A 115,343-nucleotide genomic window follows, 5' to 3' on the forward strand; every position below is an offset into this window, starting at 1 on the left:
GAGGGTTCAACGCCGCCATAATAATCACGGACCACATCTGCCTTGGCTTGTTTAACGCTATAGCCCCGTCTGGACATCCAGGAACTCATACCACCAAAAGTGGTATGCTGATCGCGGCAAACATCGGCTAAAGAACAATTGTAGTCTACTTTCAATACTTCAAGGAAATGTTTCCAAGTTTTTCCAAATCGATTTTCTGCTAAATCCATAATGCTTCATTTTTATACATCGCAAAAATATAAGAATGAAAAAAGGGCGACAAGATAGAATCGCGGAGACGCTTACAGCGGTAACGAATGATTTTACCTTATTTCAATCCTCGCTTTCACCCGTAATTCTCTCATTCATAACAGTTTCGGCTATAAGGTGAAATCGGTGAAACTTATGAATTAAAAGTTCATGTTACTGATCCGTATTAATAATAATTGTGATCTACTCATACATAAAGAAATCCCCTGTCGGACTAGCCGGCAGGGGATTCTGTCATTAATCAAATTAAGCTCTCGCTATTGAAATCTAGCAATTTCTAGTCTTTTAATTTTGCGATGATGAAGTCGCGGTTCAAGCGGGCGATGTTGCTGATAGAGATGTTCTTCGGACATTCAGCTTCACAAGCACGAGTGTTTGTACAGTTACCGAATCCCAGTTCGTCCATCTTTGACAACATAGCTTTTGCCCGACGCAAAGCTTCCGGTTTACCTTGCGGCAGCAAGTTCAACTGGCTGACTTTTGCAGAAACGAACAACATAGCAGAACCATTCTTACATGCAGCTACACAAGCACCGCAACCGATACAAGAAGCAGCATCCATAGCTTCGTCAGCGATAGGTTTCGCAATCAGGATAGCGTTAGCATCCTGCGGAGCACCTGTGCGTACGCTTACATAACCACCAGCTTGCATAATCTTGTCGTATGCAGTACGGTCTACCATCAAATCCTTGATGACAGGGAAACCAGCCGAACGCCAAGGTTCAACAGTGATGGTATCACCGTCGTTGAAACGACGCATATAGATTTGGCAAGTAGTAGCACCTGTTGCAGGACCGTGCGGGTGTCCGTTGATGTAAAGAGAACACATACCGCAAATACCTTCGCGGCAGTCATGGTCGAATACTACCGGTTCTTTTCTTTCGCTGATGAGCTGTTCGTTCAGAATATCCAGCATTTCGAGGAAGGAAGTATCGCCAGGGATATCTTTCATTTGGTAGGTTTCAAAAGCACCTTTAGCCTTCGGACCAGCTTGGCGCCATACCTTCAGTGTAAATGATATATTTTTATCCATTTTCTTCTAATTCTTTTAAATGTTTAACTTCACCGATTAGCTCTTGTAGTTACGGGTTTGAACCTTGATAGCTTCGTATACCAACGGCTCTTTGTATAATACCGGAGCTTTTTCATCGTCACCTTGATATTCCCAACATGCTACATAGAAGAAGTTTTCGTCATCACGTTTAGCTTCTCCTTCTTCAGTCTGGTATTCTTCACGGAAGTGACCACCACAACTTTCGTTACGGTTCAATGCATCGTAAGCAACAAGCTCACCCATAGTGATGAAGTCGTACAGACGGATTGCTTTGTCAAGCTCTACGTTCATACCTTCCTTAGAACCGGGGATAAACAAGTTCGTTTCGAATTCCTTGCGGATTTCTTTCAGTTCGGCGATACCTTTCTTCAGGCCTTCTGCCGTACGTCCCATACCTACATATTCCCACATGACATGACCCAGTTTCTTGTGGATAGAATCAACAGATTCTTTACCCTGGATGCTCATGAACTTGTCAATCTTAGCTTGAACTGCTTTTTCAGCTTCAGCAAATTCAGGAAGATCGGTAGAGAAACGAGGAACAGTGATCTGGTCTGCCAGATAGTTCTGGATAGTGTAAGGCAATACGAAGTAACCGTCAGCCAAACCTTGCATCAATGCAGAAGCACCGAGGCGGTTTGCACCATGGTCGGAGAAGTTACATTCACCGATAGCGAACAGACCCTTGATAGTGGTTTGCAGTTCGTAGTCTACCCAGATACCACCCATTGTATAGTGGATAGCCGGATAAATCATCATCGGGTTATAATATTTCACACCACTGATTTCTTTAGCCAGTTCGCCCGGATTAACATCAGTGATTTCTTCGTACATATCGAAGAGGTTACCATAACGTTGAAGAACAACGTCGATACCCAAACGGTTGATAGCTTCAGAGAAGTCGAGGAATACGGCCAAACCTGTGTTGTTTACACCGAAACCAGCGTCGCAACGTTCTTTAGCGGCACGGCTGGCAACGTCACGCGGAACCAGGTTACCGAATGCCGGATAGCGGCGTTCCAAATAATAGTCGCGGTCTTCTTCCGGAATATCACTTCCTTTGATTTCGCCTTTCTGGAGTTTTACAGCATCTTCTTTCTTCTTCGGAACCCAGATACGACCGTCGTTACGGAGAGATTCAGACATCAAAGTCAGCTTAGACTGCTTGTCACCATGTACCGGAATACAAGTCGGGTGAATCTGAACGTATGCAGGATTTGCGAATACAGCACCCTTGCGGTAGCAAGAGATAGCAGCTGTACAGTTACAACCCATAGCGTTAGTAGACAGGAAGTAAGCGTTACCATAACCACCAGTAGCGATTACTACAGCGTGAGCGGCGAAACGTTCCAATTCGCCTGTTACAAGATTTTTTGCGATGATACCGCGGGCACGTCCGTCAACGATGACAACATCCTGCATTTCGTAGCGGGTATACAGTTTAACAGTACCTACGTTTACCTGACGGCTCAATGCAGAGTAAGCACCCAGCAGCAACTGCTGACCAGTCTGGCCTTTAGCGTAGAAAGTACGGGATACCTGTGCGCCACCGAAAGAACGGTTATCTAGTGTACCGCCATATTCGCGAGCGAAAGGAACACCTTGCGCTACACATTGGTCGATGATAGCGTTAGACACTTCAGCCAAACGATATACGTTTGCTTCACGGGCACGATAGTCGCCACCTTTTACAGTATCGTAGAACAGACGGTAAACCGAGTCACCATCATTTTGATAATTCTTTGCAGCATTGATACCACCCTGTGCAGCGATAGAGTGTGCACGACGGGGAGAATCCTGAATACAGAAATTGAATACTCTGAAACCCATTTCACCAAGTGAAGCAGCGGCAGAAGCACCTGCCAGACCCGTACCCACAACGATGATGTCCAAACGACGTTTATTAGCGGGGTTCACCAATTTCTGGTGAGCTTTATAGTTGGTCCATTTCTCAGCCACCGGGCCTTCTGGAATTTTTGAATCTATCTTGATCATAATATTATTTACAATTTAATCATTTACAATTTACTATTTAGCAAGCACCGCCACAAATCAGTGTTTTCACGAAGAATACCACTACTACCAGTGCGAAACCGAGTACAACAATCGTAGAATAGATGTTAGAAATACATTTCCAACGATTGATCCATACTTTGTTGTTCCATCCCAGTGATTGCATAGAGCTCCAGAAACCGTGAGTCAGGTGGAACCACAAAGCAAACAGCCAAACGAGGTAAAGAACTACGTAAACCGGGCTAGAGAAAGTCTGCTGGATGTGATAAGCACCGTTAGCGGCATAAGCCAGCGTCAGTGTATCAGCGTGCATGCCCATGTTGTGCATCAGTTCCGGCAACTGCATTTTTGCCCAGAAGTTGAAGAGGTGCAAACCAAGACCTACGATGACGATCAGACCCAGCACCAACATGTTTTGAGATGCCCATTCTACAGTTTTCGGTTTGTCAACCACTGCATAGCGTTCGCTACCACGCGCTTTGCGATTCTGCATGGTCAGCCAGAATGCGTAGATGATGTGAATCACGAAAAGAGCAGCCAGTCCTGCGGTAGCCACTAATGCATACCAGTTTGCTCCCAGGAACTCACAAATCATGTTGTAACCATCAGCCGAGATGATCGCAACCAAGTTCATCGCCATGTGAAATGTTAGAAACAGGACAAGGGCGATACCGGTAACGCTCATCACCACTTTCCTTCCTACAGATGAATTACTTAACCACATAAATGATTGAATTTAAATTATTTAATTGTTAGAACTAAAATTTCGACGTTTTACACCTCTTACGGACTGCAAAAATAGGGGAAATAGATTGATTGAGCAAGGAATTAAAGAAATAATTCTTTAATAATGGATCAATACGCCAATGTGTCAATATGCCAGCCAGTATGCGCGCATGGTGCAACTGATTGGCACATTAGTAGGATGGGACTGTTTATTGTACCTTTCCGATTTTCTCACCACCGGCTGCTTTTTTGCGTAAAGCGCGTGGGGTATCGCCAAAAGAGTCTTTACAGAAGTGTGCGAAATGCGACAGGGAGTCGAATCCGTATCTGTTACAGATTTCAGTGATTCGCATTTTGGTGTGCTGCAGGTCTTCCAGGATTCCTTCCCGTTTCTTTTCCAGTATCCATTCGTATACGGGCACACCATAGAGGTTTTTGAAAAGGCGGCGGAAAGTAGTGGTCGTATATCCTCCCAGATGCGCAAATTCTTCCACGTTCTTCACGTTGCTGTAATTCTGCATGACGAAATAGTGGAAACTTTCCGTATAAGTGCTGATCGGATAGAAGAATGAACCCAGTTGGGGCAGCGGATAGAAGTTGGTAATCAAGAAAACCAGTTCTTTGCATTTTAAGTCGATATACTTGCTGCAAGGGTTTTCTTCAGCGAGGAATTCGGGCATACTGGTGACAAGGTGGTAAAGCCTTTCGCTCATAATCAGTGGAGTGTAGGTCAAAGGAGCTTCCGCCTGTTCCATCATTTCCTTATATCGGTCTTCGCAAAGCAAAGGCAGTTCGTTGAACCAGTAGACAACGTATTCAACATCTGTCAGTGCCAGTATTTCGACCTTGGAGCCAATAGCTTGCAAAACAATTTGTCTCTCGCGTAACGTTATTCCGGGATGCTCTTCGCTATTGATAAGTAATTCGCCCTTTATCATAAAAAGCATACAATTCTGCGTACACTTATCCTTGGGGATATGCTCTCCTTTAGGTAAGTTTCTATATACAAGGATATTCTCAACATTTTTTGGACATCCCGTACAGTTGGTATATTGTATGCAAAATGAATCTCCTGGCATGAGTTTTATGCGTGATTTATTATCTTAACGGAACAAAGATAGGCTTTTTTTGCGGAAAATGGAACTCTTTCTTTTATTTATGTTTTAGTAGAAACCTGCAAATATTATTCTTATCCCTTTGGATGATGTTAGAGAATTCAATATTTATCTGTTGTAAATTTCTGAATAGAAAACTTTATGTTGATTTTTGGAAGTATTATAGTTGTTTTTGAACATCTGTTTGCTTTTGATATGCGTATTTTTGCGATCTAAACGTTTTAATTATCAATCATTATGCTAATGCTAAGAAAAATTGTATTCTTCCTTTTTGTGTTTGTTGGATTATCATTGTTTGCACAACAAGACTATATGGTCAGTTCTTATGTGCGGGGTAATTTTTACAACCGTGGTCGTATCTCTACAGAAAGCTTGCGGGCAAGTGACGACCTTATTTTCTTGAATGTTCATCCTAATAAAGACGGATCATTGTCATTTGAGAATCCACGTGCATTTCAGGGAAAAGGGGTGACCACTTGGGAAGGTTTGATTAAATCGGTTCGTGCAAAAGTAAAAGGTACAAAAGTGAAAATACGTTTGGGAGCTTCCAGTGGCGAATGGAAAGCGATGGTGGCCGATGAGGCCGCTCGTACGACGTTTGCAAAGAACATAAAGACTGTACTGGAAAAGAATAAACTGGATGGCATTGATCTTGATTTTGAGTGGGCAGAAAATGAGAAAGAATATAAAGATTATAGTTTGGCTATCCTGAAGATGCGGGAAGTGTTGGGAAACAAGTATCTTTTCAGTGTATCTCTGCATCCTGTTTGTTATAAGATTAGTAAGGAAGCTATTGAAGCTGTTGATTTTATTTCACTTCAGTGCTATGGTCCTTCACCGGTTCGTTTTCCGATAGAGAAATATTGTTCGGATATACAGATGGTATTGGAGTATGGTATTCCGAAGGAAAAACTGGTGGCAGGAGTTCCTTTTTATGGGGTGACCAAAGATAATTCAAAGAAGACAGAGGCTTATTTCAATTTTGTACAGGATGGATTGATTACAAGCCCGGCACAGAATGAAGTGGTATATCAGGGAGATACTTATGTATTTGACGGTCAGGATAACATTCGTATCAAAACCCGTTATGCAAAGGAACAGAAGCTGAAAGGTATGATGAGTTGGGATTTAGCTACGGATTTGCCGTTAAGTGACAGCAGGTCATTACTAAAAACAATGACTGAAGAATTGAGGGAATGACTTAGTTCGTACGACTGCTGCTTGTGAATCCTTTTTGTAGATGCTGTCTAACAGGCTCTGTTTTAATAGGTTCCTCCCCTCCTTTATTATAATTAGATTTATAAAGAATGTGTTAAAACACTTTTCTTTAGAGAAATACTTCTGCCGCATCGTTTGAAGTGGCCTCCAAAAAAGTTGGACGGTTTATAAATTAGCAAGATAGATAAAGAGTTCGGTATTAGCACCGGACTCTTTCCTTTTAATTTAGGCATTATGACTTTACCCTCTTCTTTTTCGGTAGGAGCTTAATTCGTTTTTCAAAACGTATTAAATGTAAATGGCTCTCTCCCTTTTTATGATTGTATGATCTGCTTCAGGTAGTCCGAAGGCGAGACGCCAAATTCCTCTTTAAAGCATTGACGGAAATACCCCGTACTGTTCATTCCTACCTTATAGGCGATTTCAGAGATGTTGAACTTCCCTTCAAGCAATAAACGTTCTGCATTCTGCATTTTCACTTTCCGGATATATTCGTTGGTCGATAATCCTGTCAGTGCTTTCATTTTCCGGTAGAGGGTGGAACCGCTCATACACATCTTGTCTGAAAGATAGGTAATATCAATTTTCTCCGAAGAGAGGTTTTCTTCGATTAAAAGGGTGATTTTTTCAATAAATTCATTATCCAGCTTGCTTAGAGCTTCGGCGATTACGATACGTTTTTCTTTTAAATCTGCCTGATTGCCCGGAACGGATTGTGTCTGGAATTGAGCTATCAGTTTCTTTCTTGATTCCAGCAGATTATTGATACGGCTACGCAGCAGAGAAGCACTGAAAGGCTTTGTCAGATAAGAATCGGCTCCTACCTCATATCCTTCTTCTTTATCTTGCAGAGAATCCTTGGCTGTCAATAAGATGACAGGGATATGACTGGTTCGTACGTCCTCTTTCAATTGCCGGCAGAGGGTGATACCGTCCATGACAGGCATCATAATATCGCTGACTACAATATCTGGGATGCGGCTAAGAGCTTGTTGCTTCCCTTCTTCTCCATTGTAGGCGGTGAGTACTTCGAACGAATCAGCGAAGGACTCGGCGATATATTTCTGTATCTCTTCATTGTCTTCTACAATCAACAGGATTGGTTTGCCGGTATCCAGTGTGGTTTCTTGTGGATATTCAAGGCTTGCTTCCTGATTCGTATCTTCTTGAATCGGTTCTGTAGAATCTGCGTGTAAAGCATTGGGATAGATATTATCCGTCAATAGGCTGATATAGAAGGTACTTCCTTCGTTTTGCATACTTTCTGCCCGGATTTCTCCTTCATGCAGGGTGACCAGATTTTTCACTAGGGCCAAGCCAATGCCTGTTCCGGATGCCTGATGCTTGCCGCTTTCCTGATAATAACGGTCAAAAATATGTGGCAGGGCTTCAGCAGAAATTCCATATCCCGTGTCACTGACTTTTATCTCCGTATAAGCAACTTCATTGCGCATTGTCTGATACAAACTTAGAGTGACGCGTCCCTGTTCCGTATATTTGATCGCATTGGAAATCAGGTTGTCCAAAACGATGGTAATGATTTCCTTATCAAAGAAAAGGAGCATTTCTTCTTTCTCTATCTGAATCTGGAAATCAATCCTGGTCTTTTGATTTAGTTCTTTGTATTTAAGCCCTATCTCATAGATCAGAGGAGCGATATTGCCTTTGCTGACACACAATTTCTTGTTTTGTGTCTCTGTCTTCCGGAATTCCAGTATTTGATTAATCAAGTTGAGCAGCCGTAGTGCACTCTGATGAATGACAGATAACTTCTGGGCTTGTTTTGCCGGAAGTGAGGTTTCTTTTTGCATATCTTCCAAGGGACCGAGGATTAAGGTCAACGGTGTACGTAGTTCATGGGTGATATTGGTGTAGAACCGCAAACGTTCCTGGTTCAATTCCTGTTCCTGCTCATGGTTTTTCTTTTCCAAAGTATAGAGGCTTTCCAAATCCAGCTTCTTTTTATATGCATGCAGGATAAGATAAATGATGCTGATAGATACCAAAATATAGATAAGTTTTGCCCACCATGTCAGCCAAAGAGGGGGATTGACACGGATGGTAAGTGAAGTCGCTTCTTCCGGCCATTCCTGATTATGTACCCTTGCTTTGATGAGGAATTCATATTTTCCCGGAGGAATGTTTCGGAAAGTGACGCTGTTGTTCTCATTGACGGTGTACCATGAGTTTTCAAGCCCTTTCAGCATATAAACATATTCCACTTGGTTGACTAGTGAGTAGTTTTGTACGTTAAATGTAAGTCCAAAGCTATTTTGCGCATGACTTAGTTCTACATTCTGTCCTTTGGATAAATTGATAATCATGTCATTATTTTCCAGGTTGCTCAATCGTCCGAGTATTTTCATTTCTGTGATAACTGCTGCCGGAGCTGGTTGTTCGTTCATGGTGATATCGGGATTGAAGCAGCATACTCCATTGATAGAACCGAAATAAATCCATCCGTTCTTGTTTTGTGTTACACAACTGCTTGAGAAACTTCCCGCCGGTACATCATCAGAGTGACCATAGTTGTAAAAACAGTCTTTGCTTGTAACATAACAGCTGATCCCTTTGTTGTTACTAAACCAGATATTTCCTTTTTTGTCTTCTGCTATAGCGCAGATATTCGTATTGATCAAGCCGTCTTTCCGTTGATAAGTCTTATAATTCAGTTCATCGGTAGACAGGAAACAAACCAATCCCTCTCCTGTTCCTATCCACATTCTTTTTTGTTTATCTTGTATGATCTGGTTGATAGTATTGGAACAGAAACCATCCCTTTGAGTGAACGTTTTGATTTTTTGTAAGTCCGGAGTGTATATACCAAGTCCGTCTCCGAAAGTCCCAATCCAGAAACGCCCTTTCTCATCTTGAGCTATGGAGCGTATAAAGTTGCTTTGTAGTTCGCTGTTTTCTGTATTATAATGTCGGATAATCTCCATTGTAAGAGGGTTCAATACAACAATCCCTCCACTGTATCCTACCCAAATGTTGTGTTGGGCATCTTCATAGATCGTACGAACATCCTGATTAGACTGCCCCATAAGAGAGATGGAACGGAATTTTTTATTCCGGTTATCATAATAGCTGATTCCCCCTTGGTAGGAACCAAACCATAAATTACCTTTTGAATCCTGCAAAGAGGCTAATATAAAATTCGAAGGAATATTTCCACTCTCTTTTTTATAGATAGCGATACGTTTCTCTCCTTCAAATACATTGATTCCTCCACCGTCTGTTCCGATCCAAACCCGTCCTTGTCTGTCCATACAGAGGCTACTGGCTACTTTATTGTTCAAACTGTTCTCATTGTTTGGAATAGGAGAATAGCTCAATGTGGTGAACAAAGGTGATTTACTGCTGATAAAATTGATTCCTCCTCCCCATGTTCCTATCCAAATGTTATCAAAAGAATCCTGAAATATGCATCGGGCACTTGCGTTAGAGAGGCTTCGGCTATCGTCACCTTCCTGTATGTATTCAAGAGAAATCTCCTCTGGTGAGAGAAACATACTTTGTTTTAGGTTCAATATAGCAATGCCATTCAGCTCGGAGGCAATCCAAAGCTTATTATCTTTTAGTTGGCGGATAGATAATATACGACTGCATAAAGTGTCATACTTGTCATTCTTGTTTTTTTTGAACGTAATGAAGTTTTCATTAGCAGCATTATATAGGGCCAATCCTTTATTTGTACCTAACCAGATATTTCCGTTCGTATCTTTTATAATACAAAACACATCATTACCGGGTAAACTCATTGGGTTTCCGGCTTCGTTCCGGAAGTTTTTTACACTTTTATCTTTAAGAGAAAGAATACTGAACCCGCTTCCGACATGTCCGATATACAAATTCCCATCACCTCCGTCCAATACTGTCCATGTTTGCTCACAGGGTAGATCGGGAACTGTATTTTTATTATAATGAGTGAATTGTCCGCTGGTGATATCAAGATATTCTATACCTCTATAATAGGTACTAATCCATAAACCATCATCATGTTGAGTGGAAGGAGAAATGTCTGTTACGTCATTCGTAATCAAACTATGTGGATTCTTCGGGTTATGCTGATAAGCGGTAAATGTTTGCTCATTATAATTATATGCATTTAGTCCGTCTCGTTGAGTGGCTATCCAAATAATGGGACGTTTCGTGTCAGCATACACCCGGTTAAGCTCGTTGCCGGTGATTCCCTGATTGTCCTGTGTCAAATCATTTTTATAGTAAGTAGTAAAGCGGGTACCGTCAAACTTATTAAGTCCTTCTTCTGTGGCAAACCATAAGAACCCTTGTTTATCTTGTGTAATGCTGACTACATAATTATTTGATAATCCTTGCTCTATCCCCAATCTTTTTACGGAATGAGACTGGGCTATCAACTGAAAAGTTGATAACAAGAATAAAAATAGAATAGAAGCAATGTGTTTTTTCATAACTCGTGCTTATTTGTTTCAATTACAAGTCCAAAAATAGGAATAAATATTTTATTTAGAGTATACAAATCGTTCATTGCATGATTTGTGTAGTTCTTCTGCATGATTTTTGTTTATTCAGTCTATATCAATGACGTATATTTGTGTTCGAAAAAACAACAAAAAATGTTTAATCTTTAAATTCTAATTTATGAGGTATTTAAGAATCTTATGCATATGTGTCATACAGCTGTTTCTGTCTGCTGTTGCATTTGCACAAACACAAGTTACAGGACATGTAGCTGATGTAAGGGGAGAGGATATCATTGGTGCCAATGTAACTGTAAAGGGAACTTCTAATGGGACAATTACAGACATCGATGGTAATTTTACAATTAATGTAGATGATAAGAATGGAACACTGGCAGTCTCATTTATTGGTTATAAGACTAAAGAAGTGAAGATTGGCGAAAAGGCACGTCTTCAGATTGTTCTTGAAGAAGATACCGAAACTTTGGATGAAGTTGTAGTGGTAGGTTATGGTACACAAACCAAGAAAAGTTTGACCGGAGCAATCAGTGATGTCAAGTCTGATGCGTTGACACGTTCTGTTTCTACTACTACTGCCGGAGCGTTGTCCGGTAAAATAGCAGGTGTATCTACACGTGCTGTGGATGCTCGTCCGGGTAGGGGAATTAATCTCGAAATTCGTAATATGGGTAGTCCGCTGTTTGTAATTGATGGTATTCCTTATGGAGGTATGAATAGTCGTGACTGGTTGCAGGCATCGGATGTTTCCGGTAGTGATGTCTTTAATGCTCTAAACATTGAAGATATTGAAAGTATCACAGTCTTGAAGGATGCTTCTGCTGCTATTTACGGTTTGCGTGCATCAAATGGTGTGGTTTTGGTAACTACCAAGAAAGGTAAAAAGAATGATAAGGTAAGTATCAATGTAAATGGATATTATGGCTGGCAAAACCTGACCCGTTTCCCGAAATTGGCAAATGCGGGACAATATGTAAGAGGGCTGGCTGAAGCAGCGCAGAACAGAGGCGAAGATCCAAGCAAGCTATATAGCCCCGAAGAACTGGCGAAATGGGAAGCTGGTACGGAACCGGGATATAAGAGTTATGACTATTATGATATGGTGATGAGAAAAAATGTGCCGCAGTATCACATCAATGCTAATGTGACGGGTGGCTCTGAAAAGACTAACTACTACCTTTCTGTAGCCCATACCGGACAGGATGCTATGATGCGTGACTTCAAATATGAACGTACTAACCTTCAGTTGAATATTGATACAAAGATTACAGACCGTTTTACGATCGGTGCACAGATCAGCGGTAAATACGAAAAGACCGAAGATGTAGGTTTGCCTGGCGGTGATGGATATTATTCGGCTATTTTGTCTATGTTCAAAATGCAACCGATTGAAAGTCCTTATGCTAATGATAATCCGGAGTATATCAATAATGTACATGAGAATGGTTACAATCCGGCAGCTTTTAGCCGTGATATTGCCGGCTATAAAGATAATCTGACTCGTAATGCCAATATCAATGCTTATGCGCAGTATGATTTCTCATTTGGTTTGACTGCAAAGGCTACTTTCTCGTACAATTATACTAACAGTCGTTTTGACGGTTATCAATATGCTTATCAGATTTATACCTACGATAAAGAGAAAGATACTTATAATGGAACTCCTGCCGTAGGACGTTGGAGAAGTCAAATTGATCGTAGCGTTCCTGCGCGTTATATGCAGTTACAATTGAATTATGCCAAACAGATTAAGAATCACAATATTTCGGCTGTTTTGGGTTATGAAGCCTCCGATTACGATTGGACTAAGAAGACTTATGGAACAGAACCTTCTACCGACTATTTGCCGCTATTGCAGTTCGATGAACTTAACAGTTTCGGTGATGAATGGAGCTACGAGGCACGTGCCGGATGGATTGGCCGTATCAATTACGATTTTGCTCATAAATATCTGGTCGAATTACTGGCTCGTTATGATGGTTCTTATCTTTATGCAGCGAATAATCGTTGGGGATTCTTCCCGGGTGTATCTATCGGTTGGAGAATCTCGGAAGAGAAATTCTTTGAAAAGTTGAGACCAGTTGTAGATGATTTAAAGATTCGTGCTTCTATTGGTCAGACAGGTACAGAAAAAGATGTAAAGTTGTTCGATTACTTGAATGGTTATACCTGGAATAATGGTAACGCTGTATTGGATGGTGAACTGGTTACCGGACTGAATCAAAGAGGATTGCCTATTACAAATTTGTCCTGGACTAAGAATACGACATCGAATATCGGTTTTGATTTGACTATGTTCAATAATCGTTTGAAGATCACAGCCGATGCTTTCCGTAAGGATATTACTGGTGTGCCGGCTGCTCGCTATGATGTATTGCTTCCGAGCGAAGTAGGCTATTCGTTACCTAACGAAAATTTGAACAAACAAGCTTATATCGGTGCGGAGGGTATGGTTACATGGACCGACCATATCGGTGATTTGAACTATACTGTAAGCGGTAACTTTACTTTCTCACGTTACAAAAGTATTGAGACTTACAAACCGCGTTTTAATAACTCTTGGGACGAATACCGCAATTCGGCGGAAGGCCGTTGGGGAGGTATTTATTGGGGGTATCAGGTTATCGGACAATTCCAGTCGGAAGAAGAAATTCGTAATTATCCGGTAAACCTGGATGGAAATAATAACCGCACCCTGCTTCCCGGTGACTTTATCTATAAAGATGTGAATGGTGATGGCATCATCAATGGTATGGATGAGCGCCCTATCGGTTATCCTGAAGGCTGGGCACCTATCATGTCATTTGGTGGTAATATTGGTTTGCAGTGGAAGGGCATTGACTTGAATATCGACCTTTCCGGTGGTGCTATGCAAGGATGGAGACAGAACTATGAGTTGGCCAATGCATATCATGGCAACGGAAACTCTCCGGTTTATTTGTTGGAAGACCGTTGGCATCGTGCCGACTTGTATGATCCGGATAGTGAATGGATACCGGGACGTTATCCGGCCATCCGTAAAGGTGAATTCAGCTATAACAATAAGAATAGTGACTTTTGGTTGCACAACGTACGCTATCTGCGTATCAAGAACCTGGAAGTGGGTTACAGCCTGCCGGCTCAACTGTTGAGACCGATCCGTGCACAGAAGGTACGTGTTTATGCGAATGTTTCTAACTTGTGTTCGTTCGACAATGTGGGTAAGTTTGGAGTCGATCCTGAAATTACCGCCGCAGCTGCAGTGGTATATCCGCAACAACGTACATTCCTCCTTGGATTTAATATTACATACTAAAAACGAAAGTGATCATGAAAAGCAAATCTATAAAAATACTTCTGATGGGAGCTGCCATCACTTCCATGTTGTCGAGTTGTGGTGACAGTTGGTTCGAAAGAGAACCCAAAAACATTCTTACTAATGAGTTGGTATGGAATGATCCGAACATGATTAAATCGCAGTTGGCCAATCTTTATAATCGTATTCCACAGTTGCACGGTGATTTCAATACCGGTGGTATGTGTGAAACAGACGATGCGATGTATTGTGGTACATTAGATCAGAATTATCGTAACGAACTGCGTTATGGAAACGATTACGGACGCTGGTGGGATTACGGACTGATACGTGACATCAATATGTCTATTGAGAATATCGATAAGTATGGAACCGATATTTCGGCAGATGAGAAACTTCAGTTCAAGGCAGAGTTCCGTTTTATCCGCGCCTACGTTTATTTTGAGCTTGTAAGACGTATGGGTGGTGTACCATTGATTACAACGACTTTGGAGTATGACTTTAGCGGAGATCCTTCTTATTTACGCAATCCACGTGCAAAGGAACACGAAATATATGATTTTGTATATAGTGAATGTGAAGCGATTAAGTCGCAATTGGGTAATAAAGGCAGTCAGACTCGTGCCAACTATTACACAGCGTTAGCGTTAGAAAGTCGCGCTATGTTGTATGCCGGTTCTATCGCTAAGTACAACGCGCTGAAAACTCCTAATATTGTGACTTCCGGTGGAGAAGTGGGTATTCCGTCCGATATGGCAGATGATTACTATCGCAAATCATTGACAGCTTCGCAAGAGATTATCACAAAAGGTGGATATGAACTTTATGAGAAGGAGTCAGATAAAGGGGTGAACTTCTATAAGATGCTTATGGACAAGACCCTGAATAAGGAAGCAATTTGGGTGAAAGATTATAAGAATCCTCTGAAGGTGCATAGCTTCGGTTATGATAATGTAGTTCATCATTTAAGAGAGGATAACGACAACTCTTCTTGCATCGGCCCGTCACTAGGATTGGTAGAGGCTTTCGATTATCTGGATGGAACTCCGGGAACGTTACATTATAAGAATGGTGATGATTATGTAGTATATGACACTCCAAGCGATATTTTTGCCAATAAGGATGAACGTTTGTATGGTACGATTATCTATCCGGGTTCCAAGTTCAGAAATCAAGATGTGGATATTCAGGCAGGAGTAGCAGTTTGGAACGATAAGACCGGTTCTTATGACTTGCTGACAGACCCGAAATTGGGAAGTTTTTATGAAGATAATAAAACTTTTGTCGGCCAGGACGGACCTCAAACCAACAGTCCTAATGTGAGCAACACCGGATTCTATATCCGTAAGTTTATCAGTGAGGCTTCCGGTTACACTCTCCGTAACTACGCTGAAAACTGGTGGCCTTGGTTCCGTTTGGGTGAAATCTATTTGAATGCCGCCGAAGCTGCTTTCGAATTGAATGACGAGCCGACAGCTTTACCCTACATCAACCGCTTGCGTCAGCGTGCCGGTTTCCCGGCCAACAGCTTGACAATAGAAAAGATTCAGAACGAACGTCGTGTGGAACTGGCTTTCGAAGATCACCGTTATTTTGATATGAAACGATGGAGAATAGCTGATATTACCTGGAACGGAAATATTGATAATGATAAAGCTATCGTATATGGTTTATATCCTTATCGTATTGCAGTGGCAAAACCGGGAACACAGGATCAGGACAAGTACATTTTCGTAAAGACCAGATCCGAACGTTTCAAGGTGGCAAGAACCTTCCAGCAGTCCAACTATTATTCATTCATTGCTGATGATGTAATTAATAACAATCCGACGATTGTTAAGAATCCATTCCAATAAAAAATAAGAGATTATGAAAAAGATTATACCTTTCTTTATTATGATATGTTGTTTGTTGGCAGTAAGCAGTTGCAGCTACGACAACTTTGAGGAACCTAAAGCCACATTAACCGGAAAAGCTATTTATGATGGTGAGGCAGTAGGGGTTAGAAGCGGAAGTTCCGAATTTGCTTTGTTTCAGGATGGTTATGCTCTGAAAGGTTCTATTCCGGTGTATATTGCCCAAGATGGAAGTTATTCCGTGTCGCTTTTCAATGGTGATTACAAATTGGTGCGTATGGGTAATGCACCTTGGGAAAGGCCTTCTAATGATACGATCTATATTAGCGTAAAAGGAAACACTGTGCAGGATATTCCTGTGACGCCGTATTTCTTTGTCAGAAACGTGTCTTTTGCTAAAAACGGTAACAAGATTACAGCACGTTTCACCATTAACAAAGTGGTTGCCAATGCCAATATGGAAAACGTAGGTATCTATCTAGGTACAGGTATTTTGACGGATGAGAAGCAGAAAGAAGCAGAGTTGAAGTTGGGTAATGCTGTTTCACTCGATCAGGAAAACACAGCTGAAATTGAAATCCCGAGTGGTTTGGTAAACGAATCGTATCTTTACGCCCGTGTGGGAGTCAAATCGGACAAATCATCAGAATATTGCTATAGTCAGTCTATTAAGGTAGCATTGAAATAAATAGTATCAAGAATATAATACTTGAGGGGGAAGTATCGCAACCTGATATTTCCCCCTTTATCTAATGAATGAAAATAATGATAGTAACGATTAAACAAACTCTAATTGCGTTCGGCCTGCTGTTAGCGGTGACATTTCCTGCTTTCGCACAATCAGGGAATCCTGTCTTGCCGGGTTTTCATGCCGATCCTGAAATCTTGTATTCTAATAAGACAAAGAAATACTACATTTATTCTACTACAGACGGTCAGCCTGGATGGGGTGGTTGGTATTTTACTGTTTTTTCGTCCGTCGACTTGAAGAATTGGAAGGATGAAGGAGTCATGCTGGATTTAAAGTCAGACCAAGTGCCTTGGGCGGATGGTAATGCGTGGGCACCATGTATAGAGGAAAAGTTAGTAGGAGATCAATATAAATATTTCTTTTATTACAGTGGAAATCCTAAGACAGGAGGAGGAAAGCAGATTGGAGTGGCTACAAGTGATTCGCCTGCAGGACCGTTTGTTGACTTGGGACATCCTATTATAACGGATTCGCCTACAGGACACGGGCAACAGATTGATGTGGATGTATTCACCGATCCGGCTTCGGGGAAGTCATATTTGTATTGGGGAAACGGTTATATGGCAGGTGCAGAGCTTAATGATGATATGATTTCAATTAAGAAAGAGACTATCACAGTGATGACTCCCGAAGGAGGAACGCTACAGGATTATGCGTATCGTGAGGCTGCTTATGTGTTTTATCGTAACGGGCTTTACTATTTCATGTGGTCGGTAGACGATACCGGCTCTCCTAATTATCATGTAGCTTATGGCACTTCGACATCACCTTTGGGGCCGATTAAAGTGGCCAAGAGCCCTGTCGTATTGATTCAAAACCCGGAGAAGGAAATATATGGCCCTGCTCATAATTCCATATTACAGGTTCCCGGTACTGATAAGTGGTATATTGTTTATCATCGCATTAATAAGAATTATCTGAAGAGTGATCCCGGTGTTCATCGTGAAGTATGCATAGATCGTATGGAATTTAATGAAGATGGGAGCATTAAACAAGTAATACCCACCCGTTAGTTATATCTTTTCGGATTTCAATAGATTGTTTGTATGTTTTTAGAACTGTATTGTGTGATTTGAATAATTAAAAATTTTAGATGGATAGGATGAAAGGTAAAAAGATTTTAGCCGCTTTAGGCTTCTTCTCAATAGCCAGTGTGGCAGGTGGATGTTCCCAACCTGCCCCCGAAATACGTTATCAGATAGAAACAGACCAACTCTGTCAGACGATGGCATACTTCAGTGCTTCCGATGCCTGGAGTATGCAATTCATCGGGCTTTGGCCGCAGGAGAAACAAAACCAAATAGCCGACTGGTTGTTCAGCACGGAGAATGACGCCAACGGACAACCGAAAGGTATCGGCCTGTCACTCTGGCGTTTCAATGTCGGAGCAGGTAGCAAGGAGCAAGGAGAGAACAGTCAGATTGCTTCTCCCTGGATGCGTGCCGAATGTTTCCTGAATCCCGACGGAACATACGACTGGAACAAACAACAAGGTCAACGCAACTTCCTGAAACTGGCTAAAGAACGGGGAGTCAACAAATTTCTGGCTTTCTTGAATTCGCCTCCCATATATTACACACAGAACGGATTGGCTACCAACACCGGACGTGGAGGTACGGCGAACCTGAAACCGGATTGTTATGAAAAGTACGCTCGTTTTCTGGCAGATGTAGTGCAGGGAGTAGAACAACACGATGGCATCAAGTTCAACTATATCTGTCCTTTCAATGAACCGGACGGACACTGGAACTGGGTCGGTCCGAAGCAGGAAGGCTGTCCGGCAACGAATAGGGAAGTAGCCCGCACGGTTCGTCTGTTGAGCAAAGAGTTTGTAGACCGGGACATGGATACACAGATTCTGGTCAATGAGTCTTCCGATTATCGTTGTATGTTCCGCACTCACGAAACGGATTGGCAACGGGGGTATCAGATTCAGGCTTTCTTCTGCCCGGATAGTGTGGATACGTATTTGGGAGATACTCCGAATGTTCCTCGTCTGATGCTCGGGCATAGCTATTGGACAAATACACCTTTAAGCGATCTGCGCAATATCCGTCTTCAACTACGGGATACACTAGATAAATACAATGTTGACTTCTGGCAGACGGAAACTTGTATTATGGGCAATGATGAAGAGATCGGTGGCGGAGGTGGTTTCGACCGTACCATGAAAACGGCACTTTATGTAGCACGCATCATTCATCACGATATTGTATATGCGGGAGCAAAAAGTTGGCAATGGTGGCGTGCCATTGGCGGTGATTACAAAGATGGATTGATTCGCGAATGTACTACGGACAATAATTTCTTAGATGGCAGAGTAGAAGACTCCAAACTGATGTGGGCTTTAGGTAATTATAGTCGTTTTATCCGTCCGGGGGCAATCCGGTTATCCGTTTCGGCTTTCGATCAAACAGACGCTTTGATTCCTGATGGCGACACCGACCAGCAAGGATTGATGTGTTCTGCTTATAAGAATGTAGACGGAACGTATGTGATGGTAGTTATTAATTATGCCAATGAAGAAAAAGAGTTTTCTATTCATAAAGGAAAAGTAGGAAATACGCAATGGCAGATTTATCGTACTTCGGATAAAGAAGGGGAAAATTTGCTTCCGGTGGGGACAGTGAAAAGTGGAAAGATTGTTCAGATTCCGGCGCGTTCTATTATAACGCTTCAGGGCAAATAAAAAACTGTCTCATATTTTTGAGTGGTATATTTGTACGCCTGCCCATTGCTAATTAAGATAGTAATTAACTTGTGTAATTTTTGCACAAGTTAGACGAAAATAGAGGGAAATTCAGTTGTTGCAAAATTTGCGACAACTGAATTTCCCTTTTTTATTTCTTTTGATTTCCTTTTATTCATCTGTCTTTATCTCCGCCTTGCCATAATATCCCGGCATCGGCACATAAATCGGATTATAATAAGTATTGATATTCTTCAACTTCTTCTCCTCCTCTTTCAGCCGTTTGATTTGCCGTGCGGCAGTGGTAGGGGTAAAGCCGCACAATCCTTGAAAGTCGCGACGGGTTAATACAGGGTTGCTCTTGAAGTAGTTTGTCAGCAATTTGTCTATCTCGTCATTTGAAAGGACAGCCGAATGGGGTTTCAGTTTACTTCGCTCCACATGAACAACACTGACTGACCTTTTTAGTTTGGCATCCGCTTTAAAGCTGATATTGGCTTTGAGTTTTATCTGATTCGCTTTTAGTTTGGGCGAAGTGATAGGTTCTTGACTATTCAGCTTTATCTGGAAATAACCGATGCCATCCAAATGGACGCTTTGTCCTTCCCGAAGACGATCTCCCATAAAATGACTTAGGGATTCGAGAACTGACTTTACATCCCCTTCAGTTAGAGAAGTTGCTATCTGGATTTCTTTTGCCAAATAGTCTGTGTCAATGTGTTGGAAGTTGACTACACGTGCGTGATACACTTCTTTGTCTTCCTCATCCTTGGGACGGGGAGTCTTGTACAATTCAAATTGTATTGCCATTATTAATTTGTTTTCGCCTTATACATTACTACGTACCTTTAATTTACCATTGCAAGCCTATAAGGACATTGTTTTCTGTTGTTGCAAAGCTAATCGATCATCTTCGGACTTAGGGGGAGGGTGTTATATAGCTGTTGTTTGTTTGTTATCAAGCGGCTTTTATAAGTTATCCTGCCTTTATTCTTGGATTAAGGCATAGGGATAGTTGTCTTCCGGTGCCTTTATCATTAGTTTCCCACGGCCGTGGAGAGATCTCTTCATGGCTGTGGTAGTATCTTTCCACGGCCGTGGTAGGAATTCGCCACGGCCATGAAGAATGAACTATATCGGTAGCAAAGATAAACTATATCAGGGAGAAAAGCAAACTATCTCTGCTTGTTTGAGGTATTTATGCGCTTTGTTCTATCTGATAGATATAGGGCAGGGGAGAATTAAACTATTCAACAAAAACAAGCTATCTTATGCATATAGGGCCTTTATTCGGCTATTTTGTAGATGATAGATAACCTGTTTTTGCTGGTAAAAGTATGATAGATACCTTTTTTAAAAGCTATCTATCATACTTATTTCTTTGATAATGAGAAGAGTATCAAAATGAATGATACTTATGATAGATATTTTTTCACTATAGTGAGTATATATGTCCACCGAACTGAAAAATGGTGTCTTATGATTGTTTACTGAATACCCTGTTTCAGCTTCTTCTGGTACTCATCCGAATTCAGTATCTCCAGCGCCTTTTGTATACTCTCATTGGTGGTATTCATTACCCGGAAATATTCGTTCATATCCCAAAGATCACGGGCTATTAGTGCTTTAAGCTGCGTCTTGATAAGAGGGAGCGACTTCTGATATTGCTCTTCATTGAATTTCACTCCTTCTTTCTCTCCTATTTCCTTTAAAATGGCGAGCATATCATCATCGACTACGAACTTCTCATCAAACGATTCGAACTTTTTATATTTGTTTTTCAACTCTTTCCGGTGCCCTTCGATAAACTGCATGGTGAATTTAATCACGGCTCCTTTAGCTACCAGATTACGGTGATAATCCGTATAAAGAGTAGTGTCGATAGGTACGAAATAGTCCGGCATGATACCCCCTCCGCCATAAACAGTGCGTCCTAGCTTCTTGGTTTGTGCTTTCAGTGAATCAGGGAAGTGGATGCTGTCAGCATTCATCAGTTCACCGTGGTTGAAACGTTCTATCAGATCCTTGTTGTAATCGACAGTACTGTCGTATGGTTTCTGGATGGAACGTCCCGATGGAGTATAATAGCGTGCAATAGTCAAACGAATCATGGAACCGTCCGGCAGGTCGATAGGACGTTGCACCAATCCTTTGCCGAAAGAACGGCGTCCTACGATAATTCCTCTATCCCAATCCTGCACTGCACCGCTGACAATTTCGCTGGCGGAAGCCGTATATTCATCTACTAGGATGATAAGACGTCCATTACGGAAATCTCCGTTTCCTTTGGCGTAGAAATCACTGCGTTTGGCAGTCCGTCCTTCCGTGTAGACAATCAATTCTTTTTGCCCCAGGAATTCGTTGGCAAGGTCGATGGCTGCATTCAGGTAACCTCCTCCGTTTCCTTGCAGGTCGAGAATCAGGTCCTTCATACCTTGTTTCTGAAGGCTTGTCATTGCTTTCTTGAATTCTTCGGCAGTGGTTGCTCCGAAGCGGTTGATGCGGATATAACCTGTTTTAGGCTGAATCATGTAAGAAGCATCGAGGCTAAGGATAGGTATTTTATCTCTTTTCACTGTGAACAATAAAGGATCTTGTACGCCACGACGAACGATAGTCAGGTTGACTTTAGAACCTTTCGGACCACGAAGACGCTTCATAATATCTTCCGTACTCATTTTCACTCCGGCAATGGCGCTGTCATTGACCGCAACAATACGGTCACCGGCAAGGATGCCGACTTTTTCGGAAGGTCCGTTGCTGACGGGTTGCACTACTAACAGGGTATCTTCAATCATCTGAAACTGAACTCCAATACCTTCGAAGTTACCTTGAAGAGGTTCGTTCATTTTCTTCACTTCTTCTGCGTCCGAGTAGGTAGAGTGCGGGTCGAGTTGTGCCAGCATCTTGATGATGGCTTCTTCCACCAACTTGTCTTCATCTACTTTGTCTACATAGAAATGGGAGATTGCGAACTCTGCCATTTGTAGCTTGCGCATGGCTTCAGAACCGAAATTTTGGGCCTGTAAGGCTGATACTGCCCACAGGCAAGCCAAAAGGACGTATATTTTAATCTTATTCATAATCTTACTTTATATTAATAGCCGAGTATTAACAACCGGGCACAGATACGCCTGCATCCTTCTCAACTCTCAACTTATCCTCATTCCTTTGGGAATAAACTGGCTGATATCTTTATTATAAGTCAATAATTCGCGTACAATCGTTGAGCTGACGCAAGTCAGTTCCGGTTCTGTGAAGAGCAGGATCGTTTCAATGCCTGCCAGTTTGCGGTTGATGTCCGCAATCGTTTCTTCATACTCGAAATCTTTCACTGTACGGATACCGCGGACAATAAACCTGGCCCCTACTTCCTGCGCAAAATCAATGGTCAGACAGTCGTAGGACATCACTTTTATACGAGGCTCATCCTTGTAAAGTTCCCGAATCATTTCCTCTCTTTTCTCAATGGGAAAGTATGTATTCTTGTTCTCATTGATACCGATTCCTATCACGATTTCGTCCATAAAGGTGAGTGCACGTTCCACTACCGAATAATGTCCGATGGTGAAGGGGTCAAAAGTACCCGGGAATATTGCTTTTCTCATGATGCCAAGTCTTCTTCTATAACCAGATTGTCTATAATAAAGTTCTGTCGTTCCATGGTATTTTTGCCCATGTAGAATTCGAGTAGTTCTTTTACCGCATCCGTTTTGCGCAGTGTCACCTGCTCCAGACGCATATCTTTACCAATGAAATGTTTGAACTCATCCGGTGAGATTTCTCCCAAACCTTTAAATCGGGTGATCTCCGGATTCGGTCCTAGTTCATTGATAGCATTGATGCGTTCTTCCTCGCTGTAGCAGTAATTTGTCTTTTTCTTGTTGCGTACACGGAACAAAGGCGTCTGCAGGATATATACATGTCCTTTCTTGATGAGATCAGGGAAGAATTGCAGGAAGAAAGTAATCAGCAACAGGCGGATGTGCATACCGTCCACATCGGCATCGGTTGCTACGATTACTTTGTTGTAGCGTAATCCTTCAATACCATCTTCTATATTCAGGGCTGCTTGAAGCAGGTTGAATTCCTCGTTCTCGTAAACCACTTTTTTGGTCAGTCCGAAAGAGTTCAATGGTTTACCACGGAGACTGAATACTGCTTGGGTGTTGACATCACGACTTTTGGTGATGGAACCGCTTGCAGAGTCTCCCTCGGTGATAAAGATGCAGGAGTCTTCCTCCAGTCCTTTGCCTTTCGGATCGTTGAGGTGTATGCGGCAGTCACGTAGTTTGCGGTTGTGCAGGTTGGCTTTCTTGGCACGTTCACGGGCAAGTTTCGTTACCCCTGCAATGGCTTTACGCTCCTTTTCAGATTCTTGTATCTTTTGTTGAATTGCTTCGGCTATGTCCGCATTCTTGTGCAGGAAGTTGTCCACTTCCTGTTTGATAAAGTCGCCTACATACTTATTGACCGTTACGCCACCGGGAACCATATTGGTAGAACCCAGTTTAGTTTTCGTCTGACTTTCGAAGATCGGTTCTTCCACATTGACGGCAATGGCGGCAACCAATCCATTACGGATATCGGTGTAGTCCATGTTCTTGTTGAAGAACTCTTTGATGGTACGGGCAATGTGTTCTTTGAAGGCACTTTGATGCGTACCACCTTGGGTAGTATGCTGACCGTTGACGAAAGAATAATATTCTTCTCCGTATTGTCCGGTATGCGTGAAGGCGATTTCGATGTCTTCCCCTTTCAGGTGGATGATCGGGTAAAGCCCGGTTGCCGTCATGTTGTCGTTCAAAAGGTCTACCAGACCGTTGCGCGACAAGATACGGTGTCCGTTATAGATGATAGCAAGCCCCGTATTGAGATACGTGTAGTTACGTAGCATTGTCTCAATAAATTCGGGCTTGAAACAGTAATTCAGGAATAGTGTATTATCCGGTTCAAAGAAGATGTAAGTTCCGTTTTCTTCTTCGGTATTCTTTGTCTCATCGGTCAGTAAGTTTCCTTTTGAGAAAGTGGCGATACGCACTTTGCCGTCGCGGTAACTGCGTACCTCGAAACGGGAGCTTAAAGCGTTGACGGCTTTCACACCGACACCATTCAGTCCGACACTTTTCTTAAATGCCTTGCTGTCGTATTTACCACCGGTATTCAGCATGCTGACAGCCTCGATGAGTTTTCCCTGTGGGATGCCTCGTCCGTAGTCGCGTACACTGACACGAAGGTTTTCTTCAACGGTAATCTCGATTTTCTTACCGGCTTGCATTTTGAACTCGTCAATACTGTTGTCAATTACTTCTTTCAGGAGGACATAGATTCCATCTTCGGCATGTGCACCGTCGCCCAGCCTTCCGATATACATACCGGGGCGTGTGCGTACATGTTCCATGTCACTCAAGTGGCGGATGTTGTCGTCAGTGTACTCTACTGCATTGTTGTTGTCTACAGGTATCAATTCGTTCTCTTCCATAGCTGTTTTTTTATTTTATCTCTTTGATGAACGCACGGCGGCGCTTATGTTGTTGAGTCTCAAAGTAATCCCATTGTGCCTGAACTTTTCCATTCAGTTCCAGTTCGGGGTTGCTTTCCGCAAAGATAAAACCTAATTTTTGATAAACTGGAATTAAATCGGAAAATAACAAAGCGTTAACACCTTTATTTTGATATTCCGGTTTCACTGCAACGAGTAGCAGATCAAGCATTTTGGCACGACGTTTCATGAATAATGCCTTTAACAGATAGAACCATCCGAGCGGCAACAGACGTCCGTTTGATTTCTGTAAAGCTTCAGCGAGAGATGGCATAGAGATACCTACACAGACTAGTTCATCATTGGCATCAGTAATCAGTGTAACCATCCGTAAGTCAAGGATCGGCAGATACATTTTCACGTATTGGTCGATTTGCCGCTGTGTCAGCGGAGAATAACCATAAAGTGGACTATATGCTTCGTTCATCAGTTCGAAAATCTTCTGTCCATAGTCTTTGGCTATCTTTCTTCCGGAAGTATATTTCTTTATCTTAAGGTTGTATTTTCGTTGGATCAGTTCGGAGATACGCTTATGTTTGTCGGGAATAGCATCCGGTATGTAGATTTTGTATTCCACCCAGTCGGCATCTTTCTCGAAGCCCAGTTTTTCCATGTGTATTGGATAGTACGGGTAGTTGTAGATAGTGGCCATGGTGCTAAGCTGGTCGAATCCTTCGATCAGCATTCCTTCCGCATCGAAATCAGTAAATCCGAGAGGACCGGCAATATGAGTCATACCCCGTTCTTTTCCCCATTCTTCCACTGTTTTGATAAGTGCGGATGATACTTCGGGATCGTCGATGAAGTCTATCCATCCGAAACGAACGTTTTTACATTCCCACTTCTTGTTTGCCTGGTTATTGATAATTGCAGCTACACGTCCTACTATTTTATCGTCCCGATATGCGAGGAAATAATCAGCTTCACAGAATTCGAATGCTGCATTTTTCTTCTTGTTGAAGGTGTTGAGCATGTCGTCATAGAGGTCAGGCACAGAGTAAGGGTTGCCCTTGTACATTCTGTAATTGAAACGGATAAATTTCTTAAGCTCTCTCTTTGTGGAGACTTTCTTGATTGTAATAGCCATATCTCGTATTTATGATTTGAGGAGGCAAAGATACGTGATAATCTTTAAATTACAACGCGCTAGAAAGAGAAAATATAGTCTCTGGACGATTAGGGAGTGGACTGTAAATATGAAGAATACCGGAAATGATGATAATACATTCATTTCCGGTATTCTTTTTCTATTTTTCGTATGCCGTTTATAGGCTGATGTGTCCTTCGAATGGAGAAGCAGGTAAACCGGCTGCATTGTATAAGTTAGCATCATCGGGATTATCTCCCCAAGCATATCGTACAGAGATCGGTTGCTGTATTTCCTTATTCCATACTATTACTTTATTGTTTTCGATTTTAGCCTGTGCCCATTGGTATTTTCCATCTGCGCCGGCAATGGCGAATCCTGATAAATAGCCATATTTATTACGAGCTACTAGTTGCTCTTCACAAGCGTCAAAGGTGATCTCCAGTGTATCTCCAATTCTTTTTACCGACTGGAATATCGGGCCGGTGCAAACAATAGAGTTATATCCGTAATCATTGTGAAGAGCATGCAAAGCAAGTCGTTTACCTACATCTTGTTTGTTGCGGGGATGTATGTCATTTTCTTCCCCGATGTCTATAATGACGGCCTGTCCTGTATGTGGTAAGGCCAGTGTCTTCGACTGTGCAGCCCTCAGGTTTGCCCAATGGCTCTCGGAAGGCTGCTTGGCCGGAGACATGAAGCTGGCTAATTGAACCCAATAGAATGGGAATTCGTTATTCCATTTGTTTCTCCAGTCTTTAATTAAAGCCGGAAATAAATCAATGTATTCGTTGGCACGAGCGGCATTGTTTTCTCCCTGATACCAGATCACCCCTTTCATTCCCAGACCTACCAGCGGATGAATCATTGCGTTGAATAGCAAAGAAGGAAAAGCGTTAGGACCGTATTCTACATAATCATATTGTGCACTCGATACTGCTACTTTATATTTCCAATTATCACACAAAGGGAAAATCCGGTTGTTAACTTTCAGGTATACTTCATCTTTAGGGCCATATAGTCCGCCTCCTCCACGATGGTCGGATATTTTAATAGTGACGGTATTTTGCTCCTTTAATACTTCTGCCGGGATCTTGTATAGACGTTTCAGATCATATCCTATCGTACGTCCTACTTCGTGTCCGTTAATCCAGGTGATGTCATCGTCGTCGATAGTGCCGAGACTCAATTCTGCATCTTGTCCTAAACAGTTGGCCGGTATGGAAAACTGATAAGTAAACCATACAACTCCATCTATACCGGATAACTCTTCATTTGACCATAATGACGGAACAATATGCTCTTTCCAGTTTTCTGTAGAGGTGTTTTCTGAATACCATTTCTCTTTTTCTCCCGGTTCATTTATGATGGCTTGTTCAAATTCCTTTTTGACTTTGTCACTGTGTTTGATGTATTCTTCGAATTCAGAAGAACGCATACGGGCTAATGATTTTTCATATTTTGGAAAATGATCTATCACTTCCATACTCATCCAGGTCTCAATGTCCGTACCACCCCACGAGGAATTAATGAATCCGATAGGAATATTGAGTTTTTGGTATAATTCACGCGCAAAGAAATAGCCGACAGCTGAAAAATTAGAAGCGGAGGCGGGTGAACATACTTCCCATTTACCTTTTAAGTTGGTTTTAGGAGTGTGTCCCATTTCTTGAATTACGTTGAATGAACGGATTTGAGGGTAATTGGCAGTTGCGACTTCTTCGGTAGCATGATTAGCGCTACGCAGACGAAACTCCATATTTGACTGTCCGCTACAGATCCATACTTCACCGATTAAAATATCTGTAAATGATAAAGTCTGCTTGGGGCTTTTTACATTTAGAGTATACGGTCCACCGGCTTGCATAGGAGGTAGGCTGACTGACCATTTCCCATTTTTATCGGTTCGGGTACTCTTTTGAGCATTTCCTAATGTTACGCTAATTCGCTCACCGGCACTGGCAGTTCCCCATATATTGATTGGCTTCTCACGTTGCAGCACCATGTGGTCTGAAAAGAAAGAAGGTACGGAAAGCTGTGCCATTATTTGTGATAGGACAAATAGCAAGCAAACTGTTAATGATAGAAGTTTTTTCATCCGATGAGTATTTGGTGATTATTCATTAATATATTCTTTGGGAAGCAATATCTTACGAAGCGTATCGGCAAAGATTGCAGCCATGCGCTGTTGAATAAATGAATGTTCTCCATGTGGCGGATGCCATCCAAATACTTCTCCATGAGTCTCTTGTGAATCCCCAGTGTAAATTAGGCTATATTGTTTTCCTGTAACCGGATGTTTCTGGTTTTTGGAGAATCCGATGTATCTGTCGAATTCTACTACCGGGAATCCCCATTTTTCTGCCAGTTTTCGGACCGAAGTGTTGAATATCGGACGACTGTCATGCCAATGAGTACATAAGACAATAGAAGCAGGTTTCCCATAAGGAGTGTTGTAATATCTGGATTTTGGATTGAATTTCTGGTTATAACAGTCTGATATGTAGCGCTTGATGACATAATCATAGCAAATGGCATAGTCGGAAGCATCAAAAGGAGTTTTATAATCCTTGTAGTTCTCTTTTAAGTTTGCTTCGTTATATACGTCTTTTTCATGTACTTGCATCAAGACGAATACATCAATGTTATCGAACTCTTCCGGGGTATAGAGAGTGCCGTCCAGCATTTTATTTGCAGTGTGAGCAATAGATTCTGCACTTACAGCCCGATTGATGGGGATGGCGTGAAGGGCACGACATCCCATTTCAAACCACTTATTGTTAGGTTCGGCAAAAGATGCTCCGGATAATAAAATGGTATAAGTGTCTTTATTTTGGGCTATTCCTGCTAAAGCGAGCAGGCAAATGAATGTGAATAAGGTGATTCTTTTGTACATAGTTATCGTTGATTGATTAATTGGTGAATAAAATCAAGTTCAAGTGAATGTTTTCCGGCTTGTAAAGTTATCGATTTTTGGGGTTCTGGCATTGTAAAAGGAACAAATGTTGCAGAAGTACCTGCCGGAATATCGATTGTATAACGGATACAGTCATTAGTTTGACGAACCCAGTTGATATTTAACCAGCCATAGGGAGTATTATAGCGTATGGTAAGTTCATTCATGTCTGCCGGAAAGAAAGGTTTTAGCAAAATATGCTTGAATCCGGGATGTTTTTCATCTATCTGAATTCCTCCCAGTCCTTTGTATAGCCATGCTCCTATTTCTCCGAACATAATATGGTTATATGAGTTGTCGATAACGACATCTGTCCGCCAATTTTCATGTAGAGTTGTAGCACCTTGTTTGATCCAGTACCCCCAGGAAGGATAGGTGTCTTGTGATGCGACTTTGTAAGCTGTTTCTGCATATCCGTTATCTGACATGGCGGAAAGTAGGGCTTTGCTTCCTAATAAACCGACGTCCAGATGATAATCGTCTTTTTCTACCAATTCATGTAGTCTGGCAGCAACTTTCTTTTTATCTTCTTCCGGAACGATTCCCCAGTATAATGGCATGGCAAGTTCTGTCTGTGTTCCCTCTGCATATATTCCTGTTTCCTTATTGAGAAAACTGGTGTTGATAGCCTCTTTTATTTTTTGTGCCAGCGTGTTATAATAGGAGGCATCTTCGGCATATCCGAAAAGTCTGGCTGCTTTGGCTAGAATACAGACGTCCGTATAATAATAGATAGAGGAAGTCAAGGTTATATTGCTTTTTGAGCGTACAGGTACCCAGTCGCCCAGTCCCCAGTCTGTAAGATGATTGGTTGATATGGATTCTATATAGGAGACATATTTTTTGATTGGTCCGTACATGCGGCGGAGTAATGTGGTGTCTCCGTAAAATCGATAAATTTCCCAAGGGATAATGGCGACAGCACTCGTCCAGTCGACCCCGTTGGCCCAATCATAGCCCCATACAGAAGTTGGGATGATACATGGGAGGATTCCGTTGTCTTTTTGTTCATCACAAAAGTCGTTCATCCATTTCTCATATATAGAGATACCATCGAAATTGTATAATCCTGTTTCTATGGTAATATGTGCGTCTCCTGTCCAGCCATTTTTTTCCCGTTGAGGGCAGTCAGTCGGGTAACCGAACAAGTTGGCTAAATAGGAACTGTTAGTGGCTTTCCATATTTTGTTTAGCAGATCGGATGACGAAGACCAGTAGCCGATGGCCGGAATATCACTGTGCATTTCTACTGCAATAAGATTTTCGTCGGATAATTGAATAGGGGCAGATGATGAGACTTCTACAAACTGAAAACCTTTGTAGTTGAATTTGGGCATGAATCTATCTTGCTTTCCGCTAAGTATGACGATGTCTGTTTGAAAAGGATCGCTGTCGTCTGTCGGCCGGTAGTGATAATCTATATTTGCCATGTTTACCATACCGTTTTTGTCTAAAAGTTCCCCATGTTTCAGGCGCAGTTTTGTTCCTTTTTTCCCTTTCACTTTTAGCTCGGTGACACCTGCAATGTTTTTGGGGAAATGATAGACGTAGCAGCTGTCATTTATTTTTTTGCATTGAGTTGCTGTATAGCGGGCCGTTTCACGAATCGGATGCATAACTTGTGATTTGATCGTTTCCGTAGGCGATTCGGTTTCTTGTGCATGATACCATCCGGTAGCGTTGAATCCGGGGGAGTCCCAGCCTGCTAATTCTTTCTGTGCATCATAATGCTCGGCTGTATAGATGCTGTTGAAAATAACCGGGCTGTCAGTTGTTTGCCAGGTTGAGTCAGTACCCAGATATTCTGTTGTTCCATCTGTGTAACGCAGATGGAGTTGTGCTGTGAATTTAGGGCGGTTTCTCCATGAAGCCTTGTCGAAAAACCATACTGCTGTGGATTGATGATTATACCAGCCGTTCCCCAGTTGTACTCCTATTACATTTTCACCCAGAGATAGTAATGACGTAACATCATGAGTGACTGATAGTATACGTTTGTCGAAATGTGTATACATAGGGTCCAGGAAATGATTTCCTGCCCGTTGCCCGTTGACAGAGAGCTCATGCAGGCCTGCCGATGCAATAGTGAGTAAGGCTTGCTCGATTGTTTTGTCTAATTGGAAGCTCTTTCTATAATAGGGTGCCGGACGGTATGTGATGTCATGTTTGTCAGTAATCCATTTCCCTTTCCAGTTGTCGGGTGATAAACATCCTGTCGTGAAGGAGGATATTGGAGAAAATGTAGTTTTCTGTTTGGAAGAGGTTTGATAGCCTATTTTCCAATAATACGTTGTATATGAATCTAAGGGTTGTCCATCATAGGAGACTCTTATAGGAGCTCCTATGATGGATTTGTTCCAATAACCGGACTGTCTGCCTGATAATTGAGTACTGTCTGTTGATAGCCATATCTCAACTCTGTTGATACTATCTTCCTCTAGCAGCGGAAGTTTCCAGGAGAGTCTGGGAGTTTGAGTATCTACTCCTACAGGAACGGGTATATTCTCACATTTTAATTCAAATGGCGTTTTTAGCTCTTGAGGTGCACATGAGAATAGGGTTGTACCCAATAAATACAAATAGGACCGAATTGAAATATGAGCCATATTGGTTAGTTGGTTAGTGATGAATTTACTTTTTTCTTCTCTCTTCGAGTTCTGTTGATATTTCATATAATCTTTTTTCATTTAACGGATAACGTGAAATGAAGAATGCTGATAGCATGGTGGCAATTGCCGGGAAGATACTCATCATCATACAAATGCCGGTTTGAGCAAAGTCGGATTGGATTACATTTGCTTTGAAACCGAAATAGGCCAGTAGCCATCCGGTCAAAGCACCTCCGATTGTCCAACCGAACTTTTGAGACATGGACGAAGAAGAGAATATCAGGCCGGTTGCCCGTCTTCCGGTTTTCCATTCGGAATAGTCTGATATATCTGCATACATAGACCATAATAAAGGAGAAATAATACCCGCACAGATACTTATTAAGACCTGTAAACAAAGAATTCCCCAGATAAAATCTTTAGGAAGGAAGTAGAATAAAACACTTAGAATGGTAGCGCCAACCATTGCTACAAAATAAGTTTTCTTTTTACCGATTCTTTTGGTGAGTGATGGCACAAACATGATTCCGAGGATATTGGCGGCTTGTCCTAATACCAAGTAGATCGTGATTAGAGTAATGGCACTATTCATGAATGAGAAAGAGAATGTATCGGAGCTGTCTACATAATATTTGAAATAGAATACAGCAGAACCGTCACGAAGAGAATTGAACACTAATGCCATGATTCCTGCGCATAAAAGAATCCACCAGGGTTTGTTTCTGCCCAGATCTTTCAGATCTTCTTTCAGTGATCCTTTTTCTTCCTTTATGGGCTGCACTCTTTCTTTTGTCCATAGAAAAGTTAATAAGAACATTCCACTAGCCATAATCGCAAATACGACTGCAGCCATCTGCCAGCCGAAAGCGATGTCAGGTATATTTTCCGTTATCTTCATTTTACTGAATATATCAACCAGTGGCTCAATGAGGAATAGTACCAGAATACTTCCTCCAAAAGCAAATGTCATGCGGTAGGAGGAGAACTCTGTGCGTACTTGTGGATTGGCAGACATTACTCCTAATAGAGATGCGTACGGAACATTGATTAATGAATATACCATCATCATAAGGGTATATGTGGCATAGGCAAATATTATTTTGGTAGTCATGTTATCTCCAAAAGATGAAAAGGTCAGTATACCACAGATGCCGAATGGTATGGCTATCCATAGTAGGTAGGGGCGGAATTTACCCCAGCGTGAGTTTGTCCGGTCGCCTAATATTCCGACAAACGGATCGAGGAAAGTGTCCCAAATGCGTGTGATAAGGAACATTGTTCCTACCACTGCCGAAGAGATACCTACCACGTCTGTGTAGAAGAATAGCAGATACATTGTGAATAACTTCCAAAACATGGAAGAAGCAGCATCTCCTAATCCATACCCGATTTTTTCTCTTAGTTTTATGTTTTCCATGGTGATGTATTTATTGTTTCAGGTATTGTTTATTGTGGTTTACCATAGTAATGATCCGCTTCACAGATTCTATAGAACGGAAACCGTCGGTTGGTGTGTGCAGACAATAATCTACAAGCTGGCTTACTGTTGATTCGGCTACATGAAGACGGGTGTCTGAAGACGCATAATAGATATAAATTTTTCCGTTATCATCTTCAATCCATCCGTTTGAGAATAATACATTCGATACATCACCGATTCTTTCTTCTCCTATAGGGGCCATGAAATAACCTGCAGGTTCAGCTATAATTTCTGTCGGATCTTCTAAAGAAGTCATGTATAAGTATAATACATAGCGTAATCCGGCTGCGCATCCTCTTACACCATGTGCTAAATGTAACCATCCTTGTGGAGTTTTAATGGGGTGTGGCCCTTCTCCATTTTTTACCTCCTTGATCGTATGATAAAACCGTTTATTGATGATTTTTTCCTCTTTTATTTCGGCATGACAGATGTCATCTATGAGTGCCCATCCGATACCTCCTCCATTGCCGGCGTCAATAAAACCATCTTGAGGGCGGGTATACAGGGCATACTTCCCATTCACAAATTCCGGATGAAGCACTACGTTACGTTGCTGGCTCGGAGATTTCAGATCCGGCAAGCGTTGCCATGTTTTTAGGTCTTTTGTTCGTGCAATACCTGCAACGGCTACTGCGGAAGATAAATCACCGGCTGGAGCGTTTGTATCTTTGCGTTCCGCACAAAAAATGCCATAAATCCATCCATCTTCATGTGCGGTCAGGCGCATATCGTACATATTGGTATCAGGAATGTCTGTCTCCGGCATTTCTATCGGATAATCCCAAAAACGAAATCCGTCTACGGGACTATTACTTTCTGCTACTGCAAAGAATGATTTTCGGTCTGCTCCTTCCACACGCGCCACAAGATAGTATTTATGATTGATCTTGATGGCTCCCGTATTCATTACAGCGTTGATACCAATTCTTTCTTCCATGAATGGGTTTTGTTTTTCATCAAAATCATACTTCCAGATGAGTGGTGCATGTTCTGCTGTTAATACAGGGTGGTAGTAACGTTTATATATACCGTTGCTATTGTTACATATCTCATTTTTTCGGTTGATAAGAGCTTCATAATTTTGTGTTAGCTCTTCTAATCTATTACTTTTCATATTCTATAGTTATTTTTCTCGGTTAATTATTCTATAATTAAAACCCAGTCATTTCCTTTTCCCTTTGTGGGAGAGGATACGGGAATGGTATCTGCTGTTGTATTTTGATGGAATGTGATTCTTCCATTGCGAGGATTCATCCACTTTAAAGACCGTTTGGATGCCTTCATTGAAGGCAAATAAATCGTTCTCTCTCCACCTTGTGGAAAATATACTAATAAGTAGTCTTTGTTGCCGAATGCTACGGGATAGTTTTTATTTTCTAAAGGTATATTGCCAAAGATGGTTTGTTGGTTTTTTCCTTGAGTAAAGTCAAATTTTTCCCATAATCTGCGAAAGTGAATTAAGTCCCATGCTCCTTGTTTATCCATTGATTGGTACCATGGAGTGTCGGCGTCACATTTAGGCTCACGTCCGGTATCAAACATCTGCCATATATCATTACAGCCGTATGTATATCCACAAGCTCCGCTGAACATACTTTGGTAAAGTGTATGGCGGATATCATCATCTCCAAATCTTCCATTTTCTTTTTTGAAATTGATCGGAATATTTTCATATCGGGGTTCTCCGTCCATGCATGGCTTGTGTGGTTCCTTTTTTAAATCGGGCAAAAGCAGACGTTGATAGATTGCGAAATCTTGTTGTGCGTGTCCGGATTGACACATATTAAAATCCAGCCACGAAGCATTGTGAAACCAGAACGAGGATGAGTGCTCTCCATGAGGATGATAGGTCATCAAATGGTTTTTGTCTACACTTTTAATACCGGTTGCTAATGCATTCCAAATGGCAAAGTTTTTTCCGTCTCCACTTCGATCACCTCCTATTATCCATATCAGATTGGGTGCGTTCATATAACGTTCTCCTAACCATTTGCCGTATCTATATGCATTTTCCGGTGTAAAAATCTCCGGTCCTTTTCCCCATTGTTTGTCTACCTTATCTCCCCAGGTTGGTAATAGAGCTATGTATAAACCTTTGGCTGCTGCCAGAGAAATAACTTTGTCTACATGAGTGAAATAGCCGGGAGCGGGCTTGTCAATATTGCCGTCAATTAACTTAGGTTCTCCGTTAGATGAAACATCCATATCATCTAATTCATCCAGGATTACCGTTTGTATGACGGTAAATCCTTTTTCTCTGCGATTCTCCAAATATAGTTCAGTCTCTTTGTCATTTAAGCGGCTGATGAGTTCCCATGCTGTATCTCCCATGTAGAGAAAAGGAGTTCCGTCACTGTATTCTAGGTAACGTCCTGAAGAATTTACCCTTAAGTTTCCTTTGGATAGATTCGTGGCGTTTCCTGTCCACCGGTCTTCTTGGGCGGAAGTTCCAGTTATAAAAAACATGAATAAAATATAGCAGATGGAGAATCGTTTGAACATAATTCTATTTTTTTAAGGTACTTGTATATTTCTCAATGATAGGCATTTGCGGTCTGTCTTTTCCGTCTTTGGGGGTGATTGCCATGAAATAGGTATCCCACCACGGACCCGCAGCCCAATATGTACCATTGATTCCATTTTCTTGTAAATATCCCAAGAATAAGTCGAGGGTTTCATTCCAACGGGGATCATTGTCGGGGATTCCATATTCTCCGATAAAACCATGGAATTTATTCTGTTTAATCCATTCTACAAATGGTTTTACCCGGTCGATTCCTTTCTCCGGATAACATTCTTCCTCTTCGTATGAATATTTGTACGTACCGGATGCATCCTTGTCAAAATATACATGAGCTTCAAAAGCAAGGTTATTAGCCGGGTCTTTTAAGAATTTGAGTGTATCACTCTGCTCGATCCAACGCTCTGCTGATGACCAGTCGTTGCCGCCTACCATGATAAGCGTATTTGTGTCGACTTCTCGTATGGCATTGATGGACGCTTGTGCCATGTCGAACCACTTGGTTTCCGGGGCCAGATCATGTGGTTCGTTCATTAGCCCGTAACCATATATGTTTTTAAAAGTGGAGAATTCTTTAGCGATAGCTTGCCAGAAAGAAGCCAGGTCTTCGATTGTTAATTCATTGTTTCCAATGAGGGTATGTTCGTTGTTCATGAAGCGGCGACAGTAATTATGTAAGTCAAGAATAACCACCATATCGCGTTTCTCTGCTGCTCTGACCAATTCTTTCATTTTATTGAGGTCATGCTGGTTTAGCGGTCCTTTTAAGTCAAGTTGTAGCCGTTCCCATTTGAATGGTAACCGGATAAGTTTCAGCCCTTTCTTTTGCCAATATTCGAGGTCTTGATCTGTCGGGTAGGTATAGTCTTTATTATACTCACCGGGGAAAGATGAACCGAAGTCCGCGCATGCCAAGTTTACTCCGTAAGGTTCACCTGTCTCTTTTACCGGAGGTTGATTACTTTTACATCCATTTAGAGTAAGAAGGCTAAGTAGTAGAAAAGCCGAAATAAAAACTTTTTTCATAATGTTCTGTTTAATAGGGTGATTGAAGATTCCAGCCTTTTACAATAACTGGAGATTCCAAATTTATTTTTAATATTTTTGATTCCTGTGGGTTAAGCCATATATAGTTCTCCGAAACGATAAGTTGGTCCATTTTTTCTGGTACTTCTACGTGTACTCCGATAGCAGGGTGCTTTCCTGTATTTGTTAAAGTCACCATATTACCTGTGCGTTCCATTTTAATTTCTGTTTGGGGCATTGATACGATGGAGCCCGGACGTACTTCGTAATTGGTAAAGTAATAATTCCGATATATGTTTTTGTTATCTTTGATTATGTCCAGAACAAAGAATAGCATGGTCGATTTGGTTTGTTCTCTATTCAGATTTATTTCTCCTAGTTTTTTGACGACATTATCATCGCCGATACCGTTGAAAGTATGGGTGGCAACAGTATCTAGTAATGCATTGTATATAGACACTTTGACTTGATAAGGTTCTTTCTCTAATGTTTGGCAGTCATCAAGTAGATAGACAGGAAGACTGACTTCTTGACTGGCAAGGTTGCTGCGGTCAAATAGCATGACTGCTGCTAACGGGGCAAAAGACTTTTGCACAAAATAGTGAACGGGTTTTATGATACCATAATAGTCTACACATGACCATGATACACCAGGATAGTTATCGTTCATCTTATAATAAAGTGCTCCGGTAGTATGAGGCCATAATGTGCGTGCCCGTTCTAATGTATGGCGTACTCCTACTACTTGTGCTAACTGTGACCCGAGTATGAAAGAAGCCAGCGAGTCCTTCGGCATAAAATAACCGGAATATTGAGTAAGTTTCTCTATTTCTCTCATCGTTCCGAAGATAGGAGTGTGGTGCGTGAAATTACCGCTCCTTTGGGGAGGCCACACTTCTTTTTCCTCGTCCAAATATCTACGCACTGTCTCGATGTGAGGCAATGATGCTATCCCAAATTCTCCCCAAAAAGGAGCGGTCATATTCAAATTGTGATTAAGATGAGCATCGTCCCACCAGCAGTTGTAATTGTGCAGGCTGCCTCCCCAGGCTTCCCCACGATGGAAGGGACGTGTTCCGTCAAGTTCTATACTAAGTCGTCCCATCATGTCAATTGCAGGTCCGAATGGTTTATCTGATTCATTCCCTGCTCCCCACATAATAAGAGAAGGGTGATTTCTTAATCGTTTGGTATTTCTTTCCACTGTTTCTTGCAGGATAGTGTACGGTTGCGTGTTATGGCTATTCCAGGCCGTTGGCCATTCTTGCATGACTAAAATACCATATTTATCGCATAATTCGTAAAAATCATCGGTTTCGGGCATTCCTCCTCCCCAGGCTCTTAACATTTGTATGTGCTGGCTTTGGGCTATCTGGAGCAAATGCTCGTATTTATTTCTTGAGAAGTCCATTAATGCATCCATAGTGCACCAGCCTGTTCCTTTTATGAACATCGGCTTGCCATTGATGACGAATGTCCAGTTATAATAATCTTCTTTAGCACCATCAATTAATGGTCTCATCTCAATAGTCCGTATACCGAACGACGTTTTTATATGGGCTGTCTTCCCTTTTTGTGGAACGAAGAATAGGTTGAGGTCGTATAGTGATTGTTCTCCTCTGTCATTGGGCCACCAAAGATGCGGATCTTTGATTTGAAAGTCTAAAGATAAAGTTTCCTGTTTTTTCTGACTATTTATGTCGAAACGATAATATTGTGTTATTCCTTTGAAGTTCTTGGGAGATACTTCTGCATATAATACTCCTTTTAATGGAGATGATTTTTTATGCAGATCAAGAGTTAAGCGCATTTGACCATCGAGCGAACGAGTAGCGATGAAGGGTGATTCTATTTCTACTGCGGCTTGTTCTTTTAATTGAACACTACGCCAGATTCCTAATGATGGGATTTGTGCATAATGCCATCCATAAACGCAATTGAATACAACTGTATATTTCCAACTTTCATTTGCGTTGGGAGGCCAGTTGCCCAGAAACATTTGAGGGATGGCTTCTAGTTTTACTATGAGAGTGTTTTTATTCTTTAAATAGTTACCTATTGAAAAATCGGGCCCTCCGAACATACCTTCGTGTGTTCCTAAAAGTTTTCCATTGAGCCATATTGTACATTTGTTAGCAATTCCGCCAAAAGATAATATACAGTGAGATGAGGGGGAGTCTAGTTCGAACTCCCGCTTCATCCACCATGTCTTGTAAGATTGTTTTTCTGCAATAGAGTCATTCTGTCCGATGTATGGATCGGGTATGATTCCATTTTCTACTAATGCGGTGTGAATACTACCAGGCACATGGGCAGGTATTTGATCTGTCCAGATAGTGTGTAAACGTTCTTTTTCAGTTCCTCCTTCTGCCAGTTGCCAGGTTCCGTCCAAAAAGATGTTTGCAGGAGTATCTCTGACAAGAGGAATATTTCCTGTTTCAGTCATCTGTATATCTTTTACTTCCATTGGAGATAGCTTTGCTGCAAAGCTTTCTCTGTCTATCTCATCCATTGATTTTTGTGCAATAACCATTGGAGTGGATAGCAGTAAAGTGATAATAGTGATGATTCGAGTTCTCATGGACAGTATTTATTCTGATTATTGTTGTGTACTTTTATATTTCAGGAGCGTGCTTAATTGCGGACGATCCTGTGTGTAATTATTGGTCGGTTGGACAGATAAGGGATAATCACCCCATCGTGGACCGGCAGACCAGTAAGTTCCGTTTATTCCATTTTCTTGTAGATATTTAAGTGCTGCATCAAGAATATCCATCCAACGGCCGTCAGTATCAGGTATACCATATTCACCAACGAATCCACGTTTATTATTTTCTTTCAGCCAGTCAACAAAAGGTTTCAAACGAGCCACCCCTGTTTGAACGGTTGCACCATCTTCATCATATCCTTTATTATAGTTTCCGGAAGAATCCGAATCGAAATATATATGTGCCTGGAATATCAGGTTATTACTTGGATCTGTAAGAGTTTTCAGATTGTCACTGCATTCTTTCCATCGTCTGGCAGAGCTGAATTCGTCTCCGCTAACTATGATGGTCGTTTTAGTATCTATAGTGCGGATGGCATTAATGCAGGCTTGGGCTATGTTAACCCATGGTGTCGACGCCAGCATTTCGTAGGGCTCATTCATGATGTCGTAACCCCAGATATTTTTATAGTCTTTAAACTCTTTTGCCAGTTTCTTCCATACGTCACAGAAATTGTCAACAGTGCATCGTGCATTACCAATGATTGCATATTGATTATTTTGTGAACTTTGACCGTCGCAATATACACAATATCTTCCAAAGTTATGCATATCCAGAAGTATCTGTATGTTTCTATCTTCAGCGGCTTTGACGAATTTCTTCATTTTTGCCAGCTCTGTTGCATTTAATTCCCCATTCATTGTGGGTTGTATACGTTCCCAACGAAAAGGAAAACGTACCAGATAAAGGCCTTTGGCTTTAAAGTAATCCAAATCTTTTTCTGTGGGATAACCATAGTGGGTACCATCCACCCCCGGATACACATTCCCAAATTCAGCTCCTGACAGGTTAACTCCAAAATAAGCTGTTTGTTTGGTTGGTTGAGGCTCATCACTATTTTCTTCTTCGTCTGATTTGGAACAAGATGAAAATAGAAGTGCTACAATCGTTACTAATGAAAATAAGTCTTTTAGCATAAATCGAATCTTTTTGATTATGAGGGAACGCCCATATTAAAGCGTTCCCTTTTTTATTTTTACTTATGAACAAATCTGAAATTACACATACTTAAATCAAAATCCTGTGCAGATTCAGGAGAGAATATGATTTTGAAAGCTGTGTTGGTACTGGGATCGATGGAACTGGGCAACAATGATTCTGTGTCAGCACTGATCCGTACTGTTTGCCATCCGCCATAAGTATTGACCGGAATTCCTCCTTTGGAAGGATACCATCCATAATCTCCTAAGATGATACGCGCTTGGGCTGATATCGGGAATTTAGCTCCAGTACAGATTTCAAATCTTAAATCGTATGATGAAAGATCTGCGGCTACTTCTGCTGGTACAGTAATATATCCGGCCCACATAACCATCCATCCCCAAGCTTTCACGGAATTATTGAATCGAATATATTTTCCTCCTTCTACTAATGGTTCCGGTTGTCCTTCTAATGTGCCGTCACATAAGAAATTTTTCGGGGCATCAGGGAATTGGCTGGAATGTGTAAAAGCACCGCTTCCCGGCCAATTATTGAAATCAAAAAGTTGAGATACTCCCGGATCCATGTATGTGAGCTTGTATGCTTCATCCATATTGGCTCCTTTTATAGTAAGGGTAGATTTCGGAGTGGCATTTGCCGGGATTTCTATTGTTAGTTCTGTACGAGTGGCATCGATTACATTTACCGGTAAATTACCTAGATTAACAATTGCTTCTTCGATTGTAATACCGTAAAGGTCAAAGTTATCACCTGTAATAACTGTCGTATCTCCTGGTTGGGTAAATTCATTCTTGAGTCCATTGATTGTTAAATCAGGGATGGAAACAACAAAAGGAATACTTAGTTCTCCGTGTTTGGTTGTAATATAAATCGTGTTGGTCACTTCTTTAGGAAGTGCACGGGGAATAGGTGCGAGAAGCATATCGTAGGTCGAATATACCTCCTTGCTGTCCACTTCGATATCATTGAATTTTAGAGAGGTGATGTCTCCGAGATTTGTTCCCTCAATTCGTACTACTTGTTCGAAATTCGCTCCCTCAATGGGAAATTCAGCATCTGTTGCCAAAACAACTTTGTCTACAGTCGGAGCACCTGTTGACGGTTTGTTTTCTTTGGCTTTCAGATCGTCGACTTCAACAATATCCGTACAGGATGTTAAAGCAAATATGGATGCTGCGATTATTGCAAAATATTTTATTTTCTTCATAATCTGTTTTATTACATGGTTATAAGTGATTAATCCCAGCCAGGATTATTCTCATTAATTCCTTGGTTCGTCAGGATTTCAAGAGTCGGAATCGGGAATAGCAGATGTTTACTGGAACGTTGTTTTACGTTATTGGCTTCATCCATTCCGCCTAGAGCATTCATTGCCTGCAAATAAATTCCCCAACGTATTAAATCCCAACGACGATCGCCTTCCAAGGCTAATTCCATTGCACGTTCTTCAAGGATTGCAGAACGCAGGCTGGTTTTATCTGTAAAGTTTGCCAGTTCTTTACCTGTTGCGTTACTACGGGTGCGGACATCATTTAAAGCGTCTACCGATTCTTTTGTCGGACCATTTAATTCATTAGCTGCTTCTGCAAAAATTAGAACAACATCAGCATAACGTAAAAATGGGTAATTGGCATCTGTACGAGGTTGAGTCTGATCGGCTATTTGTTGTGAATATTTAGTGGTGAAAGCAAAGAACTGTTCTGAACCTGCTTCATCACATCTCCATCCGGAGGTTACTTTAGGATTATCGAACGGAGGCTCTTTGGCTTCAACCATACGTTGCCATTTCCCGAAGTTCGGATAGTATGAACCACCACCCCAACTTGTATCGGAGTTCTGACGTATCCAACAATGCAACACTCCTTTGTCCACGCGGTAGTCTTTTTCTTCAAACAATAGATACCAGTGTTTTCTACATCCTACCGTTAAACTATTGTCTATGTTTCCTGCTGCATTGAGTCTGCCACAGTAGTGCGAGCTGAATAGTGTACCGTATAATTCATCACCGGATTTAGTTTGTAAACCGAATAAGTGTTCACTACAAGTTTTGCCGGAAGGAGACCAAATCAAATCATAGTCCTCAAGTTTGTGTGTCCCATATTCTCCTCCGATTACATCTCCCGCAACTTCGTAGGCCAGTCTGTAATATTCTTGAGAAGAAAAGCTTTCGTAACCGGCAACTTGATCCTTGGAGAATGTTGTCGGAACAGGTTCTGTATACACTTTGGTCATAGTACCATTTACATTCTGCATAACAAACGGTGCACCGGTTTTTACTGTTATTTGTTCTCCGGTAGACATGGAAGCAGAACCGATAGTTGCATATACTTTGGCTAACAAACCTGCTGCAGTTGCAGCACAGACTCTTCCGGGTTTAAAGCCATTATCTGTGTTTTTATAAATCATATCTTTAGCATCCTTAAGCAAAGGTATGATTGTTTCCGTGTAGACTTGTGCAATCGGAATACGCGGATTGTTAGTATATTGTCCGGATTCGTTTACACTGACCGAATAAATAGGGATAGCTCCATAAGCACGTACCAAGTAGAAATATGCCCATGCTTTAAGAAAATAACATTCTCCTAATGCATTCTTTTTAAATTCTTCCGATACATTCTGCATCTTATTGATTTCAGAGACCGCTATATTTGCCCGGTTAATCAACGAGTACATTCCGGTCCAAAGTACATCGGCCTGTCCGTCACCTCCCTGGAAGTTACCACTTCCAAACTGGCTGAACTGCCATACTGCACCGGAAATATAGTCACAGTCATAGTCCAGCGGTCGTGGGAAACTACCGTATCTGAACATGGCTTCGTGTAATGTATTATATACTCCTGTTACCCACATGTCGGCACCATTATCAGAATCCTCAACATCTTCAGGGACAATGAAGTCGAAAGGCTTTTCTTCGATCATACTTTCGCATGATGTCATTACTGCTCCGGATAATAGGAGACTGGATGCCATCAGATATATGAATATATTTTTCTTTTTCATCATTTCTTGAGATTATAAAGTTAATTTAAAACCTATTGAATATGTTCTGCTGCTCGGGTATGAGAAAATATCAACTCCTCTTCTAGAAGCGTCAGAACCAAAGGCGTTTACATCCGGATCAAACCAACTATAACCTGTAATCGTGAATACGTTTGTTACTGTACCGAAAACAGACAAATTGCTAATACCTTTTATGACTGAACCGAAATTGTAGTTTAAGTTGATCGTTTTTAGTCTGAAGTAAGAACCATCTTCTACATAACGGTCGGAGAGTTTCATGTCACGGGTCATTGCAGTAGTGACGCGAGGCCATTTGGCGTTAGCTGCATTCTCTGGTGTCCAGCGGGAATCATAAGCATCTTGAGTGATGTTTGCAATACTGCTCATTCCGATATTTGTCAAGTTACCATTAAAAATATCATTACCATGAGTACCTTGGAAGAACAATCCCAGAGTCAGATTTTTCCATCGTAAATTGGCATTCAGCCCGTAAATAAAGTCTGGATTAGTATCACCGATGATAGCTCGGTCTTCTGACGTTATTTTTCCGTCATTGTTTTTGTCCAGGTATTTGATTTCACCGATCATTCTGCGAGCCTCATCATCAGATGCTTTGGCATATATTGGATCTGCACGGACTTCTGCTATATTATCATAGAAGCCGTCTTCTATATAGCCGAAGAGTGTTCCGATAGGTAATCCATTTCTTTGCAGAAAGACTTCTTTGGCACTATACCATAATTGGTTAGCATATTGATCGGCCGTTAAACCTCCGATTTCATTTTTATTAAAAGAGATGTTACCGTCGAAGTCTAAGGTCCAGTCTTTTTTATCTAATGCAATGATTTTACCGGTTAGCTCAAGTCCTTTGTTTTTTACATGACCGAAATTCGTCCACATGGTAGTATAACCGGTACTATTCGGTATAGATACATTTTGTAGCAGGTCATTAGTTTTTTTATAATAATAGTTAGCTGATAAACTAATCCTGTTATTCCAGAATCCCATGTCGAGTCCGACATTATATTGGTCGGTTGTTTCCCATTTGAGTTTGTCATTCAAAGGACCTTTGTAAGTTTGTCCTGCAAATCCACTGCTCAATGTTCCGTCCAGAGGGTAATTGGATGGTGCAAGTGAAGCGATGGTCTGGTAACTGCTGATCGCTTGATTACCGGTTTGACCGTAGCTGAATCGCAACTTTAAGTTACTGAATATATTTAGGTTTTTGATGAATTCTTCTTCAGATATAGTCCATGCTACTGCTCCTGAAGCGAAGTTCGCGAATTTATTTCCGGGAGCGAAACGGCTTGAACCATCACGACGGAACGATGCTGTGAAAATATAGCGATCCTTGAGTGTATAGTTGGCGCGTCCTAATAAGGAGACTAGAACTGCTTGTCCTCGATAGCTGGCTGGTGTCTCAATATTTAATGCCTGGCTCATATCGAAGTCCTGTGTGATGTCAGTCGGGAAGTTGGACGCATTCATTGTTTTGCCACCCCAGTCTGATTTTTCGTAAGTGAAACCGGCTACTACATTGAGATGATGTAGTTTGTTGAATGTCTTATCGAAAGTAACCAATGATTCTGCTGTTAAGTTCTGCCAGAAATTGTCGCTTTTACCAGCTCGTCCGTTGGAAGCTTTACCTTCTCCTGTTTCACGATTGTAGTAACTTGCACGATCGTTTACTGAATAACTGATACCTAGATTCTGACGGAATTTCAAACAGTCGAAGATTTTAATCTCGGCAAACGCAGAAGTAAATACATTGATTGACTTCAGCTCATCTTTAGCTGTATTAACGTATGTACGTGGATTGGCTGACAACCATGCATAAGAATCATCTTCTGTCTTGTCTCCTACATATAATGTCGGTAAATAAAGCATGGCAGAACGGATGATACTATAATCATAAGAATTTGACTTGGCAAACTTAGTTAACGAACGGGTGAAGTTGATATTTAGTCCCGTATTTAACCAGGGTTTCACATGGCTTCCGATGTTGGCACGAACAGCAAAACGTTCATAACCAGAATTCTTGATAATACCTGTCTGGTCTGTATAGTTGCCTGAAAATGCATAGTTGCTCTTTTCATTTCCTCCTGATACACTAAGATTGTATTCCTGTGTTAATGCATCTTGTAGGATCTCGTCCATCCAGTTGGTACCCTCTACCCATTCTTTATTGCCGTATTCGTCTTCGCGATAACCCGGATTGAGATAATCTTCCGGTGAAGCATAGTATTTACCGGAGTTGGGAACGATTTTATCGTTCTCGTCGCGACGGTAGTTCCATTTACCACGATAAGGAAGGTATGAATAAGGAAGATTGTCATAAGCAGCTCCATTGATTACACCCTCATTTACATAATTAGCATAGGTGTAAGCATCCAGCATTTTAACCATTTTGGCTATTTTGGAAAGTCCGAAATTGGTCGAGAACTCAACTTTAGCGTCTCCGGCACGACCTCTTTTAGTGGTAATCAATACGACACCATTCGCTCCGCGAGAACCGTAAATGGCTGTTGCCGAAGCATCCTTTAAAATGTCGATTGATTCGATGTCATTAGGATTGATCAATGACAGAGGATTAGTGGTGGAGTTGTTGCCCTCGTTGGCTTTACTGCTTGGAGTATCTCCTACTTCAAACGGAATACCGTCGACAATGTAAAGTGGTTGTGAATTTGTAGAGAATGAGTTAGCACCACGGATGGTGATACTTACACCTGAACCGGGAGCACCGTCACTCTGGTTTACTTGTACACCAGCTAATTTTCCTTGTAGGGCTTGGGAGATGCTGGTCGGGTTACCAAGCATCAAGTCATCACTTTTAATAGAAGCAACGGCTCCGGATAAATCTTTTTTCCTCATTGTACCATAGCCGATAACTACTACTTCATCCAAAGATTGAGTATCATCTTTGAGTGAAACATTGATTGTTTTACGGTTTCCTACAGTGACTTCTGTTGTTTTATAACCGATAAAAGTATACTGAAGAACAGATTTTTGGCTTTCTACTGTTATAGTATATTTACCATTTAAATCACTGATGGTACCATTGTTTTTTTTAACTCCTAACTCAACAATATTAACTCCGGGAAGAGGTTCACCTTTACTGTCTGTTACAGTACCTTTAATTTCAATACCTGCTGCTGATGCAGCTGTATTTATCATCCAGAACATAATCAAAAAGAGCCAGACTCCTTTTGATCCTTTTAGCATCCGCACTTTTGAGCGGGGAAAAGAAAAGAGATTCTTTTTCATTTTTATCAAATTTAAAATTAACTTTAGTATAAAATCTCGTATATTTATTATTGATGCAAAGCTAGTAAATAAGGAATGTAAATTATTGACGTTATTTGCCTAAAACTGATATTATTTTATCATTCTTTATTTTTATAAATATGTGAGTTGTATTGTCGGATAAACTTACGGCTTTGACGTCCTGCAGGTTTTATTAAAGACTCGTCCCATCCTCCGTTTTTGTTTGCTCGCGGAAGAATCATGGAGCAAGTTTCGTTCTTGTCTGAAATGGACCAGTTAACCCAGCTGATCTTTTTGCTTTCCAGCCATTCTACCCAACGGGTCCATTCTGGTATATCTAATGGGCCATCGCCAGTACATTCCATGCCTGCACATTCAGACACAAAAATGGGAATTCCTTTTTCCCATGCTGCTTCAGCTCTATCCCGTAACTCTTGTTTATGAGTGGCGGCATAGAAATGGAGGGTATACATTATATTATCGGATCCTTCTAAAGGACTTTCTGCTACCAGGTGTAAGTCTTGGTCCCAGTGTGGGCTGCCTACAAGAATAATATTATCAGGATCATATTTACGTATTTCAGAGATAATATCAGTTGCATATTCTTTCACACTTTCCCAACTGTCTTCCATAGGTTCGTTGTATATTTCATAAATAATATGAGGATATTTTCCGTATTTCTGTGCCATCATTGAGAAAAATGCTTTTGCTTCTTTTTTTTGTGGATAATAAGTATGCCAGTCGATTATTATATAGAGGTCGTTTTTAATTGCCGCTTTAATCACTTTATTCATGCATTTTAATGCAAATTCCGGATTTTCAATGTAGTTGTCTTCAATAACTGTTCCCATGGCGGCGCGTAAAACGGTACATTTCCAATCTTTTTTCAACCATTTCACAGATTGCTTATTGTAAAATCTGGGCCATAGGTTGTGCCAGCCATAACTAACCCCTCTTAATACAATAGGGTCTCCGGTTTGGCTGCATAATTGATTACCTTTTACTTGTAGTTGTCCCCATTGTTTTACAGGATCTTTACTGTAACTGAATAATGATATCATGGAGAATAAGGTGATAAACAAAATGACTTTCTTCATTTTCATAATAAATTAGGTATAACATATAAGATGGACGTTGCAAAGTAAGCACAAAAAAAATATGTAAAAAAGTGCTTTGTTATCATATACTGATACTTTTCTTACTATTTATTTAAGGCAAGAGTATATTACCTTATTATATATATACAAAAAAGATTAAGCCGGAAAATAAATATGATAACAGATGGCTTGAAGGTTAAAATAGTATATTGATTTGATAATAAAGTGGTTGTATGCTTATATAAGTTGCCGTACTTTTATGAATTAAATTTTATAGATAGATTCATGTTTTATTTTATATTTATCACCTTATGAAAAGAAGTATTTTTTTAGTTTGTTTTGTTGTTTTCGGGGTTGTGTCATTGTCGGCAATTGGCTCGATAGTCTCTGTAGCACAGTCGGGTTGGCAGACTGATAGTATATCTTATGGTATATCTCGAATGGTTGATATTGCATCTTTGCCCCTGTTAGATCGTGGAATCTCTGTCCATTATGAAGGTAGTATTGATAAAAGAGGAAAGAATGCCGACTGGGACTGGAGTCTTTACCAGGATCAACGTGGAGAATGGGTAATATTTGATGTTGATGGTCCGGGATGTATTTATAATCTTGTACAACATCGCTATATGAGTTCAAGTGATCCGCTCTTCCGTTTTTATTTTGATGGAGAAGAAACACCTCGTTTTAGTTTACATTTATCTGAATTCGGAGAGAAAGAGCCTTTTATAAAACCTTTGGCTGAAAGTTATATTGGCCCGTTTGATAACGGAAGAGGGCCCATACGTGTTGCACGGAGTTTTGTTCCAATGCCGTTTAACAAGGGATGCCGTGTAACTACCGATGTGAAACTGGAAGGTTATGAAAGAACCAAAGGTGAAGGAGGTTGGGGACATGTTGTATACCACACTTATGCGGACAATGGTATCAAGACCTTTACCGGGAAGGAGAATTATGATACTTTGATACAATTATGGAAGAAACAAGGTAGTAATCTTTTGTGCAAAGATCAATTGGCATATCATCGTAAGTCGGAACAAAAGATTAATGCTGGCGAATCCATTACTTTATTGGATGAAAAAGGAGAGGGAGCTATTGGTTCTTTAAAATTTTATCTTCCGGAGATTAATGAGCAGCACTTGCAGGATGTATGGATTCATATGTTTTGGGATGCTCATCAGCAACCCGATATTTCTTGTCCTTTAGCGTGTTTGGGAGGCAACTCTTTGGGCTTTCACGATACCAACTATTTGCTGTCAGGATATAACACAGACGGTTGGTTTTATAATTATTTTCCAATGCCATATTGGAAGCATGCGAAGATAATAATTGAAAATCGTAGTGGCGTTCCTGTTTCTTTGGGATTCTCAGAAATAGCTGTTTCCAGGTCGGTTTATCCCACATCTAATACCGGATACTTTCGTAATACACCATATTATACCCGAAAACATGTGGCAGGAATAGATAGTCCGATAGCTGCTATTCAAGGAAGAGGGAAGATGGTTGCTGCTCATGTTACATGTCATGCCGAACGTTCACATATCATTTCTTGCGAGGGGGATGTTCGTGTATATATTGACGGCAAACGAACACCACAAGTTGAGAGTGACGGTTCTGAAAGTTATGTTTGTTATGGTTGGGGATTCCCGACCCCGCCTGAAGTGCATCCAATGGGAGGGTATGACGGTCTTTCGGATAACCCATGGTCTATGACTCGTTTTTGTATAGGCGATAGTTATCCTTTCTATTCAGAACTGAAGTTTGGAATAGAGTCGGGCGAATATAACAATCAGTATTTGGAACACTCGGGTACTATATTCTATTATGGTCAAGATAAAAATGTACTGGTGAAAACTGATAGTTTGGATTTAAACTCTTCTCGTTCTATTAAACGGCACTCTTATAAAGCTATGGGTAATGTACGCAGAACAAAATTGGAAAGTTTCTTTGAGGGAAATGAGGATCGTATTTTATATGTAGGAGAAACCGTCCGGTTTGAAAGTTTTAGTAGTTTTAGAGTGAATATATCTTCTCAAAATGAAGGAGTGCGTTTGCGTAGGTTGAGCGACCAAAACGATGTTCGACAAGCAGCCCGTGTTTTTGTTGATGGTGAAGAGGTTACAGAACGTTTATGGTATGTAGCTGATAGTAACCCTTATAAACGCTGGCTGGAAGATGACTTTGAAATTCCAGCCAAGTATACTAAGGGAAAGAAATCATTAAATATTCGTATCGTACCAGTTTCTATGTCTAAAGAGGGAAAAAATACTTGGAATGAAGCTGAATATCAGGTGTTTTGTTATAATAATTAAATATTATAAATCAATACCACCGTGTACGCCACATAACAAAGTATCATAATCCCTCCTTCGATTCTTGTGATAGTCCTTTTGGCAAAGAACAGCCCGAATAACCAGAGCAGGATACCGGAACCTACTAGCGTAAACAGGTCGAAGTTGGTAATTCCGCTAAGACGGAGAGGAGTGATGCTGGCGCTACATCCCAGTACAAAGAATATATTGAAGAGGTTACTACCGATCACATTTCCAATGGCAATTTCCGGATTCTTCTTTAATGCGGCAACGATAGACGTAGCCAGTTCAGGAAGAGAAGTACCTCCTGCAACCAGTGTCAATCCGATAATCGATTCGCTGACACCCAGGTTGCGGGCGATGCCTGTGGCGCCGTCAACAAACAACTGACCTCCAAAAATGAGGGCAGCCAAACCTCCGATGATATAAAGAATGGATTTCCACCAGGGGAGTGATTTGATTTCTGTCTCCTCTTCTATGGTCGGAGCTTCTATCTGTCCCGCCTGTTCTGTTGTGCTCGGCTTGGAGGCGATGGCAAAGGTGTAACCCATGAAGATAACAAAAAAACAAAGCAATAATAAGCCGTCTACTCTGTTCAGGATATTCTCCGGAGCTTTATCCAGGAATACATCATTGGCACAAATCAGCAAGACAATAGAAGAAAGTATGCAGAGTGGTATCTCTTTTCTAAGTGTATTGCGGGTGATGACAATCGGGGCGAATAAGGCCGTGCAGCCCACAATCATCAACGTATTGAAAATGTTACTTCCCACCACGTTGCCTATGGCAATATCCGCGCTGCCTTTGATGGCAGAAGATACACTGACCGTCAGTTCCGGGGCAGAAGTGCCGAATGCAACGATGGTAAGTCCGATCACGATGGGAGGGATATGAAAACGCTTGGCTACCGAGGCGGCACCGTCTGTTAATCCGTTGGCTCCTAGAAGAATGAGGATTAATCCCCCGATAAGTAATAATATATTCATGCTTTTTTCTCTTTTAGTGGCAAAGATAATCAATTTGGAAATGGTAATGTCAAAAACAATCCGTATGTTTGCTCTGTTTTTAATGAAATGTTAGATTAACCTTAATTATAATCAAGGAATATAAGGTATGGAAATAAATAAAATAAAACGGTCGTTACTGGTGTTGTTCTTTTCTTTCCTGGCAATCGGGGCGCAAGCACAGTTGGAACAGGCGGTTAAGAAGATATTTGCCGGAGATACAATAACGGGCGGACATGTTCCTTTGAAACGGGATTCGGACTCTATCCATCTGGTAAATATGCAGAAATCATTGGAAGAAGCCCGGCTCAATGAGGCGAATATGAGGATGGAAATGGAGCAGATGAAACTCCAGATGGCTACCGCCGACTCCGTAAAATATGCACAGCAACGACAGCGTATCGACTCCCTGCGGCAGTTCACAAAAGGAATACCGGTAGTGGCGGACGGTGATACCTTATTTTACCTTTTCACCAAACGGGGTGGATATACTCCCCAGCAACGTGCCCAAATGACCGGTGCGGCAATTGAAGAAATAGGAAGACGCTTCAATCTACAACCCGATTCTGTGGCTATCGACCATTCGGACATAGTTTCCGATTTGATGTACGGCAGCAAAGTATTGCTTTCTCTTACCGATCAGGATGCCTTATGGGAAGGAGTTTCCCGTGATTCGCTAGCTAAGGAAAGACAGCAGAGTGTCATTACCAAACTGCATGAGATGAAAGCCGAGCACGGACTTTGGCGAATGGCAAAGCGTGTGCTCTATTTTGTGTTGGTAATTACAGGACAGTATTTCCTGTTCCGCTTGACCAACTGGTTGTTCCGTAAACTGAAAGCGCGTATCCTGCGCCTGAAAGACACGAAGATAAAACCGGTAGCCATCCAGGGATATGAATTGCTGGATGCGCAGAAACAGGCGAATCTGTTAGTATTCCTGTCCAGTATCGGGCGGTATATACTGATGGGATTGCAGCTACTGTTTACCGTACCGTTGATTTTTATCATCTTCCCACAGACAGAAGGACTGGCATATCAACTGTTGGGCTATATATGGAATCCGATTCGCGGTATCTTTGTGGGTATTATCGATTATGTGCCCAAACTGTTTACCATCATCGTCATCTGGTATGCCGTGAAGTATTTGGTACGTCTCGTCTTGTATCTGGCACGTGAAGTGGAAGCAGGACGACTCAAAATCAACGGCTTCTATCCGGACTGGGCGATGCCGACTTTCCATATCGCCCGTTTCCTGCTCTATGCATTTATGATTGCGATGATTTATCCTTATCTTCCGGGCTCCGATTCCGGTGTGTTCCAAGGGATTTCGGTATTTGTCGGATTGATCGTTTCGCTCGGATCAAGTACGGTTATCGGTAATATTATTGCCGGACTGGTGATTACTTATATGCGTCCGTTCAAGATGGGCGACCGGATCAAATTGAATGATACCACCGGAGATATCATCGAAAAAACTCCTCTTGTCACCCGCATCCGGACTCCTAAAAATGAGGTTGTGACTGTTCCCAATTCATTTATCATGTCGTCTCATACAGTAAACTACAGTACTTCGGCGCGTGAATATGGATTGATTATTCACTCGGAAGTATCTATCGGTTATGATATTCCCTGGCGGCAGGTTAATCAGATACTGATTGATGCTGCGTTGAACACTCCCGGAGTGGTGGATGATCCGCGTCCGTTTGTGTTGGAAACTTCGTTGAGCGACTGGTATCCGGTCTATCAAATTAATGCTTATATCAAACAGGCAGATAAGATGGCACAGATTTATTCGGATTTGCATCAGAACATTCAGGATAAATTTAATGAGGCCGGCATTGAAATTATGTCACCGCACTATATGGCAGTTCGGGATGGGAATGAATCGACAATTCAGAAAGGCGCTGTGAAAAACAGCGGTCCTGCGAAGACAGCGGAGCAGGGTGATGTATCGGAAAAGGCATAGAGTTACGTCCCGATGATGATTGCGCATCCGGAGAACACTAATAAGATGAAGTAAGTAGCTGACTATTGGTTGGCTGCAAACGTATATTATCCCACAAAATAGGTTCAAGGGTAATTATATAAAGAAGCGTCCCTTTCATCGCGAAAGGAACGCCTCGGGTTGTGTGTTTTTTCACTGAGAGTAGAATTTATATCATCAAGAGAATTTATTTCTTTCGGGTCACCGTATAAAGTATATTCCCTTTTTTATCTATCATACGAAGGTTGAGCTCTTTTTTGTCGATAGAGCAGACAGAGAAACCCGGTTCGGGGCTGCAGAACTTTGTACCTTCGATAGGTTCCACTTTGCGTGCCAGTGAGCCGGAGGAGTTAACGACATAATCGATGTCACTTCCCGGAACCCGGATATGCTGGAAGTTATGGATGTGTCCGCAGATGTACATATCTACCTTGTGCTTGCGTAAGATGGTGTCAACCCGTTTCTGCATGTCCAGTCGTTCGCTTTCCTCTTTGGGAGTATAAGCGTAGATGGGATGGTGTCCGGCTACGATAACCCAGTCTTCTTTTGCATTGGCAAGCACAGATTCCAGCCAGGATAGTTGCTTGTTGACATCCTGTTTGCAGGCATCGGGATATTTATCACTTTCCTGGCGGTATTTCTCAATCAGAGGAGTCGTGTCAATCCAGACGATGCGGATGGTGGCACCTTTCTCTTCGAATGTTTGGGTGTAATAACGGGCGGGCATTGTCCAGCGGCGGCTGATATGGGTGTAATCCAATACGGCTTGCGTGTTTCCGCGATATTCATGGTTTCCCAGGATAGGGAACCAGTCGATCATTAGTTCCGGATGGGAGTAGATTAATTCGTAGTTGGTCATCCACAAAGGGTCGTTCACGCTGCGAACTCCTTCGAAGTGATGGACATCTCCGGTGGCCAGAACAAATTCAGGACCGATCTCTTCGCCCATCGTACCCATTAATTCGGCTATTGGCTTTTGGTCGTAATATCCGTTGCGGCCTAAATCATTCGCTACGTAGAAGTTAAACTTCTTGTCAAATATAGAGTAGTCCGTCAACTGTGCCTGAACGAATGTACAGACGGAGACTAATGCGAGAATCAATAAACTCTTAATTTTCATATTCATATTCTGTTGTATATTAGTTGTTTATATATAGATAGTTATTCTGAATCTTTTGGCTTGTTGGTTTAAAAGGAAGAGAACGTTTCTTTTAAACCAATGCTCTGTTCCTTTTAAACCAACGGGGGCTTCCTTTTAAAGGAATGAATATCGTTGTTTGGCTCGCATCAGAAGTTCACTTTTACGCCGGCGTTTATCTTTACACCGTAGTGTTCAGACTGCATGGTACGGTCTTTAGTGCCCTGATAATAACGCAATGGTTGGTTCAATAAGTTGGTAGCATCTGCGTAGAATGTTGTTTTGAACTTCTTGCCGAATGTATAGCTTGCGTTCAGGTCCATATAGTTCACGGCATCATAGTAACGGTCTAGTGCGGCAACTTCTCCCATTTCGTCGATAAAGCTGGATGCAAAGTTGTAGGAGAGACGTACGTTAAAACCTTTCTTTTCGAAGTAGAGTGAGGCGTTTGCCGTATGTTCGGGAGAACCGGGTAAGGAGAGGTCTTTCTCATTTTCGCGCCCTTCGAAATTGAAGTTGTTCACTTTGGTGTGAGTGTAGGTGTATGTACCGTAAAATCCGATGCATTTCAATGCCGGAGCGATGAAGCTGAAATCACGTTGATAAGCCAGTTCCACACCAAGCAAGTCGGCATCACCTGCGTTTTTGGGTTGGGTGAACTTCTTGTATTCATTGTTTTGGTAGGTATAGTCACCAATCACCTGATCGACAATGAAATCGTTGATTTTCTTATAGAAGATACCTGCACTGACCAGACCGACGCTCTTGAAATAGTAATCGGCACTTAAATCGAAGTTGTATGAGAGGGTGGGAGTCAGGTCAGAATTACCCATCACGAGTTCATTGTCGCTGCGGTTGATATTGACACATGGAATTAATGCGGAATATTTGGGGCGGCTCAATGTTTCTGTGAAAGAGGCGCGAACTTTGAAATCATCGGTCACATCGTATTTCAATAATACGCTGGGGAGCCAGTTGACATAGTTGTTTTTATGATCTCCGGTCGGTTCAAGCGTTTCGTTTTCCTCTTCATCCACCATCCAGTTCCAGCCGTCGTATTTGATATGAGTGGCTTCCATGCGGAGACCCAGCATCATTTTTAGTTTCTTTCCCAGGTTTTGGTCGAAGCGGAAAAAAGCGGAAGTCACATTCTCTTTAGCATGATAGTTGCCGGAAGATTCTTCGAGCACCTGTTCACCCTCCATGTTTTTCAGGTCGAGCGAACCCAGATATTCTTTGGATACGAAATCGGTGGCTTTATACTGATTGCCGGGCATGAAGCCGTCGCGAATCTCACTCGTGAGGTTGTCCATATACGCTGTTTTGTATGCATCCTTGTAGGCGTCTGCGTAGTCGTAGACGGTTACATCGCGATTTTTAGTCTTGGATGCATATTTGGCTCCGAATTTCAGGCTGTTTCCATAGATTCCGTTGGCCAGCGGCAGTTCGAAATCTACTTTGAACTTCAGGTCTTTTTCGTAGATTTCCTGGTTGCTTTCGGTTAGTTCTTTCACTTTCCATTTTCCTCTTTCACCGTCCACTTCTCCGTTGTGCAGGTTTACATCGGTTGTCACATACGGAAAACGGCCGCCTGCATCCACGATGTCAAATCCGAGAAAGTCTTGTTTCAGATTGAAGTATCTTTCGTTCGGACGGTCTTCGCTGGCACGTGCGTAAGAAGCTCCCCAGTTCATTGACAGTTTGCCGAACTGATGTTCTCCGCCCAGGCTGAAATCCATTGTCTGTTGCAGTTCCAAGCGGGCGTTTTTGTTGTTGGGAGTACCTCCCTTAGTCTCTATTTGGGCAGATTGCTGCATTTCGCCTTCATCGTCCGGTCCTGTTTTGTCGAGGTCTTTGTAGGTGACGCGATAGCGGTTTTCCCAGTCGTGACGGCGGTTGTAGATGCCTTGCAGTGTCAGTCGGTGATTCGGGTTTATTTCGTAATCGAAAGCCAGTGAGTAGCTTTGGCGTTCACGTGTCACGTAGTACTGGCGTTTTTGTGCTTCTACCATTACTACTTCTCCTTTCTTATTCACATCGTATTCAAATTCTACATCATCCGAACCTACCGGAGCATTTTGATAAGAAACGGCTGCCATCATTCCCAATTTGTCGTTGAAGAAGCGGTCGCCATAAGTGAAACCCAGGTTCAGTTGGGCTTTCTGGCTAATCCAGTTGTATCCGGTTCCTGCTGTGGCACTGATGGTTCGTTTATAAGGAGTACTTTTAGTAATCAGATTGATAGAACCGCCAATGGCATCTCCATCCATATCCGAGGTGACTACCTTGCTTACTTCGATGGTTTGTATCATATCGGCAGGAATAAGGTCGAGCTGCACATTACGTGTGTCGCCTTCGGCAGAAGGGAGACGGTTGCCGTTGATTGTTACAGAACTAAGATCGGCCGAAGTTCCGCGTACTTGTCCGAAGCGGGCTTCTCCCTGATCGTATTGTACGTTAATACCATTGATACGCTTCAGTGCGTCTCCGATATTGGAGTCAGGGAATTTACCCACCTGATCGGCTGAAACGACATTGGTGATCCCTAGTGTGTTCTTCTGCGAGTTGATGGCGCGGCGTTGCCCCTGAAAAGCTCCGCCTACTACTACCTCTTGCAGTTCGAGTCCTTCATTCAGGATTACGTCTTTTTCGAGTGTCTTTCCGGCCGGAATGGTGATTTTCATTTCAACGGGTGAGTAGCCTACGTAGCTTACTTTTACGGTGTATGTGCCCGGAGTAAGATTGGCGAAAGTATAATAACCGTTGACATCACTGGTCACCCCGGTATGTAGCTTTTCGATATAGATGGATGCTCCCGGAAGGGTCTGTTTGGAAGTATCTACGATGCGTCCGCGGATAGTGCCTTGTTTGACTACGTTCACTTTTTCTTCTGCGAAAGTGTTACCGCTTGTGCTCATGACCAAAAGAACAAATGAGACAAATTTCAAAAATCGTTTCATAAATGTTAGCGTGCGTTAATTATTTGCTGCAAAAGTAGAGGGTTGACGTTTCTTACTTTTTACAGTTGGTTGAAGAACGCGTAACAAATATGCTACGTTTGTATTACAGCTTCCGGAACCGGTGATTGACGGGTTTTCTATCCTGGGAAACTATGGATTTTGCGGAAATGCATAGGCTGTATCAGATTATATCAGGATTGGGCTCCGGTATTACTGTTGTGTTCCGTATAATGAATATCAAAACGTCCGTTAGTCAGCCGTTTGCCGTTACCGAATGTGACACTGATAATTTTCATTTCTGTGTCGAAACGGCTTATGAAAGCTGTTCCGTCTTCCAGCTCTTCTCTTCCGAACTCTATATCGGTAATCGTTGATTCTTTGCCTTCTTGGGGCGATAAAATAGTGAAAGATAGATTGATACCGGGCTTTACGGAAACACTAACAGAGAGTTTGTCTTCTTCTGTGTAATAGTGGAATGAATCATACGTCCATACATACGAGTGTCCCCAATTCAGGTATCGCCCTCCCACATAAATCCAGCCGTCCATCAGGCAACCGAATGTGTTGGCTCCTGTAGTGGTGGCAGAAGGCAAAACGGTGATGTCGATCGATTCATCTTCCGTTTCTTTACAGCTCCAGAGGCTGATGATGGAAAAGAGAATGAGTATATATTTCTTCATAGTGCTTTTTTTAGTGGATGTTAGAAATAATAGGATAATCCCGTAGTGATGTTTAGTCGCGTGAGGTTGACATCATCATTTGAATTGAGTTTTACAGTAACCTTTTCTTCGTGATAGTAAGTCCTTATTCTAAGTAGCTCACTATACATATATTGTACTCCTAAACTGACTCCCAGGTTGGAATTCAGCTTATAGGTAAGATTGGCATTGGTGAGGAGACCGATAGTGAAGGCTCTCACTTTTCGTGTGTTGCCGAATACCTCGCTGTTGTTCCGCAGAATGACTCCGCCGGGACCGGTTGTCACCCGGATTTGCCAATGTTTGGTATTGGCATTACACATTCCGATTTGCGTGCCGATGAAATGAACCCATAAATGGTCTTTTCCTTCAGGATGGCTTCCTTTGGAAGAAAATCCGGTGTAGATTCCTCCGAAGATAAAGCGTTTGAGAGGACGGAAATGGTATTGTCCATCCCAGCTTACGCCTTGTGCAAGTGTACGTTGGTAGCTGTGGGTACTTAACGTTAGTGTGGGAGGATTATGAAACATCACACCGTAGCCGGCATGGAACGAGAACTCATGTCGCTCAAAATCTCTCTGTGAGAAAAGTGGAGTGTGACAGGACAGAGTGAATACGATTAATAATAGAATCGCTTTTATGGGTGTTTGATTCATCTGAATTAGTTTAGATTGTGTTTCTTTTCGCAAAAATAGCAAATAGTTCAGACTTTCTCACAGCGGATGATAACTTTTTGTCCATTATTTAATGTGCTGGCAAATAAGTAGGTATCTCCTCCCTCTGTCAGATGGAGCCGTTTGCGAAGTTCGGCTACTGTGGCGGGAAAGTTGCGGACAGTCACATTTGCTTTTTTCAGGTCTGCCAGATTCTCTTTTACTTCTTTTTTATTGAAACTGCACTGGTTGACAATCCGGAAGATTCTTCCGGGGAAGTTTTCAATAAAAGTATCGGAGGTATAAAGATGACTGTTGGGATGCAGTTTCCGGACGGGGTAGGCTGCGGCAATGCTGCGGAAGGCACCGGCTTTCAGAAGAGATGCATTCGGTTCGTAAAGGTAATCGCCTAAAGAATCGGTATAAGTACATTGGCTACGCTGCTCCTGTTCGCGGGTGAATACGAAGTGCTGTTCTTCTTGAGTCCCTTTCGTGAAGAGGTTTACACAATGAATGGTGATTTCCGCCGGTGATGTTTGTCCGAGTAGGATGAGTAGTTCCTTACATTCGTTGTTGACGGATAGGATATGAACTTCCTGTGTATGTTTCAGCTCTTTCAGTGCCAATGAAAGATCGAGCATGGGAGAGAGTTTTATCATTATCCGGCTGGCTTTGCTAAGCAGAAGATCTTCAAGCTCGGCTACGTTCGGTTCGCAGTCGGCGATGGAGACCGTTTTTCCGCCGTGTTCATTGCGGCGGGCAGGGTCGAGGAAGATACAATCTACGGGGGACATTGTTTGCAGATAGGCTACTCCATCCTCATTTCTTACGTTTATATGGTTTAGATTCAGGATGGGAAAGTTGTGTGCCGCTATTTCACAAAGCTCTTCCTGGCGTTCTACATAAGTGGCGGACTTGAATCCGGTGGCAAGAAAAGAACAGTCTATGCCGAAGCCTCCGGTGAGGTCGGTCAGCGAATCTCCCTGAAAAAGACGGGCTTTGTAGCGGGCAGTGATTTCAGAAGAGCATTGCTCTAGCGACAGATGTTTCGGATACCATATCTCTTCTATTTCTCGCCATGAAGGAATCTTTTCGGCGGCAACCTGTCTTCCTGCAATTTGGGTGATGGCAGTCGGCATATTTATATCCGGATACTTTTTAGCTTGTAAAGCTAGTGTACGTACATCGTCCGATGAATGTTCGCGGATAAAAAGTTGAGTTTCGGGGGAGATTTGTATCATGGCGTTATTGTGTTATAGGATATTACAATGAATCGTTGAGCACCGGTTATGATCTTGCTGAGCGCCGATTTATGGTATTAACTTATATTTCTGTCTGGCTACATCCCGGCTGCAAAAATTGAAATGCCACCACTCGCTGGGTAATGCACGAAACCCGGCTTCTTTCATTACTTTTCGCAGCAGTATCCGGTTCTGACGTTCTGTTTCACTCATTTTTCCGTTATGTACCAGTTCGTTTTCGTTTGTGATGTGTGCTTCCACACCTAAATGGTCTACTTGGGTTCCCATAGGTAAAGGCTGCCCTAAAGAGTCTTGAATACTGATGTCTACTGCCAGTCCGTAGTTGTGTAGTCCGCCTCCACGGTTTGGGTTAGAGACATATTTGTATTTGGATGTTCCTTTCACTACGTTCCACATCTTCTTTTGTACCGACATGGGGCGGGCTGCATCGTAAATGATAAGACTATAAGACGGGTGAAGCTCTTTCAAGGCTTTTTGTGCTTCTATAAGAGCGTATGCCGCATCCGGATGCAAATAGGCTTCCGTTAAGTTGTCGTAAAGCACTTCGCCAGTGAAATTATCAGCTTGCGTATACATTAACTTAACAACGAGGCTGCTATCCAGATCGGTTACGTTGACGAGTCCCAGTGAATCCATGTAGAGAGCCATTGCGCTTCGCTTTGGCGGTGGCGGTAAGACGGTGGCACTTTCTTCGCCGGATTGCATATCGTCCGTCGTATATTCATATTCCGTCAGGGCGGGGTTCTCCTTTTCCTTTTGGCTGGAAAAGAAGGAGCATCCTGTCAGCAGCAAACAGAAGATAGCTAAACTATATTTTAGAATAATCATTCAACCTTTTGTATTTAGTGTGCCAAAGATACTTCTTTTTGGCTTTTGCTCCAATAAGCTACCTTTAAATCCTGATTGTTTAAGTGGTCAGGTCGTGCCACTATATTGGCACAGTTATGTCTCTACGTTGGCACAACTTTGCCACTTCGATGGCACAGCCGTGCCAATACGGTGGCACAAAGTAAGAGATTAAGTAGTTGCAACAATCTTCTTAATGTTGGATATTAGCCACTGCTTTCTTCAGATTAGCGCCCCCTTTCCAAACATCCAACAGGTGCAAAACCTGTTCGTCTTTGGCTTTGCTGTGGTTGATTGATAACAGTTCCGCATAGATCTCCAACAACTTCTTTAAATCTTTGATCGGCTTCTCCGGAAGTCCGGTCAGCATTGCTACGATTAGATTCTCCAATTCCCGGTTGTGCAGGGGACTGACATTCATCATTTGTTGCTGTATCAGGTCGGTGAGTCTTTTCAGCGGTCCCCAGCCGGTATGTTGATGTGAACCTAAGATTTTACCTATGCGCTTACTGTCTATGCATCCTTTGCCGACACGGTCTATCCAGATTTCGGCGGCATAAGAACGGGAAGTCTTATCTGCTACCAACATACAACTGGCTTCCAGTATGTAAGACGCCTCATGCCAGGTGTGTCTTAACTGATGAAGTGCTTCGATGGTGGCTTTGGTGATGCCTATTTCCCTAACCTCATTTAACATCGGATCGTAAATGGCACTGCGGATACACCATACTAATAATGGTTCCGGCATATTGGGAGTTAACCATGCTAAACGTGGCAAGTCATTTTGTATATCGTCGAAGCGCTCTATCAGCGGATACATTTCGACCACTAACGGATGCGAATCGTATGAATGGTAACTGATTCTCTCATTATATTCATCTTTATTGACGACATGAGAGTTTTTGCTTTCCGGAATATCGAAAGTAAGAGTTGCGGAGGTCCATTCTACTACTTGCTTGTTGTAATCGGTATATGAGTGAGTACGCAGATAAGTTCTCCACGTAAAGTTTCCAGTCAGGAACTCGCGTGGACCTTTATTGTATGAGAAATCTTTGAATTCGGAGTAGATTGTTTCCGGCGACTTGATTAGTCCTGCTGTCATCCACCAGGAAGGATGGGTGAAGGGTGCTTGAGGGAGTGCGTTTTCTGCTCCCAACAAGAAAGAAAGTAAACGTTGGTATTCTCCCTTTAAGTCTTGAAGGAGGATAGGGAGCTCTTGTGATGAATCATCCAGTGCCATTCGCGAGAGTGCCGTTTGCATATCCATATCGTCTGGCTCGGCGTTTGCCTGCTGATATTGTTTTAATCTTTCTATCAGGGTTGCCGGGGCAATAAACATAGGCATATGGGTGGGAGTGGACAATAGGGGTAAAGGTTTCTCCTTACTCTCCAAAAGATCTAGTGTCCGGCATAATAGCTGCTTGTGAACAGGGAATTTCTCTTTTTGGTTCGTTTTCTGACGGATGGTGAGTTTCTGCAGATTACGATAGTTCCATTTACCTTTCTGCAGTTCGTCTTTCTGTACCATTTTCTGATGCAAGTCACTTAGCTCTTTTGCTTCTTTAGGGAAGCGTTTAACCAGTAGCTTTGCATAGTCAAGGAGGAAAGTTGCCATTAGTTGGTCTAATAGGCCGTTTCGTGAACTTCCTCCGCTTATCAGTAGTTTGTAAGCGCGTTGAAGGATGGGTGTCCATTGTGAGATTTGTTTTGTGTCTTGTTGATGGTCCCATTGCACTAAGGCGCCGAGGAGCAGGTCGAAATGATAGATCTCGTTCCCATCCAGCACTTGGCTGGCAAGAAATAGCAGGTCTTCGGGGGAAGCAATTTCCTGTATTCGGTTGTCCTCACGGATGATGGGGAGTATCGGTTCATACATGAAAGAGGCGGAATTGTTGTCGGGCTGTCCGAAGTGTGCGGGAGTCGCCTTATTATGGGCAGAAGTATCGTCAGACTCGTTATTCTCCAGATAAGCCTTCAGTTCTTTTTTAGTGTTTGCCAACATCGTTTCTGTATATACGGAGAGTGCTTCTCTTAATGTGGCAGATTCCGTCTCTCCATACGCCAGGATCAGTTTGACTATTTTGCTTTGAGTAGATTCTTCCCGGCTCATCAACCCTTGTGCGGCAACACAACAGATGGCGTCACGAAATTCTTTTCTTTCTTTTGCCAGTTTATTGAGTACGGCCAATGTGTTTTGGTGAATTGCCTTCACATCTGAAGCGAAAAGAACGGAAGTCTGACTTAGAAACTCTTCGATCCGAAATTGCGGATGATTGCATAAGCCCTTCAGCAGTCCGAGCATGATATTGACCGGGCGGCTGTGAGGGGCGGACAGGACGGCTAATATTTCCGGTTGTAACGCGAGTTGTTCTTCTATGCTGGGGGTAAGTGCGGTAAACATGCCTGCAAACCAGCCGCATAGGTTCTTGTTCATATTTCGGTTGACAGCGAGCAGAGATTCTCTTAATACACGCATACGGTCTAGTTTCCCGTTTTCGATAAGATATTTGTAAGGATAGTAGGGGTGTCCGCCATTTCGGTTATCCATCCAGTTCTGTCCACAGTCGTACTCAAAGAGATACCAAATATGTTCTTTAAGTGTGATTTCGCGTTTTTGCAGTATAGCAGTGGTGTTGATGTAGCTTACCAGATAACCCGCAATGGTTTGTGGAGAAGGTGTCACAGTAAGTATTCCCTGCTCTATCCAATCCATCAGGACTTCGTAATCCATTCCGTAGAAACCGCCGAATTCTTTGCCTTCACCTTCTTTGAAGAAGCTGTCGAGCCAGGAGGGGACGTACCACGGGATCAATTCATTCAGTTGCTCGGTGTTGATTCCCCATTGGTGTTTACGGAATTCTTTCAGCGAATAGATAACGAGAGCGGTAAGATTGATGATACGATGCTGTGCGGAAGTCCCCCGTGTACCGTATGTGTTCTCGTTAAGTTGCACGAATTTACTGTAGTATTCTTCCAGTTTGTTCAGGCGGGGTACCAGGCTCTTTCGTTCTTCCTGTGTGAGTCCTTGCAGAAAGGGGATGATGGCATCACCCTGTTGCTTTTCTACTATTTCGTTGAGGCGTTCTTCTAGGGTCATAATCATGAATTAATTATAGTTTGTTGAGTGAAGTGGTCACTTTCTTCAAATTGCTGTTCGTTGCCCATTCTTGCAGGCGTTGCAAGAGTTGTTCGTTTGTAACTTTGCTGCGGTTGATGGTCAATAGTTCCAGATAGAGTTCGAGCAGTTGTTTGAGTCCGGTGACGGGTTTGTCGGGCAATCCGCTGATAAATACAGTGAGCAGTTCTTCCAGTTGGCGGTTGTGGAAAGCGCTTCGTTTGTACATGCTTTCGTACACTTGTGTGGTGAAGCGTTTTAACGGAGCAAGTTCCATGTTGATAAGCCGGGCCAGGATTTCTCCTACCCGGTGGTTGTTTATTCTTCCTGTGGAGAGTCCTTCTACCCATAACTCCGCTGCATAGGAACGGACTGTTTTGTCTACAAAAAGTAGCGAGCCGCTTAATAGGAGTAGACTCATTTCTTTGAGCTGGCAATGGAAAGACAACAACATGCGCAAGGCACAGGCAAGGGTACGTTTGCTGTCTTCCTGTGGACTGCCGAAAGCCATGTAATGGGAGATAATCTGGGCTATCAACGGTTCCGGACGGTTAGGGTAACAACACAATAGAGGTTCCATGTAGCGGGAGTCATCCATGTTGTATTTACTGTTAATAATCAGATGTTCCTGCCATAGCTGATGGCTGTTGCGTTCGATATATTTGTGCCATTTGTGAAAATCAAGTTGGAGCAGGCGTCTGTCCGTTTCGTATGAGTTTTCTTTGGGTTTCACTTCTTTCCACTCGTAGTCTCCTGTCAGATGGTTGTGTGGCAATGTGTTACAGGCGAAAGACTTGAATGCTTCAAATTCCGTCTCCGGTGCTTTTACCAGTCCGGCGGCTACCCAAGCGGTCGGATGGTTGTAGGGCGGTTCGGGTTGCGTGTTTTCGTCCAATAGGAACAGGCAGAGATGCAGGTACTCATCTTGTAACAGTTGCCGGGTGGTGACGATGGCTTCTTCTTTGTCTTCCAGAGCACAACGGGCAATAGCCAGTTGGAAATCCCACGAACAAGGTTTCTTTCCTGCTTCCTGATATACGGCAAGCCGGCGTATCAGTTCGGTGGCTTGTAGGTATGCCGGGGTATGGGTGGGAGTAGAAAGCAGAGGCAATGAATTTCCTCCTTTTATTTGGCGGATCACATTCAGCCATAACTGTTGGATAGGTATGAAACAGGTTGCGTTGCTGTAACCGGGTTTCCAGTCAGCAAGTCGTTTGAAGGAACGTTCGTCGTAAGCTCCCCTGTTTTTATCTATTCCTTTCAGTTTCTCTTCCAGCCGGGTGAACATGTTTCTCAAAACTCCTGTGTTGGAGTTGTCTGTCTGTGCCCATAAGCGTTGGTATTCCAACAGGAAAGTGGCAAGGAGATCTTCGTATGGTTCCCAACTATTGGCAACAATATTGGCTGCCCGTTGGAAAATAGGTTCCATCCGGTTGAGGTCTTCTTTATCCAGTTGGGGATGGAAAGCAATGATAGCGGCAATCGTTGTTTCTATCTCCCAGTTCTCCTCCATGTCGAACAAACGGCTAAGCTGAAACAGGAAATCTTCTTTGTTGGTAGGGAATGGAATACGGTTGTCTTCCCGGCAAATGTGGATGGCTTCCAGAGGTGGCTCTTCGGAGAGGAGGGAGTTTTCGGTACTATTTTCATCTGTACTATTTCTTTCTGTATTCTCTCCTTCTGTATGAAGAATGTCTTTTGTCACACTTGTATCTGTTGCATTTGCTTCTTCTGCAAGGTGTGGTTCTGTAGACTGTGAATCTATAGACTGTGGCTTGAAAGATGCGAGTATCGCTTGCACGCTTTGAAATATCTCCGGTTGATAAGACTGTAGTGTTTCTTGGAGATTGGACGAAGAGGCGTCCCCATATTTTGAAATAAAGTTGGCAGCTTTCTTTTGCAGGCTTTCGTCCTTCTTCAAGAATAGTTGGCAGAGAGTGATACAACAAGGCTCTTTCATCTCGGAATGTTGCGTAACGATCTTTTCAAAGATAGAGTAAATGGTTAATAGCGAGTTTTTGGGACTGGAGAAGAAAAGGATGGTTGCCCGTTCGATGAATTCCTGATAACGGAATCCTTCTTCGTCTGCAATGCTCTTCAACTGTTGCAACATTATATTTACCGGCTTGGTGTAGGAAGAAGTGAATGTTTGCATGATCTCTTCCTGTAAGGATAACAATTCTCCGGCGGTCGGTTGCAGCGTTTCAAAGAATCTGGCAAACCATCCTGCCATGTCTTTTTTGAAGCTCCGGTGAAAAGTGGCGAGGGTGGCTCTTAGTAGCTGTTCTCTATCCAGATGGCCGTCCAGTGAAAAGCGGTAGAGGGCCGCGCTGATACTTTCATCCCGTGTTGTGATTCCTTTTTTATAAGCATTTTTGGCACAATCATCCTGATAACCGATGATTGATTCGTGTTCGAAAAGCGTCCAGATGTGTTCTTTCAGTGTAATATCCCGTTTGAGTAGTAGTTCACTGTTGAAAGTATCGTCTCCTTTGGGATTCTTATTTCTGATGCGGGTAATCCAGGGGAGTACATGTGCAATACGGCTTGGAGCGATTTCTTTGAGGTAACCCATATCCATGAGCTGCATCAGTTCTTCGTAATTGAGATCGAAATTGAACCATGTTTTGTCATCGTTGATAAAGTCTGTCAGCCAGGCAGGGTTGTAAAGCGGGAGTAGTTTGCAAAGCATATCAAACTTCACATGATATGCCATATCCATCTCCCGTCTGTTGGCACATACAAACTGTACTGCCGATAGAAAATGTGCCCGTGCCGCACTACAGGTTGTCTCACTGCTGAAACCAGCGAACCTGCCTTTTATCCATTGCAATTCCCGGATAAGCGGCAGCAACTTCCGCCTGTCCTTCATTGGCAACTCCAATAATCTCTTGATAAAAGGGATTAATATTTTCTCTTCATTCTCCGGAGTATCCACATAGGCTTTGGATAACTTCTCCAGTTCTTTTTTTAGTTCTTCCATTGCGCTAGTTTCTTTACTGCCAAAATATGTTTGCAAGCTCCCCGTTCTCCCTGATTACTGCTGAACCAAGTGCAAGTGCAACGTTCTTTTTCGTTCTCCCTGTCCAGAATGACGGTATGCCTCACTCCTCCGCTTCCTGCAACACGGGCTTCCGTCCGGTTGCCATCATTCGCAATGATTTCTACTTTGTCTTCTTCCAGCAACTTTTCTGCAGCTATCATTCGCGGGTTGAGGCTCAAAATACGTTCGGTTTTGAAAGGCAGGCGGCGGTAGAAGAAACTGTTTTCATCCAAATCGAATCCCAGCAAACCCATTGCTGCCAATCGTGCCGAGAGAGAATCTACCTTATCCAGGTCAATATGCTCTTCTATGGCAAAAAGCGTAGGGTTGAACTGTTGGTTGGCGTAACTGTATTTATCCATCGCCTCTATCCATCTTTCAGGTACATCTTCGAGCAGAGATTCCAGTGCGGCACCTTCTCCGGAGAATCCTCTCCAACATTCGCGGGAAAGAGAAAGGCTGAAGCGGACCGGACCGAAATAGAGTTGCCAGATAGTAGATTGCATAGTAGGATGTGCAAATACTTTCAGTTCATCAGCAAACGGAAGCAAGGGTTCGAGTAAGCGCAAACGGTGGAGTCCTCCGATGCAGATGGCATTCATACTTTTCACCGGTGAAAAGGCCGGTTTTTGACCACGCATCACTAAATAATAGTCACATTTCACACTACTTTTCGGTAGTGTCTGGAAGAGTTGTAAGGTTTGTATGCGATTGAAGGAATAGACCTTTTCGGCAACGGATTGATAAATCTGTACCGTAGTCAGTCCCTTTATCCATTTTACGGGAAGAGGTACTTTTCGCTCTATCACCTTCTCACCTTTATTATAGAGTCCCACTTCTTTGGGGCCGACCGACATTACTACATTTTCTTGTCTGCCTATTCCTCCTAAAGCGGAAATCATTCCGGGATTAAAATCTACATTCGTTGTCCCGTTTTCCAAGAATTCTCCGTCGTGTCCATCAGGAAGTACATCGACCCTGGCGTATACACCTGCACAATTAGAAAATCCTTCAAAGCGCAGACGGTTATTTCCAGCTGTTACAATCGGATCTTTCAGCATTGTAAGTTGTGCCGGTGTCAGGTTGAAACTGGACTGCACAACATTGGATAACGCAATGAGGCAGCGTGCCGTCATATAAGGTTGCGTCAGCTTTCCCCAAAAGAAACAGGGGGCTTCTCTCTTTTCTATTTCGCTATATTTGGCAAGAAACAGTTCGTCCTGATCGGCCGACCGTTGCAATGTGGAAGGAGCTGCATATTGATAAGAAATAGTATCAGTCATAGATAATAAATTGGTATTTGGTTGTACATTGCCCAAATATAGAAATTAATTCTTACGTGAAAAAAGAAGTTGGAGAATTTACATCACTTTGGAATGTGTGATATTATAGAATATCACCGAAAGACTAATTTATGCCTCTTTTGTACTAAGTTATGAAATACAATTCTTTATAGTTGGGCACAATTTTTTATACATAAAACAATTATTCTTTATAACTATTCTTAAATCATGCGTTCCTTTTTACCAGAAAGTAATATTTTTGTTCCCATAAAAAGAATGTTTAAGCGACATATTCTAAATTAAGTCTTATGAATTTTTTAATATAAAAAGACAGCTGTTTGTGAAAATCGCTAATATTGTTTGTTTTGTTTGTGTTATCCCATTTTGAGTCAGGTGTGACTTCAAAATGGGATTTTTGCTATACCGGCCATTAAAACCACCTGAATACTATCAAAAATGACCTAAATTCTATCAACCGATAGATTTTCCCCTAAACAATGTCTGTTCTTCACCTGCCACATTTGTTGAAAACCCGTAAACTTGCAACATCAAAATTATAACAACGAATACTCACAATTTAAAAATAGCGTATATGAAAAGTTTAAGCTTCAGGAAAGATCTGATAGGAGTACAGGATGAATTACTCCGCTTCGCATACAAACTGACAACCGATCGTGAAGAAGCAAACGATTTGTTACAGGAAACCTCATTAAAAGCATTGGATAACGAAGACAAATATACCCCCGACACAAATTTTAAAGGATGGATGTATACTATAATGCGGAACATCTTTATTAATAATTACCGCAAAGTAGTGCGCGATCAGACATTTGTCGATCAGACTGAAAACCTCTATCATCTGAATCTGCCACAAGAGTCAGGTTTTGAAAGTACAGAAAGAGCTTACGATTTAAAGGAAATGCACCGCGTAGTCAATGCTCTGCCTAAAGAATACAGAGTTCCGTTTGCTATGCACGTTTCAGGATTCAAGTACCGTGAGATTGCAGAGAAGTTGAATCTTCCGTTAGGTACTGTAAAAAGCCGCATATTCTTTACCCGTCAGAAATTACAGGAAGAGTTGAAGGACTTCCGCTAAACGTTAACTATCATTTTTCAGTAGGTATCAATAGGTATAGGGCAAAAGGATCTTGTTTCCTTTTGCCTTTTTTGTTTTATGTATTGGAGGTATACCTGCTATGGGGATTTTTTCAGTAACTTTGTCGCTGGGTAATAGACTGTAAATAAAAAATATAGGTGTTATGATAAAAGCAATTATGCTCGATGTAGATGGAACATTGGTGAGTTTTGAAACTCATAAAATATTGCAATCTTCTGTTGAAGCTCTTAAGGAGATTCATGACCGTGGGATTCGAATAGTCATTGCTACCGGTAGAGCGGCAGGCGACCTTCATGAAATAGCTGCTGTTCCGTATGATGGAATTATTGCATTGAATGGAGCTGACTGTGTCTTACTGGATGGCACTGTGATAAGGAGACACCTTATTCCAAAGGATGATTTTAAGAAAGCCATGGAAATAGCAAAAGCTTTTGATTTCGCAGTTGCTATTGAACTGGATGAAGGCGTGTTTGTCAATCGGCTGACTCCGACTGTCGAACGGATTGCCAAAATCGTGGAACATCCCATCCCCGCCGTTGTAGACATTGGAGAACTATTTGACAGAAAAGAGTGTTGCCAGCTTTGTTTTTATATCGATGATGAAATGGAACAGCAAGTAATGCCGCTTCTGCCTAACCTTTCCTTATCACGCTGGCATCCCTTATTTGCTGATGTGAACCTTGCAGGAATCAGTAAGGCAACCGGACTTTCAGCTTTTGCCGATTATTATGGAATTGAGATGGCGGAAATAATGGCTTGCGGTGATGGCGGTAATGATATTCCTATGCTGAAAGTTGCCGGAATCGGGGTAGCTATGGGAAATGCATCGGAGACTGTCAAGGCGTCAGCCGATTTTGTTACTGATACCGTTGAGAATGACGGTTTGTGTAAGGCTTTGAAGCACTTTGGAATCATTTAGTATTGATATTCTTATTTCAATATGGAGCACTGTTCCTAATTTTGTAAATCTCATTATTCTGACCGTATAAAAGAAAAACTCCTGTAAGTGAAATACTTACAGGAATTTTTCGTGGGCCATCTTGGGCTTGAACCAAGGACCTCCAGATTATGAGTCTGTTGCTCTAACCAACTGAGCTAAAAGCCCGATGTATCCATTAACTGGATGCGGTGACAAAAGTAGTATTTTCCGTCGAATTATGCAAATTCTTTCGAGAAAAAACTGTAATCCTTTGCTTCTAGAACTTATATTTGCGCTTCGGATTCTTGGGGAACCATCCTTTTTGTACCCGTTCTTCCTGTTCGAAAACCTCTTTGATCGTCCAGAAGGAAGAAAACGCAAACACGCCTAATAAAGAAGATAAGATCACATTATCGATACTTAAGGAGGCAATCACACCGGCAATGCCGAGTACCAGGAATATCCACCAGCATTTTGTGCCCCAGTAATATTCGGCCTTTACCACGACGGGGTGAAAAAGGCCGATAATCAAAAAGGTACAGATTCCGATGAATAACCCTGCAAGGTGATATTCATTTAGAAACTCCATCACAATTATTTTTCAACGCGGATGGGAATCTCTTTCTTGATACTCTGTTCCAGAGAAATCAGAGTCTCGGTAGCTACTACACCTGGTATTTCTTGCATTTTGTTATTCAGCAAATCCATCAGATGTTCGTTGTCGCATGCATAAAGTTTTGTCAGCATTGTGTACGGGCCTGTAGTGAAATGACATTCCACTATTTCGGGAATCTTTTGTAATTCCGCTACGACAGATTTGTACATGGAGCCTTTTTCCAGCTTGATACCCACGTATGTACAAGTTCTGTAGCCCAATGATTTCGGGTTCACATGGTAACCAGAGCCTACAATGACACCTAGGTCAATCAGTCTTTGCACACGCTGATGGATAGCTGCGCGTGATACTCCACATTCGGCTGCTACGTCTTTAAAAGGGATGCGGGCATTCTGGGAGATAATCTCTAGGATTTGCCTGTCGAGGTTGTCTATTCTTTCCATAATAATAAATTGTAATTTCCTGTTGTTATCAAATAGTAAGCAAATATAGAGATTTATTTTAATTATTCTTCTTTTCGGAGAAAAAAAATAGGAAAAAGCAAAAAAAAGAGGCACAAACGTTTTGCGCCTCTTTCCTTTTTCTATTTAGAAAAGAACTTTCTTATTTCTTATCTTTTTCGATGCTCAACAGTTCAACTTCGAAAATCAAAGTAGAGAACGGTTTGATTTGGTTGCCAGATTCTCTTGCACCGTAAGCAAGTTCTTGCGGGATATAAAGTTCCCATTTAGAACCTACAGGCATCATAGTCAATGCTTCTGTCCAACCTTTGATTACTTGGTTAGCACGGAAAGTAGACGGTTCGTTACGTTTGTAAGAGCTGTCGAATTCTGTTCCGTCGATCAAAGTACCTTTGTAGTTCACTTTCACTTTGCAAGTGTCAGCAGGAATTTCACCTTTACCTTCAGTGATTACTTTGTATTGCAGACCGCTTGCAGTTGTTTTTACGCCGTCTTTAGTCTTGTTTTCAGCAAGGAATTTTTCGTTTTCAGCTTTATAGTCAGCATATTTTTCTTCCAAAGCTTTTGCTTTGATAGTTTCCATAGCTGTACGAGTATATTCTTGAGCTGCTTCCATAGTCATTACGCCGCCTTTTTCCAAAGTACCTGCGATGAAACCTGCCATGAAGTTTTCTTTGCTGATAGTTTTAGTAGAGTCTGTACCAAACAATTCTTGGTTGATACCTTTCATCATCTGGTTGCTGATTTGCTGACCGATTTGCAGACCTGCCATGTAAGCGATGTCTTTTTTGCTAGTCTTGTTTGCGCCTTCGTTCAAACCTTTGATGAATTCTGCCATGTAAGTAGTATCAACATCCAGACGACCTGTCAGATAGCCTTTCAGACCTTGAGTCTGAGCCATACCGATAGAATACGACAGTGAGTCGATGTCTGTTTTCAGATTTGCTTTAGGAGCTTGAGCTGTACAAGAAGCAAGGCTTGCTGCAGCGGCGATTGCCATAAAAATACTAACTTTTTTCATTTTGCTTTGAAATTTTTTATTTATAATACTTCGAGTAATTCTACTTCAAAAATGAGTGTGCTGTGAGGAGGAATCATTTCTCCGGCACCTCTTGCGCCATAAGCGAGTTCTGACGGAATATACAGTTTCCATTTGGAACCTTCCGGCATCAGCTGCAAAGCTTCCACCCATCCCGGGATTACTTGGTTGACGCCGAATACAGCCGGTTCTCCGCGTTGGATAGAGCTGTCGAACAGTGTACCGTCGATCAATGTACCTTCATAGTGGCATCTTACCTGATCGGTAGCTTTCGGCTTTTTACCTGTACCTTCTTTGATGATTTCATATTGTAGTCCGCTGGGAAGGACAACTACGCCCGGTCCTTTTTTGTTTTCTTCGAGGAATGCCTGTCCCTGCTCAATAGCAACGGCACCCATCTTAGATTCCAATTCTTCGAAATATTTGTTCACTATTTCGCGGGCTTCATTGTGGCTGATAGCCGTCTGATTACCTTCTAATACATCTTTGATTGCTTGTGCGAAATCATCTACCGCAAGGTTTCCGATTCCCATGCTTGATAAGTTTTGACCAATTCCGAGGCCAATAGAGTAACTGAATTTATCCATATAATGTTTTTTGTTGGCGATTGAAATGTATCACCTTCATGGTTTTAGCTTTCAATCAATTGCAAATTTATGAAACGCAAAAGTACGTGTTTTATTTGAATGATTTAGCATTTGCTATTTAAAAATTCTTATATCTGTGAAAGTTAATCGCTTTTCTTTAAAGAATTAGTTCTTTTGTTGGCGGGATTTAATCTGCTTATTCTTATTGTGTAAGTTAGTTTATGCAGATAATTAATCGTCTAACTATAGTTTTCTTTTCGTCTGACTATAGTCAGATGAAAGAATAACTATAGTCAGATGAAAGTTTAACTATAGTCAGATGAATAAATATTAGTATGTTTGATGTTAACTACCTATATCTTTCATCTTAAAGTTCTGCATAAATCGGATTAGATTAAGCGTAAGAAAGTCTTCTTTTATTCGATGATTCTGATTACATTTGTGTGGCTATTAAAAAAGAAGGAGGAATAGTAATGAAAAATCTGGTAGTTTTGACGGGTGCCGGTATGAGTGCCGAGAGTGGGATCAGTACATTTCGGGATGCGGGCGGTTTGTGGGATAAATATCCTGTGGAGCAGGTGGCTACTCCTGAAGGTTATCAGCGGGACCCGGCTCTGGTGATTAATTTCTATAATGAACGCCGGAAACAGTTGTTGGAGGTGAAACCGAACCGTGGGCATGAATTGTTGGCGGAACTGGAGAAAAGTTTCCATGTAACGGTGGTGACGCAGAATGTAGATAATCTGCATGAACGCGCCGGAAGTAGCCACATTATTCATCTGCATGGCGAACTGACAAAAGTATGTTCCAGCAGAGATCCATATAATCCTCAATTTATAAAAGAGCTGAAACCGGAAGAATATGAAGTGAAGATGGGAGACAAGGCCGGTGACGGCACTCAATTACGACCTTTCATTGTATGGTTTGGAGAAGCTGTGCCGGAAATTGAAACAGCTATCCGCTATGTGGAGAAAGCGGATATTTTCGTCATTATCGGTACATCGCTTAATGTATATCCTGCGGCGGGGCTGCTTCATTATGTACCGAGAGGAGCAGAGGTGTATCTGATTGATCCGAAACCGGTAGATACGCATACTTCCCGTTCGATACATGTAATTCAGAAGGGAGCTTCTGAAGGAATGGGTGAATTGAAACAATTGTTGGGAGTTTGAGACTTCTTTCCCTCCGTTTTATTCCAGTTCGCTGGCAAAAATATGATTATTCCGGAGTACTTCCGATATTTCGAGTGCAGTGATACCACTGCACTCGATTCTTAATATTTTCTCCCAGTCCTCAAAGTCCACATTCCATTTGTCTATTTGAGGGAACTCTGCCAAAAGTTTTCCTATGCGTTTGATGTCACATCTTTTGGTGATAGAAGTTCGAAAAATCAGAATCTTATTTTCTTTTTCCATATTCTTTAGCGTTTTATTTTAGTGAGCGGAACTCCCGGATCGTCATACTGAAATGCAGCCTGAAATTGCGACTTAACAGCGAAAGGCTGCTAAAGCCGCAAAGGGCGGCAATTTCGGTGGCGGAAAGTTCCTTGTTTTGTTTTAATAATAGGGCTGCTTTTTCAATCCGGGTGCGTTTGATATAATCCGTAGGCGTTTCGCCGGTCAGGATTGTAAATACGCGGTGGAAGTGGAAAGGAGAAAAGCATGCGATACCCGCCATTTTCTGTAATGATAACGGCTGGTCAATGTTTTGATGGATATAGTCGGTCACTTTGTTGATCCGTAACTGATATTCTTCCTTATTTATATCTTTCGTTTCCATATCTTCTGCAAAATAAAGGATAATAAATGCCGGAGAGTTATCCTATCTTGCTAACTTCTCCGGCAGATAGTCAATTATCTTTTTTTTCCTATATAGAATACATAGCCGTAGTATTCTTTATACTTATTATATAGGTTCTCTTCGTGTCGTTGACCGGCGATGAGGTCTGCGGCAGCTTCATTTCCTGCATATTCCTTCAGAAAGGCTTCCTGAACCGGGAATTGGGGAGCATAGAAATGCTCGGTCCAGCAATTTTCCGGTAAGATGAAATGGGCTGTCGGGATATATCCGGCTTTCTCCATTTGTGCTATTTTTCTCGGAATCGTATCGATTTCCGGGTAATTAGCCATCCAGAAGTCGTCTATTTCGGAGGGGCGTTCCGGGGTGAACCAGGATGCTTCCGTTACAGCGATGAATCCGTTCTTTTTCAGGAACTTATTCCATTCATTCATGCCGCGTTCGAATCCTATATTATAGATAGCTCCTTCGGACCAGATCAGATCGAGTTCTTCCTCTTGAAACGGCAAAGCGTCCATAGAACCGACAATGCCTTTTACTCTGTCTTCGCAATGGGCTTCTATTGCATTTCTGTTGAATATTTCGATGAAGTCGGGGAAAAGATCGATGCCTGTAATTTGCCCTTTCGTATAGTTGGCTAATGCCATTGTCTGCCCGCCTGTGCCACAGCCAATATCGGCTATTCTGGCATTGTCAGACAGTTCGTTGGTGAAACTTAAGGCTTTTTGTGTGACTTCAGGGCTTCCCGGACCTTGACGTTTTAGTCCTTTGAAGTAATTACATATCAGTGTAAAATCGAATTCGTGGATTGTTTTTAATTCGTTACTCATTGTTTTTTAATGTTTTAGCAGTACGGTAAATGAAGGCATGTGACGATGCTTGTGACCATTTGACCATACAAATAGTTTAAAATTTAGATATAGAAAATAACTCTGACAAGAATATGTCAGAAAACATAAGGGATAATCTGTAATGAGAGGAAGGCTTACAGATTATTTACAGAACGGAATCCTTATGGAATGAAAATGAGTTAAACATCCAATTTTTCTTTTAGTTTGTGACAAAGATAGGATTTTAGGTGTAAAACTCAATGATAACTTTGATGAAAAAATACTGTAAACCTGCATTTTAGCAAGAATCGTCAAATAGAGACCCGTTTGTCTGTCCGGTTGTATGGATGAGATTGACTGCCCAAATTGATTGAAACTACCTATTTTTGAATTACATTTGCAGGATATTAGATACAAATCTCTCATTTAATGTATAATACCGATGAAAAGCAAATTATTACTCGCATGTACCATTCTGTTTTTCTGTTCCTCTTTTCTGTGCGGACAGAATCAAACATCTAAAGTTGCAAACTCTGCTGAAACGAATAATGGAGCTGTCCGGCATCCGTGGCAAGGAAAAAGAGTGGGATATTTAGGAGACTCTATTACAGATCCCAACTGCTATGGTGACAAAATAAAGAAATACTGGGATTTCCTGCAGGAATGGCTGGGGATTACTCCTTATGTATATGGTATCAGCGGCAGACAATGGAATGATGTGCCCCGTCAGGCCGAGAAACTAAAGCAGGAACACGGTGGAGAAGTGGATGCTATCTTGATTCTGATGGGTACGAATGATTTTAATGACGGTGTGCCTATCGGAGAGTGGTTTACGGAAACAGAAGAACAGGTGATGGCAGCCCGCGGACAGGTCAAAAAGCTGGAAACCCGCAAGAAACGTACGCCTATAATGGATGGAAACACGTATAAAGGACGTATCAACATCGGAATCCACAGGCTGAAACAACTGTTTCCGGATAAGCAGATTGTACTATTAACCCCGTTGCACCGCTCACTGGCGGATTTTGGAGAGAAGAACGTGCAACCGGATGAAAACTATCAGAATAGTTGTGGTGAATATGTGGATGCCTACGTGCAGGCCGTCAAGGAAGCCGGTAATGTGTGGGGAGTGCCCGTAATTGATTTTAATGCGGTAACCGGGCTGAACCCGATGGTGGAAGAGCAACTGATTTACTTCTACGACGCAGGATATGACCGTTTACATCCTAGTACAAAGGGGCAGATACGTATGGCACGTACGCTGATGTACCAGTTGCTTGCGTTGCCTGCAACATTTTAAAGAGAACCAGCTTTACCGGTGAATCACCGCACGGATCACAAACCATATATGATGTGCTACGGTGCCAATCAACCCGTAGTGCTTTGCCATGATGCGAAATCTCTCTTTCAGGGAGGCTTTCTGATTGCGGGTAGTCATTCCTTCATCCAGATAATCGATAATCGTCAGATGGGTATTGTGTAAGGTGCGCGCTTTCTTCATAATACGGATGCACCAGTCGAAATCGGCAGAAAAACGATATTTCAAGTTGTAGGGCTCTACCAGCGTATGACGGGGAAAGAATGCCTGATGGCAGACTAACATACCCTGTTTGAAACTTTTCCAGGTAAGCGTTTCGGGAGCGGACAATCTGCGCATCCGCAGGAAATGCCTGTCCTGGTCTACGATAGCGGTTTCTCCGTAAAGCACATCGGGCAGTTCGCTGCCGTTGATGGTATGCACCATTTGTTGTAGTGTGTCGTCCTCGTGAAAACAGTCGCCCGCGTTCAGGAAACAGAGATAATCGCCGCTGGCAAGGGCGATGCCTTTATTCATGGCGTCATACAGCCCTTTGTCCGGTTCGCTGACAACGGTGTGTATGTGCGGGCGGTAGCGGTTGATAATAGAAATGGTTCCATCCTTGGAAGCTCCATCTACGATGATGTATTCTATATGATGATAGGTTTGTGAAATGACACTCTGAATCGTGTCTTCCAATACCTTTTCAGCATTGTACGTCACCGTAATGATAGAGAACTTGGGAGTAGGATGGACACTATGCATATTTCCCCGTTATTTTATTGTAGACATCTGTATATTTCTTTGCGACGATGCTCTCCGAATAATTGCCCAAGACCTTGCGGCAGGCTTGTGCGGAGAGTTCATCGTATTCCGGTTCCGTCAATATCCAATGTATGCCGTTGGCAAAATCTTCTGAAGATTTGTATTGTGCCACATAACCGTTGTGCAGATGATCGATCATTTCGGGGATACCTCCTACATTAAAGCCGACACAGGGTACTCCGCAGGCCATTGCTTCCATAATCATGTTAGGAAGATTCTCTTCCAGAGACGGGATGGCGAAGAGGTCTACGGCATTGTAGATATTTACTATCTCATGCTCATTCTTGATGTAAGGGAGCGGGTAGACATGGAAAGGAAGCTGCTCCTGCAATTGCTGTGACTGGTTGCCGAATACGACTACCCCCAGTGACTCTTTCCATTCCGGATGCTTTTCTGCCAGCAGTTTGCAGGCTTCAATGAGATAGTCGACCCCTTTTCGTTTATCGGTGATCTTTAATGAGCCGAACAAAACTAGTTTCTTACCTTCCGGCAACATGAATTTGGCACGCGCTTCCTTCTTGTTCATGGGTTTGAACAAGTTGGTATTAATAGCGTTCGGAATATTGGTCACGCTTTTCCCTTCAAATAATGCACTGGTCTGGGCTTGTTCCTTCAGCCAATGGCTGCACGTGACGAAATGAATGGGAGCGTAGCTGTATAACTTTTGTTTTTTGCGGAACGTGCGATAGGATAAATCCTTTCGTCCCCCGCCTTTGTAGATGTACGGACAGTCGTGACATTCCTGCTGATAGTTGTTGCACTCCCGTGCGTAATGGCAGATGCCGGTGCATGGCCACATATCGTGCATGGTCCAGACTACGGGTTTGCCGGAGGTCAGTATCTTTCGTATATCGTTCAGTGAGAGCATTCCCTGGTTGATCCAATGCAGATGGATCACGTCGGCCTGGCGGAATTCCGGGAGTGAGGTGATGTCTGTACCTGTGTTGGCGATGTCTACGTCAAACAAATGGTAACGCCGGAAACGGTTGGCACTCCAGATCACAATCCGTTCCCACATGAACTTCCACACTTGCAACCAGTTACTTTTTAAGCGGACAACACTGATTTGGTCGGTCTGTTTGTCACGTACCAGCATTTTGGCTTTGATGCCGTTGTTTTTCAGTGACTCCATCAACCGGCTTGCTGCGATGGCTGCTCCTCCTATTCGTTCAGATGTATTTATAATCAGGACTCTCATGGGCAAAAGTTTATGCAAATGTACGGTTTTTAGAGGAAATGTTTGATATTTCCAGCAAGCTTTCTGCTATTTCGCGTGAAAAGATTTCGAGGTTGAAACGTTCTTCCGCCAGTTTGCGGGCATTCTCTCCCATGCGCCGTGCCTCTTCGGGGTGGTCGGCGATGTAGCGGATAGCGTCTATCCAGCCTTGTACGTCGTTATATTCTACGGTGATGCCTATTCCTTCCTTGTCGATGTCTATTTCGAAGTTGGGGTTGCGCGAACAGATGACGGGGATGCCGAGGGCGAATGCTTCCACGAGCGTGGTCAGTCCTACGGTATAGGGGAAGTCCAGGCAGCAGATCACGATACAACTTTTGCGTGCCACCAGTTTCCCCAGTTCGTAGGGAATCACTCCGTCGGTATAATGGATGCGAATGGAGTCGGGCAATGGATACGGGTCGATGATCTTTTTATAGTTGATGTTACCGCATGAGACGGCAATGTACAAATCCAGTTTCTCGTTCGTTGCGGCAAATGCCTGGAGCAAGGTGTCTACGTCCCGGTTTTCTTTGCCGGTGGAGATAAATCCTTCGGGCTTCCGGTCGGGCATTTCTGCAAGCAGGTGGTCGTAGAAAGGAAGATCCGGTCCCCAATGGATGAGTTTCAGTTTGTGGGACGGTGCTTTCCGGGTTTTCTGCGAGTCCTGAATCAGTTTCCGACTGAACAGGAACATTTGGTCTATACCTTTGTAGAAAAGGCGGGAGATTTGTTCGCGCCACGGTTTGGGATTGGTCACGACTGCCGTATGATGCCAGATCACGATGGGTTTGCGATACAGTCCCAGGGCACGGAGGAAGATGACGGGCTCTATACCCCGGAAAGAGGTGGCGTAGAGGACGTCGTATTTCTCCTTGCAGAAGAGAATCTCTTTGGTGGCGTAAAGCATGAGTTTCAGACGGCCGGAGAAATATTTGCATTTGTGCATCACCGAGTGTATTCCGTAATTCTCCAGTAAAGGAAGTCCGTATAAAATGTGTCCGGGGAATTTATATTCTTTCCATTCCTCGTAGCTTTCCCGTGTGAGGCGGGTATGGTAAAAATAAATAGTAAGCAACTTATTTAGTGGTGCTTGTTTCTTTTCAGCCATTTGTTGATTCGGTTTTTGACAGCTTTCGTAATGATGGAGAAATTGCCGTATTTCAGGTTGAGGAACAGTTCTTCGAACGAACGTCCGATCTTGATCCACGGATGATCCCAGCCCATGATGCGGTAAACGCTCTCTTTGTAGGCAACGTTTTCGATGACGTAGCGGGGATGTTTCAGTGGAAAATCCACCCCATAGCGCTTCATCGTGAAGATGCGGCGGTAACCTTTGGGCAGGGTATGAATCGAGCCGGCGAAATGGGTGGAATCTGCCGTTGCTCCCAAGTTATTAATCATGTTGCGGGTAGGCACGATGCTTAGCCCGGAGTTGAACAGTATGGAGGCGTGGAAGATCGTTTCATAAAAGGCTTTCTGCTGTTCCCGGTGACGCTGGCACATGTAGATAAAGTCGCTCCGGAATTTGCGTTCCTTGATAAGCTGTTCCAGTTGTTGCATATTGAAGGAGTCGTCCAGGAAGTTGTAGAACTCATCCCATTGGTCGACTACCCGTTTCCAGCTTGCCCATCCCCAGATAGAGAAGGTGGTGGTAAAGAAATAGTCATAGGGCATATCTTGGGTGATTTCTTCGGGGTTAAATCCGGCAATCATGCTGATGCGGGTGTCATATTCGTATTTATCCAGCATCTCCTTGCAGAATTGGAAAAAGGAGACGGCGGGCACATCGTCGTCTTCCAATACGATGCACTTGTCGACTTTCGAAAAGGCCCATTTCTGCGAAATGTACTCCGAAGGGTCGCAGCCGAAATTCTTTTCCTGATAAAGCCGTTCTACTTCACATTCCCAGTCTATCTGTGATACGATTTCACGGCAGGCTTCTATTCCGGGCAGGTCACGTTCGTTTCGTGCTCCGTCCTGATAGAGGAAGAGGCGGGACGGACGCGCTTTCTTCACTTGCTCGAACACTTGCGACAACTGTTGCGGGCGGTTGAAGAACAGGATAAGTACCGGGACGTCTACTAAAGCGGATTTCATATTCATAGTTCTTGTTTTGGGGTTGTACTGAATGACAGGGCGGCAGGATAGTGGTTGTTCACTTTTTCCTGCTCTTCTTCTGTAAATCGATGCAGGGTTGGATAGTTGTAACGCAAAAATCCTTCCAGGTCGTCGGGGGCGGTCACTGTGAGAGGGCCGAATTTCACGGGTTGCAGGTGGCGGATGCTTTCTACGGTTACGTGGTCGGCAGTGGCCATTACGTTGTTATAGTAACGGGTGTTTCGTGAGTTGAAACAGCTTTGAACTGACACCAGCATGCGGTAGATTGCTTTTTTAGAGAAAAGTAGGTCGACTACCCTGTTCAGGAAACAGGAGAAGGCTCCCCGGTTCGTGGGGTTCTCTATTTCACATGTACCGAAGTGTTTCCACATCCATATCTCTTTTCCCATCAGGCAGCATTTGAGGAAGCCGAGTGCTTCGGATTGTATTCTTCGCAGCAGCTTGTTGTCGGGAATCTTGTCGAATGGGAATATATCGACAAAAATGCCCGGATGCATCGGGACATTCTTGAACATTTCTTCTACAAAAAGGGTGTCGTTTTTCTTGACTTTGGCAAAATAATACGGGGTATGAGGGTCTGTCTCTATCCATGAAAGGAAGTAGGAAGGACCCAGTTCCCCGGGAGCTACTTTCAGAAATTTGTTGTAGTTCTCCCGCGTCATGCCTATGTCAATATCATCATCCCAGGGGAGAATCGCCTGGTCGTAGAGTGCACCGATTGCCGTGCCGCCAATCACAAAATAGGGAATGTTGTGCTTCTGACACACCCGGATGGTTTCTCCCAATATGTCGTAGAGTTCGGTATGTAATAAATCAAGCTCTTCGGCTGTATATTTCTTGTTCATCGGAAATGGTTAATGCACGTTGTATTGCAAATGTAGTAATTATATTGCTAAGTTACTATAACTTTAAGTTTCCTTGCATAAATTCGGTGGCCACTCGCCCGCGTCCCGGAATGGGGAGAACGGATGCTTGCGGAAAGTCCTTGAGCAGACAGTCTGCCGGATTGATCTCCGGATAGAACTTCTTCAACAGGAACAGGCTGGGACCGGTGGTGATACTTCCTATAAAGACGGAAGCATCCATCAATAGCTGTATCGAACAGAGGAAACGTGCCATTTGTTTCTGTTTCAGCTCTTTGGCGGTCTGCGTGAAGGCACTGTTGACGTATCCTTGCTCGTTGGGGCTGCAAAGGGTGTACCAGTGTATGTCCGGGGCAAGGGTTTGCACTTGCTCGAAGAGACGGTAGTCGTCGGTCAGTACAAAGACGTCGCGGATGGCTGTTTTTTCTTTGATGAGGCGTATGTAGTGTTCCGGTGGCAGCAGGTTGGTTTCGGTTATCTTGTCTCCTCCGCGTATCTGGCATCCTGCGTATTGAGGCGGAAGTTGCAGGGTGGTGGCAAATTGGCGACATTCCTGTGCGGTGGTGTCGTTGAGTTTCCAGGTGATTTCCGTCAGCTTTTGGAAGGTGTGGAGGTAGTCACCGTCTATTCCCAGTTCGGGGATATGGAAATGCTGGTTGGGGTTGAACGTCACTTGGAAGTTGAGTCGGATCGGTTTACCATACGTGAAGAAAGCAAGGGCTTTTCCGATGATGTTCTTGCAGGTTACTTTCAGTTTCCATTTCAGTAACTTCGTTTTAGATAGTTTTTTGTCTTGCATCAATGCTTGCCATGAAGGCAGGCGATGGGTGTTGTAGGTGTGGTGAAACGGTTCGTGCACTTGCTCGCAGAAAGGTGCGAAACAGTCTTCCCAGCCCTTTTTCCATCCGAAGTTGGCGTCGTCGGAGTAAAGCTTGAACTGTATTTTGTGTTGCAGGCAATAGAGCATTGCATGGAGCATATAGGTGTATTCGGTAAAGAATCCGGCGTCTATACCTATGTGATAGATCATCGTCTTTTTGAAAGAACTGTTCAGAAGGCGGTATTTAGTGGCAAGATCATTAGGGTTCATGTGGCTTCTTTTTGATGAAATACTGGATGCTTTCTTTAAAGGTGACCGAACGGCTGCCCCACATGGCGGCTACGTAGAGTGCTGCTGCGAGCACTATCTTGCTTGCCAGGCGGAGATAAATATTCTCGATGGAACGGGTGGAGTAATAGGTGATTACCATGACGGTGGTGGCAATGACAGCGTATGGAAGTATGTCTATCAGTGCATGGCGTAGCTTTAGTCCGATTTCTTGCCATACGAAGTAGTGCCACGTCAGTAGCCACAGTATATTGGTGGATACATAGACGGCGAGCATGGCATAGATCCCGTGTGAATGGACTAACAGAACGCCTGACAGTAGAATAATGCCGAGCGCTATGGTGTTCCACATATAGATGCGGGATTTTCCTTTGCTGATGATGAGTTGCTGATAGAGGTATGCAATGGGAGTGAAGGCTCCGCTGATACACAGAATCTGCATGATGGGTATGCTGGAATACCACTTGTCGGTGATGGTGATGGTAATCAGTTCTTCTGATACGATTCCCAGTCCGAGCATGGCGGGAAACGAGACGAAAGCGGTGAAACGCAGCATTTTGCGGAATACCCGTTTTTGCCGTTCAAGGTCGTCCGACACTTTGGTGAGTACCGGTTGCGCCACTCCGTTTATCATGCCGGATATAAAGAGCTGTCCCATGCCGCACCATTTATTGGCCTGGTTGTAATATCCTACTTCCTTTTCGGTGTAGAACTTACCCAGTATCACAGAGAACAGGTTGTTGTTGATGTGATTGAATACATTGGTTACCAATAGCTTTCCGCTGAATCCGAACATTTCCTTAATCGGGGTGAAATTGAATTGCAAGCTCGGTCGCCAACGGGTGAAATGCCAATAACAGGCTGTGTTGACGGCTACATAAACGATGCTTTGCGTGGCAATACCCCAATAAGAGAAACCGAAGTAGGCAAGAATGACTCCGGTGATTCCGGATACGGTAAGTCCGATAACGGAAGACAGGGCCCGCTGTTTCACCATCAGGTTTCGCAGAAGATAGGCACTGTGGGATATTCCCAGGCTGGCTATGAAGAATCCGATGAAGGAATAACGTGCCAGTGGTGTCAGTTCGGGAGTATGGTAAAAATCGGCAATGAGCGGTGCGCACAGGAATAACAGCAGATACAAGGACAAGCTGATGGCCGCATTGAACCAGAAGACAGCATTGTAATCGTTGTGTGTCACTTCCTTCTTGTTGACAAGGGCGGCTGTGAAACCGCTCTCCTGTATCGAACTGGCAATGAGGGAGAAGATAGCCAACATTCCCACCATTCCGTAGTCTGCCGGAGTGAGCAACCGTGCGAGGAATATTCCGAAAAGCAGGTTTAACAACTGCTGTATGCCGTTGCTGAATCCTCCCCAAAATAGTCCTTTGGCTGTTTTTTCTTTTAGTGACTGATTCTCGCTCATGTTATTTGCAAAGAATACATGAAAAGGCTATGCGCAATGATAGCTTTTCATGTATTCCCTATTTAAGTTTTATTATTTTACTTCGCTACCCGGCTTCACCTCACGTCCCGGCATGATAACTGCCAGACTGCCGTCGTTGTTTTCGGCACTTAGAATCATGCCTTCGCTGATGATGCCTTTCAGTTTGCGCGGAGCAAGGTTGGCGATGAAGCAAACCTGTTTGCCTACCAGTTCTTCCGGTTGATAATGCTTGGCAATGCCCGATACGATGGTACGTGTTTCCAGTCCGTCGTCGATTTTGAATTGCAGCAATTTATCCGCTTTCGGCACTTTCTGACATTCAAGAATGGTACCTACACGGATATCCAGTTTCGTGAAGTCGTCGAATTCGATGTTCGGACGGATTGGATTAGCCTTGTAATTGGCTTCTTCGTTTGCTTTCTTTGTATCGAGCAATTTTTGTACTTGTGCTTCGATAGTAGCGTCTTCAATCTTTTCGAACAATAATTCCGGTTTGTTCAACTGGTGACCTACAGGGAGAAGGTTGTCACGTCCCAATTCAGACCATTCGAAAGTATCCATGTTCAGCATTTTGCGGAGTTTTTCCGAGCTGAACGGCAGGAACGGGTCGAAAGCGATGGCAAGGTTGGCAACCAGTTGCAGGGAGATGTTGAGGATGGTACCTACACGCTCCATATCTGTTTTTGCCAGTTTCCACGGTTCGGTGTCGGCCAGGTATTTGTTGCCGATACGTGCCAGGTTCATGGCTTCTTTCTGTGCGTCGCGGAATTTGAATACGTCGAGCAGTTTTTCCACTTCTGCTTTTACGTCTGCAAATTCTTTCAGTGTTTCCTTGTCGTAGTCGGTCAGTTCACCTTGTGCAGGTACGCGCCCGTCGAAGTATTTTTGAGTCAATACCATTGCACGGTTCACGAAGTTGCCGTATACGGCTACCAGTTCGTTGTTATTGCGTGCCTGGAAGTCTTTCCAGGTGAAGTCGTTGTCTTTTGTTTCCGGTGCGTTGGCGGTCAGTACGTAGCGGAGTACGTCCTGTTTGCCGGGGAAGTCCGCCAGGTATTCGTGCAACCATACAGCCCAGTTGCGGGAAGTGGAGATTTTGTCTCCTTCGAGGTTAAGGAATTCGTTGCTCGGCACGTTGTCCGGCAGGATATAGCTGCCTTCTGCTTTCAGCATGGCGGGGAATACGATGCAGTGGAACACGATGTTGTCTTTTCCGATGAAATGGATCAGGCGGGTTTCAGGATCTTTCCACCAGGTTTCCCAGCTGTCGGGGAGAAGTTCTTTGGTGTTGGATATGTAGCCGATAGGTGCGTCAAACCATACATAAAGCACTTTTCCTTCTGCTCCTTCTACGGGAACAGGGATACCCCAGTCGAGGTCACGGCTCACGGCACGTGGTTGCAGTCCCATGTCGAGCCAGCTTTTGCATTGGCCGTATACGTTGGGACGCCATTCTTTGTGATCTTCCAGAATCCATTTGCGCAGCCATCCTTCGTGCTTGTCGAGAGGAAGATACCAGTGTTTGGTTTCTTTCATCACCGGTTTGCTGCCGCTGATAGCACTTTTCGGGTTGATAAGATCCGTAGGAGAAAGTGAGGTTCCGCATTTTTCGCATTGGTCGCCGTAAGCGCCTTCGGAATGGCAGTGGGGACATTCTCCAGTGATATAACGGTCGGCAAGGAATGTTTTTGCTTCCTCGTCGTAATATTGTTCAGACGTTTTCTCGATGAATTCGCCTTTATCGTATAATGTTTTGAAGAAATCCGAAGCCAATTGGTGATGCGTCGGTGAAGTGGTGCGGCTATACACGTCGAATGAGATACCGAATTCTTCGAATGATTTTTTTATCAGCGAATGATAACGGTCTACTACATCCTGCGGAGTAATTCCTTCTTTCTTGGCACGAATCGTGATAGGTACCCCGTGCTCGTCCGAACCTCCGATGAATAATACATCTTCTTTTTTCAGACGCAGATAACGCACATAAATGTCTGCTGGTACGTATACACCAGCCAAGTGACCGATATGGACAGGACCGTTCGCATACGGCAGTGCCGATGTGACGGTGGTTCTTTTGAATTTCTTTTCCATTATATAGTGTGATTTTTGTTGTTTTCAACTTTGTAATGTGCAAAGATAATGACTTTTCACCACAGATTACACGGATTAACACAGATTATTTCATTGAAAAGTGGTCACAGAATGAAACAGGAACGTTTCGTAATAAAAAAACAGGTAAAAAGAAAGTGTTTTACCCTGATATAAGTTGGCTAGAAAATAGCCAATTTGTATCGGGGTATTTTTATATTTTCTATTATGTTCTATTTTTAAGATTGAAACAGATTAGGAGTATCTAAACTGTATTCTAATAAAAGAAGTGACGTATAAAATACTGTATGAATATGCGGAATAAGTCATCTTTCTTGAATACAAATGAGTGAATATTCATGATTGTTGATAGAATCATGAATCATTTCTTTTAAAGGAAGACTTCGTTCCTTTTAAAGAAACGGTTTATTGGTCAGTGTGAAGTGCTTCCTTGCTTTTAAACGAAAGGACAAAAGGGTATTTAGAATACTTGTTTTGTGCTGGTTGCTGTCGAATAGGTAACATGTGAGTTGTTTCTATTTGAACTTATATTTGCAATAATCTGCTCCTGAAATTAGGAATTTTGCCTTTTTGATGTTGAATCGAATGATTTAAAGTCTGTTTTGTGTGAATATGGATTATGCAACTTGCTTATCCTTCAAGTTTTCCAATATACTCCGGACTCATCTTGTATATTTTTGATTCTGTATGAGTTTTATGTCCATTTTTTCTGCATAAAGTAATATTCTGTTCTAATGATAAGAATTACATGGTAAGATTATAGCTTTGCATTTCAATAAGTCAGTATAATCTATATAATTTCTTGCTCATTTCCTCTTTTATCATCTATTTACATCTATATTTCTCCCCTTTTTCTTTCTTTTTTCTCGTAAGAAAGAATATATTTGTACCTAAGTTAAACGAAAACCAAAGCATGATATGATAACAACCCAGTTGCTTCGTCCTGAAAGCATTGTCGTAGTAGGGGCATCGAATAATGTGCATAAGCCGGGTGGCGCAATATTAAAGAATTTGATAAACGGAGGTTATCAGGGAGAACTTCGGGCGGTGAATCCGAAGGAAAAGGAAGTGCAGGGAGTTCCCGCCTTTGCGGATGTGAATGATCTGCCGGACACAGATCTGGCGGTGTTGGCTGTGCCTGCTTCGATGTGTCCTGATATGGTGGAAACATTGGCTAGCAAGAAACAAACCAGGGCATTTATTATACTCTCGGCTGGTTTTGGTGAAGAAACCCACGAAGGGGCGCTGTTGGAAGAACGTATTTTGGAAACAGTTAATAAATACGGCGCTTCACTGATTGGTCCTAATTGCATTGGATTGATGAATACATGGCATCATAGTGTATTCAGCCAGCCGATTCCTAACTTAAACCCCAAAGGGGTGGACTTGATTTCCAGCTCCGGTGCTACGGCGGTATTTATTCTCGAAAGTGCCGTAACAAAAGGTTTGCAGTTCAATTCAGTCTGGTCGGTGGGAAACGCCAAGCAGATCGGTGTAGAAGATGTATTGCAATTTATGGATGAGAACTTCGATCCCGAAACGGATTCTCATCTGAAACTACTCTATATTGAAAGTATTCAGAATCCGGACAGGCTGTTATTTCATGCTTCGTCTTTGATTAGAAAAGGGTGCAAGATTGCGGCAATCAAAGCCGGAAGTTCGGAGAGCGGAAGCCGGGCGGCATCTTCCCATACAGGAGCAATCGCCAGTTCCGATTCGGCAGTAGAGGCTTTGTTCCGTAAAGCAGGCATTGTGCGTTGCTTCTCTCGTGAAGAATTGACTACTGTGGGTTGCGTGTTTACTTTACCCGAATTGAAAGGAAAGAATTTTGCCATTATCACTCATGCCGGAGGGCCGGGAGTGATGCTGACAGATGCGTTGAGTAAAGGCGGACTGAATGTGCCTAAGCTGGAGGGAGAAGTAGCCGAGGAACTAAAAGCTCAACTATTTCCCGGTGCTGCCGTCGGAAATCCTATTGATATTCTGGCTACCGGAACACCGGAACATCTGCGCCTTTGCATTGACTACTGCGAGGAAAAGCTTGACAATATAGACGCCATGATGGCTATCTTCGGAACTCCGGGATTGGTTACTATGTTTGAAATGTATGATGTGCTTCACGAAAAGATGCAGACTTGCAAGAAACCGATTTTTCCCATTCTTCCTTCCATTAATACAGCCGGAGCAGAGGTTTCCGCCTTCCTGGCAAAAGGGCATGTGAATTTTGCAGACGAAGTGACCTTGGGTACTGCCCTTTCACGTATCGTCAATGCTCCTAAACCGGCAGTTCCTGAAATAGAACTGTTCGGAGTGGACGTTCCGAGGATTCGTCGTATTATTGATTCTATTCCGGAGGATGGTTATATCGCTCCCAATTATGTACAGGCATTGTTGCACGCTGCCGGTATTCCGTTGGTAGATGAATTTGTTTCCGACAATAAAGAGGAGATAGTAGCTTTTGCCCGTCGGTGCGGATTTCCGGTAGTTGCCAAGGTTGTTGGTCCTGTGCACAAATCAGATGTCGGTGGTGTCGTTTTGAACATTAAAAGTGAGCAACATCTGGCACTGGAATTCGATCGTATGATGCAGATACTTGATGCAAGAGCAATTATGGTACAGCCGATGCTGAAAGGTACGGAACTGTTTGTTGGCGCAAAATATGAAGAGAAGTTCGGTCACGTGGTACTTTGTGGTTTGGGAGGTATTTTTGTGGAGGTGCTGAAAGATGTATCTTCCGGTTTGGCTCCGCTTTCTTACGAAGAAGCTTATTCAATGATTCATTCTTTGCGTGCTTATAAAATCATTCAGGGAACACGTGGGCAAAAGGGAGTCAACGAAGATAAATTTGCTGAAATTATTGTCCGTTTGTCCACTTTACTACGTTTCGCTACAGAGATCAAAGAAATGGATATAAATCCGCTCTTAGCAACAGAAAAGGCCGTTGTAGCAGTTGACGCGCGTATCAGGATAGAAAAATAGGACTATTCTTTCATTCATTGAGACATATTTACTATCTTTCCGCTGTGATTTTGCCTACATTTGGTAACTCAAACGGAAGGATAGAAAATACGTATATTTATGAAGAAAGTTCTCATATTTTTAATCTGTTTAATCGGCTATCAGATCGGCTGCCATGCGCAAATGGCGGACGAGCATTATTATTTCAAAAATCTTAGTGTACAGAACGGGTTATCTCAAAATACGGTCAATGCGATTTTGCAGGATAAGCAGGGCTTTATGTGGTTCGGCACAAAAGATGGTTTGAATAGATATGACGGTTTGTCATTCCGCAAATTCAAACATGATGACCGCACACGGCGGAGCATTGGTAATAATTTTATCACAGCTCTTTATGAGGACTCAAAAGGAGATATCTGGGTAGGTACGGATGTAGGACTTTATATCTATCATCCGGAAAAAGATTCTTTCCGGCATTTTGCTGAATTGAGCATAGAAAATACGAAAATTGAACATACCGTAACTGCAATTTCCGGAGACAATAAGGGATGTGTCTGGGTAGCGGTAGAGTCACAGGGATTATTTTGTTATGATTTGGAGGAAGGAAAGCTCCGGAATTATACATTGAAGAACTTTCCTTTTATCTCCACCAATGTTCAGTCTTTTGTTTTCGATAATAGCGGAACTCTTTGGATTGGTTGCTATGGTGATGGACTTTTCTTTTCGAAAGACCGTTTGCAAACCCTTCATCCTTATGTCTCGCCTGTAGACAATCAAAAAACTTATGAGAATGATGTCGTGATAGGCCTGGTGAAAGGAGCATATAATTGTCTATATGTAGGCTCTTTAAAGGGAGGAGTAAAAGAACTGAACCTGACCTCTAACAAACTACATGACTTACTTTCAGAGGATGAAAATGGAGAGTCTGTTTTTTGTCGCGAACTGCTGGTCGCTTCTGATAATGAATTGTGGATTGGTGCAGAATCGGGACTCTATATTTATAATCTTCGAATGGGTAAATATGTTCATTTGCGCAGTTCGATCAACGACCCTTATTCTTTGTCCGATAATGCTATTTATTCCTTGTGTAAGGATCGAGAGGGTGGTATCTGGATTGGATCTTATTTTGGAGGTGTGAACTACTATCCGCGTTTTTATACGTATTTTGAAAAATATTATCCCAAAGGAACAGATAATGGTTTGCATGGAAAACGGGTACGTGAGTTTTGCCAGGATAATCAGGGTATTCTGTGGATTGGTACGGAAGACGGCGGTTTGAACCGTTTCAACCCGAAGACCAAGACTTTTTCCTTTTTTACCCCTAGCAGTGCTTTTACCAATGTGCATGGTCTGTGTTTGATTGATAACCATCTTTGGGTAGGAACCTTCTCAAAAGGAGTGAAAGTAGTAGATACGCGTACGGGAGCTATCGTGAAAACCTATCAGAAAACAGACTCTCCCCGTTCATTGATAGACAATAGCGTGTTCTCTATTTGCCGCACAACGACGGGTGATATTTATCTGGGTACTTTATTCGGTTTGCTGCGATACAACAGACAATCTGATGATTTTGACCGGATACCGGAACTGAACGGCAGGTTTGTATATGATATAAAGGAAGATTCCGGTGGTAATCTATGGCTGGCAACTTATGCAAATGGAGCTTATTGCTACAATGTGAGCGAAAAGAAATGGAAGAACTATTTGCACGATGAAAATAATCCGAAGAGCCTTCCGTATGACAAGGTATTGAGCATCTTTGAAGACTCTCACCGGCAAATCTGGCTGACTACCCAAGGAGGGGGATTCTGTCGTTTTCAGCCGGATACGGAGACTTTTGCCAATTATAATTTGTCGGCCGGATTGCCGAACGATGTTGTATATCAGATTGTGGAGGACAAAGAAGGATTTTTGTGGTTGACAACCAACAACGGTCTGGTTTGCTTCCAACCTACCACCGGAGTGATGAAAGTATATACCACCTCTAATGGCTTGTTGGGCGACCAGTTTAATTATCGTTCAAGCTTTGAAACCGAAGATGGTACGATCTATCTGGGTAGCATCGATGGTTTTATCGCTTTTAATCCCAAGAATTTCTCGGAGAATAAGTTCATTCCGTCTGTTGCCATTACTGATTTCTTTCTGTTTGGTAAGGAGGTGTATGCCGGCGAACCGGGATCTCCGTTAGAGAAGAGTATAACTTTCTCCGACCAGCTTGTGCTCCAGTCCAATCAGAATTCTTTTTCTTTCCGTGTAGCAGCGTTGGATTTCCAGGCTCCGAAAACGAGCCGGATTATGTATAAACTGGAGGGCTTTGATACGGATTGGCTGACGGTTGGCGAAAGCCCTATCGTTACTTATTCCAATCTTCGTTACGGTGATTATACCTTCCGGGTAAAGGTTGCTAATAGCGACGGTGTATGGAGTGACGACGAAGTGTCATTAGGGGTACATATTCTTCCTCCTTTTTACCTCTCTATATGGGCGTATTGTGTGTATGCTCTGCTGATTATCGGCTGCTCCCTGTATACGGTTATGTATTTCAAGAGACGCAGTAACAGCAAACACCGCAGGCAGATGGAGAAATTCGAGCAGGAGAAGGAACGTGAAGTTTATCATGCAAAGATTGATTTCTTTACGAATGTGGCCCACGAGATACGTACACCGTTGACGCTGATTAAAGGTCCTTTGGAAAACATCATATTGAAGAAACAGGTCGATGCGGAAACGAGGGAAGACTTGAATGTAATGAAGCAGAATACGGAACGGTTGTTGAACCTGACTAACCAGTTGCTTGATTTCCGTAAAACGGAAAGTCAGGGATTCCGCCTGAATTTTGCGAAATGTAATGTAACGGAGGTGCTGAAAGAGACTCATGTGCGTTTTACTTCCCTTGCCAAACAGAAAGGCTTGGAGTTTACTTTGCAAGTGCCCGAGGAGGATTTCTATGCGCATGTGAACCGGGAGGCGTTTACGAAGATTATCAGTAATCTGTTGAATAATGGGGTGAAGTATGCTGAAAGCTACGTACACATATCTTTGGAAGTGCCGGAAACGGATGACAACAATTCATTCTGTATTCGTACGGAGAATGATGGAGTGATTATTCCCAATGAGATGAAGGAGGAAATATTCAAGCCTTTCGTTCGTTTCAATGAAAAAGAAGACGGCAAGGTGACTACCGGAACAGGAATCGGCTTGGCTCTTTCCCGTTCATTGGCTGAACTGCATCAAGGGACTTTAGCTATGGGAGAAGGGGAAGAAAATAATACCTTCTGTTTGATTTTGCCGATTGTTCAGGACATGACAATAACCTTAACCCCGGAACCGGAAGTTGAAATAGACAGGATGAATGAAATTCCTGTTGGAGAGACGGAAAAGAAAGATAACCGGCCTACAGTGCTGGTTGTAGAAGATAATCCGGATATGCTTGCCTTTGTAGTGCGTCAGCTATCGAAAGAATATACTGTATTGACTGCCACTAATGGTGCGGAAGCGTTGCAAGTGTTGGATGGTAATTATGTGAACTTGGTGGTTAGTGATGTTGTGATGCCTGTGATGGATGGTTTTGAATTGTGTAAGACGATCAAGTCAGATTTGAATTATAGCCATATTCCCGTTATTTTGTTGACTGCGAAGACGAATATCCAGTCTAAGATAGAGGGAATGGAATTGGGAGCAGACGCATATCTGGAGAAACCTTTCTCTGTGGAATATTTGCAGGCTTGTGCTTCCAGCCTTATTCAGAATAGAGAGAAACTACGTAAGGCTTTTGCACAGTCTCCTTTTGTGGCTGCCAATACGATGGCGTTGACAAAAGCTGACGAAGATTTTATAAAGAAGTTGAATGAGGTTATCCAAGTGAATTATAGTAATCCGGAATTTAGCATGGATGATATGGCGGATAGCCTGAATATGAGCCGTTCCAATTTCTATCGGAAGATAAAGGGCGTCTTGGATTTGAGTCCGAATGAATATCTTCGTCTGGAGCGTTTAAAGAGAGCTGCTCAATTATTGAAAGAAGGAGAAAACCGGGTAAATGAGATTTGCTATATGGTAGGGTTTAATTCTCCGTCTTATTTTGCCAAGTGTTTCCAGAAGCAATTTGGAGTGTTACCCAAAGATTTTGTAAGTTAATATTAATTTATAGCTATAAAGATAAGGTAAAAAGGAGCTTTTAAAGGAATGATTTGATGAAAAAGTATGTAAATTTGTTCGTTTTCGTATTCATGATAGGTGCTTGTCTTTCGCAGGGGAGAGCACAGACAAAGTCTGCGGTGAGTTATAAGAATCCGGTTGTAGATATTGCCATGCCCGACCCTACGGTGATTAAAGCTGCAGATGGTTACTTTTATGTGTATGCTACCGAATCTACCAGAAACGTTCCGATCATGAAGTCGAAAGATTTGGTGGAATGGACGTATTGCAACACTGCATTCACGAATAAAACTCGTCCCAGGTTTGAACCTAAAGCTGGAATCTGGGCACCTGACATTAATTATATTAACGGTAAATATGTGCTTTATTATGCAATGTCGGTGTGGGGAGGAGAACAAACGTGCGGAATTGGGGTAGCTACGGCCAACTCTCCGCAGGGACCTTTTACGGATCATGGTAAGATGTTCCGCAGTAATGAGATTGGTGTACAGAACTCGATCGATCCCAGTCTCCTGCAGTATGAGGGGAGAAACTATTTGGTATGGGGCAGCTTCCGGGGAATATATGTTATTGAACTGACTGCGGATGGGCTGTCGATCATGTCGGGAGCGAAAAAAAAGAGAATAGCGGGAACTGCTTTTGAAGCTGTTTATATCCATAAGCACGGTGATTATTATTATATGTTTGCCTCCATAGGAAGTTGTTGTCAAGGAGTGAAAAGTACATATAAAGTCGTAGTGGGACGTTCCAAGAAAGTATGGGGCCCGTACAAAGACAAGACTGGTAAACCGATGTTGAAAAATGGTTATTCTTTGGTGATAGGTGCGAATGATCATTTTGTAGGCAATGGGCACGGTTCGCAGATTATCCAGGATGATGCCGGACAAGACTGGCTTCTGTATCATGGATTTTCAAGATCAACTCCGGAGAACGGACGTATTCTGTTGTTGGACCAGATCAAGTGGGACCAAGAAGGTTGGCCTTACGTAGAGGGAGGATCTCCTTCTTACGAAACACAAAAAGCACCTGTATTTAATAACTGATTTTCAAATAAACCAATTATAATCTTAAATACCACAAGCATGAAACATACCCCTATTAGCAGGCGGGATTTTCTAAAGAATTTAGGCATAGCCGGGGCTGGCACTCTTCTTGCAGCAAGCCCTTGGCTTTCTGCTTTTTCGGAGGTGATGAACACCTCAAACGAAAAGTGTCGTTTGGCAATTATCGGTCCCGGTTCCCGGGGACAGTTTTTAATGGGATTTCTGACTAAAAATCCTAAAGTCGATATTGTTGCATTGTGCGACATTTATAAACCGTCTATTGAAAAAGCACTGAAGCTCGTTCCTAATGCCAAGGTGTACGGTGACTATCGAGAAGTGTTGGAAGATAAGTCGATAGATGCCATACTCGTGGCTACTCCTCTTAGTTCGCATTGTAAGATAGTGCTGGATGCTTTTGACGCAGGAAAGCACGTTTTTTGCGAAAAGTCGATAGGTTTCACGATGGAGGAATGTTATCGTATGTATCAGAAACACCGTAGCACGGGAAAAATATTCTTCACAGGGCAACAGCGTCTGTTCGATCCTCGTTACATTAAAGCAATGGAGATGATTCATGCGGGTACCTTCGGTGAAATAAATGCAATCCGTACCTTCTGGAACCGGAATGGGGATTGGAGACGTTCGGTACCTTCACCCAATCTGGAACGTCTGATAAACTGGCGTCTTTACAAGGAGTTCTCAAAAGGATTGATGACGGAACTCGCTTGCCATCAGCTTCAGATCGGAAGCTGGGCTTTGCGTAAGATACCCGAAAAGGTGATGGGACACGGTGCCATCACTTATTGGAAAGATGGCAGGGATGTGTATGACAATGTGAGTTGTGTATATGTGTTTGATGATGGGGTAAAGATGACATTCGATTCTGTCATTTCCAATAAATTCTATGGACTGGAAGAACAGATCATGGGTAATCTCGGAACGGTAGAACCGGAAAAGGGAAAATATTACTTTGAGAGTGTAGCTCCTGCACCGGCCTTCCTGCAGATGGTGAATGACTGGGAGAACAAGGTATTCGATTCTCTGCCTTTTGCCGGAACAAGCTGGGCACCGGAAACTGCAAACGAAAACAAAGGAGAATTCATTATCGGAGAACGTCCCAAGAGCGATGGTACATCATTGTTGTTGGAAGCTTTTGTTGAGGCCGTCATAACACAAAAACAACCTAAAAACATCGCGGAAGAAGGATATTATGCAAGTATGCTCTGTTTGTTGGGACATCAGGCATTGGAAGAAGAACGGACGCTCTATTTCCCTGATGAGTATAAAATAGACTATCTGAACCATCAATCTGTAAAAACACCCGAAGCAATATGAAAGACACGATTGTAACCGCACGACGTAAGAAAATTGAGTTAATCACTTTACTCGTTTGTTTCGTAGTATCTAATTTGATACATCTTTATGCAATTATTGCTTATCATGCGCCATTTACGGAGATGATAACGTCTATTTTTTATATAATTATATTTACTTTTGTGCTTTATGCTTGTTGGGGGATTTTGCGCCTTTTATTTTATGGAATGCAAGCACTATTTAAAAAGAAGGGCAGGAGTTGATAGTTTTCCTATATAATTTTAAAAGAAGAACTTAATCAATATCAATGAAAATGAATAATTTATGGTAACACGAAGGGATTTTTTGAAAACGATGTCGATGGCTTCAGCCGGATTGGCATTAGGAACCGGTGATTTATTACATGCGCAAACCGCTTCACCTAAAAAAGGAAGAGGTGACAAAGTGAAAATTGCTTATATCGGCATTGGTAACCGTGGAGAGCAGATTATTGAAGACTTTGCACGGACAGGTATGGTGGAAGTGGTGGCTTTATGTGATGTAGATATGGGTGCCAAACATACACAAAAGATAATGGCTAAATATCCGAAAGCAAAGCAGTTTAGGGATTTCCGCCAAATGTTTGATAAGGCCGGTAACGAATTTGATGCTGTAGCAATTGCTACTCCTGACCATTCGCATTTTCCGATCAGTATGCTGGCTTTGGCTTCCGGAAAGCATGTATATGTGGAGAAACCGTTGGCACGTACTTTCTATGAAGCGGAACTGTTGATGCAAGCTGCGCTTAAACGTCCGAACCTGGTTACTCAAGTAGGAAATCAGGGACATTCTGAAGCAAACTATTTTCAGTTTAAAGCCTGGATGGATGCAGGAATTATCAAGGACGTTACTGCTATCACTGCCCACATGAATAACCCGCGCCGTTGGCATAAGTGGGACACTAATATCTATAAGCTTCCTTCGGGACAGCAACTGCCGAAAGATCTGGACTGGGACACTTGGCTCGGAGTTACTCCTTATCACGAGTATAATAAAGATTATCATTTGGGACAATGGCGTTGTTGGTATGATTTTGGTATGGGTGCATTGGGCGACTGGGGAGCACATATCCTCGACACGGCTCACGAATTCCTGGAACTGGGATTGCCATACGAAGTCACTATGCAATACGCAAATGGACATAATGATTATTTCTTCCCATATTCTTCCACGATTCTCTTCCGTTTCCCGCAACGTAAAGGAATGCCACCGGTAGATATTACCTGGTATGATGGTCTGGATAATCTTCCTCCTATTCCTGCTGGTTATGGAGTTTCGGGATTAGATCCGAACATCCCGGTAACTAATCAGGGAGATACTCCGAAATCTAAGTTGAATCCTGGAAAAATCATTTATACTAAGGATTTGATCTTCAAGGGTGGTAGTCATGGAAGCACTTTGTCTATTATTCCGGAAGAGAAAGCCAAAGAGATGGCAGACAAGTTGCCGGAGGTTCCTAAAAGTCCTTCCAATCACTTCGAGAATTTCTTGCTGGCATGTCAAGGTATTGAAAAGACACGCTCGCCGTTCGAAATCAATGGTGTGTTGAGCCAGGTATTCTCACTGGGTGTGATGGCTCAACGACTTAATACACAGTTGTTCTTTGACCCTCGTACGAAGCAGATTACAAATAATGAATTTGCTAATGCAATGCTGGCGGGACTTCCACCGCGTAAAGGTTGGGATGAATTTTATAAATTATAAATAGAAAATAGCCTTTTCCATTCCTTCTTCGAATATAAGGGAGTGGGAAAGACTAATCAATGATTATGAAGAAGAATATCGTATTAACTTTACTTTTATTCTGTGCCGCTTCTTTAGGTGCACAGAATTGGGAACCTCTTTTCAATGGAAAGAACCTGAAAGGATGGAAGAAATTGAATGGCAAAGCCGAGTATAAAATTGTAGATGGTGCCATTGTCGGTGTATCTAAAATGGGAACACCCAATACTTTTTTGGCAACGACAAAGAATTATGGTGACTTTATCCTTGAGTTTGACTTCAAGGTCGATGACGGTTTAAATTCCGGAGTACAGCTTCGTAGTGAAAGCAAGAAAGATTATAAGAAGGGTCGTGTACACGGTTATCAGTTTGAGATCGATCCTTCCAAACGCGCTTGGTCAGGTGGTATCTATGATGAGGCACGTAGAAACTGGCTTTATCCTTTGACGCTGAATCCGTCGGCAAAAACCGCTTTTAAGAATAACGCATGGAATAAAGCCCGTATTGAGGCTGTAGGTAACTCAATTCGTACTTGGATAAACGGAGTACCTTGTGCTAATATCTGGGATGATATGACTCCTGTGGGCTTCATTGCTTTGCAAGTGCACGCCATTGGAAATGCGGCAGATGAAGGTAAAACAGTTAGTTGGAAAGATATCCGCATTTGTACGACGGACGTAGAACGCTATCAGACACCGGAAGCGCAAGCTGCACCGGAAGTGAACCTGATTGCCAATACGATTTCTCCGAACGAAGCAAAAGAAGGATGGACTCTATTATGGGATGGCAAGACTACTGATGGATGGAGAGGAGCTAAACTTTCTACTTTCCCCGCAAAAGGCTGGAAGATAGAAGATGGTATTCTGAAAGTAATGAAGAGTGGTGGTGCTGAATCAGCTAATGGCGGTGATATTGTGACTACCCGTAAATACAAGAACTTTATTCTGAAAGTAGATTTTAAGATTACTGAAGGTGCAAATAGCGGAATTAAATATTTCGTAAACCCGGATATGAATAAAGGTGCAGGTTCTGCTATCGGTTGTGAATTCCAGATTCTTGATGATGACAAACATCCTGATGCAAAACTGGGTGTGAAAGGTAATAGAAAGCTAGGGTCGTTGTATGATTTGATTCCGGCTCCTAAGAATAAACCTTTCAACAAGAAAGAATTTAATACAGCTACCATTATCGTAAAAGGTAACCATGTAGAACATTGGTTGAACGGCGTTAAATTGATTGAATATGATCGTAACAATGATATGTGGAATGCATTGGTAGCATACAGTAAATATAAAAACTGGCCTAATTTCGGAAATCCGGAGGAAGGAAATATACTTCTTCAGGACCACGGAGACGAAGTGTGGTTCAAGAACGTGAAGATTAAAGAACTGAAATAAGGTGTATTCCATGTTATTGTGGGAGATACGTCAAAATTCCTTATGATTTTTACTCAGGCATGGATTACGCGGTTGCTATTTCATTGGAACAACCGTAAAATCCGTGTAATCTGTGCCTAATTTGTCCTACTATACGATGCAAGTCCCTATTCAACATATGTATAAACCATCCCATGAAGGTAATGGACTGCTTTATGCCTGGTTTCTTTCCATGCATACACGGGTGGATATTATCCTGTATAGCCAGAAAACGGAAAGAGAATTGTTGCTTGTGGTTAATCGTATTTATGACGCATTGTGCCGGTTGGAAAAGATGGCGAACTTTTATGATCCGGCCAGCGAATTGTCTTTTGTCAACCGAACTGCTCCGACTTCACCAGTTGTTCTTAGCGAAGAACTCTATTCAATGATTGATTTATGCCTGAAATATAACGGGAAGACTCTGGGGTGTTTTGATATTACAGTCCATTCGGAAAATTACAATCAGAACACGATACAATCGGTTCATTTATCAGTCGAAGATCATAGCATCTATTTCTCACAACCGGGAGTTACTGTCAACTTATCCGGCTTTCTTAAAGGGTATGCTTTGGATACAATTAAAAGCATACTGAATGAGTTTTTGATAGAGAATGCATTGATAAATATAGGAAACAGTTCCGTCCTTGCTTTAGGTAATCATCCGGTAGGATCGGGATGGAAAGTCAATAATATACTTCTTCATAATGAGTGTCTTACAACCTCCGGTAATGACTCTCCTGAACGTCGGCATATTGTTTCTCCTCGAAACGGGAAATTGGTGGAAGGCGTTCAACAGATAGCTGTGGTTACACCCGATGGAGCGATAGGAGAAATATTGTCTACCGCTTTGTTTGCTGCTGACGGCGAACAGCGTAGAGCTTTGATGGGTATATATGCACAATGTCGTGTATATATATATCCACCGTGCTGAATATATATACTCACCGTGCTGGTCATATATATCCACCATACTATATTGGCCATATATATCCAATGATACTATCTAATCAATTGCTAGGGTATAGATAGGAGCATAATTAATTGTTAACTACAGACAAATGCTCTAAAGTTAGTTATGACCTGATTTTTTTGTTTTTTGAGACAAAAATACTATTTGAGATAAATTTGCATTTGTAACTTTGTATTATAAAATTGATGTAACTATTGAAATATAACGTGGATAAAAGTAGATAGATTCAATATAAGCTTTATAATATTAACTCAAATTTATTTAGTATGAAAAACAAAAAAGAAGGTTTCACGTTTCGGGTAGGATTGTTCTTACTATTGGTGACTTTTTGTCTTGGTACAGTACAGGCTCAAAGTTCTAAAATTACGGGATATGTGAAAGATCAATCGGGTGAACCGCTGATTGGAGTAAATGTGATGGAAAAAGGGACCACTAATGGAACAGTAACCGATCTAAATGGGTTCTATAGCATTGTGGTAAAGGCTTCAAATGCTGTGTTGAATTTCAGTTATATTGGTTATAAGAATCAAGAAATCTCGGTAGCAGGTAAAAAACTGATTGACGTCACAATGAAAGATGATTCAGAGACGCTAGATGAAGTAGTTGTAGTGGGTTATGGTACGATGCGTAAAAAGGATTTAACAGGTTCGGTCGTTCAAGTTCGTCCTGATAAGATTGCCAATGAAAATCCTAAAACAGTTCAAGACATTTTACGTGGAACACCGGGATTAGTGGTAGGTTATGGTGAAGGTGATGCAGGCGCAAAAGGCGGCGGTGAGATGAAGATCCGTGGACAACGTTCCGTTTATACAGATGGTGGTCATAATAATCCATTGATTATCCTCGACGGTATGTTCTTTCAAGGAGAACTCTCGGAAATTAATCCGGATGATATTGGGCAAATAGATGTTTTGAAAGACGCGTCGGCAGCTGCTGTTTATGGAGCACAAGCTGCAAACGGTGTAATCATCATCACAACGAAAAAAGGTAAAAAAGGTAAGCCTGTGGTTAATTTCACAGCTAGTGTAGGTTTAACTCAAAAGGCTGCCTATCGTGATAGATGGCAAACTACGGACGAATATCTGCAACACTATGTAGACTGGAAAGAAAAAAACACTTATGGTGTGAATGCTGAAACAGGAGAATATGCAGCTTATTCAAGACCTGGTAATGAATATACTTCAAAGCCAGAGTATTTCCGAAATCCTAATAATTTGTCGGATGCAGTGTCTTTGGAACAGTGGCGTAATTATTCAACCAATCGGGAAGGAGAATCTGATCTTAGTATTTGGGCAAGGCGTTTAGGATTTAGATATGATACGGCTTTACTTGACAATCTTTTGTCGGGAAAGACCGTTGATTGGCAAGATGAAGCGTTTCGATTAGGTTTCAATCAAGACTATAATGTAAGCATTAGCGGTGCCGGCGATAAGGTGGATTATTACATGTCTTTAGGTTATCTGCGCAATGAAGGAGCGTTTGTCGACGATACTTATCGAGCTATCCGTGCAAACTTGAAACTAAATGCAAAAGTAACCAATTGGTTTGAAGTGGGTGCAAATATAAACTTTCAAGATCGTTCGGATGGTGAAATCGGCATGGATAAAGGTGGTTTTATGGAAAACAGTCCATACGCCATGTTGAAAGACGAAAATGGAAACTATACACAAGACCCCTTGATGTATCAATATGACCGTGCTAATGAAACAAACTGGTATTTTGAGAAGCAATATATTCAATTGGAAAAAGGGTATACTACATTGAATACTATCTTCAATGCTAAAGTAAAATTGCCTTTCAACATCACTTATCAGTTTAATATTGCGCCCCGTTTTCAATTTTTCTATGACCGTTATTTTACGTCTGCAGAAAGACCTAATTCCAATCCTAATGACCGTGGAACAAATCGGGAACAGGCCAAACGTTTTAATTGGTCTCTGAACAATACTATTACTTGGGATCAGACTTTTGCTAACAAGCACCATGTTATTTTGACATTTGTGCAAGAAGCGGAAGAACGCCAATATTGGTCAGACCGAATTGAAGCCCGTAATATTTTGCCATCTGACGCGCTTGGGTTCCATAACACCCAGAATGGAGATAAGTCTGTCAGTACATTCAGAACTGATGATAATCATCAAACGGCTGATGCATTGATGGCACGCGCATTCTATTCTTACGATGATCGTTATATGGTTACTGGTACCATCAGACGTGACGGCTATTCGGCTTTTGGGGCAAATAATCCTTATGCATGGTTTCCTTCCGGAGGTATAGCATGGTCATTCACTAATGAGGATTTTTTCCAAAAATATGCTCATATCATGAATAGTGGTAAACTGCGTGTTTCATACGGTAAAAATGGTAATCGTTCATTGGAAAATCCTTACGAAGCACTTGCCAATCTTTATCCGGGGGGTGGTAAAATGCAAGGTTATATCACTTCTTCAGGTGACTTATATTTAATGCGTTATTTGATGGCTCAACGTATGAAGAATCCGAATCTGCAATGGGAAAAAACACAATCGTGGAACTTTGCATTGGACTTTGGATTTTTAAATGACCGTATTACAGGTACATTGGAATATTATCGAATGAGTACCAAAGATATGATTATGAGACAACCTTTGTCTAACTTTACTGGATTTGAGAATATTACTACCAATTTAGGACAGGTGGATAATAGTGGTTTTGAGGTGGCATTGAATACTTTGAATATTGATAAGAAAAATTTCCAATGGAGCTCATCATTCAGTCTCTCATATAATAAAAACAGAATCAAACATTTGTTTGGTGATCGTCAAGATATAGTGGATGCCACTGGAAGTGTGGTAGGTTCAAGAGAAGCGGACTATGTGGCAGCCGGCTGGTTTATCGATAAGCCTATTAGTGCGATTTGGGATTATAAAGTGACGGGAATCTGGCAGAAAGATGAGGTTGAAGAAGCTAAAAAATACGGGCAGGTTCCTGGAGACCCGAAAGTATGGAACAATCCGGCTAACGACCAATACGATGCTGATGGTAATTTAGTAAAGGTTGTCTATAATAATGATGATAAAGTATTCCAAGGACAAACCGCCGCTCCGGTTACATGGGCATTGCGTAATGATTTCACCTTGTGGAAAGATTTAACCCTTTCTGTGAATATTTACTCTCGTATGGGGCATAAGAGTCTGGAAAGTATGTATTTGAACAATGATGACGACGGTGGCGGCATGACTTACAGATTGGTGAACAAGAATGCGAAGGAATATTGGACTGTAGACAATCCTACTAATAAATATGCACGTATCGAGGCGCAAGGCCCGGAAGGTGCAAAAGGTGCACGTAGATTATATAATCGTTCTTTCATTCGTTTAGAAAATATATCTGTCGGCTATACATTGCCTAGGGCTTGGACGGAAAAAATACAAATCGATCGTGTGAAAGTGTATGGCTCTGTTCGTAACGCAGCTGTATGGGCTAAAGATTGGGAAGGATATGGCGACCCTGAAACCGGAAATTTTGCATCTCGTATTTGGACGCTTGGACTTAATTTAACATTCTAATCTTTTAAACAGAAACGTATATGAAAAATTATATTCAAAAATATATTTGTAAAAGTGTAGCTTTATTTGTAGGCACTTCATTAATGTTGACCGGATGTTCAGAAAGTTTTTTGGATCCGGATCCTCAAACAATGTTTGAACCGGAAACTGTATTTTCTACGGAAAATGGTATAAAATCTGTATTGGCTATTTGTGACCGTCAGCTTAAACGTAATTATGTGAGTGAAGATTCCAGAGAGATGATAGCACTGCCCACAGAATATACTTTTTCAGATTTGATGGTACCGTCTGCGACTGATAAAAGCGGGTTGTTGGATAATGTTGACAATCTGTTGAGGCCGAACAGCGACCAAACTAACGAAAAAAATCTAGGACGCACAAACAGTATATACTTCTTCTGGAGACAAAATTTTGAAGGTGTTAGAAATGCTAATACAATACTTTCGTTTATTGGTAATGTACCAATGGACGAAACATTGAAAAACGAATACATTGGCCGTGCCTATTTCCATCGGGCTTATCGCTATTATTCATTAGTTTTTCAATTTGGACATGTACCTTTGTTGACAAAACTTCCGGAAGTTCCTAAGCAGAACTATCGATCTACTCACCGTGACGCTATTCTGAAAAAAATGGTAGCAGATATGGAATTTGCTGTACAATGGGTTCCTGAACAGAAAGATATGGATTATGTTGGTATGGTAAATAAAGGCGCTTGCCGTATGTTGCTTTCTAAACTCTATATGTCTATTGGCGAATTCGGGAAGGCAAAGGAACAGTTGGATATCTTAATTGATAAATCAGGCTATTCTTTGATGAAAGAATCTTTCGGAACCTTTTTTGAAGGCGGCGAATCTGTATCATGGCCCATTACCCGCAATGTTATCTGGGATTTACATCGTCCGGAGAACAAGTTGATTGCTGCCAACAAAGAAGTGATTATGGGTATGCCTAACCGGGGAGCAGCTAAAGAATCATTCATCCCGATGTTGACTATGCGTATTATGTATCCTTTCTTCTTTGATAATAGAATCAAAATGCCTGATGGAAAGCAAGCTCTATTCAACTATACTCGTAAAGATGGTAAATATCGTAAAGAATATGATTATATGCGTGGACTGGGACGTGGTATATCTACATTCCGTACTACCACTTTCTATCAAGACGATTTGTGGGCTGTTAATGATAAAATGGATCAAACCGATTTGCGGCATAGTGCAGAGACGGGAAACTGGATGCACATGGAGAAACTGAAATGTAATAATCCGGATTCTGAATTTTTTGGGCAAAATATTAAGCTTTACGCAGAAGATGATTATTACAATGAGAAAAATGAACTTGTTACCCGTAAGGGAGATTTGATGTGTTCTGACACTATTCGTCGTTGGTATGACGTCCCTCATTACATTTTCTGCCTGAATGATGTCATCAATCAAGCTAAGGAAACCAATAATGGTCTGGAAGGAGCTACGGATGGCAGTATTGCTGATTGGTATTTGTATCGTTTGGCGGAAGCCTACCTGCTGCGTGCAGAAGTAAAATTCTATATCAATCCGGATGATCCAACAATCAAGGATGATATAAACATCATCAGAGAACGTGCTCATTGTACTGAATTTTATGTAGGTAAGGTTACTATCGGTGATATCATGGATGAACGTGCGCGTGAACTTTTCTTTGAAGAATGGCGTAATGTAGAGTTAACCCGTGTGTCACTCTGTTTGGCTATCAGCGGCAGAGCGGACGAGTTCGGGAATACATATAAAGTGGAAACATTCGATAAGCAATCTGGCACCGATTCTGAAGGTGGTAGCTATTGGTATCAACGTTGCATAAAGAAAGGTATGTACAACAAAGGCGTTACTATTAACGTAAATGCTACTAAAACAGATATCAATTATATCATGGGTAAACATAACATTTATTGGCCTATTCCTGAAAAAGCAATCGTTTCTAACGGAAAGGCTCCTTTGTATCAGAACTACGGTTATGATGGTTATGATCCGAATGTGCAGATATGGGAAACTTGGGAAGAGGCTGTGGCTGATGAAGACAGATTCTGATAGATGAGGAAAGCTTTCAATAATAGATAATAAATTAGCCACCGTAACTTCGAATCTCGAGTTGCGGTGGTTGTTTTTTGAACATATTCTGCTATTTATAGGTCGGTTTCTTTTATTCGTTTTATTGCTTTTTGCCTTACTTTGCGTTATCAATAGTCAATCTAATGTATATATGAAAAATAAAATTTTATTGCTGGGCTTATTTTGTTGTAGCCTGATTTCGGCAAAAGCACAAGTTTTACTCGACAAAGGAACCGGAAAGAATAGTTTTCCTATTGTTTCTTCATCAACGAATGCAGTTATCTGTTTTGATGGAAAAGATGCAACTGTAGTACGTAAAAGCGCTTCTCTTTTTGTGGATGATGTTCGTCGTGTGACGGGACAAGAGTTGAGAATAGATGAAAGCAAGCCCGGGAAAGTATCTGCGCGGTATGCGATTATTGCCGGTACTATAGGAAAAAGCGAGTGGATTGACGCTTTGGTATCGAGACACAAAATAGATACAGCTGCCATTGCCGGAAGTTGGGAGCGTTATATGATAGAAGTGGTCAATAATCCTATTCCGGGCATAAAGAAAGCAATTGTCGTAGCTGGAAGTGACAGGCGTGGTACTGCTTACGGACTTCTTTCCATATCAAAAGCAATAGGAGTATCTCCTTGGTACTGGTGGGCGGATGCTCCAATCAAACAGCAAAAACAAGTTAGTGTAAAAGTTGATAAGTTCATTTCTAAAACACCGTCTGTCAAGTTCAGAGGGATATTTATCAATGATGAGGACTGGGGACTCTATCGTTGGTCAAAACGCAATTTTGAAAAAGAACGTGGAAACTTCGGACCGAGAACGTATGCAAAGGTGTGTGAACTGCTGTTGCGTCTTCAGGCTAATTATCTTTGTCCGGCTATGCATGACGCATCCATGGCATTCCACCGTATTCCTGAAAATCGCCTGGTAGCGGATAGCTTTGCTATTGTCATGGGATCCTCTCATTGTGAACCGTTATTGTTTAACACGGCAAGTGAGTGGAAGCGTGATAAAATGGGTGAATGGGACTATATCAATAATAAGGATGGAGTCAACAAAGTGTTGAAATCACGTGTAGATGAATGTGCTCCGTTTGAAAATGTATATACTTTGGCTTTGCGTGGATTGCACGACCGGGCAATGAATGCAAGCAATAATATGAATGATAGAAAGGAAATGCTTCAGGAAGCTTTGATGGCACAAAGGCAAATGCTGGTAGATGCCATCGGTAAGCGTGCGGAAGACATTCCTCAAGCCTTTACTCCTTATAAGGAAGTGCTGGATGTATACGATCAGGGATTGGAACTTCCGGATGATGTGACTATTATCTGGCCGGATGATAATTATGGATATATGAAACGTTTGAGCAGTCCGAAAGAACAGAAACGTTCCGGACGTTCGGGAGTATATTATCATTCTTCTTATCTGGGTAAACCTCACGATCATCTTTGGATGAACACAACTTCACCCACATTAATGTATGAAGAACTCCGTAAAGCTTATGACATGACAGCTGATCGTATCTGGCTGCTCAATGCCGGAGACATCAAATCATGTGAATTTGCTGTTGATTATTTCCTGACGATGGCTTTCGATATTGATTCATTCAGTTTTGAAAGAGCGGCAAACTATCGTACCGAATGGTTGTGTGGCATGTTGGGAGATGACTATCGGGTTGAATATCAGGATGTGATAAATTCTTTCTATAAATTGGCCTTTGCGCGTAAGCCGGAGTTTATGGGATGGGGTTATCAGTGGGCTACCGACAAACACGGAAGAGAACGGAATACAGATACTGATTTTTCGCTTGCCAATTATCGTGAAGTGGATACTCGTTTGGCTGAATATCAACGGATAGGGAATATGGTAGAGAAAATCCTGAAAGCTTTGCCAGAAGATAAGAAAGCATGCTATTATCAATCATTATACTATCCGGTGAAAGGATGTGAACTATTGAACCGTATGATTCTCAACGGACAGAGAAACCGTTGGTACTCTATTCAACAGAGGGCAACTACCGCAGAACTGGAAAAAATGACTAAGGCTTGTTATGATAGTCTGGAAGTAATAACAAAAGGATATAACTCATTACTTGGAGGTAAATGGGATCATGTAATGACCATGAAACAGGGATTTGCCGCAGCCTACTTTGAACTCCCGGCTCTGCGGAAGGTAAATCTGGCATCTGCAGCCTCTTTGGGCATATTGGCCGAAGGAGAGGATATTTTGAAAGGGCAGAAGAGTTTCCATTCCCTGCCATGTTTCAACACATACTTCCGCCAATCCTATTACGTAGACGTTTTCAATAAAGGAGCGACTCCTCTGAAATGGAAAGCATCGGTTTCAGATAACTGGATTCTGTTAAGTCAGAAAGCCGGAGAAACTACCACGGAAAATCGTATAGAAGTCTCAATCGACTGGGCTAAGGTCCCGACTGGTGAGAAAGTATTCGGAACGTTGGAAATCGCATCTGATCGTGGCGAGAAGGAGAATGTTTATATTTCAGTCTTCAACCCTTCTTCTCCTTCATTAGCCGAAATGGACACTTTATTTGTAGAGCACAATGGATATGTTTCTATTGACGCTGCCGGTTTTCACCGGAAGGTAGAGAACAAAGCTATTCAAATGAGAACGATTCCTAACTTGGGAATAGAAAATACAGCTATTCAACTAGGTGACCCGACAGCCGCCCCGCAGCGGACAGCAGGTCGCAGTACCCCTCGCCTGGAATATGATTTCTATACATTCGAACAAGGTTCGGTTGATGTCTACACATACGTATTGCCTACATTTACATTAAGTAAGGACCGTGGGTATGCCGGACATGAAGCAACGAATGTGGAAACGAAATATGGAGTATGTATTGACGAAGGTCCTGTGATGAATCCTTCTACTTCTTCTTTTGAGTATGCACAAATCTGGTACGAAAGTGTGTTGAAGAACTGTAGAATCAACAAAACCACTTTGCATATCGACAAACCGGGTAAACACACAGTGAAAATTATATGTGGCGATGCCGGAACTGTATTGCAAAAGATTGTCTTGGATTTCGGAGGAATGAAGCGCTCATATTTAGGTCCGCAACCGACGAGACAGGGAAAATAGCAAGTTGAATAAAATATACTAGAGCTATGAAAAACACTTTTTTTATGTTATTTTTCTCCATAGCTATCTCATTTATAGCGTGCGGGGGCAGTGGTGAAAATGATGAGAATTTACTAGCTGGTAACGGGAATACGGAGAAACCAAAGGAGGACGAATCCCAGGAGCCTGTGGTTTGTAGCATCACACCTATTGGGGAATTGAATCAGGGGACACCTATTATAAATTCCCACGCAGATGTTACGAAACGCTCTTCATTGATGATGAACTATCGGATGCTTGTGACTATGGAATCTTCGTATCCTCGCTATCCTCGTATAAAAAAGATGAAGAATGGTGACTATATTTTGTTCTATCACAATGGTAGTGCTAATAATAATATTGGTCGGCGTTGTGTTTATGCGCTTAGTAAGGATCTGAAAACTTGGAGCAATAAAGGAGAAATATTTAACAGTTATGACATTATCGATAGCAAAGGCAATAAGAATATACATTGCTATGCTAATTGCGATGGGCTGGTGCTCTCTAATGGAGATATATTGGCAGTTGCATCTTGCAGAGCTAATTCCGGTTATCGGGATTTGCCGGAAGATGCAGGAATTGAATTAAAGCGCAGTACGGATAATGGTGTTACTTGGAGTGAACCTATCAAGATCTATCAGGGAGTTAATTGGGAACCTTTCTTGTTGGAGTTGCCTACAGGTGAATTACACTGTTACTTTACAGATAGCAGTCGTACTGGCTTGGAAGGACATGGCACAGATACAGGTACGGCAATGGTTGTTTCTACTGATGGAGGAAAGACATGGAAACCGGACTTTAGTTCTTCTCCTTATTATGTATTGCGAATGAGGTGGGAGAAAAACGGAATTGTCGGCTATAATCATCAGATGCCTTCTGTTGTGAGACTCAATGATAATAAGGGATTAGCTGCTGCTGTGGAAACCAATAATTCAGGATATCATATTTCGCTTTGTTATTCAGATAAAGACAAATGGGAATATTTGGCTGCCGACCAGGAAGGACCTGTCGATAGTAATAATTGTGTTTTCTCCGGTATGGGACCATATTTGGGACAGCTCCCTTCGGGAGAAACCGTCCTTTCGTATGAATCGTCAAGTAAATATACTCTTAAAATAGGAGATGCTACTGCTCGTAATTTCGGTAGCGCTTATCAACCTTTTTCTGGTGGTTATTGGGGATCATTTTGTATTATTGATTCACATACTTTGGTTGGAACTAATATTAAAGCGAAAGAAGGACCGGTTCAGATGGCACAGTTTGTACTTAATCATCGTATTGATGCCGTGAAAAGAAAGGTAACAATAGATGGTAACAATAAAGAGTGGGCAAATACAGATCATGCACTCTTTGTGGGCAGTAAGTCACAAGCACAAGGAACGTTACGTTGTTCGTATGATGATGATAATATTTATTTCCTGTTAGAAGTACTTGATCGAAACTTGTTAGCCTCTGATTACGCTTCCTTATACGTATCTCCTGTGAGTAATAATAAGCTGTCAAAAGGGGCTTGCTGCATACAAGTAACAATGAATGGACTGAAGAATTGTGAAATATATGATGCATCATGGAAAGAAGCTCAATTAGATGCCCAGGTCAAAACTTATGTTTGCAATGAAACAAATGAGAGGCTTATAGATGATTATGGATATATTGCTGAAATTGCTATTCCACGTTCAAAATTGACTATCACTTCCGGGCAAGTACTTGTCAATTTTTCTATTACAAAGCGAAATTCTTTAGATGCCATTTGTGATGTTGCATCTACAAGTACGGCACGTTGGATACCGGTGACTGGGTTATGATTCGGAGAATTTAATATTGAATAATTAATTATATAGAACACTACGATTATGAAAAGGAATTATTTGATTTATGCCTTATTGATGACTGTTTTTTTGAGCTCAAATGTGATTTCTGCTCAAAATTATTTTGGAGATTTTCCTGTGAAGGCAGATCCAAAGACGGTTGGAAATAAATTGAGCAGACGTTTAATGGAAACTAAACATCAACTGTATTTTGATAGAGGAATACATTATGCAGAGGTGTGTACATGGTATGGAGCTCTTCGTTTTGCAGAATTGACAAATAATAAAGAATTGATAAAGCTGTTAAGAAACCGTTTCGAATTATTGTTTCATCTGGAAAAAGAACTTCTACCTCCACCGATTCACGTAGACCAAAATATGTTTGGTTGCTTACCTCTAAGATTTTATAATATAACGAAAGATAAGCGTTATTTAGATCTGGGACTGCCCTATGCTGACACTCAATGGGAGCTTCCTGCCAATGCGAATGAAGAGGAGCGTAAATGGGATAAAAAGGGATATTCTTGGCAAACTCGTCTTTGGATTGATGATATGTATATGATTACTATTGTGCAATCTGAGGCTTATAAAGCTACTGGTGATCCTAAGTACATAAATAGGGCTGCCAAAGAAATGGTTCTGTATTTGGACGAATTGCAACATCCCAACGGTCTTTTCTATCATGCACCGGATGTGCCTTATTATTGGGGACGTGGTGACGGTTGGATGGCTGTCGGTATGACGGAGTTGCTTTATAACTTACCGGAAAAGGATCCTAATCGTGCACGTATTATGAAAGGTTACTTGTTGATGATGGATAACTTGAAAAAATATGTGAACAAGGACGGTCTTTGGAATCAGCTGATTACCGAACCGGACTTTTGGACAGAGACATCTGGTTCGGCAATGTTTGCTTATGCCATGATTGTGGGGGTCAATAACGGCTGGTTGAATAAAGAGGAATATGCTCCAGTGGCACGCCGTGCATGGCTTGGCTTATGTAATTATATTAATGACAAGAATGATCTTACTGAGGTTTGTGTTGGAACCGGAAAGAAAAACAGTAAACAATATTATATGGATCGTCCCCGCATCGCCGGTGATTATCATGGACAGGCACCGATAATATGGTGTGCTTATGCATTATTGAATAAATAAAACAATAAAAGATCGGATACAGATCTAGGAGTTTTTTTATTCATAGTGTATTGTTGCTTTTAACATAACATATATTTATTTTTGAAGGGTCTGAAATTATAATACTTGAATATGAAAAGAGAATTTTGTATTTTTATTGTACTTTTTTTAGTGTTTCATATACATGCTCAATTAGTATACCACGATGCTTCGAATTTTCCACTATTAGGAAGGGCGACAGAGAGTGCTGGGGCACGATATGAAAGGTTCCCGGATTCATTAAAGAATATTTCTCGTGCTCCATTATGGAATTTGAGCCGTAATTCTGCAGGAATGGCAATACGTTTCCGTAGTAATTCCACTACGATAGCAGCTAAATGGGTGGCTCTTTTTAATACCCACATGAATCATATGACTGATACTGGTGCAAAAGGTTTAGATCTTTACTGTCTTCAGAAGAATGGTGACTGGCGTTTTGTCAATAGTGCCCGTCCGAAAGGAAAAACAAATCAGGTCACCATTATAAAAAATATGCATCCTGAAGAAAGAGAATACATGCTTTATTTGCCATTGTATGATGGTCTTATTTCTTTGTCTATCGGAGTTGATTCTTTGGCTACTATTAGTCAGCCGTTAGTGGAGTATCCAATTCGTAAGAATCCTGTTGTTTTTTATGGAACCAGTATTCTTCAAGGAGGTTGTGCTTCACGTCCGGGGATGGCACATACCAATATCATATCAAGAAGATTAAACCGTGAATGTATCAATTTAGGATTCAGTGGAAATGCATTTCTAGATTTGGAAGTAGCTAAAGTAATAGCTGAAGTAGAAGCTAGTGTTTTCGTTTTGGACTTTGTGCCTAATGCTTCTGTTGCAAAGATGAAAGAACGGATGGAAACATTCTATCGTATCATTCGTGGTAAACATCCGGATACACCAATTATTTTTATAGAGGATCCTATTTTTCCTCATACATTTTATGATGAAAGAGTTGCTAAAGAAGTGCGACGAAAGAATGATACGTTGAAAGAGATATTCAATCATTTAAAGAAAAGAAATGAGAAAAATATCATTCTTATTTCATCAAAGAATATGCTGGGAGAGGATGGAGAGGCTACTGTAGATGGTATTCATTTTACAGACTTAGGTATGATGAGATATGCTGATTTAGTTTGTCCGGTTATAAAGAAGGCAATTAGATAAAAATGGCTTGCTGTTAGCTTAGGATATAGTTATTATCTTAGAATAGTGGATTGTTGAAGAAGAAATTATCCAATAAAAGAAAGATATTGTTCAGATAAGTACTAATAAATGCTCTTCTGTGTTATCTTTGAATACTTTAGATTAGTTTGGGACTAATTTTTCATTTATTGACCTATATTTAATATCTTAAATACTCCTGATTCTCTACTTTTGTATCACACAATAGGGGCACTAGTACCTTTTATAAAGATAATGATCATTATTATATAATACGAAATTTAGTTTTTAGATACAGTTAAAAAGATAGTTCAAAGGATAACGTTTTTATAGTATAAAACACAGGGTATTACTTAAATCTATATGTAATGAATTACAATTCAATTAAAAAAAATATTCGAGAAATTGGGCTAATGTTTCTTAGTGCAGGGCTTTTGCTTTTTTTATCATGTGGCTCTGATGATACTAAGGATGTTTCTAGTGAAGATGGGGATGTCAATTCGAACCAGTATTTACAAGTACAGCCTAATGGACTAAATGTAATTAAAGTTTCCAGTAGTGATGTGGCACAAGTTGTGTACCCTTTCTCTGTAGAATTGAAGGGGGGCAGTGCGAGTGTCGCTCTTACTGCACAGTTAGAAGCGTGGAATGAGAAAGATCTGGAGGCATATAATAAAGAGGAAGAAACAGCTTATAAATTGTTGCCCTCTTCATTATATTCGATAAGTACGCCACAGATTACTCTCGAACAGGGCATTGCTTCAAAAAAAGTAGAGGTGAAATTTGCTCCAGATAAAGTGTTCACTGAATTCAAAAAAAATGGAACAGAATATGTTATTGCATTGAGACTTACTTCATCTGTTGCCAAGGTCCGTAAAAGTCAAAGTGATTTTCTTTTGCATATATCGTTTGATTATCCAACGGTTAGTTTGGTTATGCCATCACAGGAAATTAGTGTTAGTAAAATGTCAATGCCGGTTTCGGTGGATGCTACTTTTAATTGTAGGGCAGACGGAGAAATAAAGACTAATCCTTGGAACTTTACATGTACATTAGCAGTGCCTTCTAATGCGGAGGAACTGGTTGCTAAGTATAATGAGGATTATAAGACTTCTTATCGTCTTCTTCCTTCGGCTAACTATGATTTAGGAGAAGGGATATCTTTTAAAGCTGGAGAGAATGAAGCTACTGGAGGAATTACAGTGAAGCGTGAAGGAATGGAAGCTGTAAAATATTTGTTGCCTGTACAGTTAAGGGAGGCTTCTCATGAAAGCGTTGCTCTTCATAATGAAATTTGTTATTTCAAAATAGGTATGACTTATACAAATCCGGTAATAACTTTTTCTAGTGTAGCCGATCCTACGGTTATTCGTACTGATGAAGGCTTTTATTTGTATGCTACTCAAACTAATTCCTATTGGATTCCTATTTATTTTTCTAAAGACTTGGTTAATTGGGAATTTAAAAGAAGTGCTTTCAGAAAAGCAACTAGACCTACTGAAGATGTACTTCCTGGTGGAGGTGCATTTTGGGCACCGGAAATTCGCTACATCAATGGAAAATATGTGCTTTATTTCTCATGGGCAAAATGGGGGGATGGAAGCATCAGTTATACGGCGGTTGCTACCTCAGATAGTCCGGTTGGTGATTTCTTAAATGCTAAACCGTTGCTGATAACAGATGATTTCGGTTCTAATTGTATCGACCAGTTCTATTATGAAGAAGATGGTAAAAAATATATGTTTGTCGGGAGTTTCAACGGTATTTATGTGACGGAACTTACGGATGATGGTCTTTCTGTGAAACGGGGAGCAGATGGTAAGCCTGTGCTGAAGAAACAGGTCTGCGGCAGGGCATTTGAAGGCACCAATATTTATAAGAAGGGTAAGTACTACTATTTGTTTGCATCTATAAATAATTGCTGTCCGAATAATGGAATGGATAGTAAGTATAAAGTCGTGGTAGGCCGTTCGGAAAATCTCCTTGGTCCGTATGTCGATAGAAAAGGAAAAGATATGCTGGACAACTCTTGGGAGTTAGTGTTGGAAGGTGACGGTGAAACATTCTTTGGTCCTGGTCATAACTCCATAATAATTCCAGATGATGCAGGTACAGATTGGATGATATATCATAGTTATGTAAAAGAGAATGGTACGGTTGGAGGACGTTTAGGTATGCTCGACCGCATTGTGTGGTCGGCAGACGGCTGGCCGACCATTAAAAAATGTGTGCCTTCAAAGGGAGATTTACTGCCAGTATTTAATAACTGATATGTTGAAAATATTGTAAATATATAGACTTCTAAGTAAAACTAAAATTTGATGTATGAAAAAGAAAAGTGATTGGAGAACTCGGTTTATCCGATTATGTGCAGTGGTATTGCCATTGGTCGTACTTTGCTTTACTGCTTGTAAGGATGAAGACAAGGAAGAAAACCTTCCTTTCGATCCTA

The 115,343-nt window shown here is 42.0% G+C and carries 76 protein-coding genes, 1 tRNA gene and 1 pseudogene (1 of these 78 running past the window's edge); 28 read left to right on the plus strand and 50 right to left on the minus strand.

The window, feature by feature from the left end; translation table 11 throughout:
* The 5 genes and pseudogenes from HMPREF0106_RS22765 to HMPREF0106_RS22745 all read right to left on the minus strand — a co-directional run.
* Positions 1–209: pseudogene (locus HMPREF0106_RS22765) on the minus strand (hypothetical protein); the annotation flags it as partial.
* 317 nt (positions 210–526) lie between these two features.
* A complete protein-coding gene (locus tag HMPREF0106_RS22760) occupies positions 527–1,282 on the minus strand; it encodes a succinate dehydrogenase/fumarate reductase iron-sulfur subunit (RefSeq protein WP_004298485.1) in 756 nt (251 codons plus the stop codon).
* Positions 1,283–1,318: 36 nt separating this feature from the next.
* Complete coding sequence (locus tag HMPREF0106_RS22755; protein WP_009038855.1) at positions 1,319–3,298, minus strand: fumarate reductase/succinate dehydrogenase flavoprotein subunit; 1,980 nt, start codon at positions 3,296–3,298, stop codon at positions 1,319–1,321.
* 37 nt (positions 3,299–3,335) lie between these two features.
* Positions 3,336–4,040 carry a succinate dehydrogenase/fumarate reductase cytochrome b subunit gene (locus HMPREF0106_RS22750; RefSeq protein ID WP_004298481.1) on the minus strand — a complete coding sequence of 235 codons (705 nt, stop codon included), beginning with the start codon at positions 4,038–4,040 and terminating at the stop codon, positions 3,336–3,338.
* Between the two features lie 211 nt (positions 4,041–4,251).
* The gene (locus tag HMPREF0106_RS22745) at positions 4,252–5,121 is read right to left on the minus strand and encodes a helix-turn-helix domain-containing protein (protein ID WP_004298479.1); all 870 of its coding nucleotides are present in this window, start codon (positions 5,119–5,121) and stop codon (positions 4,252–4,254) included.
* A gap of 273 nt (positions 5,122–5,394) precedes the next feature.
* Between HMPREF0106_RS22745 and HMPREF0106_RS22740 the strand changes: the two genes are divergently transcribed.
* Positions 5,395–6,357 carry a glycoside hydrolase family 18 protein gene (locus tag HMPREF0106_RS22740; protein WP_009038856.1) on the plus strand — a complete coding sequence of 321 codons (963 nt, stop codon included), beginning with the start codon at positions 5,395–5,397 and terminating at the stop codon, positions 6,355–6,357.
* A 332-nt stretch (positions 6,358–6,689) separates the two neighbouring features.
* Here HMPREF0106_RS22740 and HMPREF0106_RS22735 read toward each other — a convergent pair whose 3' ends face one another.
* Positions 6,690–10,808 carry a hybrid sensor histidine kinase/response regulator transcription factor gene (locus HMPREF0106_RS22735; RefSeq protein ID WP_009038857.1) on the minus strand — a complete coding sequence of 1,373 codons (4,119 nt, stop codon included), beginning with the start codon at positions 10,806–10,808 and terminating at the stop codon, positions 6,690–6,692.
* A 190-nt stretch (positions 10,809–10,998) separates the two neighbouring features.
* Between HMPREF0106_RS22735 and HMPREF0106_RS22730 the strand changes: the two genes are divergently transcribed.
* From HMPREF0106_RS22730 to HMPREF0106_RS22710, 5 genes are all read left to right on the plus strand, one after another.
* Positions 10,999–14,130, plus strand: a complete 3,132-nt coding sequence (locus HMPREF0106_RS22730) for a SusC/RagA family TonB-linked outer membrane protein (protein WP_009038858.1) — start codon at positions 10,999–11,001, stop codon at positions 14,128–14,130.
* Between the two features lie 14 nt (positions 14,131–14,144).
* Positions 14,145–15,986 (plus strand): RagB/SusD family nutrient uptake outer membrane protein, encoded by a 1,842-nt coding sequence (locus HMPREF0106_RS22725; protein ID WP_032850970.1) that lies wholly within the window; start codon positions 14,145–14,147, stop codon positions 15,984–15,986.
* Positions 15,987–15,999: 13 nt separating this feature from the next.
* Positions 16,000–16,674 (plus strand): DUF3823 domain-containing protein, encoded by a 675-nt coding sequence (locus HMPREF0106_RS22720; protein ID WP_008642297.1) that lies wholly within the window; start codon positions 16,000–16,002, stop codon positions 16,672–16,674.
* 68 nt (positions 16,675–16,742) lie between these two features.
* Complete coding sequence (locus HMPREF0106_RS22715) at positions 16,743–17,750, plus strand: family 43 glycosylhydrolase (protein ID WP_008646688.1); 1,008 nt, start codon at positions 16,743–16,745, stop codon at positions 17,748–17,750.
* 89 nt (positions 17,751–17,839) lie between these two features.
* Complete coding sequence (locus HMPREF0106_RS22710) at positions 17,840–19,426, plus strand: glycoside hydrolase (protein ID WP_009038860.1); 1,587 nt, start codon at positions 17,840–17,842, stop codon at positions 19,424–19,426.
* A 171-nt stretch (positions 19,427–19,597) separates the two neighbouring features.
* Here the strand turns inward: HMPREF0106_RS22710 and HMPREF0106_RS22705 are convergent, their stop codons facing one another.
* From HMPREF0106_RS22705 to HMPREF0106_RS22620, 18 genes are all read right to left on the minus strand, one after another.
* The gene (locus tag HMPREF0106_RS22705) at positions 19,598–20,236 is read right to left on the minus strand and encodes an HU family DNA-binding protein (protein WP_009038861.1); all 639 of its coding nucleotides are present in this window, start codon (positions 20,234–20,236) and stop codon (positions 19,598–19,600) included.
* A gap of 677 nt (positions 20,237–20,913) precedes the next feature.
* On the minus strand, positions 20,914–22,509 hold the full coding sequence (locus HMPREF0106_RS22700) for a S41 family peptidase (protein WP_009038862.1): 1,596 nt from the start codon (positions 22,507–22,509) through the stop codon (positions 20,914–20,916).
* Positions 22,510–22,578: 69 nt separating this feature from the next.
* Positions 22,579–23,034 (minus strand): pantetheine-phosphate adenylyltransferase, encoded by a 456-nt coding sequence (gene coaD, locus HMPREF0106_RS22695; protein WP_004311084.1) that lies wholly within the window; start codon positions 23,032–23,034, stop codon positions 22,579–22,581.
* Complete coding sequence (locus tag HMPREF0106_RS22690) at positions 23,031–24,908, minus strand: DNA topoisomerase IV subunit B (protein ID WP_004302623.1); 1,878 nt, start codon at positions 24,906–24,908, stop codon at positions 23,031–23,033. Before HMPREF0106_RS22690 ends, coaD begins: the two co-directional genes overlap by 4 nt.
* Before the next feature lie 10 nt (positions 24,909–24,918).
* Positions 24,919–26,055 (minus strand): GNAT family N-acetyltransferase, encoded by a 1,137-nt coding sequence (locus HMPREF0106_RS22685; RefSeq protein WP_004302622.1) that lies wholly within the window; start codon positions 26,053–26,055, stop codon positions 24,919–24,921.
* 178 nt (positions 26,056–26,233) lie between these two features.
* Positions 26,234–28,153: a sialate O-acetylesterase gene (locus tag HMPREF0106_RS22680; protein WP_009038863.1), complete on the minus strand. Its 1,920-nt coding sequence runs from the start codon at positions 28,151–28,153 to the stop codon at positions 26,234–26,236.
* A gap of 18 nt (positions 28,154–28,171) precedes the next feature.
* Entirely contained in the window at positions 28,172–28,951 is a 780-nt protein-coding gene (locus HMPREF0106_RS22675) for a DUF5040 domain-containing protein (protein ID WP_009038864.1), read from the minus strand.
* Between the two features lie 2 nt (positions 28,952–28,953).
* Positions 28,954–31,683 (minus strand): alpha-L-rhamnosidase, encoded by a 2,730-nt coding sequence (locus HMPREF0106_RS22670; RefSeq protein WP_032850971.1) that lies wholly within the window; start codon positions 31,681–31,683, stop codon positions 28,954–28,956.
* Positions 31,643–33,037 carry an MFS transporter gene (locus HMPREF0106_RS22665; RefSeq protein ID WP_004298410.1) on the minus strand — a complete coding sequence of 465 codons (1,395 nt, stop codon included), beginning with the start codon at positions 33,035–33,037 and terminating at the stop codon, positions 31,643–31,645. Before HMPREF0106_RS22665 ends, HMPREF0106_RS22670 begins: the two co-directional genes overlap by 41 nt.
* Positions 33,038–33,047: 10 nt before the next feature.
* The gene (locus HMPREF0106_RS22660; RefSeq protein WP_004298408.1) at positions 33,048–34,217 is read right to left on the minus strand and encodes a glycosidase; all 1,170 of its coding nucleotides are present in this window, start codon (positions 34,215–34,217) and stop codon (positions 33,048–33,050) included.
* Positions 34,218–34,243: 26 nt separating this feature from the next.
* Positions 34,244–35,605, minus strand: coding sequence for a DUF4038 domain-containing protein (locus tag HMPREF0106_RS22655; protein WP_009038866.1), 1,362 nt, complete (start codon positions 35,603–35,605; stop codon positions 34,244–34,246).
* A 4-nt stretch (positions 35,606–35,609) separates the two neighbouring features.
* Positions 35,610–36,650: a glycoside hydrolase family 5 protein gene (locus tag HMPREF0106_RS22650; protein ID WP_004298404.1), complete on the minus strand. Its 1,041-nt coding sequence runs from the start codon at positions 36,648–36,650 to the stop codon at positions 35,610–35,612.
* Positions 36,651–36,660: 10 nt separating this feature from the next.
* A complete protein-coding gene (locus HMPREF0106_RS22645) occupies positions 36,661–39,231 on the minus strand; it encodes a glycoside hydrolase family 2 protein (RefSeq protein WP_009038867.1) in 2,571 nt (856 codons plus the stop codon).
* A gap of 18 nt (positions 39,232–39,249) precedes the next feature.
* A complete protein-coding gene (locus tag HMPREF0106_RS22640; protein ID WP_004298400.1) occupies positions 39,250–40,335 on the minus strand; it encodes a glycoside hydrolase family 5 protein in 1,086 nt (361 codons plus the stop codon).
* Between the two features lie 59 nt (positions 40,336–40,394).
* A complete protein-coding gene (locus HMPREF0106_RS22635; protein WP_004298397.1) occupies positions 40,395–41,567 on the minus strand; it encodes a glycan-binding surface protein in 1,173 nt (390 codons plus the stop codon).
* Between the two features lie 29 nt (positions 41,568–41,596).
* Positions 41,597–43,360: a RagB/SusD family nutrient uptake outer membrane protein gene (locus HMPREF0106_RS22630; protein WP_032850983.1), complete on the minus strand. Its 1,764-nt coding sequence runs from the start codon at positions 43,358–43,360 to the stop codon at positions 41,597–41,599.
* Between the two features lie 12 nt (positions 43,361–43,372).
* Positions 43,373–46,624 (minus strand): SusC/RagA family TonB-linked outer membrane protein, encoded by a 3,252-nt coding sequence (locus tag HMPREF0106_RS22625; RefSeq protein ID WP_009038868.1) that lies wholly within the window; start codon positions 46,622–46,624, stop codon positions 43,373–43,375.
* A 119-nt stretch (positions 46,625–46,743) separates the two neighbouring features.
* Entirely contained in the window at positions 46,744–47,721 is a 978-nt protein-coding gene (locus HMPREF0106_RS22620) for a glycoside hydrolase family 5 protein (protein ID WP_008997599.1), read from the minus strand.
* A gap of 311 nt (positions 47,722–48,032) precedes the next feature.
* Between HMPREF0106_RS22620 and HMPREF0106_RS22615 the strand changes: the two genes are divergently transcribed.
* Positions 48,033–50,030 carry a DUF2961 domain-containing protein gene (locus tag HMPREF0106_RS22615; protein ID WP_008770544.1) on the plus strand — a complete coding sequence of 666 codons (1,998 nt, stop codon included), beginning with the start codon at positions 48,033–48,035 and terminating at the stop codon, positions 50,028–50,030.
* Here the strand turns inward: HMPREF0106_RS22615 and HMPREF0106_RS22610 are convergent.
* On the minus strand, positions 50,027–51,016 hold the full coding sequence (locus HMPREF0106_RS22610) for a calcium/sodium antiporter (RefSeq protein ID WP_004317083.1): 990 nt from the start codon (positions 51,014–51,016) through the stop codon (positions 50,027–50,029). The genes HMPREF0106_RS22615 and HMPREF0106_RS22610 overlap by 4 nt on opposite strands.
* Positions 51,017–51,143: 127 nt before the next feature.
* On the opposite strand from HMPREF0106_RS22610, the gene HMPREF0106_RS22605 reads away from it, so the two are divergent.
* Positions 51,144–53,000 carry a mechanosensitive ion channel family protein gene (locus HMPREF0106_RS22605; protein ID WP_004317084.1) on the plus strand — a complete coding sequence of 619 codons (1,857 nt, stop codon included), beginning with the start codon at positions 51,144–51,146 and terminating at the stop codon, positions 52,998–53,000.
* A 205-nt stretch (positions 53,001–53,205) separates the two neighbouring features.
* On the opposite strand, the gene HMPREF0106_RS22600 is transcribed toward HMPREF0106_RS22605, so the two are convergent.
* From HMPREF0106_RS22600 to HMPREF0106_RS22560, 9 genes are all read right to left on the minus strand, one after another.
* Entirely contained in the window at positions 53,206–54,138 is a 933-nt protein-coding gene (locus HMPREF0106_RS22600; RefSeq protein ID WP_004317085.1) for a metallophosphoesterase, read from the minus strand.
* A 167-nt stretch (positions 54,139–54,305) separates the two neighbouring features.
* A complete protein-coding gene (locus HMPREF0106_RS22595) occupies positions 54,306–57,116 on the minus strand; it encodes a TonB-dependent receptor (RefSeq protein ID WP_008997600.1) in 2,811 nt (936 codons plus the stop codon).
* A 191-nt stretch (positions 57,117–57,307) separates the two neighbouring features.
* Positions 57,308–57,796 (minus strand): hypothetical protein, encoded by a 489-nt coding sequence (locus tag HMPREF0106_RS22590; RefSeq protein ID WP_004317088.1) that lies wholly within the window; start codon positions 57,794–57,796, stop codon positions 57,308–57,310.
* Positions 57,797–57,816: 20 nt separating this feature from the next.
* Positions 57,817–58,470: a hypothetical protein gene (locus HMPREF0106_RS22585; RefSeq protein ID WP_004317090.1), complete on the minus strand. Its 654-nt coding sequence runs from the start codon at positions 58,468–58,470 to the stop codon at positions 57,817–57,819.
* A 47-nt stretch (positions 58,471–58,517) separates the two neighbouring features.
* Positions 58,518–59,708, minus strand: coding sequence for a class I SAM-dependent methyltransferase (locus tag HMPREF0106_RS22580; protein ID WP_009038869.1), 1,191 nt, complete (start codon positions 59,706–59,708; stop codon positions 58,518–58,520).
* A 69-nt stretch (positions 59,709–59,777) separates the two neighbouring features.
* Positions 59,778–60,557 carry a M15 family metallopeptidase gene (locus HMPREF0106_RS22575; RefSeq protein WP_009038870.1) on the minus strand — a complete coding sequence of 260 codons (780 nt, stop codon included), beginning with the start codon at positions 60,555–60,557 and terminating at the stop codon, positions 59,778–59,780.
* Between the two features lie 211 nt (positions 60,558–60,768).
* Positions 60,769–63,672: a DUF6493 family protein gene (locus HMPREF0106_RS22570; RefSeq protein WP_032850984.1), complete on the minus strand. Its 2,904-nt coding sequence runs from the start codon at positions 63,670–63,672 to the stop codon at positions 60,769–60,771.
* Between the two features lie 13 nt (positions 63,673–63,685).
* Positions 63,686–66,673, minus strand: a complete 2,988-nt coding sequence (locus tag HMPREF0106_RS22565) for a DUF6493 family protein (RefSeq protein WP_009038872.1) — start codon at positions 66,671–66,673, stop codon at positions 63,686–63,688.
* The gene (locus HMPREF0106_RS22560) at positions 66,661–68,016 is read right to left on the minus strand and encodes an SWIM zinc finger family protein (RefSeq protein ID WP_004296609.1); all 1,356 of its coding nucleotides are present in this window, start codon (positions 68,014–68,016) and stop codon (positions 66,661–66,663) included. Before HMPREF0106_RS22560 ends, HMPREF0106_RS22565 begins: the two co-directional genes overlap by 13 nt.
* A 592-nt stretch (positions 68,017–68,608) precedes the next feature.
* On the opposite strand from HMPREF0106_RS22560, the gene HMPREF0106_RS22555 reads away from it, so the two are divergent.
* Both HMPREF0106_RS22555 and HMPREF0106_RS22550 read left to right on the plus strand, forming a co-directional pair.
* Positions 68,609–69,112 carry an RNA polymerase sigma factor gene (locus HMPREF0106_RS22555; RefSeq protein ID WP_004296608.1) on the plus strand — a complete coding sequence of 168 codons (504 nt, stop codon included), beginning with the start codon at positions 68,609–68,611 and terminating at the stop codon, positions 69,110–69,112.
* A 163-nt stretch (positions 69,113–69,275) separates the two neighbouring features.
* A complete protein-coding gene (locus tag HMPREF0106_RS22550; RefSeq protein WP_009038873.1) occupies positions 69,276–70,052 on the plus strand; it encodes a Cof-type HAD-IIB family hydrolase in 777 nt (258 codons plus the stop codon).
* Between the two features lie 112 nt (positions 70,053–70,164).
* On the opposite strand, the gene HMPREF0106_RS22545 is transcribed toward HMPREF0106_RS22550, so the two are convergent.
* From HMPREF0106_RS22545 to HMPREF0106_RS22525, 5 genes are all read right to left on the minus strand, one after another.
* Positions 70,165–70,238: transfer RNA gene (locus HMPREF0106_RS22545), tRNA-Ile, on the minus strand.
* Between the two features lie 91 nt (positions 70,239–70,329).
* Positions 70,330–70,641 (minus strand): DUF4491 family protein, encoded by a 312-nt coding sequence (locus tag HMPREF0106_RS22540; RefSeq protein WP_004296605.1) that lies wholly within the window; start codon positions 70,639–70,641, stop codon positions 70,330–70,332.
* A gap of 5 nt (positions 70,642–70,646) precedes the next feature.
* Complete coding sequence (locus tag HMPREF0106_RS22535) at positions 70,647–71,111, minus strand: Lrp/AsnC family transcriptional regulator (protein ID WP_004302580.1); 465 nt, start codon at positions 71,109–71,111, stop codon at positions 70,647–70,649.
* 160 nt (positions 71,112–71,271) lie between these two features.
* Positions 71,272–72,150 (minus strand): FKBP-type peptidyl-prolyl cis-trans isomerase, encoded by an 879-nt coding sequence (locus tag HMPREF0106_RS22530; RefSeq protein ID WP_004296603.1) that lies wholly within the window; start codon positions 72,148–72,150, stop codon positions 71,272–71,274.
* A 20-nt stretch (positions 72,151–72,170) separates the two neighbouring features.
* Positions 72,171–72,755 carry an FKBP-type peptidyl-prolyl cis-trans isomerase gene (locus HMPREF0106_RS22525; RefSeq protein WP_004296602.1) on the minus strand — a complete coding sequence of 195 codons (585 nt, stop codon included), beginning with the start codon at positions 72,753–72,755 and terminating at the stop codon, positions 72,171–72,173.
* 473 nt (positions 72,756–73,228) lie between these two features.
* Here HMPREF0106_RS22525 and HMPREF0106_RS22520 point away from each other — a divergent pair, with 473 nt between their 5' ends.
* Positions 73,229–73,927: an SIR2 family NAD-dependent protein deacylase gene (locus tag HMPREF0106_RS22520; RefSeq protein WP_008023339.1), complete on the plus strand. Its 699-nt coding sequence runs from the start codon at positions 73,229–73,231 to the stop codon at positions 73,925–73,927.
* A gap of 18 nt (positions 73,928–73,945) precedes the next feature.
* Here the strand turns inward: HMPREF0106_RS22520 and HMPREF0106_RS22515 are convergent, their stop codons facing one another.
* From HMPREF0106_RS22515 to HMPREF0106_RS22505, 3 genes are all read right to left on the minus strand, one after another.
* Positions 73,946–74,170 carry a hypothetical protein gene (locus HMPREF0106_RS22515; protein WP_004296600.1) on the minus strand — a complete coding sequence of 75 codons (225 nt, stop codon included), beginning with the start codon at positions 74,168–74,170 and terminating at the stop codon, positions 73,946–73,948.
* A 13-nt stretch (positions 74,171–74,183) separates the two neighbouring features.
* A complete protein-coding gene (locus HMPREF0106_RS22510; protein WP_004296599.1) occupies positions 74,184–74,534 on the minus strand; it encodes a helix-turn-helix domain-containing protein in 351 nt (116 codons plus the stop codon).
* A gap of 74 nt (positions 74,535–74,608) precedes the next feature.
* Entirely contained in the window at positions 74,609–75,382 is a 774-nt protein-coding gene (locus HMPREF0106_RS22505) for a class I SAM-dependent methyltransferase (RefSeq protein WP_004296598.1), read from the minus strand.
* A gap of 442 nt (positions 75,383–75,824) precedes the next feature.
* Here HMPREF0106_RS22505 and HMPREF0106_RS22500 point away from each other — a divergent pair, with 442 nt between their 5' ends.
* Positions 75,825–76,682, plus strand: a complete 858-nt coding sequence (locus HMPREF0106_RS22500) for an SGNH/GDSL hydrolase family protein (RefSeq protein WP_004296597.1) — start codon at positions 75,825–75,827, stop codon at positions 76,680–76,682.
* 12 nt (positions 76,683–76,694) lie between these two features.
* Here the strand turns inward: HMPREF0106_RS22500 and HMPREF0106_RS22495 are convergent, their stop codons facing one another.
* The 8 genes from HMPREF0106_RS22495 to metG all read right to left on the minus strand — a co-directional run bounded on the left by HMPREF0106_RS22495 (position 76,695) and on the right by metG (position 86,350).
* Entirely contained in the window at positions 76,695–77,444 is a 750-nt protein-coding gene (locus HMPREF0106_RS22495; protein ID WP_009038874.1) for a glycosyltransferase family 2 protein, read from the minus strand.
* Positions 77,437–78,702 carry a glycosyltransferase family 4 protein gene (locus HMPREF0106_RS22490; protein WP_009038875.1) on the minus strand — a complete coding sequence of 422 codons (1,266 nt, stop codon included), beginning with the start codon at positions 78,700–78,702 and terminating at the stop codon, positions 77,437–77,439. Before HMPREF0106_RS22490 ends, HMPREF0106_RS22495 begins: the two co-directional genes overlap by 8 nt.
* A gap of 10 nt (positions 78,703–78,712) precedes the next feature.
* The gene (locus HMPREF0106_RS22485; RefSeq protein WP_009038876.1) at positions 78,713–79,831 is read right to left on the minus strand and encodes a glycosyltransferase family 4 protein; all 1,119 of its coding nucleotides are present in this window, start codon (positions 79,829–79,831) and stop codon (positions 78,713–78,715) included.
* Positions 79,804–80,826, minus strand: a complete 1,023-nt coding sequence (locus HMPREF0106_RS22480) for a hypothetical protein (protein ID WP_009038877.1) — start codon at positions 80,824–80,826, stop codon at positions 79,804–79,806. Before HMPREF0106_RS22480 ends, HMPREF0106_RS22485 begins: the two co-directional genes overlap by 28 nt.
* On the minus strand, positions 80,823–81,686 hold the full coding sequence (locus HMPREF0106_RS22475; protein WP_004296592.1) for a phosphorylcholine transferase LicD: 864 nt from the start codon (positions 81,684–81,686) through the stop codon (positions 80,823–80,825). The genes HMPREF0106_RS22480 and HMPREF0106_RS22475 overlap by 4 nt, the downstream gene beginning before the upstream one ends.
* A gap of 55 nt (positions 81,687–81,741) precedes the next feature.
* Complete coding sequence (locus tag HMPREF0106_RS22470; RefSeq protein ID WP_004296591.1) at positions 81,742–82,794, minus strand: hypothetical protein; 1,053 nt, start codon at positions 82,792–82,794, stop codon at positions 81,742–81,744.
* Positions 82,784–84,238 carry a lipopolysaccharide biosynthesis protein gene (locus HMPREF0106_RS22465; protein WP_004296590.1) on the minus strand — a complete coding sequence of 485 codons (1,455 nt, stop codon included), beginning with the start codon at positions 84,236–84,238 and terminating at the stop codon, positions 82,784–82,786. Before HMPREF0106_RS22465 ends, HMPREF0106_RS22470 begins: the two co-directional genes overlap by 11 nt.
* Positions 84,239–84,310: 72 nt before the next feature.
* Positions 84,311–86,350 carry a methionine--tRNA ligase gene (gene metG, locus HMPREF0106_RS22460; protein ID WP_004296589.1) on the minus strand — a complete coding sequence of 680 codons (2,040 nt, stop codon included), beginning with the start codon at positions 86,348–86,350 and terminating at the stop codon, positions 84,311–84,313.
* Positions 86,351–87,286: 936 nt separating this feature from the next.
* Between metG and HMPREF0106_RS22455 the strand changes: the two genes are divergently transcribed.
* From HMPREF0106_RS22455 to HMPREF0106_RS22385, 16 genes are all read left to right on the plus strand, one after another.
* Positions 87,287–89,347: an acetate--CoA ligase family protein gene (locus HMPREF0106_RS22455; protein ID WP_004296587.1), complete on the plus strand. Its 2,061-nt coding sequence runs from the start codon at positions 87,287–87,289 to the stop codon at positions 89,345–89,347.
* Positions 89,348–89,446: 99 nt separating this feature from the next.
* Entirely contained in the window at positions 89,447–93,463 is a 4,017-nt protein-coding gene (locus HMPREF0106_RS22450; RefSeq protein ID WP_004296586.1) for a two-component regulator propeller domain-containing protein, read from the plus strand.
* 56 nt (positions 93,464–93,519) lie between these two features.
* Positions 93,520–94,527: a family 43 glycosylhydrolase gene (locus HMPREF0106_RS22445; RefSeq protein ID WP_004296585.1), complete on the plus strand. Its 1,008-nt coding sequence runs from the start codon at positions 93,520–93,522 to the stop codon at positions 94,525–94,527.
* Between the two features lie 39 nt (positions 94,528–94,566).
* Complete coding sequence (locus tag HMPREF0106_RS22440) at positions 94,567–95,862, plus strand: Gfo/Idh/MocA family oxidoreductase (protein ID WP_004323019.1); 1,296 nt, start codon at positions 94,567–94,569, stop codon at positions 95,860–95,862.
* Positions 95,859–96,104 (plus strand): hypothetical protein, encoded by a 246-nt coding sequence (locus HMPREF0106_RS27640; RefSeq protein WP_004296583.1) that lies wholly within the window; start codon positions 95,859–95,861, stop codon positions 96,102–96,104. Before HMPREF0106_RS22440 ends, HMPREF0106_RS27640 begins: the two co-directional genes overlap by 4 nt.
* Before the next feature lie 61 nt (positions 96,105–96,165).
* A complete protein-coding gene (locus tag HMPREF0106_RS22435) occupies positions 96,166–97,584 on the plus strand; it encodes a Gfo/Idh/MocA family oxidoreductase (protein ID WP_004296582.1) in 1,419 nt (472 codons plus the stop codon).
* A gap of 65 nt (positions 97,585–97,649) precedes the next feature.
* Positions 97,650–98,999 (plus strand): DUF1080 domain-containing protein, encoded by a 1,350-nt coding sequence (locus HMPREF0106_RS22430; RefSeq protein WP_004302557.1) that lies wholly within the window; start codon positions 97,650–97,652, stop codon positions 98,997–98,999.
* Positions 99,000–99,156: 157 nt separating this feature from the next.
* A complete protein-coding gene (locus tag HMPREF0106_RS22425) occupies positions 99,157–99,951 on the plus strand; it encodes an FAD:protein FMN transferase (RefSeq protein WP_074704420.1) in 795 nt (264 codons plus the stop codon).
* A gap of 305 nt (positions 99,952–100,256) precedes the next feature.
* Positions 100,257–103,538: a SusC/RagA family TonB-linked outer membrane protein gene (locus HMPREF0106_RS22420; protein WP_004296579.1), complete on the plus strand. Its 3,282-nt coding sequence runs from the start codon at positions 100,257–100,259 to the stop codon at positions 103,536–103,538.
* Positions 103,539–103,558: 20 nt separating this feature from the next.
* On the plus strand, positions 103,559–105,601 hold the full coding sequence (locus HMPREF0106_RS22415; protein WP_004296578.1) for a RagB/SusD family nutrient uptake outer membrane protein: 2,043 nt from the start codon (positions 103,559–103,561) through the stop codon (positions 105,599–105,601).
* Positions 105,602–105,773: 172 nt separating this feature from the next.
* Positions 105,774–108,728: a glycosyl hydrolase 115 family protein gene (locus HMPREF0106_RS22410; protein WP_004296577.1), complete on the plus strand. Its 2,955-nt coding sequence runs from the start codon at positions 105,774–105,776 to the stop codon at positions 108,726–108,728.
* A gap of 26 nt (positions 108,729–108,754) precedes the next feature.
* On the plus strand, positions 108,755–110,551 hold the full coding sequence (locus tag HMPREF0106_RS22405; protein ID WP_004296576.1) for an exo-alpha-sialidase: 1,797 nt from the start codon (positions 108,755–108,757) through the stop codon (positions 110,549–110,551).
* Positions 110,552–110,599: 48 nt separating this feature from the next.
* Positions 110,600–111,712 (plus strand): glycoside hydrolase family 105 protein, encoded by a 1,113-nt coding sequence (locus HMPREF0106_RS22400; RefSeq protein WP_004296575.1) that lies wholly within the window; start codon positions 110,600–110,602, stop codon positions 111,710–111,712.
* A 111-nt stretch (positions 111,713–111,823) separates the two neighbouring features.
* Positions 111,824–112,894 (plus strand): SGNH/GDSL hydrolase family protein, encoded by a 1,071-nt coding sequence (locus HMPREF0106_RS22395; RefSeq protein ID WP_004296574.1) that lies wholly within the window; start codon positions 111,824–111,826, stop codon positions 112,892–112,894.
* A 365-nt stretch (positions 112,895–113,259) separates the two neighbouring features.
* The gene (locus HMPREF0106_RS22390; protein ID WP_004296573.1) at positions 113,260–115,161 is read left to right on the plus strand and encodes a family 43 glycosylhydrolase; all 1,902 of its coding nucleotides are present in this window, start codon (positions 113,260–113,262) and stop codon (positions 115,159–115,161) included.
* Between the two features lie 55 nt (positions 115,162–115,216).
* Positions 115,217–115,343: the 5' end (the start) of an IPT/TIG domain-containing protein gene (locus HMPREF0106_RS22385; protein WP_004296572.1), read on the plus strand. The gene runs 1,307 nt beyond the window's last position; the window shows 127 of its 1,434 coding nt (coding positions 1–127); the start codon lies at positions 115,217–115,219; its stop codon lies off the right edge, out of view.

This window comes from Bacteroides sp. D22 (assembly GCF_000163675.1).
GTDB lineage: Bacteria > Bacteroidota > Bacteroidia > Bacteroidales > Bacteroidaceae > Bacteroides > Bacteroides xylanisolvens.

What these genes read in the sequence shown, in the direction of transcription:
- HMPREF0106_RS22730 (WP_009038858.1), top strand. Translation starts at nt 10,999, where the DNA reads ATGAGGTATTTAAGAATCTTATGCATATGTGTCATACAGCTGTTTCTG.
- coaD (WP_004311084.1), bottom strand. Translation starts at nt 23,034, where the DNA reads ATGAGAAAAGCAATATTCCCGGGTACTTTTGACCCCTTCACCATCGGA.
- HMPREF0106_RS22510 (WP_004296599.1), bottom strand. Translation starts at nt 74,534, where the DNA reads ATGGAAACGAAAGATATAAATAAGGAAGAATATCAGTTACGGATCAAC.
- HMPREF0106_RS22500 (WP_004296597.1), top strand. Translation starts at nt 75,825, where the DNA reads ATGAAAAGCAAATTATTACTCGCATGTACCATTCTGTTTTTCTGTTCC.
- HMPREF0106_RS22580 (WP_009038869.1), bottom strand. Translation starts at nt 59,708, where the DNA reads ATGATACAAATCTCCCCCGAAACTCAACTTTTTATCCGCGAACATTCA.
- HMPREF0106_RS22645 (WP_009038867.1), bottom strand. Translation starts at nt 39,231, where the DNA reads ATGAGAACTCGAATCATCACTATTATCACTTTACTGCTATCCACTCCA.
- HMPREF0106_RS22480 (WP_009038877.1), bottom strand. Translation starts at nt 80,826, where the DNA reads ATGAATATGAAATCCGCTTTAGTAGACGTCCCGGTACTTATCCTGTTC.
- HMPREF0106_RS22660 (WP_004298408.1), bottom strand. Translation starts at nt 34,217, where the DNA reads ATGAAAAGTAATAGATTAGAAGAGCTAACACAAAATTATGAAGCTCTT.
- HMPREF0106_RS22445 (WP_004296585.1), top strand. Translation starts at nt 93,520, where the DNA reads ATGAAAAAGTATGTAAATTTGTTCGTTTTCGTATTCATGATAGGTGCT.
- HMPREF0106_RS22395 (WP_004296574.1), top strand. Translation starts at nt 111,824, where the DNA reads ATGAAAAGAGAATTTTGTATTTTTATTGTACTTTTTTTAGTGTTTCAT.
- HMPREF0106_RS22700 (WP_009038862.1), bottom strand. Translation starts at nt 22,509, where the DNA reads ATGAATAAGATTAAAATATACGTCCTTTTGGCTTGCCTGTGGGCAGTA.
- HMPREF0106_RS22560 (WP_004296609.1), bottom strand. Translation starts at nt 68,016, where the DNA reads ATGACTGATACTATTTCTTATCAATATGCAGCTCCTTCCACATTGCAA.
- HMPREF0106_RS22620 (WP_008997599.1), bottom strand. Translation starts at nt 47,721, where the DNA reads ATGAAGAAAGTCATTTTGTTTATCACCTTATTCTCCATGATATCATTA.
- HMPREF0106_RS22605 (WP_004317084.1), top strand. Translation starts at nt 51,144, where the DNA reads ATGGAAATAAATAAAATAAAACGGTCGTTACTGGTGTTGTTCTTTTCT.
- HMPREF0106_RS22720 (WP_008642297.1), top strand. Translation starts at nt 16,000, where the DNA reads ATGAAAAAGATTATACCTTTCTTTATTATGATATGTTGTTTGTTGGCA.
- HMPREF0106_RS22630 (WP_032850983.1), bottom strand. Translation starts at nt 43,360, where the DNA reads ATGAAAAAGAAAAATATATTCATATATCTGATGGCATCCAGTCTCCTA.
- metG (WP_004296589.1), bottom strand. Translation starts at nt 86,350, where the DNA reads ATGGAAAAGAAATTCAAAAGAACCACCGTCACATCGGCACTGCCGTAT.
- HMPREF0106_RS22505 (WP_004296598.1), bottom strand. Translation starts at nt 75,382, where the DNA reads ATGAGTAACGAATTAAAAACAATCCACGAATTCGATTTTACACTGATA.
- HMPREF0106_RS22745 (WP_004298479.1), bottom strand. Translation starts at nt 5,121, where the DNA reads ATGCCAGGAGATTCATTTTGCATACAATATACCAACTGTACGGGATGT.
- HMPREF0106_RS22530 (WP_004296603.1), bottom strand. Translation starts at nt 72,150, where the DNA reads ATGAAAAAAGTTAGTATTTTTATGGCAATCGCCGCTGCAGCAAGCCTT.
- HMPREF0106_RS22685 (WP_004302622.1), bottom strand. Translation starts at nt 26,055, where the DNA reads ATGGCTATTACAATCAAGAAAGTCTCCACAAAGAGAGAGCTTAAGAAA.
- HMPREF0106_RS22485 (WP_009038876.1), bottom strand. Translation starts at nt 79,831, where the DNA reads ATGGCTGAAAAGAAACAAGCACCACTAAATAAGTTGCTTACTATTTAT.
- HMPREF0106_RS22400 (WP_004296575.1), top strand. Translation starts at nt 110,600, where the DNA reads ATGAAAAGGAATTATTTGATTTATGCCTTATTGATGACTGTTTTTTTG.
- HMPREF0106_RS22465 (WP_004296590.1), bottom strand. Translation starts at nt 84,238, where the DNA reads ATGAGCGAGAATCAGTCACTAAAAGAAAAAACAGCCAAAGGACTATTT.
- HMPREF0106_RS22705 (WP_009038861.1), bottom strand. Translation starts at nt 20,236, where the DNA reads ATGGCAATACAATTTGAATTGTACAAGACTCCCCGTCCCAAGGATGAG.
- HMPREF0106_RS22420 (WP_004296579.1), top strand. Translation starts at nt 100,257, where the DNA reads ATGAAAAACAAAAAAGAAGGTTTCACGTTTCGGGTAGGATTGTTCTTA.
- HMPREF0106_RS22415 (WP_004296578.1), top strand. Translation starts at nt 103,559, where the DNA reads ATGAAAAATTATATTCAAAAATATATTTGTAAAAGTGTAGCTTTATTT.
- HMPREF0106_RS22390 (WP_004296573.1), top strand. Translation starts at nt 113,260, where the DNA reads ATGAATTACAATTCAATTAAAAAAAATATTCGAGAAATTGGGCTAATG.
- HMPREF0106_RS22670 (WP_032850971.1), bottom strand. Translation starts at nt 31,683, where the DNA reads ATGAAATATCAACAGAACTCGAAGAGAGAAGAAAAAAGTAAATTCATC.
- HMPREF0106_RS22475 (WP_004296592.1), bottom strand. Translation starts at nt 81,686, where the DNA reads ATGAACAAGAAATATACAGCCGAAGAGCTTGATTTATTACATACCGAA.
- HMPREF0106_RS22640 (WP_004298400.1), bottom strand. Translation starts at nt 40,335, where the DNA reads ATGCTAAAAGACTTATTTTCATTAGTAACGATTGTAGCACTTCTATTT.
- HMPREF0106_RS22430 (WP_004302557.1), top strand. Translation starts at nt 97,650, where the DNA reads ATGAAGAAGAATATCGTATTAACTTTACTTTTATTCTGTGCCGCTTCT.
- HMPREF0106_RS22595 (WP_008997600.1), bottom strand. Translation starts at nt 57,116, where the DNA reads ATGAAACGATTTTTGAAATTTGTCTCATTTGTTCTTTTGGTCATGAGC.
- HMPREF0106_RS22760 (WP_004298485.1), bottom strand. Translation starts at nt 1,282, where the DNA reads ATGGATAAAAATATATCATTTACACTGAAGGTATGGCGCCAAGCTGGT.
- HMPREF0106_RS22610 (WP_004317083.1), bottom strand. Translation starts at nt 51,016, where the DNA reads ATGAATATATTATTACTTATCGGGGGATTAATCCTCATTCTTCTAGGA.
- HMPREF0106_RS22690 (WP_004302623.1), bottom strand. Translation starts at nt 24,908, where the DNA reads ATGGAAGAGAACGAATTGATACCTGTAGACAACAACAATGCAGTAGAG.
- HMPREF0106_RS22440 (WP_004323019.1), top strand. Translation starts at nt 94,567, where the DNA reads ATGAAACATACCCCTATTAGCAGGCGGGATTTTCTAAAGAATTTAGGC.
- HMPREF0106_RS22650 (WP_004298404.1), bottom strand. Translation starts at nt 36,650, where the DNA reads ATGAAAAAAGTTTTTATTTCGGCTTTTCTACTACTTAGCCTTCTTACT.
- HMPREF0106_RS22600 (WP_004317085.1), bottom strand. Translation starts at nt 54,138, where the DNA reads ATGAAAATTAAGAGTTTATTGATTCTCGCATTAGTCTCCGTCTGTACA.
- HMPREF0106_RS22675 (WP_009038864.1), bottom strand. Translation starts at nt 28,951, where the DNA reads ATGTACAAAAGAATCACCTTATTCACATTCATTTGCCTGCTCGCTTTA.
- HMPREF0106_RS22520 (WP_008023339.1), top strand. Translation starts at nt 73,229, where the DNA reads ATGAAAAATCTGGTAGTTTTGACGGGTGCCGGTATGAGTGCCGAGAGT.
- HMPREF0106_RS22740 (WP_009038856.1), top strand. Translation starts at nt 5,395, where the DNA reads ATGCTAATGCTAAGAAAAATTGTATTCTTCCTTTTTGTGTTTGTTGGA.
- HMPREF0106_RS22565 (WP_009038872.1), bottom strand. Translation starts at nt 66,673, where the DNA reads ATGGAAGAACTAAAAAAAGAACTGGAGAAGTTATCCAAAGCCTATGTG.
- HMPREF0106_RS22680 (WP_009038863.1), bottom strand. Translation starts at nt 28,153, where the DNA reads ATGAAAAAACTTCTATCATTAACAGTTTGCTTGCTATTTGTCCTATCA.
- HMPREF0106_RS22750 (WP_004298481.1), bottom strand. Translation starts at nt 4,040, where the DNA reads ATGTGGTTAAGTAATTCATCTGTAGGAAGGAAAGTGGTGATGAGCGTT.
- HMPREF0106_RS22405 (WP_004296576.1), top strand. Translation starts at nt 108,755, where the DNA reads ATGAAAAACACTTTTTTTATGTTATTTTTCTCCATAGCTATCTCATTT.
- HMPREF0106_RS22525 (WP_004296602.1), bottom strand. Translation starts at nt 72,755, where the DNA reads ATGGATAAATTCAGTTACTCTATTGGCCTCGGAATTGGTCAAAACTTA.
- HMPREF0106_RS22550 (WP_009038873.1), top strand. Translation starts at nt 69,276, where the DNA reads ATGATAAAAGCAATTATGCTCGATGTAGATGGAACATTGGTGAGTTTT.
- HMPREF0106_RS22715 (WP_008646688.1), top strand. Translation starts at nt 16,743, where the DNA reads ATGAAAATAATGATAGTAACGATTAAACAAACTCTAATTGCGTTCGGC.
- HMPREF0106_RS22735 (WP_009038857.1), bottom strand. Translation starts at nt 10,808, where the DNA reads ATGAAAAAACACATTGCTTCTATTCTATTTTTATTCTTGTTATCAACT.
- HMPREF0106_RS22625 (WP_009038868.1), bottom strand. Translation starts at nt 46,624, where the DNA reads ATGAAAAAGAATCTCTTTTCTTTTCCCCGCTCAAAAGTGCGGATGCTA.
- HMPREF0106_RS22570 (WP_032850984.1), bottom strand. Translation starts at nt 63,672, where the DNA reads ATGACCCTAGAAGAACGCCTCAACGAAATAGTAGAAAAGCAACAGGGT.
- HMPREF0106_RS22435 (WP_004296582.1), top strand. Translation starts at nt 96,166, where the DNA reads ATGGTAACACGAAGGGATTTTTTGAAAACGATGTCGATGGCTTCAGCC.
- HMPREF0106_RS22455 (WP_004296587.1), top strand. Translation starts at nt 87,287, where the DNA reads ATGATAACAACCCAGTTGCTTCGTCCTGAAAGCATTGTCGTAGTAGGG.
- HMPREF0106_RS22655 (WP_009038866.1), bottom strand. Translation starts at nt 35,605, where the DNA reads ATGTTCAAACGATTCTCCATCTGCTATATTTTATTCATGTTTTTTATA.
- HMPREF0106_RS22635 (WP_004298397.1), bottom strand. Translation starts at nt 41,567, where the DNA reads ATGAAGAAAATAAAATATTTTGCAATAATCGCAGCATCCATATTTGCT.
- HMPREF0106_RS22450 (WP_004296586.1), top strand. Translation starts at nt 89,447, where the DNA reads ATGAAGAAAGTTCTCATATTTTTAATCTGTTTAATCGGCTATCAGATC.
- HMPREF0106_RS22470 (WP_004296591.1), bottom strand. Translation starts at nt 82,794, where the DNA reads ATGAACCCTAATGATCTTGCCACTAAATACCGCCTTCTGAACAGTTCT.
- HMPREF0106_RS22540 (WP_004296605.1), bottom strand. Translation starts at nt 70,641, where the DNA reads ATGGAGTTTCTAAATGAATATCACCTTGCAGGGTTATTCATCGGAATC.
- HMPREF0106_RS22710 (WP_009038860.1), top strand. Translation starts at nt 17,840, where the DNA reads ATGAAAGGTAAAAAGATTTTAGCCGCTTTAGGCTTCTTCTCAATAGCC.
- HMPREF0106_RS22490 (WP_009038875.1), bottom strand. Translation starts at nt 78,702, where the DNA reads ATGAGAGTCCTGATTATAAATACATCTGAACGAATAGGAGGAGCAGCC.
- HMPREF0106_RS22585 (WP_004317090.1), bottom strand. Translation starts at nt 58,470, where the DNA reads ATGAATCAAACACCCATAAAAGCGATTCTATTATTAATCGTATTCACT.
- HMPREF0106_RS22410 (WP_004296577.1), top strand. Translation starts at nt 105,774, where the DNA reads ATGAAAAATAAAATTTTATTGCTGGGCTTATTTTGTTGTAGCCTGATT.
- HMPREF0106_RS22575 (WP_009038870.1), bottom strand. Translation starts at nt 60,557, where the DNA reads ATGATTATTCTAAAATATAGTTTAGCTATCTTCTGTTTGCTGCTGACA.
- HMPREF0106_RS22755 (WP_009038855.1), bottom strand. Translation starts at nt 3,298, where the DNA reads ATGATCAAGATAGATTCAAAAATTCCAGAAGGCCCGGTGGCTGAGAAA.
- HMPREF0106_RS22590 (WP_004317088.1), bottom strand. Translation starts at nt 57,796, where the DNA reads ATGAAGAAATATATACTCATTCTCTTTTCCATCATCAGCCTCTGGAGC.
- HMPREF0106_RS22515 (WP_004296600.1), bottom strand. Translation starts at nt 74,170, where the DNA reads ATGGAAAAAGAAAATAAGATTCTGATTTTTCGAACTTCTATCACCAAA.
- HMPREF0106_RS22615 (WP_008770544.1), top strand. Translation starts at nt 48,033, where the DNA reads ATGAAAAGAAGTATTTTTTTAGTTTGTTTTGTTGTTTTCGGGGTTGTG.
- HMPREF0106_RS22425 (WP_074704420.1), top strand. Translation starts at nt 99,157, where the DNA reads ATGTATAAACCATCCCATGAAGGTAATGGACTGCTTTATGCCTGGTTT.
- HMPREF0106_RS22665 (WP_004298410.1), bottom strand. Translation starts at nt 33,037, where the DNA reads ATGGAAAACATAAAACTAAGAGAAAAAATCGGGTATGGATTAGGAGAT.
- HMPREF0106_RS22555 (WP_004296608.1), top strand. Translation starts at nt 68,609, where the DNA reads ATGAAAAGTTTAAGCTTCAGGAAAGATCTGATAGGAGTACAGGATGAA.
- HMPREF0106_RS22495 (WP_009038874.1), bottom strand. Translation starts at nt 77,444, where the DNA reads ATGCATAGTGTCCATCCTACTCCCAAGTTCTCTATCATTACGGTGACG.
- HMPREF0106_RS22535 (WP_004302580.1), bottom strand. Translation starts at nt 71,111, where the DNA reads ATGGAAAGAATAGACAACCTCGACAGGCAAATCCTAGAGATTATCTCC.
- HMPREF0106_RS27640 (WP_004296583.1), top strand. Translation starts at nt 95,859, where the DNA reads ATGAAAGACACGATTGTAACCGCACGACGTAAGAAAATTGAGTTAATC.
- HMPREF0106_RS22725 (WP_032850970.1), top strand. Translation starts at nt 14,145, where the DNA reads ATGAAAAGCAAATCTATAAAAATACTTCTGATGGGAGCTGCCATCACT.